This is a genomic window from Pantoea sp. YR525, from assembly GCF_900116775.1.
GTDB classification, from domain to species: domain Bacteria; phylum Pseudomonadota; class Gammaproteobacteria; order Enterobacterales; family Enterobacteriaceae; genus Pantoea; species Pantoea symbiotica.
The window spans coordinates 1-115343 of record NZ_FPBU01000008.1 but is presented as its reverse complement, the minus strand read 5'-3'; the positions used below and the strand labels follow the sequence as shown (position 1 = coordinate 115343).

The 115343-nt window shown below is 55.5% G+C and carries 108 protein-coding genes (1 of these 108 running past the window's edge); 42 read left to right on the top strand and 66 right to left on the bottom strand.

All coding sequences use genetic code 11. The features are described from left to right. The 3 genes in view from BM323_RS17065 to BM323_RS17055 are tightly spaced (at most 23 nt apart) and all read right to left on the bottom strand, a layout consistent with a single transcriptional unit that may run on beyond the window. On the bottom strand, window positions 1–519 hold the start of the coding sequence (locus tag BM323_RS17065) for a SmdB family multidrug efflux ABC transporter permease/ATP-binding protein (protein ID WP_036648283.1). Its footprint begins 1257 nt before the window's first position; 519 of the gene's 1776 nt are visible here — the first part of the coding sequence; it begins with the start codon at window positions 517–519; its stop codon lies beyond the left edge, outside the window. Further along, a complete protein-coding gene (locus BM323_RS17060) occupies window positions 512–2281 on the bottom strand; it encodes a SmdA family multidrug ABC transporter permease/ATP-binding protein (protein WP_008103911.1) in 1770 nt (589 codons plus the stop codon). The genes BM323_RS17065 and BM323_RS17060 overlap by 8 nt, the downstream gene beginning before the upstream one ends. 23 nt (window positions 2282–2304) lie before the next feature. Continuing rightward, window positions 2305–2766, bottom strand: coding sequence for an Lrp/AsnC family transcriptional regulator (locus BM323_RS17055; RefSeq protein ID WP_008103913.1), 462 nt, complete (start codon window positions 2764–2766; stop codon window positions 2305–2307). Window positions 2767–2881: 115 nt separating this feature from the next. Between BM323_RS17055 and BM323_RS17050 the strand changes: the two genes are divergently transcribed. Beyond that, window positions 2882–3916, top strand: a complete 1035-nt coding sequence (locus BM323_RS17050) for a PLP-dependent cysteine synthase family protein (RefSeq protein WP_008103915.1) — start codon at window positions 2882–2884, stop codon at window positions 3914–3916. Between the two features lie 34 nt (window positions 3917–3950). Here the strand turns inward: BM323_RS17050 and cof are convergent, their stop codons facing one another. Then, window positions 3951–4772 (bottom strand): HMP-PP phosphatase, encoded by an 822-nt coding sequence (gene cof, locus BM323_RS17045; protein WP_008103918.1) that lies wholly within the window; start codon window positions 4770–4772, stop codon window positions 3951–3953. A gap of 93 nt (window positions 4773–4865) precedes the next feature. Here cof and BM323_RS17040 point away from each other — a divergent pair, with 93 nt between their 5' ends. Both BM323_RS17040 and queC read left to right on the top strand, forming a co-directional pair. Then, window positions 4866–6581 (top strand): SgrR family transcriptional regulator, encoded by a 1716-nt coding sequence (locus BM323_RS17040; protein ID WP_008103919.1) that lies wholly within the window; start codon window positions 4866–4868, stop codon window positions 6579–6581. 26 nt (window positions 6582–6607) lie between these two features. Continuing rightward, window positions 6608–7303, top strand: coding sequence for a 7-cyano-7-deazaguanine synthase QueC (gene queC, locus BM323_RS17035; protein ID WP_008103920.1), 696 nt, complete (start codon window positions 6608–6610; stop codon window positions 7301–7303). A gap of 37 nt (window positions 7304–7340) precedes the next feature. Here queC and BM323_RS17030 read toward each other — a convergent pair whose 3' ends face one another. The 9 genes from BM323_RS17030 to bolA form a co-directional block, all read right to left on the bottom strand. Beyond that, window positions 7341–7748 (bottom strand): acyl-CoA thioesterase, encoded by a 408-nt coding sequence (locus BM323_RS17030; protein ID WP_008103922.1) that lies wholly within the window; start codon window positions 7746–7748, stop codon window positions 7341–7343. A 101-nt stretch (window positions 7749–7849) separates the two neighbouring features. Then, entirely contained in the window at window positions 7850–8173 is a 324-nt protein-coding gene (locus BM323_RS17025) for a ComEA family DNA-binding protein (protein WP_008103924.1), read from the bottom strand. 140 nt (window positions 8174–8313) lie between these two features. Continuing rightward, window positions 8314–10182: a peptidylprolyl isomerase gene (gene ppiD, locus BM323_RS17020; protein WP_036648286.1), complete on the bottom strand. Its 1869-nt coding sequence runs from the start codon at window positions 10180–10182 to the stop codon at window positions 8314–8316. Between the two features lie 237 nt (window positions 10183–10419). Then, window positions 10420–10692: a nucleoid-associated protein HU-beta gene (hupB, locus tag BM323_RS17015; RefSeq protein ID WP_036648244.1), complete on the bottom strand. Its 273-nt coding sequence runs from the start codon at window positions 10690–10692 to the stop codon at window positions 10420–10422. Window positions 10693–10905: 213 nt separating this feature from the next. Further along, on the bottom strand, window positions 10906–13260 hold the full coding sequence (lon, locus tag BM323_RS17010; RefSeq protein ID WP_008103930.1) for an endopeptidase La: 2355 nt from the start codon (window positions 13258–13260) through the stop codon (window positions 10906–10908). A 188-nt stretch (window positions 13261–13448) separates the two neighbouring features. After that, the gene (gene clpX, locus BM323_RS17005; RefSeq protein ID WP_008103932.1) at window positions 13449–14720 is read right to left on the bottom strand and encodes an ATP-dependent protease ATP-binding subunit ClpX; all 1272 of its coding nucleotides are present in this window, start codon (window positions 14718–14720) and stop codon (window positions 13449–13451) included. A gap of 129 nt (window positions 14721–14849) precedes the next feature. Then, window positions 14850–15473: an ATP-dependent Clp endopeptidase proteolytic subunit ClpP gene (gene clpP / locus BM323_RS17000; RefSeq protein ID WP_008103933.1), complete on the bottom strand. Its 624-nt coding sequence runs from the start codon at window positions 15471–15473 to the stop codon at window positions 14850–14852. Between the two features lie 335 nt (window positions 15474–15808). Further along, on the bottom strand, window positions 15809–17113 hold the full coding sequence (gene tig, locus BM323_RS16995) for a trigger factor (RefSeq protein WP_008103935.1): 1305 nt from the start codon (window positions 17111–17113) through the stop codon (window positions 15809–15811). 302 nt (window positions 17114–17415) lie between these two features. Beyond that, window positions 17416–17730: a transcriptional regulator BolA gene (bolA, locus tag BM323_RS16990; RefSeq protein WP_008103937.1), complete on the bottom strand. Its 315-nt coding sequence runs from the start codon at window positions 17728–17730 to the stop codon at window positions 17416–17418. A 267-nt stretch (window positions 17731–17997) separates the two neighbouring features. Between bolA and BM323_RS16985 the strand changes: the two genes are divergently transcribed. The 8 genes from BM323_RS16985 to BM323_RS16950 all read left to right on the top strand — a co-directional run bounded on the left by BM323_RS16985 (window position 17998) and on the right by BM323_RS16950 (window position 26804). After that, window positions 17998–18576: a lipoprotein gene (locus BM323_RS16985; protein WP_007886975.1), complete on the top strand. Its 579-nt coding sequence runs from the start codon at window positions 17998–18000 to the stop codon at window positions 18574–18576. Between the two features lie 54 nt (window positions 18577–18630). Then, complete coding sequence (ampG, locus tag BM323_RS16980; RefSeq protein ID WP_008103939.1) at window positions 18631–20118, top strand: muropeptide MFS transporter AmpG; 1488 nt, start codon at window positions 18631–18633, stop codon at window positions 20116–20118. Window positions 20119–20553: 435 nt separating this feature from the next. Then, the gene (gene cyoA, locus BM323_RS16975) at window positions 20554–21480 is read left to right on the top strand and encodes a cytochrome o ubiquinol oxidase subunit II (protein ID WP_008103941.1); all 927 of its coding nucleotides are present in this window, start codon (window positions 20554–20556) and stop codon (window positions 21478–21480) included. Window positions 21481–21484: 4 nt separating this feature from the next. After that, entirely contained in the window at window positions 21485–23467 is a 1983-nt protein-coding gene (gene cyoB, locus BM323_RS16970; RefSeq protein WP_008103943.1) for a cytochrome o ubiquinol oxidase subunit I, read from the top strand. After that, the gene (locus tag BM323_RS16965) at window positions 23467–24081 is read left to right on the top strand and encodes a cytochrome o ubiquinol oxidase subunit III (protein WP_007886985.1); all 615 of its coding nucleotides are present in this window, start codon (window positions 23467–23469) and stop codon (window positions 24079–24081) included. Before cyoB ends, BM323_RS16965 begins: the two co-directional genes overlap by 1 nt. Continuing rightward, complete coding sequence (locus tag BM323_RS16960; protein WP_007886986.1) at window positions 24081–24410, top strand: cytochrome o ubiquinol oxidase subunit IV; 330 nt, start codon at window positions 24081–24083, stop codon at window positions 24408–24410. The genes BM323_RS16965 and BM323_RS16960 overlap by 1 nt, the downstream gene beginning before the upstream one ends. Window positions 24411–24421: 11 nt before the next feature. Further along, window positions 24422–25309 carry a heme o synthase gene (gene cyoE / locus BM323_RS16955; RefSeq protein WP_008103945.1) on the top strand — a complete coding sequence of 296 codons (888 nt, stop codon included), beginning with the start codon at window positions 24422–24424 and terminating at the stop codon, window positions 25307–25309. Window positions 25310–25439: 130 nt separating this feature from the next. After that, window positions 25440–26804: an MFS transporter gene (locus BM323_RS16950; RefSeq protein ID WP_008103947.1), complete on the top strand. Its 1365-nt coding sequence runs from the start codon at window positions 25440–25442 to the stop codon at window positions 26802–26804. A 33-nt stretch (window positions 26805–26837) separates the two neighbouring features. Here BM323_RS16950 and adhP read toward each other — a convergent pair whose 3' ends face one another. Further along, entirely contained in the window at window positions 26838–27878 is a 1041-nt protein-coding gene (adhP, locus tag BM323_RS16945) for an alcohol dehydrogenase AdhP (RefSeq protein ID WP_008103949.1), read from the bottom strand. 30 nt (window positions 27879–27908) lie between these two features. Further along, on the bottom strand, window positions 27909–29429 hold the full coding sequence (locus BM323_RS16940; RefSeq protein ID WP_008103951.1) for an acetaldehyde dehydrogenase ExaC: 1521 nt from the start codon (window positions 29427–29429) through the stop codon (window positions 27909–27911). Window positions 29430–29704: 275 nt separating this feature from the next. Between BM323_RS16940 and BM323_RS16935 the strand changes: the two genes are divergently transcribed. Further along, entirely contained in the window at window positions 29705–31477 is a 1773-nt protein-coding gene (locus tag BM323_RS16935; protein WP_008103953.1) for a sigma-54-dependent Fis family transcriptional regulator, read from the top strand. On the opposite strand, the gene BM323_RS16930 is transcribed toward BM323_RS16935, so the two are convergent. Beyond that, window positions 31474–31965, bottom strand: coding sequence for a YajQ family cyclic di-GMP-binding protein (locus tag BM323_RS16930; RefSeq protein WP_008103954.1), 492 nt, complete (start codon window positions 31963–31965; stop codon window positions 31474–31476). The genes BM323_RS16935 and BM323_RS16930 overlap by 4 nt on opposite strands. Before the next feature lie 125 nt (window positions 31966–32090). Here BM323_RS16930 and panE point away from each other — a divergent pair, with 125 nt between their 5' ends. Further along, window positions 32091–33011: a 2-dehydropantoate 2-reductase gene (panE, locus tag BM323_RS16925; protein WP_008103956.1), complete on the top strand. Its 921-nt coding sequence runs from the start codon at window positions 32091–32093 to the stop codon at window positions 33009–33011. After that, window positions 32965–33573: a protein deglycase YajL gene (gene yajL, locus BM323_RS16920; RefSeq protein ID WP_008103959.1), complete on the top strand. Its 609-nt coding sequence runs from the start codon at window positions 32965–32967 to the stop codon at window positions 33571–33573. The genes panE and yajL overlap by 47 nt, the downstream gene beginning before the upstream one ends. A gap of 34 nt (window positions 33574–33607) precedes the next feature. Here yajL and thiI read toward each other — a convergent pair whose 3' ends face one another. Then, window positions 33608–35056, bottom strand: coding sequence for a tRNA uracil 4-sulfurtransferase ThiI (thiI, locus tag BM323_RS16915; RefSeq protein WP_008103962.1), 1449 nt, complete (start codon window positions 35054–35056; stop codon window positions 33608–33610). Between the two features lie 236 nt (window positions 35057–35292). Here thiI and xseB point away from each other — a divergent pair, with 236 nt between their 5' ends. From xseB to BM323_RS16895, 4 genes are all read left to right on the top strand, one after another. Further along, window positions 35293–35535, top strand: a complete 243-nt coding sequence (gene xseB, locus BM323_RS16910) for an exodeoxyribonuclease VII small subunit (RefSeq protein WP_008103963.1) — start codon at window positions 35293–35295, stop codon at window positions 35533–35535. After that, on the top strand, window positions 35535–36434 hold the full coding sequence (ispA, locus tag BM323_RS16905) for a (2E,6E)-farnesyl diphosphate synthase (RefSeq protein ID WP_008103965.1): 900 nt from the start codon (window positions 35535–35537) through the stop codon (window positions 36432–36434). The genes xseB and ispA overlap by 1 nt, the downstream gene beginning before the upstream one ends. Window positions 36435–36453: 19 nt before the next feature. Then, window positions 36454–38319 (top strand): 1-deoxy-D-xylulose-5-phosphate synthase, encoded by a 1866-nt coding sequence (dxs, locus tag BM323_RS16900; RefSeq protein ID WP_008103966.1) that lies wholly within the window; start codon window positions 36454–36456, stop codon window positions 38317–38319. Between the two features lie 91 nt (window positions 38320–38410). Continuing rightward, window positions 38411–39385 (top strand): aldo/keto reductase, encoded by a 975-nt coding sequence (locus tag BM323_RS16895; RefSeq protein ID WP_008103968.1) that lies wholly within the window; start codon window positions 38411–38413, stop codon window positions 39383–39385. 63 nt (window positions 39386–39448) lie between these two features. Here BM323_RS16895 and thiL read toward each other — a convergent pair whose 3' ends face one another. The 5 genes from thiL to nrdR form a co-directional block, all read right to left on the bottom strand. Next, window positions 39449–40426, bottom strand: coding sequence for a thiamine-phosphate kinase (thiL, locus tag BM323_RS16890; protein WP_008103971.1), 978 nt, complete (start codon window positions 40424–40426; stop codon window positions 39449–39451). 46 nt (window positions 40427–40472) lie between these two features. Then, window positions 40473–40892 (bottom strand): transcription antitermination factor NusB, encoded by a 420-nt coding sequence (nusB, locus tag BM323_RS16885; RefSeq protein WP_007887007.1) that lies wholly within the window; start codon window positions 40890–40892, stop codon window positions 40473–40475. Window positions 40893–40911: 19 nt separating this feature from the next. Then, the gene (ribE, locus tag BM323_RS16880) at window positions 40912–41382 is read right to left on the bottom strand and encodes a 6,7-dimethyl-8-ribityllumazine synthase (RefSeq protein ID WP_008103973.1); all 471 of its coding nucleotides are present in this window, start codon (window positions 41380–41382) and stop codon (window positions 40912–40914) included. Window positions 41383–41472: 90 nt separating this feature from the next. Next, window positions 41473–42576: a bifunctional diaminohydroxyphosphoribosylaminopyrimidine deaminase/5-amino-6-(5-phosphoribosylamino)uracil reductase RibD gene (gene ribD / locus BM323_RS16875; protein ID WP_008103975.1), complete on the bottom strand. Its 1104-nt coding sequence runs from the start codon at window positions 42574–42576 to the stop codon at window positions 41473–41475. A 3-nt stretch (window positions 42577–42579) separates the two neighbouring features. Further along, complete coding sequence (nrdR, locus tag BM323_RS16870; RefSeq protein ID WP_008103978.1) at window positions 42580–43029, bottom strand: transcriptional regulator NrdR; 450 nt, start codon at window positions 43027–43029, stop codon at window positions 42580–42582. Between the two features lie 206 nt (window positions 43030–43235). On the opposite strand from nrdR, the gene lysM reads away from it, so the two are divergent. Both lysM and BM323_RS16860 read left to right on the top strand, forming a co-directional pair. Next, window positions 43236–43676, top strand: a complete 441-nt coding sequence (gene lysM / locus BM323_RS16865; protein ID WP_008103980.1) for a peptidoglycan-binding protein LysM — start codon at window positions 43236–43238, stop codon at window positions 43674–43676. A gap of 14 nt (window positions 43677–43690) precedes the next feature. Then, entirely contained in the window at window positions 43691–44254 is a 564-nt protein-coding gene (locus BM323_RS16860; protein ID WP_008103983.1) for a SadB/YajI family lipoprotein, read from the top strand. A gap of 122 nt (window positions 44255–44376) precedes the next feature. Here the strand turns inward: BM323_RS16860 and secF are convergent, their stop codons facing one another. Genes secF through queA form a run of 5 tightly spaced genes read right to left on the bottom strand, consistent with a single transcriptional unit; the run spans window position 44377 to window position 49819 of the window. Further along, window positions 44377–45345 (bottom strand): protein translocase subunit SecF, encoded by a 969-nt coding sequence (secF, locus tag BM323_RS16855; RefSeq protein WP_008103986.1) that lies wholly within the window; start codon window positions 45343–45345, stop codon window positions 44377–44379. A 10-nt stretch (window positions 45346–45355) separates the two neighbouring features. Then, a complete protein-coding gene (gene secD / locus BM323_RS16850; RefSeq protein WP_071531647.1) occupies window positions 45356–47203 on the bottom strand; it encodes a protein translocase subunit SecD in 1848 nt (615 codons plus the stop codon). 25 nt (window positions 47204–47228) lie between these two features. Beyond that, window positions 47229–47561 carry a preprotein translocase subunit YajC gene (gene yajC / locus BM323_RS16845; RefSeq protein ID WP_008103990.1) on the bottom strand — a complete coding sequence of 111 codons (333 nt, stop codon included), beginning with the start codon at window positions 47559–47561 and terminating at the stop codon, window positions 47229–47231. A 24-nt stretch (window positions 47562–47585) separates the two neighbouring features. Continuing rightward, window positions 47586–48710 (bottom strand): tRNA guanosine(34) transglycosylase Tgt, encoded by a 1125-nt coding sequence (gene tgt, locus BM323_RS16840; RefSeq protein ID WP_008103992.1) that lies wholly within the window; start codon window positions 48708–48710, stop codon window positions 47586–47588. A 38-nt stretch (window positions 48711–48748) separates the two neighbouring features. Next, the gene (gene queA, locus BM323_RS16835; RefSeq protein WP_008103994.1) at window positions 48749–49819 is read right to left on the bottom strand and encodes a tRNA preQ1(34) S-adenosylmethionine ribosyltransferase-isomerase QueA; all 1071 of its coding nucleotides are present in this window, start codon (window positions 49817–49819) and stop codon (window positions 48749–48751) included. 230 nt (window positions 49820–50049) lie between these two features. On the opposite strand from queA, the gene BM323_RS16830 reads away from it, so the two are divergent. The 4 genes from BM323_RS16830 to BM323_RS16815 all read left to right on the top strand — a co-directional run bounded on the left by BM323_RS16830 (window position 50050) and on the right by BM323_RS16815 (window position 55206). Next, entirely contained in the window at window positions 50050–50631 is a 582-nt protein-coding gene (locus tag BM323_RS16830) for an ACP phosphodiesterase (protein ID WP_036648252.1), read from the top strand. A 92-nt stretch (window positions 50632–50723) separates the two neighbouring features. Beyond that, window positions 50724–51974, top strand: a complete 1251-nt coding sequence (locus BM323_RS16825; RefSeq protein WP_008103997.1) for a mechanosensitive ion channel family protein — start codon at window positions 50724–50726, stop codon at window positions 51972–51974. A 191-nt stretch (window positions 51975–52165) separates the two neighbouring features. After that, window positions 52166–52975, top strand: coding sequence for an inositol monophosphatase family protein (locus tag BM323_RS16820; protein WP_008104000.1), 810 nt, complete (start codon window positions 52166–52168; stop codon window positions 52973–52975). A gap of 284 nt (window positions 52976–53259) precedes the next feature. Continuing rightward, complete coding sequence (locus tag BM323_RS16815; protein ID WP_091004136.1) at window positions 53260–55206, top strand: acyltransferase family protein; 1947 nt, start codon at window positions 53260–53262, stop codon at window positions 55204–55206. Between the two features lie 55 nt (window positions 55207–55261). Here BM323_RS16815 and proY read toward each other — a convergent pair whose 3' ends face one another. From proY to phoB, 6 genes are all read right to left on the bottom strand, one after another. Then, entirely contained in the window at window positions 55262–56617 is a 1356-nt protein-coding gene (proY, locus tag BM323_RS16810; protein ID WP_008104005.1) for a proline-specific permease ProY, read from the bottom strand. 67 nt (window positions 56618–56684) lie between these two features. Next, the gene (brnQ, locus tag BM323_RS16805; protein ID WP_008104007.1) at window positions 56685–58004 is read right to left on the bottom strand and encodes a branched-chain amino acid transporter carrier protein BrnQ; all 1320 of its coding nucleotides are present in this window, start codon (window positions 58002–58004) and stop codon (window positions 56685–56687) included. Window positions 58005–58406: 402 nt separating this feature from the next. Further along, window positions 58407–59510, bottom strand: coding sequence for a cobalamin-independent methionine synthase II family protein (locus BM323_RS16800; protein ID WP_008104008.1), 1104 nt, complete (start codon window positions 59508–59510; stop codon window positions 58407–58409). 166 nt (window positions 59511–59676) lie between these two features. Continuing rightward, window positions 59677–60603 carry a PstS family phosphate ABC transporter substrate-binding protein gene (locus BM323_RS16795; protein WP_008104010.1) on the bottom strand — a complete coding sequence of 309 codons (927 nt, stop codon included), beginning with the start codon at window positions 60601–60603 and terminating at the stop codon, window positions 59677–59679. Between the two features lie 526 nt (window positions 60604–61129). Further along, the gene (gene phoR / locus BM323_RS16790; RefSeq protein ID WP_008106091.1) at window positions 61130–62440 is read right to left on the bottom strand and encodes a phosphate regulon sensor histidine kinase PhoR; all 1311 of its coding nucleotides are present in this window, start codon (window positions 62438–62440) and stop codon (window positions 61130–61132) included. Window positions 62441–62460: 20 nt separating this feature from the next. After that, window positions 62461–63150, bottom strand: a complete 690-nt coding sequence (phoB, locus tag BM323_RS16785; protein ID WP_007887040.1) for a phosphate response regulator transcription factor PhoB — start codon at window positions 63148–63150, stop codon at window positions 62461–62463. Window positions 63151–63347: 197 nt separating this feature from the next. On the opposite strand from phoB, the gene sbcD reads away from it, so the two are divergent. Both sbcD and BM323_RS16775 read left to right on the top strand, forming a co-directional pair. Next, the gene (sbcD, locus tag BM323_RS16780) at window positions 63348–64553 is read left to right on the top strand and encodes an exonuclease subunit SbcD (protein WP_008106089.1); all 1206 of its coding nucleotides are present in this window, start codon (window positions 63348–63350) and stop codon (window positions 64551–64553) included. After that, entirely contained in the window at window positions 64550–68227 is a 3678-nt protein-coding gene (locus BM323_RS16775) for an AAA family ATPase (protein ID WP_008106087.1), read from the top strand. Before sbcD ends, BM323_RS16775 begins: the two co-directional genes overlap by 4 nt. Before the next feature lie 75 nt (window positions 68228–68302). On the opposite strand, the gene BM323_RS16770 is transcribed toward BM323_RS16775, so the two are convergent. From BM323_RS16770 to BM323_RS16760, 3 genes are read right to left on the bottom strand one after another with little or no spacing between them, the layout of a single operon-like run. Continuing rightward, on the bottom strand, window positions 68303–68956 hold the full coding sequence (locus tag BM323_RS16770; RefSeq protein ID WP_008106085.1) for a DUF799 domain-containing protein: 654 nt from the start codon (window positions 68954–68956) through the stop codon (window positions 68303–68305). Continuing rightward, window positions 68953–69312 (bottom strand): DUF4810 domain-containing protein, encoded by a 360-nt coding sequence (locus BM323_RS16765; RefSeq protein ID WP_008106083.1) that lies wholly within the window; start codon window positions 69310–69312, stop codon window positions 68953–68955. Before BM323_RS16765 ends, BM323_RS16770 begins: the two co-directional genes overlap by 4 nt. A gap of 11 nt (window positions 69313–69323) precedes the next feature. Then, entirely contained in the window at window positions 69324–70001 is a 678-nt protein-coding gene (locus tag BM323_RS16760; protein WP_008106082.1) for a CsgG/HfaB family protein, read from the bottom strand. A gap of 154 nt (window positions 70002–70155) precedes the next feature. Here BM323_RS16760 and BM323_RS16755 point away from each other — a divergent pair, with 154 nt between their 5' ends. Then, a complete protein-coding gene (locus BM323_RS16755; protein ID WP_008106079.1) occupies window positions 70156–70575 on the top strand; it encodes a cell envelope integrity TolA family protein in 420 nt (139 codons plus the stop codon). Here BM323_RS16755 and BM323_RS16750 read toward each other — a convergent pair. Further along, on the bottom strand, window positions 70505–71596 hold the full coding sequence (locus BM323_RS16750) for an AraC-like transcriptional regulator QhpR (RefSeq protein ID WP_008106078.1): 1092 nt from the start codon (window positions 71594–71596) through the stop codon (window positions 70505–70507). The two genes, BM323_RS16755 and BM323_RS16750, sit on opposite strands and share 71 nt — an antisense overlap. Window positions 71597–71747: 151 nt before the next feature. Continuing rightward, window positions 71748–72752, bottom strand: a complete 1005-nt coding sequence (locus BM323_RS16745; RefSeq protein ID WP_008106075.1) for a phosphotransferase enzyme family protein — start codon at window positions 72750–72752, stop codon at window positions 71748–71750. 259 nt (window positions 72753–73011) lie between these two features. On the opposite strand from BM323_RS16745, the gene eat reads away from it, so the two are divergent. Beyond that, a complete protein-coding gene (gene eat / locus BM323_RS16740) occupies window positions 73012–74376 on the top strand; it encodes an ethanolamine permease (RefSeq protein ID WP_008106073.1) in 1365 nt (454 codons plus the stop codon). 54 nt (window positions 74377–74430) lie between these two features. Here the strand turns inward: eat and mak are convergent, their stop codons facing one another. Further along, window positions 74431–75342, bottom strand: a complete 912-nt coding sequence (gene mak, locus BM323_RS16735; RefSeq protein ID WP_008106071.1) for a fructokinase — start codon at window positions 75340–75342, stop codon at window positions 74431–74433. A 145-nt stretch (window positions 75343–75487) separates the two neighbouring features. Here mak and rdgC point away from each other — a divergent pair, with 145 nt between their 5' ends. Further along, entirely contained in the window at window positions 75488–76399 is a 912-nt protein-coding gene (rdgC, locus tag BM323_RS16730; RefSeq protein WP_008106069.1) for a recombination-associated protein RdgC, read from the top strand. Between the two features lie 154 nt (window positions 76400–76553). On the opposite strand, the gene ppnP is transcribed toward rdgC, so the two are convergent. The 7 genes from ppnP to aroL form a co-directional block, all read right to left on the bottom strand. Next, a complete protein-coding gene (gene ppnP / locus BM323_RS16725) occupies window positions 76554–76838 on the bottom strand; it encodes a pyrimidine/purine nucleoside phosphorylase (RefSeq protein ID WP_008106067.1) in 285 nt (94 codons plus the stop codon). 104 nt (window positions 76839–76942) lie between these two features. Beyond that, the gene (locus tag BM323_RS16720) at window positions 76943–77620 is read right to left on the bottom strand and encodes an AroM family protein (protein ID WP_008106064.1); all 678 of its coding nucleotides are present in this window, start codon (window positions 77618–77620) and stop codon (window positions 76943–76945) included. A gap of 2 nt (window positions 77621–77622) precedes the next feature. Further along, a complete protein-coding gene (locus BM323_RS16715; RefSeq protein WP_008106062.1) occupies window positions 77623–78555 on the bottom strand; it encodes a DUF1177 domain-containing protein in 933 nt (310 codons plus the stop codon). Window positions 78556–78570: 15 nt separating this feature from the next. Beyond that, window positions 78571–80130, bottom strand: a complete 1560-nt coding sequence (locus BM323_RS16710) for an OPT/YSL family transporter (protein ID WP_008106060.1) — start codon at window positions 80128–80130, stop codon at window positions 78571–78573. Window positions 80131–80318: 188 nt separating this feature from the next. Then, window positions 80319–81071: an IclR family transcriptional regulator gene (locus BM323_RS16705; RefSeq protein ID WP_008106058.1), complete on the bottom strand. Its 753-nt coding sequence runs from the start codon at window positions 81069–81071 to the stop codon at window positions 80319–80321. A 357-nt stretch (window positions 81072–81428) separates the two neighbouring features. Beyond that, window positions 81429–81620, bottom strand: a complete 192-nt coding sequence (locus tag BM323_RS16700; protein WP_008106056.1) for a YaiA family protein — start codon at window positions 81618–81620, stop codon at window positions 81429–81431. 108 nt (window positions 81621–81728) lie between these two features. Next, entirely contained in the window at window positions 81729–82253 is a 525-nt protein-coding gene (gene aroL / locus BM323_RS16695; RefSeq protein ID WP_008106055.1) for a shikimate kinase AroL, read from the bottom strand. A gap of 283 nt (window positions 82254–82536) precedes the next feature. Between aroL and BM323_RS16690 the strand changes: the two genes are divergently transcribed. Continuing rightward, window positions 82537–83229 carry a DUF2076 domain-containing protein gene (locus BM323_RS16690; RefSeq protein WP_008106052.1) on the top strand — a complete coding sequence of 231 codons (693 nt, stop codon included), beginning with the start codon at window positions 82537–82539 and terminating at the stop codon, window positions 83227–83229. On the opposite strand, the gene BM323_RS16685 is transcribed toward BM323_RS16690, so the two are convergent. Next, window positions 83230–83673, bottom strand: coding sequence for a YaiI/YqxD family protein (locus BM323_RS16685; RefSeq protein WP_008106050.1), 444 nt, complete (start codon window positions 83671–83673; stop codon window positions 83230–83232). A gap of 147 nt (window positions 83674–83820) precedes the next feature. On the opposite strand from BM323_RS16685, the gene proC reads away from it, so the two are divergent. Further along, on the top strand, window positions 83821–84633 hold the full coding sequence (gene proC, locus BM323_RS16680) for a pyrroline-5-carboxylate reductase (RefSeq protein WP_008106048.1): 813 nt from the start codon (window positions 83821–83823) through the stop codon (window positions 84631–84633). Between the two features lie 143 nt (window positions 84634–84776). On the opposite strand, the gene BM323_RS16675 is transcribed toward proC, so the two are convergent. The 7 genes from BM323_RS16675 to BM323_RS24525 form a co-directional block, all read right to left on the bottom strand. After that, on the bottom strand, window positions 84777–86306 hold the full coding sequence (locus BM323_RS16675) for an FAD-dependent oxidoreductase (protein WP_008106047.1): 1530 nt from the start codon (window positions 86304–86306) through the stop codon (window positions 84777–84779). A 125-nt stretch (window positions 86307–86431) separates the two neighbouring features. Beyond that, a complete protein-coding gene (locus BM323_RS16670) occupies window positions 86432–87601 on the bottom strand; it encodes an N-acetylglucosamine-6-phosphate deacetylase (RefSeq protein WP_008106045.1) in 1170 nt (389 codons plus the stop codon). After that, a complete protein-coding gene (locus BM323_RS16665) occupies window positions 87594–88367 on the bottom strand; it encodes a glucosamine-6-phosphate deaminase (protein WP_008106043.1) in 774 nt (257 codons plus the stop codon). Before BM323_RS16665 ends, BM323_RS16670 begins: the two co-directional genes overlap by 8 nt. A 1-nt stretch (window position 88368) precedes the next feature. Continuing rightward, window positions 88369–89892, bottom strand: a complete 1524-nt coding sequence (locus BM323_RS16660; protein ID WP_008106041.1) for a sodium:solute symporter family protein — start codon at window positions 89890–89892, stop codon at window positions 88369–88371. Between the two features lie 286 nt (window positions 89893–90178). Continuing rightward, window positions 90179–90481 (bottom strand): PsiF family protein, encoded by a 303-nt coding sequence (locus BM323_RS16655; RefSeq protein WP_008106038.1) that lies wholly within the window; start codon window positions 90479–90481, stop codon window positions 90179–90181. 102 nt (window positions 90482–90583) lie between these two features. Then, window positions 90584–90838 carry an anti-adapter protein IraP gene (gene iraP, locus BM323_RS16650; protein ID WP_008106035.1) on the bottom strand — a complete coding sequence of 85 codons (255 nt, stop codon included), beginning with the start codon at window positions 90836–90838 and terminating at the stop codon, window positions 90584–90586. Window positions 90839–91151: 313 nt separating this feature from the next. Next, window positions 91152–91295, bottom strand: a complete 144-nt coding sequence (locus BM323_RS24525) for a hypothetical protein (protein WP_008106033.1) — start codon at window positions 91293–91295, stop codon at window positions 91152–91154. A gap of 253 nt (window positions 91296–91548) precedes the next feature. Here BM323_RS24525 and BM323_RS16645 point away from each other — a divergent pair, with 253 nt between their 5' ends. Continuing rightward, entirely contained in the window at window positions 91549–94629 is a 3081-nt protein-coding gene (locus BM323_RS16645) for a beta-galactosidase (RefSeq protein WP_036648771.1), read from the top strand. On the opposite strand, the gene BM323_RS16640 is transcribed toward BM323_RS16645, so the two are convergent. Then, the gene (locus tag BM323_RS16640; protein WP_008106028.1) at window positions 94568–95872 is read right to left on the bottom strand and encodes a multidrug efflux MFS transporter; all 1305 of its coding nucleotides are present in this window, start codon (window positions 95870–95872) and stop codon (window positions 94568–94570) included. The genes BM323_RS16645 and BM323_RS16640 overlap by 62 nt on opposite strands. A 392-nt stretch (window positions 95873–96264) precedes the next feature. Here BM323_RS16640 and BM323_RS16635 point away from each other — a divergent pair, with 392 nt between their 5' ends. Continuing rightward, window positions 96265–96516, top strand: coding sequence for a biofilm development regulator YmgB/AriR family protein (locus BM323_RS16635; RefSeq protein WP_008106027.1), 252 nt, complete (start codon window positions 96265–96267; stop codon window positions 96514–96516). A 12-nt stretch (window positions 96517–96528) separates the two neighbouring features. Here the strand turns inward: BM323_RS16635 and BM323_RS16630 are convergent, their stop codons facing one another. From BM323_RS16630 to BM323_RS16620, 3 genes are all read right to left on the bottom strand, one after another. After that, entirely contained in the window at window positions 96529–96846 is a 318-nt protein-coding gene (locus BM323_RS16630) for a hypothetical protein (protein WP_008106025.1), read from the bottom strand. 171 nt (window positions 96847–97017) lie between these two features. Then, window positions 97018–97317, bottom strand: a complete 300-nt coding sequence (locus tag BM323_RS16625; RefSeq protein ID WP_008106024.1) for an I78 family peptidase inhibitor — start codon at window positions 97315–97317, stop codon at window positions 97018–97020. A gap of 347 nt (window positions 97318–97664) precedes the next feature. Then, window positions 97665–100253 (bottom strand): bifunctional diguanylate cyclase/phosphodiesterase, encoded by a 2589-nt coding sequence (locus tag BM323_RS16620; protein WP_008106022.1) that lies wholly within the window; start codon window positions 100251–100253, stop codon window positions 97665–97667. 218 nt (window positions 100254–100471) lie between these two features. Here BM323_RS16620 and BM323_RS16615 point away from each other — a divergent pair, with 218 nt between their 5' ends. Beyond that, complete coding sequence (locus BM323_RS16615) at window positions 100472–101119, top strand: CPBP family intramembrane glutamic endopeptidase (protein ID WP_008106020.1); 648 nt, start codon at window positions 100472–100474, stop codon at window positions 101117–101119. A gap of 41 nt (window positions 101120–101160) precedes the next feature. Here BM323_RS16615 and BM323_RS16610 read toward each other — a convergent pair whose 3' ends face one another. Continuing rightward, window positions 101161–101892 (bottom strand): SDR family NAD(P)-dependent oxidoreductase, encoded by a 732-nt coding sequence (locus BM323_RS16610; RefSeq protein ID WP_008106018.1) that lies wholly within the window; start codon window positions 101890–101892, stop codon window positions 101161–101163. 99 nt (window positions 101893–101991) lie between these two features. On the opposite strand from BM323_RS16610, the gene BM323_RS16605 reads away from it, so the two are divergent. Then, window positions 101992–102372, top strand: a complete 381-nt coding sequence (locus BM323_RS16605) for a winged helix-turn-helix transcriptional regulator (protein WP_008106016.1) — start codon at window positions 101992–101994, stop codon at window positions 102370–102372. Window positions 102373–102405: 33 nt separating this feature from the next. Here BM323_RS16605 and BM323_RS24520 read toward each other — a convergent pair whose 3' ends face one another. Then, window positions 102406–102573 carry a hypothetical protein gene (locus BM323_RS24520; RefSeq protein ID WP_008106014.1) on the bottom strand — a complete coding sequence of 56 codons (168 nt, stop codon included), beginning with the start codon at window positions 102571–102573 and terminating at the stop codon, window positions 102406–102408. A 213-nt stretch (window positions 102574–102786) separates the two neighbouring features. Between BM323_RS24520 and BM323_RS24515 the strand changes: the two genes are divergently transcribed. Both BM323_RS24515 and BM323_RS16595 read left to right on the top strand, forming a co-directional pair. After that, window positions 102787–102957, top strand: coding sequence for a hypothetical protein (locus BM323_RS24515; RefSeq protein ID WP_007887091.1), 171 nt, complete (start codon window positions 102787–102789; stop codon window positions 102955–102957). A gap of 111 nt (window positions 102958–103068) precedes the next feature. Continuing rightward, window positions 103069–103302: a hypothetical protein gene (locus BM323_RS16595; RefSeq protein ID WP_008106011.1), complete on the top strand. Its 234-nt coding sequence runs from the start codon at window positions 103069–103071 to the stop codon at window positions 103300–103302. 114 nt (window positions 103303–103416) lie between these two features. Here BM323_RS16595 and yniD read toward each other — a convergent pair whose 3' ends face one another. The 5 genes from yniD to BM323_RS16570 form a co-directional block, all read right to left on the bottom strand. Then, complete coding sequence (gene yniD, locus BM323_RS24665; RefSeq protein ID WP_021507251.1) at window positions 103417–103524, bottom strand: small membrane protein YniD; 108 nt, start codon at window positions 103522–103524, stop codon at window positions 103417–103419. Window positions 103525–103603: 79 nt separating this feature from the next. Next, window positions 103604–104032: an OsmC family protein gene (locus tag BM323_RS16585; protein ID WP_008106008.1), complete on the bottom strand. Its 429-nt coding sequence runs from the start codon at window positions 104030–104032 to the stop codon at window positions 103604–103606. A gap of 62 nt (window positions 104033–104094) precedes the next feature. After that, complete coding sequence (lldD, locus tag BM323_RS16580) at window positions 104095–105285, bottom strand: FMN-dependent L-lactate dehydrogenase LldD (RefSeq protein WP_008106005.1); 1191 nt, start codon at window positions 105283–105285, stop codon at window positions 104095–104097. Between the two features lie 23 nt (window positions 105286–105308). Further along, the gene (gene lldR, locus BM323_RS16575; protein ID WP_008106003.1) at window positions 105309–106052 is read right to left on the bottom strand and encodes a transcriptional regulator LldR; all 744 of its coding nucleotides are present in this window, start codon (window positions 106050–106052) and stop codon (window positions 105309–105311) included. A 176-nt stretch (window positions 106053–106228) separates the two neighbouring features. After that, window positions 106229–107401, bottom strand: a complete 1173-nt coding sequence (locus BM323_RS16570; protein WP_008106001.1) for a cyanate transporter — start codon at window positions 107399–107401, stop codon at window positions 106229–106231. 87 nt (window positions 107402–107488) lie between these two features. Here BM323_RS16570 and BM323_RS16565 point away from each other — a divergent pair, with 87 nt between their 5' ends. After that, complete coding sequence (locus tag BM323_RS16565) at window positions 107489–108349, top strand: LysR family transcriptional regulator (RefSeq protein ID WP_008105998.1); 861 nt, start codon at window positions 107489–107491, stop codon at window positions 108347–108349. 88 nt (window positions 108350–108437) lie between these two features. Further along, the gene (locus BM323_RS16560) at window positions 108438–109799 is read left to right on the top strand and encodes an amidohydrolase family protein (RefSeq protein ID WP_008105995.1); all 1362 of its coding nucleotides are present in this window, start codon (window positions 108438–108440) and stop codon (window positions 109797–109799) included. A gap of 133 nt (window positions 109800–109932) precedes the next feature. On the opposite strand, the gene BM323_RS16555 is transcribed toward BM323_RS16560, so the two are convergent. Then, entirely contained in the window at window positions 109933–110130 is a 198-nt protein-coding gene (locus BM323_RS16555) for a hypothetical protein (protein ID WP_008105993.1), read from the bottom strand. A gap of 398 nt (window positions 110131–110528) precedes the next feature. Between BM323_RS16555 and dbpA the strand changes: the two genes are divergently transcribed. The 3 genes from dbpA (at window position 110529) to BM323_RS16540 (ending at window position 114975) form a co-directional block, all read left to right on the top strand. Further along, complete coding sequence (gene dbpA, locus BM323_RS16550; RefSeq protein ID WP_008105991.1) at window positions 110529–111908, top strand: ATP-dependent RNA helicase DbpA; 1380 nt, start codon at window positions 110529–110531, stop codon at window positions 111906–111908. Between the two features lie 140 nt (window positions 111909–112048). Beyond that, on the top strand, window positions 112049–113011 hold the full coding sequence (locus tag BM323_RS16545) for a chemotaxis protein (RefSeq protein ID WP_008105989.1): 963 nt from the start codon (window positions 112049–112051) through the stop codon (window positions 113009–113011). 407 nt (window positions 113012–113418) lie between these two features. Then, the gene (locus BM323_RS16540; protein WP_008109601.1) at window positions 113419–114975 is read left to right on the top strand and encodes a methyl-accepting chemotaxis protein; all 1557 of its coding nucleotides are present in this window, start codon (window positions 113419–113421) and stop codon (window positions 114973–114975) included. Window positions 114976–115343 lie beyond the last annotated feature (368 nt).

The window sequence follows — 115343 nt, the reverse complement described above, 5'->3', positions numbered from 1 at the left end:
CACGATCGCCACCAGCGCCATACGCCAGTCGAGAGAGAACATCGCCACCAGCATCGCGCCAATCAACGCGGCGGCGCGCAACACCGTTGCTACCACGGTGACGTAGAGATCTTTGATCACTTCGGTGTCGTTGGTGACGCGCGAGATAATTTGTCCGACCGGCTGCGTATCGAAAGCGCTGAGAGGCTGGCGCAACGCCGCGTTCATCACGTCTACGCGCAATTGCTGCACCACGCCAATCGCCGCGCGGTTAAACAGCAATGCCTGAAAATAGTGCAAACCGGCAGCCAGCAATTGCAGTAGAATAAAGCCCACCAGCAGACCAGCGACGATGCCCCACGGCATTTGATGTTTCGCCACCAGATTATCGATGAAGTAACTCACCAGCACCGGTCCGGTCACTTCGGCCGCCGCAGCAATCCACAGCATGCCGACCGCCAGCCACAGCGATTTACGCCACGGTTTGCCATACGCCAGCAGACGCTTCAGCGTCGGCCATAAACGTTGTGATTTAGCCACGGCTTGCTCCTTCTGCCACTTCATCGTCATCCAGCGCGGCTTCCAGCTGCTGATAACGGTACATATCGCGATACCAGCCCTCTTTAGCGGCCAGTGTGTCATGATCGCCACGCTGCGCCACGGCGCCCTGCTGCAGCACCAGAATTTCACTCGCTTCGGTAAGCGCCGACAGACGATGCGCGCTGATAATCAAGGTGCGGCCTTTGCCCCACTGACGTAGGTTATGCAGGATGTCATGTTCAGTACGACCATCAACCGCCGACAGCGCATCATCCAGAATCAGGATTTCCGCATTCAGCAGCAGCGCGCGTGCAATCGCAATGCGCTGCTTCTGTCCGCCCGATAACATCACGCCGCGTTCGCCCACTTCAGTCTCATAACCTTGCGGCAGGCGCAGAATATCATCGTGCACGCAGGCCATGGTTGCCACGCGCTCCAGCTCTTGCTGCGTCGCATTCGGACGGCCCAGCGCCAGATTGGCGGCGATGGTGTCGGAGAACAGGAACGGCGTCTGGCTGACCACCGCCAACCGGCTGCGCCAGCTATCGAGCCGCAACTGCGGCAGCGGCGTATTGTGGTAGCGAATATCGCCTTGATCGATGTCGAAGTGGCGCTGAATCAGGCTCAGCAGCGTGCTCTTGCCGCAGCCGGTTGGCCCGCATAAGCCAAGCATCTGGCCCGGTTTTAGCTGGAAGTTAACATGGCTCAGCACCGGGCCAGAACTGGCCGGATAGCGAAACTCACGAATGGCAACCTGCATCACGCCGGGTTCGGGCGGCAACACTTTCGCTCCATCTTCAACTGCAGGCGCTTCCGCCAGCAAGGAACGGATACGGCTCCACGCCGCACTGCCGCGCTCAACGATATTGATCATCCACGCCAGCGCCAGCATCGGCCAAATCATCAGGCCAAGGTACATCACAAAGCTGGTGAGCTGCCCGAGCGTCAAACTGCCGTTCCACACCATCCAGCCGCCACCGGCAATCGCCAGCAGGTTGGAGAAGCCGACGGCGATATAGATGATCGGATCGAAACGCGCATCCACGCGCGCCACATGCAGGTTTTTCTTGCCGGTATCGGCAGCGATGCCAGCAAACTGCTGCGACTGATGATCTTCGAGGCCAAAGGCTTTGATCATGCGAATGCTGGTCAGACTTTCCTGGGTTTGATCGTTCAGACTGGAGAACGCCGCCTGCGCCACTTTGAAACGCTGATGCAGGCGTGCGCCATCTTTCTGAATGGCGAAGGCCATAATCGGCATCGGGATCAGCGCCAGTAACGTCAGTTCCCAGCTGATTTGGGTGCTCATCACAATCAGCACCACCAATCCCATCACCAGCGAATCCACCAGCGTCAGCACGCCTTCACCGGCGGCAAACACCACGCGATCCACATCATTGGTGGCGCGGGCAATCAGATCGCCGGTGCGATGGCGCAGATAAAATGCCGGATGCTGGCGGCTGAGCTGACGATAGAAATCTTCACGTAGCTCAACGGCTAACTGGTAGGATGCGCCAAACAACAGTACGCGCCAGACGTAGCGCAGCAGATAGACGATCACCGCCGTCACCAGCATCACGCCGATCCACATAAAGATCTGCCCGGCGCTTAAATTATGCTGGGTGACGCCGTCGACAATTACGCCAACCACGTGCGGTGGCAGCAATTGCAATAAGGCAATAACGATCAGCAAGCTGACGGCGCCCAGATATCGCCGCCACTCGCGCAGGAAATACCAACTTAACTGGCTGAATAATTGCACAAGCGTGTCTCTTTCTGTGCCCGCTAGGGCGCTACCGGCAAGGCGGTGGTGTATTTAATCTCTTCCATGGCAAAACTGGAGGTCACATCCATCAGTCCTGGCACGCCGTTCACCAGACGCTTATAAAAGCTGTCATAACTCTTCATGTCCGCGACCTGAATGCGCAGCAAATAATCGTACTCGCCCGCCATGCGGTAAAACGCCATCACTTCCGGCATTTGCTGCACCACGGCGACAAATTGCTTAAACCACTCGCTGCTGTGCTGCTGGGTTTTGACAAACATAAAGGCGGTGAGTGACAGACCGATTTTTTCGCCGTCCACCAGCGCCACGCGCGCACGAATAATGCCATCATCTTCCAGTTTTTTCAGGCGTTTCCAGCACGGCGTGGTGGTGAGGTTCACCGCATCGGCTAACGTCTGCAGCGACAAGGTGCAATCCTGCTGCAGCATTGCCAGCAAAGTGCGGTCAGTTTTATCTAACATTTGCCACTCCGGGAGAAAATTTTTCTCTAATCTCGCCATTATAGCGCGGTTTTAGCAACCTCTTTTTCCTGCCAGTGCCTTACACTGTGCGCAATAATGATTACGGAAATGCCACATGCAAACGCCCTGGGTTCGCCACGCCATCAATGAAATTAACGCCGATTTTCAGCGCTCCGCGGATACGCATCTGATCCGCTTTAAGCTGGATGATTTTCCAGGCATTCACTTCTATCTCAAAGATGAAAGCACGCATCCCAGCGGCAGCTTAAAACATCGCCTGGCGCGTTCCCTGTTTCTCTATGGCCTGGCGAATGGCTGGATCCATGAAAATACGCCGATCATTGAAGCCTCTTCCGGCAGCACTGCGGTATCGGAAGCTTACTTCGCGCGTCTGCTCGGTTTGCCGTTTATCGCCGTAATGCCGGCCAGCACCGCGAAACGCAAAATCGAGATGATTGGCTTTTACGGTGGTGAGTGTCATTTCGTTGCCGATCCCTGCCAGCTGTACAGCGAATCCGAGCGTTTAGCACGTGAACTGAATGGCCACTTTATGGACCAGTTCACCTACGCCGAGCGCGCCACCGACTGGCGCGGCAACAACAATATTGCCGAAAGCATTTTCCGCCAGATGTCACACGAACCGTTCCCGGTGCCGCATACGGTGATCATGAGCGCAGGTACCGGCGGCACCTCGGCAACGCTGGGCCGCTATATCCGCTATCAGGGCCATGACACGCGCCTGCTGGTGGTCGATCCGCAACATTCGGTGTTCTTTGACTACTGGCACAGCCGCGACAAAACGTTTCGCAGCGAACGCGGCAGCCTGATTGAAGGCATTGGTCGTCCACGCGTCGAACCGTCGTTTTTACCCGATGTCATTGACGAGATGATGAAAGTGCCGGATAGCGCGACCATCGCCGCGATGCTGCAGCTGGAGAAGGTGCTTGGACGTCGCCCTGGCGCCTCAACCGGCACCAACTTCTGGGGCATGATGCAGGTGGCAAAACGCATGCGGGAAAACGGCGAGCAAGGATCTTTGGTGACATTGCTGTGTGACAGCGGTGAGCGCTATCCGGACACCTATTACAACGCGCAGTGGGTAGCGCAGAATATCGGCGACATTGCGCCTTGGGTGCGAGAGCTGCAATAAAAAACCGGACGTCCTGTCCGGTTCACTGTAAGCCTCAGCATTCGGGGGAATAATCGAGGTGTGGTGTGGTCATCCAGTGATTAAGGTAGTGAGACACCGCCTGTGTCTCGCAATGTCCGATAATCGGTAAATGGGGCAACGACGCTTTCAATTGATTCATGGCGTTGCCCATAATGAAACCGCTGCCAACGCGCTCCAGCATTTCGCGATCGTTCATGGCATCGCCAAACGCCATACAATCCGCCAGCGACAGCGAAAGGTGCTGGCACAAACGTCCCAACGCCGCGCCTTTGTGGCAATCAACCGGCAACACTTCCAGGCAATCCCACGCTGAGAAACAAATATTTGCCCGCTCGCCCAACGCGTCCTGCAATTCACTTCTTAGCGCCTGCAACATTTCATGCGGCGCAATAAAACAGATTTTGGTGACTTCATGCGCCGACATCTGACGCAAATCACGCAGCTGATAGTGGAAGCCACTCATCGCATGCGCTTCCAGCGCACCGAGCAGCGGTTTATCGGTAAACCAGCCTTCATCGTTGAAAATATGAATCGACGCTGGCGTTTGCCAATGGGTATGAATCACCTCTTCCGCCACTGATGGCGATAAATCGCAGCCGTAAAGCTGATTGCCTTCCAGATCGTGAATGCGCGTGCCGTTGCCAGTAATCAGCCAAGCTGGCAAGGTGATTTGTTCGCGTACTCGCTGCATATCCATAAGATGACGCCCGGTGGCAAACGCCAACGTGACGCCGCGCTGATGTAACGCATGCAGGCTTGTCAGCGTTTCATTTCCTAACCGATGCGAAGGAAGCAACAGCGTGCCATCCATATCAAATGCCGCGAGGCGAGCCATGCGAATTCTCCTGTCTGAGTGAGGCAGTTACTATCGCCTGGTAATTACGGAACTAATAGTGAATACTTTTAAAAAACTGTTCCGGGTTTAGCGATGCGCGAACTTCATCGGGTTAATCAATTTCAGCGCCTGTGGCAACTCAGCCACGGCGAAACACAACGCCTCAGCGTCGCTGCGATGGCGCAACACTGTTTTTGCAGCGAGCGCCATGTGCGCACGCTGCTGCGGCAGTGGCAGGATGCCGGCTGGCTGAACTGGCGCGGAGAATCCGGACGTGGCAAACAGGGCGAGCTGACTTTCCTGCTGTCGCCGGAGCAGCTGCGCCAGCAGCTTTTAACGCAGCAACTCGATGCCGGCGAGGCGGTGCAGGCATTGCAGGTGCTGGATCTGCATCCCGAGCGGTTAGTGAAAATGTTGCGGCCGCTGATGGGCGGTCAGTGGCAGAACCAATCCCCGGTGCTGCGCATTCCTTATTACCGCGCGATGGAGCCGTTGCGCCCGCTACAGCTGACCGGACGCGCCGAGCAACATCTGGCGCGCCAGGTTTTCTCCGGGCTAACGCGCTTTCGCGATAACGATGTTGAAGGCGATATCGCTCACCATTGGCAGCACGATGCCAGCGGCCGTGACTGGTATTTCTGGCTGCGCCCGCAGCTCAGCTGGCATAACGATGAACCGGTGCAGGCGGCGCAGTTGGTTGAGCAGCTGCAGCAGATCATGCAATCGCCGCGCGGCTCGCGGCTGCTGGCGGCGATTGAACGCATTGAAGCGCCGCATCCGCTGGCGATACATATTCAACTACGTGAAAGCGATTACTGGCTGCCGCAGCGGCTGGCGCATCAATTCTGTCTGTTACCTCATCCTGAATTCGCCGATGTCGGTAGCGGGCCGTGGAAACTCACGCATTTCACCGCTGAAATGGTGCGGCTGGAGAGCCATGCGCGCTGGCATCTGCAGCGCCCGCTGATCCAGCGGATGGAATACTGGATCACGCCGCAGCTGTTTGATCGTGATCTCGGCACCAGCTGCAGCCATCCGGTGCAAATCGCCATTGGCGATCCTGAAGAGCTCGGTTCGCTGCGGCCGGTTGATCGCAGTATCAGCCTGGGATTTTGCTATCTGGCGCCACGCATCTCGGCGCACTTCAGTGCCGAGCAGGCCCAATCGCTGATTGCCCTGATTCAGCGCAGCGGCGTTATTCAACAATTGCCGCTGGATGAGGGTTTGATTACACCGAGCCACGAACTGCTGCCTGGCTGGCCGGTACCGCGCGCAGAAAGAGTGAGAATTTCACTGCCGCCGACGCTAACGCTGCATTACCACCTACCGGTCGAACTGCATGTGATGGCGCAGGCGTTAATTCCACTGCTGGCGCAACATGGCTGCGCCCTCACCTGTATCTTCCATGACGTAAAAAGCTGGCGTGACGATATCGATCTCAGTGAGGCCGATGTGGTGATGGGCGATCGACTGATTGGTGATGCGCCGCTGTTTACGCTGGTGAACTGGCTGGAGAACGACCCGGTCTGGCAGCCGCTGCGCCAAAAAATACTGCAAAAGCCGCTGAGCGCCATTGCCCAACAATCTGATGCATTGCAGCGTGGTGAATTAACTCAGCAACTGTTTCAGCAGCTGATGTGCGACGGCCATTTACTGCCGCTGTTTAACTATCGCTATCAGGTTTTTGCCCCGCCCGGCGTGGAGGGCATCCAGCTAAATAGCCTGGGCTGGTTTGATTTCACTCGCGCCTGGATTCCGCCGCCAACCACAGCTAACGCTGTTCAGCCTTCCTTCGAGCCATTACCATAAGCGCACAGATTTTTGAGGAAGAAAAAATGAAACGAGCCGTTGTGGTATTCAGTGGCGGACAAGACTCCACCACCTGTTTAATTCAGGCGCTGCAACACTATGATGAAGTGCATTGCGTGACTTTTGATTACGGCCAGCGCCATCGCGAAGAGATCGAAGTTGCGGCTGAGCTGTCGCAGAAGCTGGGCGCACGGGCGCACAAAGTGCTCGACGTTACGCTGCTCAACGAGTTAGCCGTCAGCAGCCTGACGCGCGACAACATTCCCGTGCCAACCTACGATCCGAATGCCAGCGGTTTGCCGAGCACCTTTGTGCCGGGCCGCAATATTTTGTTCCTGACGCTGGCATCCATTTATGCCTATCAGGTTGAAGCTGAAGCGGTGATCACCGGCGTATGCGAAACCGATTTCTCCGGCTATCCGGATTGCCGCGATGAGTTTGTTAAAGCACTGAATAACGCTGTCAGCCTCGGCATGGCGCGCAATATTCGCTTTGAAACGCCGCTGATGTGGCTGAACAAAGCAGAAACCTGGGCGCTGGCCGATTACTGGCAACAACTGCCGCTGGTACGCGCTGAGACGCTTACCTGCTACAACGGCGTAAAAGGTGATGGCTGCGGCGAATGCGCGGCTTGCCATTTACGCGCCCGTGGCCTGGCAGATTATCAGGCGAACGCGTCGGCGGTGATGGCAGCGATGAAAGAGAAAAGCGGCCTCAACTGATTCAGACCGCAGGGTAAACTGGCGTCATCGGCGCCAGTTATTCATTTTCGACCATCAACGACGCCAGACGCTGGTGTAACTCCCCTTCCAACGGCACCGCTTTTTGCGTGCGTAAATCGATACAGACAAAGGTCAGTGCGGCATCGGCTACCACCGAATTATCGCTCGCCAGCAAGACACGCTGGGCAATTACACCGCTTTTACCGCCGAGCTGTGATACTTCACTTTCAATATTCAGTACGTCGCCCAATACCGCCGGACGACGATAGTTGATGTTGATATTCACCACCACAAACGCCAGCTGCTGCTCAATCAGCCAATGAAACGCATCGACATCCTCCAGCCACTGCCAGCGCGCCTCTTCCAGAAACTCCAGATAGCGCGCGTTATTCACGTGCTGATAAACATCCAGATGATAACCGCGCACTTTAATTGTGGTTTGCATTATTGCTCCTGTTCAGGCTGAGAATGACAACTGGTAAGACCTGTTGAGCATAGCACAGCCTGAATCCGGGCTTTTTCAATCCTTCAAAGTCGCGAGACGCTTCACAGTTTAAGCCGAGCGCTGTTGCGCTCAATCAGTGCGCTACCGATACCCGGCACCTCCTTGAGTTGTTCAATGGCGGTAAACGGGCCGTATTGCTCGCGATAACTGACAATGGCCTGCGCTTTCTTCAGTCCGATGCCGTTCATACCGGCTGCGAGCTGTTCGGCTGTGGCTGAATTGATGCTGACCTGTCCTTCGTTTGGCGTGGAGACTTGCGTCGCCTGCGTTTCACTGGGACTTTCGGCAGCCGCCAGTCCGGTGGTATAAACTGCGCCGCCCAGCGCCAGCGTAATGCATAGGGCTTGAAACGTTGATTTCACCATGCTGTGTTTCTCCTTGTGTTTGACAGCAACAGCAGGGTGTCACAGCTCAATTCAAGGCTCAAAAGGACAATCTCAGAAATGGAAAAGGCCGCATAAGCGGCCTTTAGGGTATTGCAGTGGTTTAACTTTTTTTGTGAGGCTTACTGGTTTTGTGCGGCGGCGCCGTACTTAATCTTCGCCTCTTTACGCAGGTTTTCCAGCAGCGCTTCAAAGGCGATTTGCGCGTTATTTTGCGTTACGCCTTTCACCATCTCATCGATCTGCGCCTGCGGCATGTTGCCCGCGCTAACTTTATCCAGCGCGATCAGCACCACATTGCCCTGCATATCTTCACTCACTCCCCACGACGGTTTATTGTCGGCAGGTTGCGGCAGATTGAAGGCCGACTGAGCCACCGGATCCTGCGCATTGCGATCAAACGATTTGCTGGCGCTGAGCGTTAAGCCTGCGGCTTTCAATGCATCCGCTTTACCGGCTTTCAAATCGGCCAGCAGTTTGTCTGCCTGCGATTTTGCCTGCTGCGTTGCTTTATCATGCTTCAGCGAATCTACGATCTGCGCTTTCACCTGATCCAACGGCTTCACCGCTTCCGGTTTGTGCTCGCTGATACGCAGTACAAAGGCACGATCGCCATCCACAGAGATGATGTCGGAGTTGTTACCCGGCGCACCATTCTGGCCCACTAAACCACCGTTGAAGATCGCCTGTTTAACCTGATCGAAGTTCAACTCATCTGGCAGGTTGTCGCGGGTGATCCAATTGGTTTCTACCACTTTCAGGCCGGAAGCCTGCGCCGCGCCGGCCAACGATTCGTTATCGTTGCTGGCTGCTTCGCTTACTTTCTGCTGAATTTTGTAGAAGGCATCAACCGCTTTCTCTTGCTTCACTTTATCGGCAACGATGTCATGAACATCGGCCAACGGTTTAACCTGCTCCGGCTGGATGTCATCCAGGCGCACCACGAGGTAGCCAACCGATGATTTGATGGCGCCTGAAAGCTGGCCTTTCTGCGTCAGATTGGCGTTTTTCAGCTCGTCTGGCGTGGTGCTCGGCTCCAGCCAACCCATATCGCCACCTTTGCGGGCTGAGATTGGGTCGATAGATTTGCTTTTCGCCAGCGCGGCGAAATCTTCGCCTTTCTTCAGCGCATCAACCACGGCGTTAGCATCGGCTTCCGTCTTGGTCTGGATCACGCTGTAGCGATTACGCTGCGGCTGTGAATAATCCGCTTTATGTTGATCGTACCAGCTCTGAATGTCCGCTTCACTGGCCGTTTCCTGCATGCTTGCGGCATCCATTTTGATGTAGCTCACACGGAACTGCTCAGGCGCCATGAAGCTATTCTGATGCTGCTGGTAATACTGGCTGATTTCGTCGTCGCTGACCGTCTGTTTAGCCGCCAGCGCGTTGACATCAATCACCGCCTGACGCACTTCGCGCTGCTGTGACACCAGATCCACCAGCTTGCTGGTTTCGCCTTTCAGCATAAAATCAGTGTTAGCAATCGCGTTGATCAGCTGCTGCGTCGCCAGCTGCTTGCGCAGCGCTTCGGCATACTGATCAGCCGTGAAGCCCATGCTGGTGATCAGGCCGCTGTATTTGGCGTTGTCGAATTTACCGTTGGTCTGGAAAGCTTTCTGATTGAAGATCGCCTGTTTTACCTGATCATCGCTGATGCCGATGTGCAGATCTTTGATGTACTGATCAAGTAACGCCTGATCAATCAGCTGCGACAGCGCCTGCTGACGCATCTGCTGCATGTAGCCTTCATTGCTGGCTAACTGCGAGAACTGATCGCCCAGCATCTGCTGCTGACGATTGCGCTCGTTGTTAAAACCCTGCTCCAGCTCTGCACGACTGATCTCGTGGCCGTTAACTTTGGCAGCATAATCACCGCCGCCGCCGATCAGGTAGTTGCCCACCCCGGTGAGTACGAAAGACAGGATGATCAATCCCAGAATAATCTTGAGCACGACATGATTCGACGCCGCGCGTAAATTGTCCATCATGGTATGACAACACTCCGCTGTAGTGTGAATGTAAAGCTCTAACACGATGTCATCATCGTGCAACTGCTGTTCAGGCTGGCAGTTGGCAACCATGCGGAGACAACAACCAAAGGCTATCGCCGCGCATCAAGAATAAAAAAGGCACATCAAAAATGATGTGCCCGTATGTTACATGAGAACGGCTTTTGCGTCCTCAATCCACGGAAGAAAATGCTTCAATGGATGTATCAGCGGTCATTAATTGACGGAATCTTTCAGTGCTTTACCTGCACGGAAGCCCGGAACTTTACCAGCCGGAATGGTGAGCTCTTTACCCGTTTGTGGGTTACGGCCGGTGCGAGCTGCACGCTCACGTACAGAGAAAGTACCGAAACCAACCAGTGCCACTTCATCACCGCCTTTCAGAGCTTCGGTAACGGAGTCCATGAATGCATCTAAAACACGTCCCGCTGCTGCTTTAGAAATGTCAGCATCTGCAGCAATTTTGTCGATCAACTGTGACTTATTCACTCTCTTCATCCCCTCTTTTATTATTCACATCGCACCCGCGCTTCCCGCCCGGTGCGAACGCGCAGCCAGTTATATCAAGCCTGTGGAGCTGAAACAACGGTATTCATCTTAATCGTTGATCCAGCAGCCCACTAAGTTAGCGGCACAAAAAAAAGCTGGCAAGCACCATTTTGCCTGCCAGCTTCGCTTTTTAACGGTTTATGCCGCTAATCACTATTTTGCGGTCGCAACCTGCATGCCGTAAGGCGCATTTTCCAGTGCCAGGTTGAGCACTTCTTCAATACGCTTCACCGGATGAATCTCCAGATCGGCAATCACGTTCTGTGGAATATCTTCCAGATCGCGCTTGTTTTCGTCCGGGATCAGCACGGTTTTGATGCCGCCACGGTGTGCCGCGAGCAACTTCTCTTTCAGGCCACCAATCGGCAGAACCAAGCCACGCAGGGTGATTTCACCGGTCATCGCCACATCAGAACGCACCGGGTTACCGGTTAAGCATGACACCAGCGCGGTGCACATGGCGATACCGGCGCTCGGACCATCTTTCGGCGTCGCACCTTCGGGTACGTGCACGTGGATGTCGCGTTTTTCGTAGAAATCCCCGTTGATGCCCAGTTTCTCTGCACGCGCGCGCACCACAGTCAGCGCCGCCTGAATCGATTCCTGCATAACTTCGCCCAGCGAACCGGTATACGTCAGCTTGCCTTTACCTGGCACGCAGGCGGTTTCGATAGTCAGCAGATCGCCGCCCACTTCCGTCCACGCCAGACCGGTCACCTGACCAACACGGCTTTCGCTCTCTGCGCGACCATAATCAAAGCGCTGCACGCCAAGGAAATCCTTGAGGTTATCGCCATTGATCACGATGTGCTTTTTCGATTTATCCATCAGCAGCGTTTTAACTGCTTTACGGCACAGCTTGGAGAGTTCGCGTTCCAAACTACGCACGCCCGCTTCACGGGTGTAATAGCGGATGATGCCAACAATCGCGCTGTCATCGACGGTGATCTCTTTCTCTTTCAGTGCATTACGTTCAATCTGCTTCGGCAGCAAATGTTGCTTCGCGATGTTCAGCTTTTCATCTTCGGTGTAACCGGAGAGACGAATCACTTCCATACGGTCAAGCAACGGCGCCGGGATGTTCATGGAGTTTGAAGTCGCCACAAACATAACGTCAGAGAGATCGTAATCCACTTCCAGATAGTGATCGTTAAACGCGATGTTCTGCTCGGGATCCAGCACCTCAAGCAGCGCTGAAGCCGGATCGCCACGCATGTCAGAAGACATTTTGTCGATTTCATCCAGCAGGAACAGCGGGTTTTTGACGCCCACTTTTGCCATTTTCTGGATCAACTTACCAGGCATAGAACCGATGTAGGTACGACGATGTCCGCGGATTTCTGCTTCATCACGCACGCCACCCAGCGCCATACGCACGTATTTACGTCCGGTGGCCTTAGCAATCGACTGACCCAGCGAGGTTTTACCCACGCCTGGCGGTCCAACGAGGCAAAGAATTGGGCCTTTGATTTTGCTCACGCGACTCTGCACCGCAAGATACTCAAGGATACGGTCTTTGACGCGTTCCAGACCGTAATGGTCTATATCCAGCGTTTCCTGCGCTTTACGCAGGTCTTTTTTCACCTTGCTGCGCGCCACCCACGGAACCTGAACCATCCAGTCGATGTAGCCACGCACCACGGTCGCTTCTGCAGACATCGGCGACATCATCTTCAGCTTCTGCAATTCAGCTTCAGCTTTTTCACGCGCTTCGGTCGGCATTTTGGCCGCTTCAATCTTACGTTTCAGCGCCTCGTACTCATCCGGCGCGTCATCCATTTCGCCCAGCTCTTTCTGAATGGCTTTCATTTGCTCATTCAGATAGTACTCACGCTGGCTTTTCTCCATCTGCTTTTTAACGCGGTTGCGAATGCGCTTCTCAACCTGCAGCAGATCGATTTCAGATTCCATCATCGCCATCAGATATTCCAGACGTTCGTTGACGTCGGACATCTCCAGCACGGACTGTTTATCAGCCAGTTTCAGCGGCATATGCGCTGCGACGGTATCGGCCAGGCGGGCCGCATCATCGATGCTGTTGAGGGAGGTTAAGACCTCAGGTGGGATTTTTTTATTGAGCTTGATGTAGCCTTCAAACTGGTTGATGGCCGTGCGTACCAGCACTTCCTGCTCGCGCTCTTCAATTTCTGGCGAGACAAGGTATTCGGCCTGGGCAACGAAATGGTCGCCATTATCAGCCAGCGTGGTGATGTGCGCGCGTTGTAAACCTTCAACCAGCACTTTTACCGTGCCGTCTGGAAGTTTCAGCATCTGCAATACAGAAGCGACGGTCCCTACTGAGAAGAGATCGTTAATGCCAGGTTCATCCGTTGAAGCCTCTTTCTGTGCAACCAGCATGATCTTTTTATCATGATCCATCGCGGCTTCGAGGCACCGAATCGATTTTTCCCGACCAACAAACAACGGAATTACCATGTGCGGATAAACCACCACGTCGCGCAACGGCAACACGGGGATTTCAATGCGTTCAGAACGCTCAGGATTCATAGAGCTCTCTCTTAGTTTAATGTCCGCCAGGTGATGGGTACCGCGCAATAGAGGTTTTGCAGTTAAACCCACAGGATATTGAGTATATGGGGATGCTTGTACGACATTCAATGTCACTGGCGAGAGAAAAACAAAAGGGGAAAGATTTTTCCCCTTTTTTAAGATAACAACGTGGTGCGATTGTTTATTTATTCACCAGAAGCCTGGGCTTCATGCTTTCCATAAATCAACATCGGTTCGGATTGACCTTCAATCACTGATTCATCAATCACTACTTTTTCAACGTCATCCATTGAAGGCAGGTCGTACATGGTTTCAAGTAACGCACCTTCAACGATAGAACGCAGACCACGCGCACCGGTTTTACGTGACATCGCTTTTTTAGCGATCGCCGTTAAGGCTTCGTCGCGGAATTCCAGTTCTACACCTTCCAGATTGAACAGCGCCTGATACTGTTTGGTCAGCGCGTTCTTCGGCTCACGCAGGATCTGAATCAGCGCTTCTTCACTCAGTTCGCTCAGCGTTGCCACAACCGGCAGACGACCAATGAACTCAGGAATCAGACCAAACTTGATCAAATCTTCTGGCTCAACCTGCGACAGCAATTCGCCTTCGCTCGCCTTCTGGGATTTGCCCTTCACGGTTGCGCCGAAGCCGATGCCGGATCCGGTTTCAACACGCTGGGAAATCACCTTATCGAGACCGGCGAATGCGCCACCACAGATGAACAGAATCTTGGAGGTATCAACCTGCAAGAACTCCTGCTGTGGATGTTTGCGTCCGCCCTGCGGCGGTACGGCAGCCACGGTGCCTTCAATTAATTTCAACAGCGCTTGCTGTACGCCTTCGCCCGAGACGTCACGAGTGATCGACGGGTTGTCAGACTTACGAGAAATCTTGTCGATTTCATCGATGTAGACAATGCCGCGTTGCGCTTTCTGCACGTCGTAATCACATTTCTGCAGCAGCTTCTGGATGATGTTTTCAACGTCTTCACCCACGTAACCCGCTTCGGTCAGCGTGGTGGCATCCGCCATGGTGAATGGCACATCCAGCAAGCGCGCCAGCGTTTCTGCCAACAGTGTTTTACCGCTACCGGTTGGACCGATCAGCAAAATGTTACTTTTGCCCAGTTCAATGCCGTTGCTGGTATCGCCATTACGCAAGCGTTTGTAGTGGTTATATACCGCTACTGCCAACACTTTCTTCGCCCTTTCCTGACCAATAACATAATCATCAAGGTGATGGCGGATTTCATGCGGCGTCGGCAGTGAGCTACGCTCGCGATGCGGCGCAACTTCCTTAATCTCTTCACGAATGATGTCGTTGCAAAGATCAACGCACTCATCGCAAATGTACACTGACGGCCCGGCAATTAGCTTACGGACTTCATGCTGGCTTTTGCCGCAGAAAGAGCAGTACAGCAACTTACCTGAACCGTCTTTGCGCTTATCTGTCATCAGCTAACCTCTTTTCTTTCTCAGACCAAATTTGTTGTACGGCGCTGGCCGTACATCAACGGCCGATATGCATTCAACCCATCTGCCTGCTCCCCGTTAACTATAGCGTAAGGGGCAGACAGATGTGTCTTATTGGCGATGCGTCAGGATTGAGTCAACCAAACCATACTCAACCGCTTCGCTCGCAGAGAGGAAACGATCGCGCTCGGTGTCGCGTTCAATCTCTTCCAGCGATTTGCCGGTGTGCTCAGCCATCAACTCATTCATGCGCTGCTTCACTTTCAGAATTTCGCGCGCATGGATTTCGATATCCGTCGCCTGGCCCTGATAGCCGCCCAACGGCTGATGAATCATCACACGTGAATTAGGCAGGCAGAAGCGTTTGCCTTTGGTGCCTGCGGTCAGCAGGAACGCACCCATTGAACAAGCCTGACCCATACAGATGGTGCTGACATCGGGCTTGATAAACTTCATTGTGTCATAAATCGACATCCCAGCAGTAATCACGCCGCCTGGCGAGTTAATGTAGAGGTAAATGTCTTTTTCAGGATTCTCAGCTTCCAGAAACAGCATCTGCGCCACGATCAGGTTAGCCATATGATCTTCAACCTGACCGGTCAGGAAGATCACACGCTCTTTGAGCAGGCGAGAGTAGATGTCGTAAGAACGCTCGCCGCGCGAGGTTTGTTCGACCACCATTGGCACCAGCGCCATGTGCGGTGCAGTAAATTCACGATCGCCACTGTATGACATTACCGTCTCCTGATAAATTTCATTGGCAACATTCTGTACCGATTTTACGTAAGCCGAGGCGCAAACACTACGTGCCACGGTCTCAAACCGAAATAACAACCCGGTTAATCAGTCAGTCTCACTGTTTTCATGCATTCTCCCTGTATCTGGGGATGCTGCCCAGTTGTTTCAAGCATAACAACCTTTTGCCCATTCGCTAACACGGAAAAAGAGCTTAGCGGATAATTTGCCGATTAATTAAGCAAATAGAGGACAAATCAGTGTACTTAACGCCAGAAACGAAAAAGCCCGCGACTTTTCAGTCACGGGCTTAGCACTAACGGTTAACGAATGAATCAGGCCGCAGAGGTCTGGTTCATCAGTTCCTGGAAGTTAGTGGCTTTATCGGTCACTTTCGCTTTCGCCAGTACCGCTTCAACCGCTTGCTCTTCCAGAGCCACGTTGCGCATGTTGTTCATCAGCTCGCTGTTCTTGCTGTAGAACTCGATCACTTCCTGCGGATCTTCGTACGCAGAAGCCATCTCTTCGATCAGCGTCTTAACGCGATCTTCGTCGGCCTGCAGTTCGTTGATGCGAATCACTTCGCCCAACAGCAGACCTACAACTACGCGACGTTTAGCCTGCTCTTCGAACAGTTCACGTGGCAGTTCCAGCGCTTGCTTCTCGTTGCCACCAAAACGCTGTGCAGCCTGACGACGCAGAACGTCGATTTCGCTGTCGATCAGCGCAACCGGAACGTCGATGTCGTTGGCGTTAACCAGACCGTCGATTGCCTGAGTCTTCACGCGGTTACGGATAGCACCTTTCAGCTCGCGATCCATGTTCTTACGCACTTCTGCACGCAGACCGGCAACTGAACCATCTTCCACGCCAAAGCGCTTGATGAACTCTTCAGTCAGCTCTGGCAGTTCGCGGGTTTCAACTTTCTTCAGCACGATTTCGAACTTCGCATCTTTCCCTTTCAGGTTTTCTGCGTGGTAATCGTCTGGGAATTTCACGTCGATAGTGAAGGTTTCGCCGGCTTTATGGCCAACAACGCCCTCTTCGAAGCCTGGGATCATACGACCCTGGCCCATTGCCAGCACGAAGTCAGAGGCTTTGCCGCCTTCAAACTCTTCGCCGTCAACAGAACCGCTGAAGTCGATGGTAGCGCGATCTTCAGCTGTCGCAGCTGCATCGCTCTCTTTCCAGGTCGCCTGCTGCTTCTGCAGGGTTTCCAGCATGGTATCAACGTCAGCGTCAGTCACTTCTACTACTGGCTTCTCGACTTCGATTGCGTCCAAGCCTTTCAGCTCAACTTCTGGATACACTTCGAACTCAACCGCGTAGGTGAAGTCTTCGCCTTCTTTATATTCGCCCGGCACATAGTTAGGTGCGCCAGCCGGATTGATTTTCTCTTTGATGATGGCGTCAACGAAGTTGCGCGTCATCAGCTCGCCCAGCACGTCCTGGCGAACAGAAGCACCGTAGCGCTGAGAAATGATGTGTGCCGGCACTTTGCCTTTACGGAAACCGTCGATACGGACTTTCTTAGCCACTTCCACCAGTTCTTTCTTCACTGCGCTTTCGATGCTGTCAGCTGCAACAGTAATCGAAATGCGACGGCCCAGACCCTGAGTGGTTTCTACTGAAACTGTCATCTTGTTACCTCAAAAAATCACGTGCTCGGTCAACTTCAGACACCACACATAAAATGCGCCGTATCCAACAACCGGGACGGCCTCTGCAGGCAGAACCTAATCCCTGTCACCAGAAGCGTCCCGAAGACATTCCGGAAAAATAGACGCAGCATTATAGCGGCATCGCTGGAATGAGTCGAGGCTGCAAACTCACCACTTTTTAGCGGTTTTGCTGCTTTTTTGCGCCGTAGATCGCGTTTGAGTGTAATAAATGAAAAGAAAACGGCCCTCAGGCCGTTTTTGGAGATGTGTTAGAAGGGAATTCAGGCAAGCGTGCCAGCACCGCGACAATTCGGTGAAGCCAAAACCGTATCCTGCAATCCATCCCACTCTTTTTGCGTGTAAGTATGCAGTGCCAGCGCGTGTACGCTGCCCGCTAATTCGGTTGCCAGTTCGCCATAAATAGCGCGATGACGTTGCAGAAAGCGCTGGCCGGTAAATCGATCGCTGACAATCACCACTTTAAAGTGACTTTCAGAACCGGCGGGCACGTTATGACGGTAGCTTTCATCATGCACTTCAAGATGTGCAGGCTCGAAAGCGTTACGCAACTTTTCTTCTATTTGTTCGCGAATCATGATTAACACTCCTTTCCGGCGAGCGCTGTGCCCATCTGTTTAAATATTAGTAGGTTTTTTACCGCTTCCGCAGCTTGGCCGTAAATAAATCCGCCAGCGCTGCGCATAGTAACCTGCTTATCTTGCAGGTCAACCGGCTGGCGTTTCATCCTGTCCGAAAAAAGCCTTTACAATCAATTTCCATTGGCCCGGGGCTTTTTTCACCGCTGCGCAATGCTATGATGGCCGCAGTTTTGCAAACCAACCCATATGCTAACGAGAATGAGTATGTTGAAAAAACTGTTATTCCCTCTGCTGGCTGCTTTTATTTTGGCCGGCTGTGCCAGCAACAACACTACGTTGGATATTCAACCGAAGATCCAACTGCCGCAGCAAGATCCAAGCCTGATGGGCGTCACCATCAGCGTTAACGGTGCCGATCAACGTTCCGATCAGGCGCTGGCCAAAGTGAACCGTGATGGTCAGTTGATCACACTGACACCATCCCGCGATCTGCGCTTCCTGCTGCAGGAAGTGTTAGAGAAGCAGATGACGTCGCGCGGCTACATGATTGGTCCAAGCGGTGCCGTTGATCTGCAGATCGTGGTGAATGGTCTGTATGCTGATGTGACACAAGGCAACGTGCGCTACAGCATTACCACCAAGGCGGATATCTCCATCATCGCTACCGCGAAAAACGGTAACAAGCAGGTGAAAAACTATCGCCAGACTTACAGCGTAGAAGGCGCGTTTACCGCCACCAACGCGAAGATCACTAACGCGGTTAACTCAACGCTGAGTGACGTGATTGCTGATATGGCGCAGGACACCAGCGTTCACAACTTCATCAAGCAGAACGCCCGCTAATTTCCGCAGTAATTTGCCCGGCGACGTTTCGCCGGGCTTCATTTCAGGTTGGCTATGACATCTCACTATCTGCGTATTTTTACCCAACGTAATGCGGCGGTACTGCTGCTGCTGGGTTTTGCCTCAGGCTTACCGCTGGCGTTAACCGCCGGGACGTTACAGGCGTGGATGACGGTAGAGAATGTTGACCTGAAAACCATCGGTTTCTTCTCCCTTGTCGGCCAGGCTTACGTGTTTAAGTTCCTGTGGTCGCCGATGATGGATCGCTATACGCCACCGTTTCTCGGTCGCCGTCGCGGCTGGCTGCTGGTCACGCAGCTGGCGCTGATTGGCGGCATTATCGCCATGGGCTTTATGCAGCCTTCGCGTGACTTAACGCTGCTGGCTGCGCTGGCGGTGCTGGTTGCCTTCTGTTCGGCCTCGCAGGATATCGTGTTTGATGCCTGGAAAACCGATGTGCTGCCGCCGGAAGAGCGCGGCAGCGGCGCGGCGATCACCGTGCTGGGTTATCGTCTGGCGATGTTGATTTCGGGTGGGCTGGCGCTGTGGTTAGCGGATCGCTATCTTGGCTGGCAAGCCACTTACTGGCTGATGGCGCTGCTGATGGTGCCGGGCCTGATCGCCACTTTGTTGGCGAAAGAGCCGGAGATGCCGGCGCGTGAACCGCATTCGCTTCGCCAGGCCGTGACATTCCCGCTAAAAGACTTTTTCCAGCGTAATAACGCCTGGCTGCTGATCACGCTGATTATCCTTTATAAGCTTGGCGATGCGTTTGCCGCCTCGCTCACCACCACTTTCCTGATTCGCGGCGTCGGTTTTAGCGCTGGCGATGTCGGTCTGGTGAACAAAACGCTTGGCCTGCTGGCCACCATCATCGGCGCGCTATACGGCGGTGTGCTGATGCAGCGCCTGAGTTTGTTCCGCGCCCTGATGATTTTCGGCGTGCTGCAAGCGGTGTCGAACTTTGCTTACTGGCTGCTGGCGGTGACGCCACCGCACTTGTGGAGCATGGCAGGCGCGGTGTTTATTGAAAACCTGTGCGGCGGCATGGGCACTGCGGCCTTTGTCGCGTTGTTGATGACGCTGTGCAATAAATCCTTCTCTGCAACGCAGTTCGCGCTGCTTTCTGCCCTCTCCGCCGTGGGCCGTGTTTACGTTGGTCCCGCCGCCGGTTGGCTGGTTGAACTGTGGGGCTGGCCGACCTTCTATGCTTTCACCGTGTTTGCTGGCGTACCGGGATTGCTGCTGTTGTGGCTGTGTCGCGGCACCCTGCACAGCATGCAGCAAAGCGGGGAGTTTGTGATGCGCAGCTTATGGCCGCAAGGTTACCGCTGGACGGTGCGTCTGTTCAGCATCGGCTGTGGCTTGCTGGCCTTATGGCTGCTGGCATTAGCACTCAATGCCAGCGGAGTTGTGCAGATCAATGCGCTGCTCACGCCGATGTTTGAAGCCGGAATGGCATTTGCGCTGTTAGCTGTCGCACTCGGGGTTATTTTGGATAGTTTGGCATTAAAAAAAGCGGCGCGAGAAAATCTGGGTTAAGTAAGCCAATTTTTGTGACGAAATAATGGGCTAAAAAATATCAGTCGCCGATTTTACCAATAGCATTTTTTTTAAAGCGAATTAGAAACATTAAATTAACAACTGCTGGCGAATATTTAAATCCGGTGCGCAATTACTTTGTATAAAAGACATCGCTGAAATGATGCAGAAATGTTAAATAAATGAGTATTAAGAGTACGGTTTATACTTTCCCTGATTTTTCTGCGGTTTCTACCATTGGTTTTTGTTATATTGATGCCAACTGCTTGTCGCAGTTAATAATTTGTCACCCTGCGTAACATCTGTGACACCCTTAGCAAAAGGTGTCAACAGCCTTCTGACACATTCTTAAGCTGGTTTACACTGCATAAACCTTCCCGTAAAATGCGCGCACACTTAAACGACAATAGAGCCCTTTGTCATTGAGGTCGTTAAATGAGACTCAGTAAATACAATAAAAGTTTGGGGATTTTGTCATTAATTGCAGGCGCTGTATTACTCAGTGGCTGCGATAGTGCGTTGTTAAATCCCAAAGGACAGATTGCACTGGAGCAACGTTCGTTGATTCTGACAGCTTTCGGCTTGATGATGATCGTCGTTATCCCGGCAGTCTTCATGGCAGTATTCTTTGCCTGGAAATATCGGGCAACCAATACTAACGCAACTTATAGCCCTAACTGGTCACACTCGAACAAAGTGGAAGCCGTGGTCTGGACCATTCCGATCCTGATCATTATCTTCCTCGGCGTTTTGACCTGGAAATCAACCCACGCGCTGGAGCCGAGCAAACCGCTGGTTTCTGACGTTAAACCGGTTGAGATCGACGTAGTGGCACTGGACTGGAAATGGCTGTTCATTTACCCGGAACAGGGTATTGCAACCGTTAACCAGATTGCCTTCCCGGCAAACACTCCGGTGAACTTCAAGATCACCTCCAACTCCGTGATGAACTCCTTCTTTATTCCTACTCTCGGCAGCCAGATCTACGCGATGGCCGGTATGCAGACCAAACTGCATCTGATCGCCAACGAGCCAGGAACATTTGACGGTATCTCTGCGAACTTCAGTGGTCGTGGTTTCTCTGGCATGAAGTTCAAAGCCATTGCAACTAAAGACGATGCGGAATTCCAGCAGTGGGTTGCCAAAGTTAAAGCGGCACCTAACGCGCTGAACACCATGGATGATTTCGAGAAACTGGCTACGCCAAGCGAAAATCACCCGGTGGAATATTTCTCTACGACGAATCCAGAACTGTTCAAGCAAGTTATTGATAAGTTCAAGATGAGCCACGGGAAGATGGACATGCCAGAGCATAAAGGCATGGACATGAGTCACGCCGCTTCCGCGGGAGCCGAGGAATAATACGATGTTCGGAAAATTAACACTGGATGCAGTGCCATACCACGAACCCATTATCGTGGTTACGGTCGCCGCTATCATTTTAGGTGGTCTGGCACTGGTTGCTGCGATTACCTATTTTGGTAAGTGGCAGTACCTGTGGTCAGAATGGTTCACCTCCATCGACCACAAAAAACTGGGTATCATGTACATCATCATGGCTTTCGTCATGTTGCTGCGCGGCTTTGCCGATGCGGTAATGATGCGTACCCAACAAGTGATGGCTTCCGCTGGGGAAGCCGGCATACTACCGCCGCACCACTACGACCAGATCTTCACCGCTCACGGCGTGATCATGATCTTCTTCGTGGCGATGCCATTCGTGGTAGGTCTGATGAACATCGCGGTACCGCTGCAAATCGGTGCACGTGACGTTGCCTTCCCGTTCCTGAACAACCTGAGCTTCTGGTTTACCGCGATCGGTGTGATCCTGGTGAACATCTCTCTGGGTGTGGGCGAGTTCGCACAGACCGGCTGGTTAGCTTATCCGCCGCTTTCGGGTGCGGAGTACAGTCCTGGCGTCGGGGTCGATTACTGGATCTGGAGTCTCCAGCTGTCCGGTATCGGTACGACACTGACCGGTATCAACTTCTTCGTTACCATTCTGAAGATGCGTGCGCCGGGCATGGACCTGTTCAAAATGCCGGTATTCACCTGGGCATCACTGTGTACTAACGTCCTGATCATCGCTGCGTTCCCGGTACTGACCGTTACGCTGGCACTGTTGACGCTTGACCGTTACCTTGGCTTCCATTTCTTCACCAATGAAATGGGCGGTAACATGATGATGTACGTCAACCTGATTTGGGTCTGGGGTCACCCGGAAGTGTACATCCTGGTTCTGCCGGTGTTTGGTGTCTTCGCTGAAGTCACTGCTACCTTCTCTAAAAAGCGTCTGTTCGGTTACACCTCTCTGGTGTGGGCGACCATCGCGATTACCGTCTTGTCGTTCATCGTTTGGCTGCACCACTTCTTCACCATGGGTGCGGGCGCGAACGTAAACGCCTTCTTCGGTATCATGACGATGATCATCGCTATCCCGACCGGCGTGAAAATCTTCAACTGGCTATTCACCATGTATCAGGGTCGCGTTGAGTTCCACTCAGCGATGCTGTGGACCATCGGCTTCCTGGTTACCTTCTCGATTGGTGGTATGACAGGTGTTCTGCTGGCGGTTCCGGGTGCGGACTTCATTCTGCACAACAGCCTGTTCCTGATCGCGCACTTCCATAACGTGATTATCGGTGGTGTGGTGTTCGGTTGTATGGCTGGCGTGACCTACTGGTTCCCGAAAGCATTCGGCTTCACGCTGAATGAAAAATGGGGCATCCGCGCGTTCTGGTTCTGGATCATCGGCTTCTTCGTGGCATTCATGCCGCTGTATGCGCTGGGCTTCATGGGTATGACGCGTCGTATCAGCCAGGACATCGATCCTCAGTTCCACTCACTGCTGGTCGTTGCAGCAGGCGGTGCGGCGCTGATCGCTTGCGGTATCCTGTGCCAGATTACCCAGTTCTACGTTTCTGTGCGTGACCGCGACCAGAACCGTGACCTGACCGGTGACCCGTGGGGTGGACGTACGCTGGAGTGGGCAACCTCTTCACCGCCGCCGTTCTACAACTTTGCTGTTATCCCTCATATCCACGAGCGTGATGCGTTCTGGGAAATGAAAGAGAAAGGCGAAGCGTACAAGCAGCCAGAAAAATATGAAGAAATTCATATGCCGAAAAACAGCGGCGCAGCCATTGTTATCGCGGCCCTGATGACTGTCTTCGGTTTCGCTATGATCTGGCACATTTGGTGGCTGGCTGGCCTTACCTTCCTGGGCACTATCGTGACCTGGATTGTGAAGAGCTTCGATGAAGACGTGGATTACTACGTACCGGTTGCCGAAGTCGAGCAGATCGAGAAGAAGCACTTTGACGAAATCAGCAAAGCAGGTCTGAAATAATGTCAACTGAAACTGCAAAACACCACCACGACGCCCATGCGGAGCATGGGCATCACGATGCAGGAGCCAATAAAGTCTTTGGCTTCTGGATCTACCTGATGAGTGACTGCATTATCTTCGCAACCCTGTTTGCGACCTATGCAGTAATGGTCAATAACACTGCCGGTGGCCCGGCAGGTAAAGACATCTTCGAACTGCCGTTCGTCCTGGTCGAAACCGCGCTGCTGCTGCTCAGCTCCATTACCTATGGTATGGCAGTGATTGCGATGAACAACCAGAACAAGGGCTCGGTCATCAGCTGGTTAGCGTTGACCTTCCTGTTCGGTGCTGGCTTTATCGGCATGGAAATCTATGAATTCCATCACCTGATCAAAGAAGGCTTCGGTCCTGATCGCAGCGGCTTCCTGTCAGCGTTCTTCACGCTGGTCGGCACGCACGGTCTGCACGTAACCTCTGGCCTGATCTGGATGGCAGTGATGATGTTCCAGATTTCTAAACGTGGTCTGACTGCAACCAACCGCACCCGTATCATGTGCCTGAGCTTGTTCTGGCACTTCCTGGATGTGGTTTGGATCTGCGTATTCACCGTTGTCTACCTGATGGGAGCCATGTAATGAGTCATTCTGTTAACGAACATGGCGCTTCGCACGGTAGCGTGAAGTCTTACATGATCGGCTTCGTCCTCTCTATCATCCTGACCGGTATTCCGTTCTGGATGGTAATGGATGGCGGCGCTTCACACGGCACTATTCTGGGTGTGGTTCTGGTGTGTGCGGTAGTTCAGGTGCTGGTTCACCTCGTCTACTTCCTGCACTTAGACAGCAAATCAGAAGGTGGCTGGAACATGGTGGCCATCGTCTTCTCAGCACTCATTATCTTGATTGTTGTTGTAGGCTCACTGTGGATTATGTGGAACCTCAACTACAACATGATGGCCCACTAAAGAGTCGCGTAATGATTAAGCAATACCTGCAAGTAACAAAACCAGGAATTATTTTCGGCAATTTAATTTCTGTGATCGGTGGATTCCTGCTGGCTTCGAAAGGCAGCATTGATTACACCCTGTTTCTCGCCTCGCTGGTTGGCGTATCGCTGGTTGTCGCATCAGGTTGTGTTTTCAACAACGTGATTGACCGCGATATCGACATCAAAATGGAGAGAACGCGGAACCGTGTTCTGGTCAAAGGCCTGATCTCGGCGAAAGTAAGCCTGGTTTATGCAACCGCATTGGGTATTGCTGGCTTTGCGTTGCTGTATTTCGGCGCTAACCCACTGGCCATGTGGCTGGCGGTGATGGGCTTCGTGGTTTACGTAGGCGTTTACAGCCTCTATATGAAGCGTAACTCTGTCTACGGCACGCTGATTGGTAGTCTCTCTGGCGCTGCGCCGCCGGTGATTGGCTATTGCGCAGTGACCAACCAGTTTGATGCTGGCGCGTTGATTTTACTGGCTATCTTTAGCCTTTGGCAGATGCCGCACTCCTATGCGATTGCCATCTTCCGCTTTAAAGATTACCAGGCTGCCAACATTCCGGTTCTGCCGGTGGTGAAAGGCATCTCAGTGGCAAAAAATCATATTACGCTGTATATCCTGGCGTTCATGATTGCCACGCTGATGCTGACCCTTGGCGGTTACGCGGGCTACAAATATCTGGTGGTGGCTGCGGCCGTTAGCGTGTGGTGGCTCGGCATGGCACTTTCAGGTTACAAAACCTCAAACGACAAAGTTTGGGCGCGTAAACTGTTTGTGTTCTCGATTGTCGCTATCACCGCCTTGAGCGTGATGATGTCGGTTGATTTCATGACGCCAGCGTCGAAAGATTTGCTGACTTACGTCTGGTAATTCAGCTCCGCAAAACCAGAAAGGGCGCGAATTTCGCGCCCTTTCTTTTTGTTACCACTGCTTAAGAACAAATGTTTTACCCGCCCTGCCCTGCTGCCTAGAATGGGCGCAGTATAATTTTGAGGTAAACATGAACGACAATAAAATGACGCCAGTAGAGCTTCGCGCTACATGGGGTTTAGGTACCGTTTTTTCCCTGCGTATGCTGGGAATGTTTATGGTCTTGCCGGTACTCACCACGTACGGCATGGCGTTACAGGGCGCCAGTGAAACACTGATTGGTCTCGCAATCGGTATCTATGGTTTGGCACAAGCCATCTTCCAGATTCCATTTGGTCTGCTCTCCGATCGCGTCGGCCGTAAGCCACTGATCGTCGGCGGACTGCTGCTGTTCGTTTTCGGCAGTGTTATTGCTGCCACCTCCGACACCATTTGGGGTGTGATTTTAGGCCGCGCATTACAAGGTTCCGGCGCGATAGCCGCTGCGGTAATGGCGTTGCTGTCGGACTTAACCCGTGAACAGAACCGTACCAAAGCGATGGCATTTATCGGCATCAGCTTTGGCGTCACCTTTGCCATTGCAATGGTAGTTGGCCCGATTGTCACCCACGCGCTCGGCTTGCACGCGCTATTTTGGATGATTGCTATCCTCGCGACGCTTGGCATCGTCATCACCTTATTAGTGGTACCGAATGCGCCAAATCACGTGTTGAATCGCGAATCCGGCATGGTGAAAGGCAGCATCCGTGCAGTGCTGACCAATCCAAAACTGTTAAAACTGAATATCGGCATTCTCTGCCTGCACATTCTGTTGATGTCGAGCTTTGTGGCGCTGCCGGGACAGTTTGAACAAGCCGGTTTACCTGCGGCAGAGCACTGGAAAGTTTATCTGGTGACCATGCTGGTGGCGTTTGTTGCCGTGGTGCCTTTCATTATTTACGCCGAAGTGAAGCGCCGCATGAAGCGCGTGTTTGTCGGCTGCGTGGCGATCATCATCATCGCGGAAATCGTATTGTGGGGCGCGGCAGGCCACTTCTGGACGCTGGTGATTGGCGTGCAGCTGTTCTTCCTCGCCTTCAACCTAATGGAAGCGATTCTGCCGTCGCTGATCAGTAAAGAGTCGCCGCCGGGCTACAAAGGCACCGCGATGGGCATCTACTCCACCAGCCAGTTCATTGGCGTGGCGATTGGCGGCAGCATGGGCGGATGGATCTATGGTCATGTAGATGCACAAACCGTGTTCCTGGTCGGCGCGATTGTCGCTGCAGCGTGGCTGTTTGTGGCAATGTCGATGCAGGAACCGCCTTACGTTAGCAGCCTGCGCATTATGCTCAGCGATGCGGTGCTGGCAGTGCCGAACCTTGAGAAGCGATTGAAAGCGCAGCCCGGCGTGGCGTCGGTGTTTATCGTGCCGGAAGAGAAAAGTGCCTACATCAAAATCGACAGTAAAGTGACGAGCCGCGTCGAACTTGAAGCGCTGCTCGCCAGCTGTTAAATGACAAGCCCGACCACTGCGTCGGGCTTTTTGTTACAGCGACATATCCACCACGATGCGCCCTTCAATCTTGCCAGCGTGCATACGCGCGAAGATATCGTTGATGTTCGTCAGCGGTTCTACTGCCACGGTGGCTTTCACCTTATGACGACCGGCGAAATCCAGCGCTTCCTGCAGATCTTTGCGCGTACCGACGATGGAACCGCGCACCGTAATGCCATCCAGCACCATATTGAAGATCGACAGATCGAATTTGCCCGGCGGCAAACCGTTCAGCACCATGGTGCCGCCACGACGCAGCGTACCAATCGCCTGTTCGAATGCTTTCGGTGAAACTGCCGTCACCAGCACGCCATGCGCGCCGCCAAAACTCTCCTGGAACACTTTGGCCGGATCGATATTTTTCGCATTCGCTACCACGCTGGCACCGAGACGTTTAGCAAACTCAAGCTTCTCATCATCGATATCTACCGCCGCCACATTCAGACCCATCGCCACCGCGTACTGCACCGCCATATGCCCTAAACCGCCGATACCGGAGATCACCACCCAATCGCCGGGTTTGGTGTCGGTCATTTTCAGCCCTTTATACACGGTGACGCCGGCACAGAGGATCGGCGCGATTTCGTTGTAATCGACGTTATCCGGGATGATACCGACATAGTTGGCATCGGCGAGGCAATATTCCGCGAAGCTGCCATTCACCGAGTAACCGGCATTTTGCTGCGACAAACACAGCGTTTCCCAGCTATCCAGACAATGCTCACAATGGCCGCACGCCGAATAAAGCCACGGTACACCAACGCGATCGCCCATTTTCAGGTGCTTAACGCCCTCGCCCAGCGCCACAACCTGGCCAACACCTTCGTGGCCCGGAATAAACGGTGGATTAGGTTTAATCGGCCAGTCGCCTTCGGCTGCGTGGAGATCGGTATGGCACACGCCGGTAGCTGCGATTTTCACCAAAATCTGCCCCGGCCCGACCTGCGGCACCGGCACCTGCTCAATCACTAACGGTTCACCAAAAGACTTCACAACAGCGGCTTTCATGGTGGTTTTGATTTGCATATTCATCTTTCACTCTCCATTTGATCGGATGCGGACTCAGAACAGGCCCAAAGGCGCGGTGCCATAGCTGACCAGCAGATTTTTGGTTTGTTGATAGGCGCTGAGCGCCATCTTGTGCGTCTCACGGCCAACACCCGATTGCTTATAGCCGCCGAATGCCGCGTGAGCGGGATAGATGTGATAGCAGTTGGTCCAGACGCGACCGGCTTTAATGCCGCGTCCCATGCGATAGGCCAGATTGGTATCGCGCGTCCACACGCCCGCGCCAAGGCCAAACTGGGTTTCATTGGCGATGGCGAGGGCTTCTGCTTCATCCTTAAAGGTTGTAACACCAATCACCGGCCCAAAAATCTCCTCCTGGAAACAGCGCATCTGGTTAGTTCCTTTGATTAAGGTCGGCTGAATGTAGAATCCGTCATTCAGTTCTGCGGCCACGCTAGCGCGATCGCCACCGGTGAGAATCTGACCGCCTTCGTCGCGTGCGATGTTGATATACGACAGGATTTTATCGAATTGCTGGCGTGAAGCCTGCGCACCAATCATGGTGTCGGTATCGAGCGGATCGCCACGACGAATGTTGGCCACCTTCGCCATCACGCGATCCATAAAGGGTTGATAGATCGATTCGTGAATCAAAGCGCGTGACGGGCAAGTACAGACTTCGCCCTGATTAAAGAAGCCGAGCACTAACCCTTCCACCGCTTTCTCAATAAACTCATCCTCGCCATCCATTACATCGGCGAAGTAGATATTCGGCGACTTGCCGCCCAGCTCAACGGTGCAGGGAATGATGTTTTCAGCAGCGCAGGCCATAATGTGACGACCAACTGGCGTTGAACCGGTAAAGGCGATTTTGGCGATGCGTTTACTGGTCGCCAGCGCTTCACCCGCTTCACGACCAAAGCCCTGCACCACATTCAACACGCCAGCCGGGAACAGATCGCCAATCACCTCCATCAGCAGCGTAATGCCCAGCGGCGTCTGTTCTGCCGGTTTCAGCACCACACAGTTCCCCGCCGCCAGCGCCGGCGCCAGTTTCCACGCCGCCATTAACAGCGGGAAGTTCCACGGAATGATCTGCCCAACCACGCCGAGCGGCTCATGGAAGTGATACGCAACAGTGGTTTCATCGATCTCCGCAGTGCTGCCCTCTTGCGCCCGCAGGCAACCGGCGAAATAACGGAAGTGATCCACCGCCAGCGGCAGATCGGCATTCAGGGTTTCGCGGATCGGTTTCCCGTTATCCCAGCTCTCCGCCACCGCCAGTTTTTCGAGATTGGCCTCGATACGATCCGCCACCTGCAGCAGGATGTTGGCGCGATGCTGCACGCTGGTTTTTCCCCAGGCATCGGCCGCCTGATGCGCTGCATCCAGCGCTAAATCGATATCACCCGCATCCGAACGCGGAAACTGCGCGATATCACTGCCATTCACTGGCGAGGTGTTGGTGAAGTATTGGCCGCTGAGCGGCTCGACGAATTTGCCCGCAATGTAGTTGCCGTAAGTCGCCTGAAATGAAACCAAAGCGCCGGGCGTGCCGGGATGTGCATAACGCATCGCAAACTCCTTTATGTAGGGTCAGATAATCTGAAGGCTCAGTCGCCATTCAGAGAACGTGCTGTCAAAGGAGCTATTGCAGCGGGCGTGCCAGCTTTTTTCATCAGCTGATCATTTGAAAAAATATAAATTTAATCATTAAGTTATAAGTCCACACACGGCTTGATTTGCAGATGTTGTGCAGAAAAGTTCACCATCTGTGTTGCGTATCGCAACAGTACAGAAACCGACCCGCTACAATGCTGCAACACTTTCGCTTGGGCATGAGGTCATCAATGCAGGGAAATCCATCCGCGTCTGCCGTTAACGCCAATCCGCTGTTAAGCGACTCCTGGTTCCGTAGCCAGCTGTATGGTCTCGATCGCACCGCCGATGATTTTCCCCGTGTTCGCCAGGGTGAACTGGCCGATGTGCTCGCCAGTAATGCCGGGCTGCAGCAGTTCGCGCAGCCGGTTATTAAACAGCTGGCGCAGAAACTGGCCGAGAAGCAATCGGTGGTGATTCTGTCGGATGCCACCGGTTTGGTGCTTAATACCTTTGGCGATATGCCTTCGATGGAAAAAGCCCAACGTTATGCGCTGGCTCCGGGCAATTTGTGGAGTGAATGCGGGCGTGGCACCAATGCGATTGGCACTGCGCTGGCGATTGATGACGGCTGCGAAATTGAAGGTCATCAGCACTTCCTGACGCTCAATCAAGGCTTGTACTGCGCGGCGATGCCGCTGCAAATGCCGAACGGCCAAATTGCTGGCGTGCTGGATATTTCCGGCCCGGCGCACTTCCCGCATCCGCAAACCTTTAATTGGGTGAAAGCGGCGGCGAAACAGATCGAATACCTGTGGGTAAAACAGAGCCTGCACCCGCAGCAATGGTTGATGAGCCTGCATCTGCAGCCGCAGGGCATCGATACCAGCGATGAACTGCTGCTGGTGTTCTCAGATAATGTCCTGACAGCCGCTAATCGCCTAGCGATGCGCGAACTGGCGCTGAGCGTCGAACAACTCGGCAGCGTGACCTTTCAACAACTGTTCCCGCAACAGCAGCAGCAAGCCAACACCATTCCCGTTCCGCTCGATTACGCCACGCAGCGCTACTATTTCCGCCTGCGTGCGCCGCAGCGCAGCCATTTTGCCACGCCGAGCGAACCCGCCAGCGATCTGCCCTTCTCGCTGGGCCGCGATGGCGAGAAGATGGTGCGGCTGCTCAATGCCGGCGTTTCACTGTGCATTCACGGTGAAACCGGCAGCGGCAAAGAGTATGTCAGCCGCGCACTGCATCAGCAGAGCCGCTGGCGCGAAGGTAAATTCGTGGCCATTAACTGCGCGGCTATCCCCGAAGCGCTGATTGAATCTGAGCTGTTTGGCTATCAACCCGGCGCGTTCACCGGTGCCAGCAAGAATGGCTATATCGGTAAAATCCGTGAAGCGGATGGCGGCGTGCTGTTTCTCGATGAAATTGGCGATATGCCGCTGGCGCTGCAAACCCGCTTGCTACGTGTGTTGCAGGAGAAAGAGGTGGCGCCGCTCGGCTCCAGCCGCAGCTGGCCGGTGAATTTTGCGGTGATCAGCGCCACGCACCGCGATTTGGCACAACGCGTTGCCGAAGGCGAATTCCGCGAAGATTTGCTCTATCGCCTGCAGGAATTTTCGATGACCATTCCGCCACTGCGCGACTGGCCGGATGTAGAGGGTTTTATCAGCCGTTTATGGCTGGAGCTGGGCGGCGCGGATCGGGATATTCAGCTTTCACCTGCTTTATTAACAGCACTGGCACAGCTGCCGTGGCCGGGCAACGTGCGGCAATTGCGCAGCTTGTTACGCGTGCTGCTGGCGCTGGCGGATGAAGGTGAGGAAGTAACTGAGGTGCATTTGCCGGCCGAGTATCGTCGCGCGGCGTTGCCGCCACAGCCCGATCGGCAGAGTCATGATGAACGGTTGATCAGCGAAACGCTGCAGTGCTTTAATGGCAATATCAGTAAAACGGCGGAAGCCTTAGGCGTCGCGCGCAGCACGCTTTATCGTCGTGCGGCGCGCGACAAACGCGATTAGTCGCGGAAGTTTTTGAACTGGAAAGGCTGACCAAGGTTGCCACCGCGCACCAGCGCCATCGCACCTTGCAGATCGTCGCGTGACTTACCGGTTACGCGCAGTTCTTCACCCTGAATCTGCGTCTGCACTTTCAGCTTGCTGTCTTTAATCAGCTTCACCAGCTTTTTCGCGATATCGCTTTCGATACCTTTCTTCAGCTTGGCTTCCACCGACCAGCTTTTACCGCTGTGCACGATCTCTTCTGGCACTTCAATTGCCGCGCCTTCAATGCCACGCTTCAGCAGCTTTTCACGCAGAATATCCACCAGCTGCTTTACCTGAAAATCAGATTCGCTGCTGAGTTTGATGGTCTCATTCTTTTCGTTGAGCTCAATGGTTGCACTCACGTTACGGAAATCGAAACGGGTTGAGATCTCGCGGCTCGCATTCTCCACGGCATTTCGCACTTCCGACAATTCGACTTCGGAAACGATATCGAAAGATGGCATCTTTTCTTCTCCTGATACTAAAGTGACATGCATAATACGCGTCTTGTGGCGCTAATAAAACACGATACATGGAAAGCTATACTTACTCGTAACGTGAAAACAGGAACCCGCCCACGGGAGGCAAAATGAAAATTACCGTGTTGGGGTGTGGCGCCTTAGGTCAAATTTGGCTCGCCGCTCTCGCCCGTCAGGGACATGAGGTGCAGGGTTGGTTACGTGTGCCGCAGCCGTATTGCTCCGCCAACGTGGTCGATCCGCAAGGCCAGGTGAGCAATCACACCTTTATCGCCAACGATCCGCTGTTCCTCGCCGAAAGCCAGCTATTACTGGTGACGCTCAAAGCGCCGCAGGTTTCTCCTGCAGTGAAAAACCTGCAAAGCGTGCTGCCGACGCACGCGCCGATTCTGCTGCTGCATAACGGCATGGGAACGCTGGAAGAGTTGAAAGATCTGCGTCAGCCGCTGCTGCGCGGCATCACCACACATGCCGCGATGCGCGATGGCACGGTGATCAAACACATCGCGCACGGCATCACGCACATTGGCCCTGCTAATCGCGAGAGCGCCGCGCTGAGTGATATCGCCGATATTCTGCATCAGGCGCTGCCGGATGTGGCCTGGCATGACAACATCGCCGCCGCCAGCTGGCGCAAGCTGGCCATCAACTGCGTAATCAATCCAATGACCGTTGAGCACGATTGCCAGAACGGTGCGCTGCGTGCCTGGCCGGAACAAATAGCAATGCTGTGCGAAGAGATCGCCTGGGTGATGGAGCGCGAAGGCCAGCACATGGCGGTGGATAATCTGCGCGACATTATTTACGACGTGATCGATAGCACCGCTGCCAATACCTCATCGATGCTGCAGGATGTGCGGGCGCAGCGCCTGACCGAAATTGATTACATCACCGGTTACCTGTTGCGTCGCGCCCGCGCGCAGGGCATTTCACTGCCGGAAAATACCCGTTTGTACGATCTGATTAAACGTAAGGAGTCCCACTATGAGCGCGAACGCATCGGTTCTGGTTTGCCTGGCACATGGAAGTGAAGAGACCGAAGCGGTCACCACTATCGATTTGCTGGTACGCGGCGGATTAAGCGTCACCACCGCCAGCGTGGAGAGCGATGGCACGCGTGAAATCGTCTGCTCGCGCGGTGTGCGGCTGCTGGCGGATGCGCCTTTGGTTGAGGTCGCGGATAACGACTACGATGCGATTGTACTGCCCGGCGGTTTGAAAGGCGCGGAGACTTTCCGCGACAGCCCGCTATTGGTGGAAACCGTGCGCCAGTTCCATCTCTCCAGTAAGATTGTGGCGGCGATTTGTGCCGCGCCGGGCACGGTTTTGGTCGCGCACGATCTGTTTCCCGTCGGCAATATGACCGGTTTTCCCGGCCTGCGTGACACCATTCCAGACAGTAAATGGATGGAGCGCCGCGTGGTGTGGGATCCGCGCGTTAATCTGCTGACCAGCCAGGGACCGGGCACCGCCATTGATTTTGCGTTGAAGCTGATAGATTTGCTGGTGGATAAAGAGACCGCGCGTGAAGTGGCTTCACAGCTGGTGCTGGCGGCAGGAATTTATAATTATCAGGAGTTTGAAGAGCGTTAATAATAGAGGTCGCCATAAATGGCGACCCTACTTATTAAGGGCGATAAACTTTTACGTTTTTGAAGCCCTGCTCGTGCAGATAGAGCGCCTGCAGGCGACTCATCACACCGCGATCGCAATACAGCAGCCAGGTTTTGCTCTGGTCCAAATCGCCAAACTGGGTGCTGAGTTTGTAGAACGCCAGGGTTTTCACCTCAACGCCTTCAACTTCCAGCGGTTTCGCGTCCTGCTCATCGGCCGAACGGATATCCAGCACTACGTCGTTGCTGGTGAAGGAGTCAACGGTTTCAACTTCCACCACTTCTTCTTCCGTCTGCTCGGCGATTTCACGGATATCGACGTTGCTGGCTTCCTGCACCACACGATTAAGAATCTCGAAATCGAAGTTTTGCTCTTCCGCTTCGATCTTCCCTTTCACCGCTTTAACGGTTGGGCTTTTCGAAATCACGCCGCAATATTCTGGCATGGTGCGGGCAAAATCTTCGGTGCCGATCTTACGCGCCACATCAATGATGTGCTCTTTGTCATGGGAGATCAGCGGACGCAGAATCAGCGTATCGGAGGCGTTATCGATCAAACGCAGGTTAGTCAGCGTCTGGCTGGAAACCTGGCCCAGCGCTTCGCCGGTCACCAGCGCCTGCACGCCGTAACGTTCCGCCACCATCGACGCCGCACGCACCATCATGCGCTTCAGCACCACGCCCATTTGGCCGTCGTCTACTTTCTCCAGAATCTCACCGACTACCGGCTCGAAGTTGATCGCCACGAAACGTACGCGGTGCGAACGACCAAAACGCTGCCACAGGTAATGCGCAACCTGACGCACGCCAATCTCGTGTGCCGCACCGCCAAGGTTGAAGAAGCAGTAATGCACGCGGCAGCCGCGACGCATCAGCATGTAGCTCGACACGCCAGAGTCGAAACCACCGGAAATCAGTGACAGAACATCTTCCTGGGTACCAATCGGGAAACCGCCTAAGCCTTCATAGCGTGCGGTGATCAGCAACAGGCGATCGTCTTCAATCTCCAGATTCACCGTTTCATCCGGGCGATTGAGCTGCACGCGCGCGCTGGCGATGTGCTGATTAAGGCCGCCGCCAACGTAGCGTTCCACGTCCTGCGAGCTGAAGCTGTGCTTGCCGCGACGCTTCACGCGCACGCAGAAGCTTTTGCCTTCCAGACGCTCGCGGTTCAATACCAGCGTCTGCTCGAAGATATCGTGCATATCGGTATAGGCGCGATCTTCCACCGCCAGCACATGGTGAATACCCGGAATGCGCGTTAATTCGGTAACGATGGTTTCACGCAGCGACTCATTTTTGGAACGCAATTCGATGTGGTCCCAGTGACGCACCACTTTGATGTCTTCATCGACAGTGCGCAAAATATTACGAATGCTGCTGGTGAGAATTTTGATAAAGCGCAGACGCACCGACTGACTTTTGATGGTGATTTCTGGGAACAGCTTGATGATAAACTTCATGGCGACAGGGGTTCGTTTGGGCAAATAAGTGCTAAAAGCATCGGCACTTAGCTGTTAAAATCATATAATTGCGGGTTGATTCAGGAGCCCCCGCATCCGAGGCGCAAAAGTATATCACCTTTGCCGGGTGACTGCTTCTGCAACCGCAGTCACATTCATTATTTTGCTAATTAATCCCTGTCGGCTACCATGACCGATTGCAAGATAATGTCCTAACCTGTGAGTCGACACTGATTATGCCGAAAAAAGCCGAAGCGCCTGCCAGTTTTGAAAGCGCATTGCAGCAGCTGGAACAGATTGTCAGCCGCCTGGAAAGTGGCGAGCTGCCGCTGGAAGATGCGCTGAACGAATTCGAACGCGGCGTACAATTGGCACGTACCGGTCAGCAAACCCTGCAGCAGGCAGAGCAGCGCGTGCAAATCCTGCTCAGCGACGAGAAAGATGCCGCCCTCGCCCCTTTTACCCCGGAAAATGAGTAATGGATTTCGCTAAACTGCTGAGCGCGTACCATCAACGCGTCAATCAGGCTTTGACGCGCTTAATAGATCCACTTCCTTTTCAGAGTTCTCCTCTGGTTAATGCCATGGAGTATGGGGCATTATTAGGCGGTAAGCGTCTGCGTCCCTTTCTGGTGTACGCAACAGGCGAAATGCTCAAGGCCGATGCGGCCAGCCTGGATGTGCCGGCTGCGGCCGTGGAATGCATCCATGCTTATTCCCTGATTCATGACGATCTGCCGGCGATGGATGACGATGCGTTACGCCGCGGGCAGCCAACCTGCCATATAAAATATGGTGAAGACACGGCGATTCTCGCCGGCGATGCTCTGCAAACTCTGGCCTTTTCGATTCTGGCCGATCAGCCAATGCCCGGCGTCAACGCCGAAGCGCGTATTGCGATGATTTCCGAACTGGCGCAGGCCAGCGGCGTGGCAGGTATGTGCGGCGGTCAGGCGTTGGATTTGGCGGCGGAAGGCAAAAGTATCGATCTGGCGCAGCTGGAACAGATTCACCGTCATAAAACCGGCGCGTTAATTCGTGCCGCGGTACGTCTTGGCGCATTAGCCGCCGGCGAGCGTGGCCGCGCCGCGTTGCCGGTGCTGGATACCTACGCCAACGCCATCGGACTGGCGTTTCAGGTGCAGGATGACATCCTCGATGTGGTCGGCGATACCGCCGTGTTAGGGAAAACACAGGGCTCAGATCAGGCATTGGGTAAAAGCACCTATCCTGCACTGATGGGGCTGGAAAATGCCCGCAGTAAAGCCTGGGATCTTTATCAAGAGGCGCTCGGCGCGCTCGATATTCTGGCGGCACAGTCTTACAACACAATCGCCTTACAAGCGCTGGCAAGCTTCATAATTGAACGCGATAAATAACTTTCATAATGAGTCTCTGATGAGTTTTGATATTGCAAAATACCCGACACTGGCGTTAGCCAACACGGTTCAGGAATTACGTTTATTACCGAAAGAAAAACTTCCGGAGCTGTGTGACGAACTGCGTCAGTATCTGCTGGATAGCGTGAGCCGTTCTTCCGGCCACTTTGCATCGGGTCTGGGCGTCGTCGAGCTAACAGTGGCGCTGCATTATGTTTATAACACCCCCTTTGATCATCTGGTGTGGGACGTCGGCCATCAGGCTTATCCGCACAAAATTCTGACCGGACGCCGCGATCGCATCGGCACCATCCGCCAGAAAAATGGCCTGCATCCGTTCCCGTGGCGTGGTGAGAGTGAGTACGACGTGTTAAGCGTAGGCCACTCATCTACCTCGATCAGCGCCGGTCTCGGCATGGCGGTTGCCGCCGAGCGTGAAGGCAAAGGCCGCCGCACCGCCTGTATTATTGGCGATGGCGCGATCACGGCGGGCATGGCGTTTGAAGCCATGAACCACGCCGGTGACATCAAGCCGGATATGCTGGTGATCCTCAACGACAACGAGATGTCGATCTCCGAAAACGTCGGCGCACTAAACAATCGTCTGGCACAGATTCTCTCCGGAAAAACCTATTCACGCCTGCGCGAAGGCGGCAAGCGTGTGTTGGGCGGTTTACCGCCGATTAAAGAGCTGGTGAAGCGCACCGAAGAGCACCTGAAAGGCATGGTGGTGCCGGGCACGCTGTTTGAAGAGCTGGGCTTTAACTATATCGGCCCGGTGGATGGCCACGACGTGCTAACGCTGGTGAGCACGCTGAAGAACATGCGCGATCTGAAAGGTCCGCAGTTCCTGCACATCATGACCAAAAAGGGCAAAGGTTATGCCCCGGCGGAAGAAGATCCGATCACCTGGCATGCGGTACCGAAGTTCGATCCCGCCAGCTTAGCGCTGCCGAAAAGCGTGCCGGGTTTGCCAAGCTACTCGAAAATCTTCGGCAACTGGCTGAGCGAAATGGCCGCTGACGATGCGCGCCTGATGGCGGTAACGCCAGCGATGCGCGAAGGTTCCGGCATGGTGAGCTACTCGCGCGATTATCCGCAGCAATATTTTGATGTAGCGATTGCCGAGCAGCACGCCGTGACGTTTGCGGCGGGCATGGCGATTGGTGGTTACAAACCGGTTGTGGCGATCTACTCGACCTTCCTGCAGCGCGCCTACGATCAGCTGATCCACGACGTCGCCATCCAGAAATTGCCGGTGCTGTTTGCCATCGATCGTGGCGGCATTGTCGGCGCGGATGGTCAAACCCATCAGGGCGCATTCGATATCGCGTTCTTACGCTGCGTGCCAGAGATGGTGATCATGACGCCAAGCGATGAGAACGAATGTCGTCTGATGCTGTACACCGGTTATCACTATCAGGCTGGCCCAAGTGCGGTGCGTTACCCGCGCGGCACCGGAACCGGCGCAACGCTAGAACCGCTGGCGAGCTTGCCGCTGGGCAAAGGCATCGTGAAGCGCCGCGGCGAAAAGCTGTCGATTCTTAACTTTGGTACCTTACTGCCAGAAGCCGCTGCCGCAGCGGAAGCGCTGAATGCCACGCTGGTGGATATGCGTTTTGTGAAGCCACTCGACGAAGCATTAATTGCCGAGCTGGCGGCCAGCCACGATTCGCTGGTTACGCTGGAAGAAGGCGCCATCAAAGGCGGTGCCGGTAGCGGCGTTAACGAGTACGTAATGGCAAAACGCCTGCGCGTGCCGGTGCTCAACCTCGGCCTACCGGATGAGTTCATCCCACAAGGTACGCAGGAAGAAGTGCGTCAGGATTATCAGCTGGATGCCGCCGGTATTCAGCAGCAAATCACTGACTGGCTCGCCCAGTAATCTGCCCGACTCGCTCACCGCCCGGTGAGCGAGCCTGCTGCTATGCTTAGGGAACGATTTTCCTCAAGCATAAGAGCAGGAGCCCAAATACATGAAAACCATTCCCTTAGGCCAGACCGACTTACAGGTTTCGCGTCTCTGTTTAGGCTGCATGACTTACGGCGATCCCACGCGTGGTAATCACGCATGGACGCTGCCTGAAGAGAGCAGCCGACCGCTGATCAAGCAGGCGCTGGAAGCCGGCATCAACTTCTTCGATACCGCCAACAGCTATTCCGATGGCAGCAGCGAAGAGACCGTGGGCCGCGCGCTGAAAGATTTTGCCCGCCGCGATCAGGTTGTGGTTGCCACCAAGGTCTATTTCCCGCTGAGCAATCTGTCACAAGGCTTGTCGCGTCAGAATATCCTGCAATCGATCGATGACAGCCTGACGCGTCTTGGCATGGAGTACGTCGATCTGCTGCAAATCCATCGCTGGGATTACGACACGCCGATTGAAGAGACGCTGGAAGCGCTGCATGAAGTGGTGAAATCCGGCAAGGCACGTTACATCGGCGCATCATCAATGCACGCATCGCAATTTGCTCAGGCGCTGGATCTGCAGAAGCAGAACAACTGGGCGCGCTTTGTCAGCATGCAGGATCAGTACAACCTGATTCAGCGTGAGGAGGAGAATGACATGCATCCATTGTGTCAGCGCGAAGGGATCGCGGTGCTGCCGTGGAGCCCGCTGGCGCGCGGTAAACTCACGCGTCCATGGGGCGAAACCACCGCGCGTTCGGTATCGGATAACGTGATGGAGAAGCTGTATACCGGCACCGAAGAGAACGATGCGGCGATTGCCGAACGTCTGGCTAACGTTGCCGCCGATAAAGGCGTAACGCGTGCGCAGGTGGCGCTGGCGTGGCTATTACATAAACCGGCGGTCACCGCGCCGATTATTGGTGCCTCGCGCGAGCAGCAGTTCGCCGAGCTGGTGAAAGCGGTGGATGTGGAGTTGAGTGAGAATGAAATTGCCGAACTGGAGACGGTGTATCAACCGCATCCGGTGGTGGGATTTGAGTGATTCAGGAACCAGGTCGCCATAAATGGCGACGTTTTGTAGGGTGGCCATTCATGGCCACCTCGTTCACTTCACACCGAAATGATCAAACCCTTTCACATCCACGCTGCGCGGCTTGCCGTTTTCCAGCAAACTCAGCCCTTCCGATTCCGGTGCAATCTGACCAATGCAGGTATAAGGCACACCAAAATGCCCCAACGCCACATCGAGTGCGCCACGGTTCACTTCCGGCACGGTAAAGCACAGCTCGTAATCTTCGCCGCCGCTCAACGCCCATTTCAGCACCAGCTCAGGCTCGAAGTGATCGCGCAGCGCAGCTGAAAGCGGTAACGCGTCGAGATTGAGACGCGCACCAACGCGGCTGGCGGTCAGCACATGGCCGAGATCGGAAATCAGGCCATCAGAGATATCGATCGCCGAGGTCGCCAATCCACGCAGCGCCTGGCCTTGCAGCACGCGCGGCATCGGACGCAGATGGCGTTTGATCAACGCTTCGTGCACCGCCGGATCGTTCAGGCGATGGCGATGCTGCAGCAGCGACAAACCGGCTGCGCTATCACCCAAGGTGCCGGTGACAAAAATCCAGTCGCCGGGCTTCGCACCCGAACGTTTTAGCGCCCTTCCCACCGGCACTAAACCGTGAATGCCGAGCGTCATGCTCAGCGGTCCGCGCGTGGTATCGCCGCCAATCAGCTGCATATCGTAGTAATCCAGCAGCTCAAACAGGCTATCGCTAAAGGCCGCTACCCACTCTTCATCGATTTCAGGCAGCGTTAATGCCAGCGTCAGCCAGGCAGGATCGGCGCCCATGGCGGCTAAATCGCTGAGGTTAACGGCGACGGCTTTGTAGCCGAGATCGGCGGGATGGATATCACGTAAGAAGTGGACGCCCGCAACCAGCGTGTCGGTGCTGATGGCAAGTGTCTGTTTTTCTGGCACGTTGAGTAACGCGCAGTCGTCACCAATTCCTTTCTCCACATCGCGGCGGGAGCTGGTGACGCGGTTAAAGTAACGTGCGATCAGTTCGAATTCACCACAAGACATAAGTCAGGTCTCAATGAGAAAAAGGCCGGAAAACCGGCCTTTAAGACTATTTTTTATTCGGTCGAATTTGCGGGGCAGCTTTGTCGAGGACACCGTTGACGAATTTGTGGCTGTCTTCAGCACCAAACACTTTTGCCAACTCGATGCCTTCGTTGATGGCCACTTTATACGGCACATCAGAACGCTTGCTCAGCTCATACAGCGAAATACGCAGGATGGCTTTTTCTACCTGGCCCAGCTCTTCCAGCTGACGCGACAGGTAAGGCTTCATCAGACCGTCCAGGTACGCGCTGTTAGTCGCCACACCGGCCAGCAATTCGCGGAAATAGCTAATATCGACGTCTTTGACGTCTTGTTCCGCCAGAAACTGGTATTCCACATCGGCAATGTCGTTCTTGGACAGCTGCCAGGAGTAAAGCGCCTGGACAGCGCACTCACGGGCGCGACGACGAGCAGCAGGTTTCACAAAATTCCCCTTACAAAAATCAGGCTTTGATGGCTTTCAATACGTTGATCATTTCGAGTGCAGTCAGGGCCGCTTCGGCACCTTTATTACCTGCTTTCGTGCCGGCGCGTTCAATCGCCTGCTCGATATTTTCAGTGGTCAACACGCCGAAGGTCACCGGGATTTCGCTGGTCATCGCGACGTGCGCAATGCCCGAGCTGGCTTCACCGGCCACATATTCGAAATGTGCGGTGCCGCCACGGATCACGGTGCCCAACGCAACAATGGCGTCGTGCTTACCGGTTTTCGCCAGCGCGCGTGCTGCCAGCGGCAGTTCGTATGCACCCGGAACCCAGACAACGGTGATGTTATCTGCTTTCACCTGGCCGATGCGCTTAAGTGCGTCAATCGCGCCGTCCAGCAGGCTGTCATTAATGAAGTTGTTAAAACGCGCAATTACGATGGCAATGTTTGCATCAGGCGTGGCAACAGGAGCTTCGATAACTTTCATACATATCCTTTGGGTTGTTTTATGGCCCCGCAGAAGGGGGCGGATTCTATCATACTCTTTGGCGACGCGCTCAGGCTTTTCCGCGCGCTTTCAACGCGGTGTCAGCGTCAGGCGCAGGTCCGCGCCAACCAGGCGTACATCGCTAAAATTCAGGGCCGGCGCATCGGCCAGCTGTTCCAGTCCCGGCAGCGTACACAGGCCGCGAGCGGCATTGCCTAACAGCTTCGGCGCCATGTAAACGATCAGCTCATCTACCAGCCCCGCTTGCAGCAACGCGCCCGCTAAACCGGCACCGGCTTCTACCCACACGCTATTGATCTGCCGCTGGCCGAGCAACATCATCATCGCCACCAGATCAAGCTGTTCGCCACGCTGCGGCACGGCGATCTGGGTCACGCTGGCCGGCCACGTAAGCTCATCGGGTTCGCTGCGCATCAGCCAGGTTTCGCCCGGCTGGTCAATCAAGCAGTGTTGCGGCGTGACGCGCTGTTGACTATCAATCACCACACGCACCGGCTGGCGCAGCTGGCTTTCGTCGAGCTGCGCACGCACTTCTTCGTTTAATTCACTCCAGCGCACCGTTAACGAAGGGTTATCCGCTAACACGGTGGCGCTGGTGCTAAGAATAGCTGAACTCTGAGCGCGTAAACGTTGCACATCGCGCCTTGCGGCTGCGGAGGTGATCCACTGACTTTCGCCACTCGCCATTGCGGTGCGCCCATCAAGGGATGCGCCGAGTTTTAGCTGGATCCACGGGAATCCGGTGCGCATGCGTTTCAGAAAACCCCGGTTCAGCGCTTCCGCTTCGTTCATCATCAGGCCATGACTGACGTCGATGCCCGCCTGCTGTAAACGATAGAGTCCACGTCCCGCCACCTGCGGATTGGGATCCTGCATCGCAGCGACCACGCGCGTCACGCCAGCGGCGATCAGCGCATCGCAGCACGGCGGCGTACGTCCATGATGACTGCAAGGTTCCAGCGTGACATACGCGGTTGCGCCAGCGGCACGTTCGCCCGCCATGCGCAGCGCGTGCACTTCGGCGTGCGGTTCGCCAGCGCGCTGATGCCAGCCTTCGCCGACAATCTCACCTTCGCGCACAATCACGCAGCCGACGTTGGGATTAGGTGTGGTGGTAAAGCGTCCGCGGCGCGCCAGTTCCAGCGCGCGCGCCATATAGCGTTCGTCAGTCATGGATTAGTCCTGTAGGCGGGCGATCTCTTCACCAAAATCGCGGATATCTTCGAAGCTGCGATAGACCGAGGCAAAGCGAATGTAGGCGACTTTATCGAGCTTCTTCAGCTCATCCATCACCAGATTGCCGATCAGTGCGCTTGGCACTTCGCGTTCGCCGGTGGCACGCAGCTGGGTTTTAATATGATTGACCGCGCTCTCAACCGCATCGGCGCTGACCGGGCGTTTTTCCAGCGCCTTGATCATGCCGCTACTGAGCTTGTCTTCATTGAAGGGTTCACGCACATCATTGCTTTTCACCACGCGCGGCATCACCAGCTCCGCCACTTCAAAGGTGGTGAAACGCTCATGACACACCAGACACTGACGACGGCGACGCACCGACGATCCTTCACTAACCAGACGAGAATCAATCACTTTGGTGTCCACAGCGGAGCAGAATGGGCAATGCATGAGGCTTCCTGATGCGAGATAAATAGGCCACACAGTGTAGCGCGATCGTGCCACAAAATGTATGTGTGTGGCACATAATGTGTGAATCGCGATTTGTGACATTAAGCCAAATGCAAGACATCTCCCTCATGTTCCCTCGTCAAAAAACCACTACGCTTAGAGAGCCGCCAGCAAGGCGGCCAACATCATAAAAATCTGGAGGATGTATGGGTCTGTTTGATTTCGTGAAAGATGCTGGAGAAAAACTGTGGGACGCCGTCAGTGGCGGTGGCGACGATGCCAGCAAGAAATTGCAGGATCACATTAACAAACTCGGTTTGCCCGACAGCGATAAGGTCAAGGTAGATGTGAAAGGCGACACCGTTACGGTAACCGGTGATGGCATTTCTCAGGAGTTGAAAGAGAAGATACTGGTTGCAGCCGGTAACGTCGCGGGGATCACCAAGGTCGATGACAAGGTCACCACCAGCGATGCCGCTACGCCCGCGAAGTTCTACACCGTTAAAAAAGGCGATACCTTGAGTGCGGTATCGAAAGAGGTCTACGGAAATCCTAATCAATACAACAAGATTTTCGAGGCGAACAAGCCAATGCTGACGCATCCTGATAAGATCTACCCTGGCCAGGTTTTACGAATTCCCGAATAAAGAAAGGACATTGCATGACGATCAGGACGTTTTGGGCTCCGGCAGCACTCTCTTTGCTGGTTCTCAGTGGTTGCAGTTCAACGCCGGTTTCACCGCAGGTCAAAGAGTTGCATCAGGAAGTGAGTCAGCTTAATCAGCAGATGCGCAAGCTGACTAATCAGGCAACGGCGCTGGAGATTCAGGGACAGCTGAACAGCCAATCCACCCAAGGCGCGTGGCTTTTGCCGCAAGCCAATACGCCGGTGGAACTGCAGACGCAGCTGGGTAAACTGCGCTTGTCACTCTCGCAGGTGGCGGGTGAAGCTAGCGGCAGTCGCGCCAATCTGAATATCCGCTCGACCGATGACCAGCCGATTCCGGCACTGCGCGCTACCGTGGTTTGGGGCGAAATGGATCCGGCCAGCGGCAAACCGCTTAACGCGGGCAGCCTGAGCCAGACCATCGACGTTCCGGCCGAGTTAATGCCACGCAGTTCGGTTAGCGTGCCGCTGCGACTCAGCGGCTTAACCCCGGATCAACTCGGCTACGTGCGCGTGCATGATGTGGAAGGCACAGCGGTAAACAAAACCGCGCCTTGAATACGTATGCTACACGCATTTGAAGGGTCGCCATTTATGGTGGCCTCTGTGCACGATGTCCTGATCGACAGGCATAAAAAAACGGGCTGCCACTGGCAGCCCGTTTACTTTCTGACTCCGCGTTACGGCAGAATCGAAGGCTGATCTGCGCCCTCTTTTTCCACTTTCTGCACCAGCATATGTTCACGCTTCATGCCCAGTTTCAGCGCCAGCGCTGAAGAGACATAAATCGATGAAATGGTACCGATGGTGACACCGATCAGCATGGTCAGTGAGAAGCCTTTCAGCAACGCACCACCAAACACGAACAGGATCATGATCATCGCCAGCGTAGTGATGGAGGTGATCAAGGTACGGCTCAGCGTCTGGGTCAGCGATACGTTGGTGATGTCGTAAGAAGAACCGCGACGAATCTTGCGGAAGTTCTCACGAATACGGTCAGATACCACGATCTTATCGTTAAGCGAGTAACCAATCACCGACATCAGCGAGGCGACAATCGTCAGATCAATTTCAACCCGTGACAGCGCCAGAATTCCGCAGGTGATGATCACATCGTGCGCCAGTGCCAGTACGGTGCCAAGCGCCAAACGCCACTCAAAGCGGAAGCCAATGTAGATCAAAATCGCAATTAGCGCCGACAGCAGCGCCATTGCGCCCGCCTGCGCCAAGTCGCTGCCCACGCTTGGGCCAACAAACTCGACACGCTTCACGGTGGCGTTCTGCTGGGTGGTCTGGCTAATGGAAGCCAGCACTTTGTTGCCCAGTTCGGTGCCAGCATTGCCGGTCGCCGGAGGCATACGCACCATCACGTCGCGGCTGCTACCAAAGTTCTGCACCAGCGGCTCTTCAAAGCCCGCTTTGACCAAACCTTCACGCAGCGCGTCGAGATCCGCTGGTTTTTCCAGGTTAATCTCAATCACCGTTCCGCCGGTAAAGTCGAGGCCCCAGTTGAAGCCTTTGACACCAACGATGGCGATAGACGCCACAATCAGCAAACCGGAGATGATGAAAGCCAGCTTATCCCAGCGCATAAAGTCGACGACTTTACGCCCGTGGTTTAGCTGCTCAATACTATATTCCTGTGCCACAACGCACTCCTCAGATAGACAGCTTGTTGATGCGTTTGCCGCCGTACACCAGGTTAACGATGGCACGGGTGCCGACGATAGCGGTAAACATCGAGGTTGCGATACCGATAGCGGTAGTAATCGCAAAGCCTTTGATTGAACCGGTACCGACCGCATAAAGAATGATGACTTTAATCAGCGTAGTGACGTTGGCGTCGACGATACTGGAGAAGGCGCCTTTATAGCCTTCATGAATCGCCTGCTGTACCGAGCGTCCGTTACGCAACTCTTCTTTAATACGTTCGTTAATCAACACGTTAGCATCGACCGCAACCGCCAGCGTCAACACGATACCGGCAATACCCGGCATGGTGAGCGTCGCGCCTGGCAGCAGTGACATGATGCCGACAATCAGCACCAGGTTACACAGCAGTGCGCTGGTCGCGATAAGACCAAACTTCTTGTAGAACACCACCATAAACAGGATGGAGGCGATCAAACCCCACAGGCAGGCTTCGAGGCCTTGTGTGATGTTCTGCTGACCCATGGTTGGGCCGATAGTACGCTCTTCTACAATCTGGATTGGTGCAATCAACGCACCCGCGCGCAGCAGCAGCGACAGCTGACGTGCTTCGTTTGGATTGTTGATACCGGTGATACGGAAGCTGTTACCGAGGCGCGACTGAATGTTCGCCACGTTAATCACTTCTTCCTGTTTCACCAGAATCGAACGGCCGTTGGCATCTTTCTTACCGCTGTCTTTGTACTCCACAAACAGGGTCGCCATCGGCTTGCCGATATTGTCCTTGGTGAAGTTCGACATCATGTTACCGCCCGCGCCATCCAGTGAAATGTTCACCTGCGGCTGGTTGTACTCATCCATGCTCGACGTGGAATCGGTGATGTGATCACCGGTCAGAATCACACGCTTGTACAGCACCACTGGCTGCCCTTCGCGGGTTTTCTTCACTTCCGAATCGCCCGGCACACGGCCGCTGGCCGCAGCCGTTGGATCAACGCTGGTGTTCACCAGACGGAATTCCAGCGTGGCGGTTGCGCCCAGAATCTCTTTAGCGCGCGCGGTGTCCTGAATACCTGGCAGCTCGACCACGATGCGGTCAGAACCCTGACGCTGAACCAGCGGTTCGGCAACGCCGAGCTGGTTCACACGGTTACGCAGAATGGTGATGTTTTGCTGCACCGCATATTCACGCGCTTCGCTCAGACGCGCATCGCTCATCACCGCACGCAGTGAATCGCTGCCCTGGCTTGAGATCACCAGATCGCGGTGGCGAGTAGACAAGTAGCTGATTGCCGCGTCACGGCTGGCGCCGTCACGGAAACGCACTTCAACGCCATAGTTCGCGATTTTATTAACGGTGGTATACGGAATGCTTTTGTCGCGCAGATCGCTGCGCAGGCTGTCGGCGTTCTGCTCTTGCAGTTTGCCCAGAGCCGTATCCATATCCACTTCCATCAGGAAGTGAACGCCGCCGCGCAGATCAAGACCGAGTTTCATCGGTTCCGCGGCCAGCATGCTCAGCCAGCGAGGGGTTGCCGGCGCGAGGTTGAGTGCCACAATGTAGTCTTCGCCCAGCGCGGTGGTGATGGCATCACGCGCGCGCAGCTGCACATCCTGCGTTGCAAAGCGGGCCAGAATGGCACCATTTTCCAGAGCGAGGGATTTGCTCTCGATATTGTCTTGTTTTAATACGGTCTGGATCTGATCCAACGTTTGCTCACTGGCGGCGCCACCGCGCGCACCAGTGATCTGAACGGCCGGATCCTCACCATAAAGGTTAGGAAGCGCATAGAGCAGGCCGACGAGAATCACGACGACCAGCATGATGTACTTCCACAAAGGATAACGGTTTAACACGGCAGTTCCCTTCGGGAAGAAAAAATTACAGCGCCTTCAAAGTACCTTTCGGCAGAACGGCGGCCACGAAATCACGTTTAACAACTACTTCAGTGGTGTCGTTCAGGGCAATAGAAACATAGCCAGTTTCTGCCACTTTGGTCACACGGCCAACTAAACCACCGCTGGTCAGCACTTCATCACCTTTAGAGATGGAATCCATCAGCTTCTTGTGATCTTTAGTACGCTTCTGCTGCGGACGCAGAATCATGAAGTAGAAGATCAGACCAAATACCACCAGCATGATCACCAGAGAATACGGACTTCCCTGAGACGGTGCGCCTGCTGCGGCTACGGCGTCAGAAATGAAAAAGCTCATTAAATTTCCCTCATTGATGAATTATCAGACGTTCAGCGGTGGCACCGCTTTCCCGATCCGTTGGTAGAACTCGCTAACAAAGTGCTCTAATTTACCCTCTTCGATGGCCTTGCGTAAACCCGCCATCAAACGCTGGTAATAGCGCAGATTGTGAATTGTATTCAGGCGCGCGCCCAGTATTTCGTTACAGCGATCAAGATGATACAAGTATGCGCGGCTGTAATTGCGACAGGTGTAGCAATCGCACTCGGCATCCAGCGTTGTGGTGTCATCTTTATACTTGGCATTGCGAATTTTCACCACGCCATCGGTCACAAACAGATGACCGTTGCGCGCATTGCGCGTTGGCATAACGCAGTCAAACATATCGATACCGCGGCGAACGCCTTCCACCAGATCTTCTGGCTTGCCGACGCCCATCAAATAACGCGGTTTGTCTTGCGGAATTTGCGGACAGACGTGCTCCAGGATTCGGTGCATGTCCTCTTTAGGTTCACCCACCGCCAGGCCGCCCACAGCGTACCCATCAAAGCCAATCTCTACCAGACCTTTAACTGAGACATCTCGTAAATCTTCGTAAACACCGCCCTGAATAATGCCGAATAATGCATTTTTATTGCCGAGCGAATCGAAGCGGTCACGGCTGCGCTGGGCCCAGCGTAATGACATCTCCATCGAACGTTTAGCGTAATCCCAATCTGCAGGATATGGCGTACATTCGTCGAAGATCATGACTACGTCAGAGCCGAGATCGAACTGGATCTCCATCGACTTTTCCGGATCGAGGAAAATCGGGTCGCCGTTAATCGGGTTGCGGAAATGCACACCCGCTTCGGTGATCTTGCGAATATCGCCGAGGCTGAATACCTGGAAGCCGCCGGAATCGGTGAGGATCGGCCCTTGCCAGTTCATGAAATCGTGCAGGTCGCCGTGCAGTTTCATGATCTCCTGACCAGGGCGCAGCCACAGGTGGAAGGTGTTGCCGAGCAGGATCTGCGCGCCGGTATCTTTCACTTCTTCCGGCGTCATGCCTTTCACCGTGCCGTAGGTGCCCACGGGCATAAATGCCGGGGTTTCGACTACGCCACGATCAAAGACCAGACGGCCACGGCGCGCGCGCCCGTCGGTAGTATCTAATTCAAATTTCACATTAACCTCATTAGATAATCAGAGAAACAGTCTGATTATTAAGCCCCAACGGTTTCGTCAGGTGCCTGTGGATTACGGGTGATGTACATCGCATCCCCGTAGCTAAAGAAACGATACTGCTCTGCCACCGCGCTGTGATAAGCCGCCATGGTGTGCTGATAACCGGCAAAGGCCGAAACCAACATAATCAGGGTCGATTCCGGCAGATGGAAGTTGGTGATCAGCGCATCGATCACCTGATAGTGATAGCCGGGATAGATGAAAATCTGCGTGTCATCGAAGAACGGGGCAATCAGCGCGTCCTGGCTGGCCTTCGCGGCGCTCTCCAGCGATCGCACTGAGGTAGTGCCCACGGCGACCACTTTGTTGCCGCGCGCTTTACACGCCAGCACCGCATCCACCACATCCTGCGGCACTTCCGCGTATTCGGCGTGCATGATGTGATCTTCGATGGTTTCTACGCGCACTGGCTGGAAAGTCCCTGCGCCGACGTGCAGCGTGACGAACGCCATCTCAACGCCTTTGACTTTCAGCGCCTCAAGCAGCGGCTCGTCAAAGTGCAAACCGGCGGTCGGCGCGGCGACGGCGCCCGGACGCACGCCGTACACGGTTTGGTACAGCTCACGGTCAGCATCTTCATCCGGACGATCGATATAAGGTGGCAGCGGCATGTGGCCGACGCTGTTGAGAATATCCAGCACTGCACGGTCGTCTTCGAAAGCGATCTCAAACAGCGTGTCATGACGCGCCACCATCGTGGCTTTGACGCTTTCGTCATCGCCCAGCAGCAACTCTGCGCCCGGCTTGGGCGCTTTAGAAGCGCGCACGTGCGCCAGCACGCGTTTGTCGTCCAGCATGCGCTCAACCAGCATCTCGATTTTCCCGCCGCTGGCTTTACGGCCAAAGACGCGCGCCGGAATCACGCGGGTGTTATTGAACACCAGCAGATCGCCCGGATTGAGCTTATCCATCACGTCTGTAAATACGCCGTGGCTTAATGCGCCGCTTGGACCATCCAGCGACAGCAAGCGGCAACCGCTTCGCTGCGCCTGCGGATAGTGGGCGATTAAGGATTCTGGCAACTCAAAGGTAAAATCGGCTACGCGCATGCTTCACTTCTTCAGGACTTAAAATCAGGCGGCATAGTCTAGCGGAAAAGCGGCAAATTCTGAACAACTGGCTGAGTTTCTGTGATTCTGCTTATACACAAAATAATTCGAGGTACAGGAAGGCGGCAAATGAGCGAAGCCCGATGAGCTTACTTTAGTAAGTGATTCGGGTGAACGAGAGCAGCCAACGCACCTGTAACTTGAAGTATGACGTGTATATAATGTGCGCCATGAACTTTCTCGCTCACCTTCACCTGGCGCAGCTGGCTAACAGCTCTCTGCTGGGCAATCTCATGGCCGATTTCGTGCGCGGCAACGTGCAATCACAATGGCCTGCGCCGGTGGTGGCTGGCATTGCCATGCATCGTCGCCTCGATGTGTTAACCGATAACCTGCCTGAAGTGCGTATTGCGCGTGAGCTATTTCGCCCGGAAACACGCCGCGTGGCGCCCATCACGCTGGACGTAATTTGGGACCATTTCCTCTCGCTGCACTGGGAGAAAATTCACCCGACACAATCGCTGGTAGCATTTACCGCTGCGGCAGAACAAGACATCGTGCCGCAACTGGCGGGCACGCCGGAAGGTTTTATCGAACTGAATGCAGTGATGTGGCGCGAACGCTGGTTTGAGCACTATGCCGAACCGACGCGGCTGGCGCGGGTGCTAAACGGCATGGCGCACCGCCGTCCGCGTCTGGCCGCGCTGCGCGATTCCTATCAGGATTTTGTTGATCACTATGATCAGCTTGAGCCGCTGTTCTTTCAGTTTTATCCGCGCTTAATGGCCGCCGCGCGGGCGCAGAAATTGTAATATTAGGTAATTCAAGACCTGTCTGTTGGACGGGAAATTTCCCATCCCCTACCCTTCGTGGCCTTAATCTTCGTCACACTTAGGGAAATCTCATGCAGCATCTTATTGCAAACCGGCTCGCAGAAGCCGGTCTTAGTTACACGCACATCATGGCGTTAGGGATAGTGATTGCCATTATCTTTGCCATCTCGTTAATCACTCATGCCATTCTGCACCGCGCCATTTTGCCGCTGCTGCGTCGTTATACCGAGAAAAGCAGCCGTCAATGGCCGAGGGCGCTGATTAACAGCCGCCTGTTTAGCCGCAGCGTATGGCTGATGCAAGGCGTGCTATTCAAATTACAGACCGAACTGTTCCTGCACGACAGTTCTCAGATCTATCCTGCGCTGCTGATTTTCGCCCAGCTGTGGATGATGATCTTCGCTCTGCTGATGCTGTTCTCGCTGCTGGATCTGCTGCAGCAGCTCAGCGCAAACAGCATGCTGGCGCAGCAATTGCCGCTGCGCGGAATTATCCAGAGCGTGAAATTGATCGCCGCCATTTTAATGGTAATCATGATTATTTCGCTGCTGTTGGGTAAATCGCCTGGCGTATTGATCACCGGTCTCGGTGCCATGACGGCGGTGCTGATGCTGGTATTTAAAGATCCGATTCTCGGTCTGGTGGCCGGCATTCAGTTAGCCGCCAATAATATGCTGAAAATGAATGACTGGCTGGAGATGCCGAAATATGGCGCGGACGGTGCGGTTATCGATATTTCCCTGACCACGGTAAAAGTGCGCAACTGGGATAACACCATCGTGACCATTCCGGCTTATGCCTTAATTTCCGATTCCTTTAAAAACTGGCGCGGCATGTCGGAATCCGGCGGACGTCGCATTAAACGCAGCATTAATATCGATACCACCAGCATCACTTTCCTTGATGACGCCATGATGCAGCAGTTGAAAAGTGCGCATCTGCTCACTCCCTATCTGAATAGCAAAAGCGAAGAAGTGGCCGCGTGGAATGCGCAGTTGGGCTGTGATTTGGATTCACCGCTCAATGGTCGTCGTCTGACTAACGTCGGCACCTTCCGCGTCTGGTTGCAAAGCTGGCTGGAGCAACATCCGCGCATTCATAAAGAGATGACGTTAATGGTGCGTCAGTTAGCACCGGGTGAAAACGGTTTACCTGTTGAGGTATACGTATTCACCAACACCACGGTATGGGCGGAGTATGAAAATATTCAAGCGGATATCTTCGACCATATATATGCGGTTCTGCCGACCTTTGGTCTGCGTGTGCACCAATCGCCAACCGGTAATGACATGCGCCAGATCGGCGTGAGAACTCGCCACTAACGCTTCATCCCGCATAACCCGTCAGCGCAAATAAAAATTTCGCTGGCGGGCCTTCTTCCCCTCTTGTCACACGCGAACATCTACGGCTTAATGAAACCTTTCTTAACTTTTGTTAAGTCCGTCACACAGCCAATACGCCATTTTTGGCGTCTGTTGTCGCTTCGCCAGCCTAAAAATCATAAGAGGGAAAGATGTCATCAGCTTCGCTTACCGAACTCGACGCACGTTATCATTTCGCCTGTGATGTTGCCAAAACTGCCGCCAGCCGGGCTTTATCCTGGTATCAGCAACGTCATCAATTAGTGGTTGAGCATAAGAAAGATCTGCAGGATGTGGTCAGCGAAGCCGATCGCAACGTTGAGGAATTGGTCAAGCATCTGATCCACGAACGCTTTCCTGACGATGCGGTGCTGGGCGAAGAGAGCGGCGGCGATACTGCTGGCGCACGCTTTATCTGGGTGATCGATCCGATTGATGGCACCAGCAGCTTCCTTAATGGCTTGCACAACTGGTGCGTTTCGCTGGCGATTGTTTGTGAAAACGAAGCAGTGATTGGCGTGGTGTGCGATCCCAATCATCATGAAACCTTTCACGCCTGCCGAGGCAAAGGTGCCTGGGTAAATGATAAACGCATTCAGGCGCACAGCGCGCAGCAGCTTGATCAGGGATTGCTGGGTTTAAGCAGTTCCAACAGCCAACCGCTTGAACCTCTCACCACTTTTATTGGCGCATTACTGGCGCAGGGCGGCATGTTTATCCGTAACGGTTCGGGAGCGTTGATGAGTGCGTGGGCGGCGGCGGGTCGATTAATTGGTTACTACGAAGCGCATATGAATCCGTGGGATGGCTTACCGGGTATTGTGCTGATGCGTGAAGCGGGCGGCATCACCAACGATTATCTTGGCAATCAGGGTTTGCTGAACGGCAATCCGGTGCTGCTGGCAAATGCGGTGATTTATCCGCAGCTGAAAGCGTTGCTGCCTGCACACGCTTCGATATAATTTTTCTTATTAAGTTAAGCTCGATGAATAATTCGGGCTTAACATTCATATTTATTCACTTAAGATAAGCGCAAGTAATTTCTGAACCTCGATGAGAATTCTCTCTTTTTTCTCTTGACCATCCCACTCTAAATAAAAATGAGATATGCTTCTTCGGTCAAACATCCCTTAGTTATACTTATTTTCTCCTTTTGAAGTCTTTTCGGCGACAGGACGCGCCGAATTATTTTTCTCTAAACGCTATTCGTCCCCACCTAAAATTAATATCAATATGGATTTTGATTATGACATCCTCTCACCGCTATCGTGCGGACATTGACGGCCTGCGCGCTGTTGCCATTATTCTGGTTGTGTTATTCCATTCCGGAGTTTCCACGTTAAACGGCGGTTTTATTGGCGTTGATCTGTTCTTTGTTATTTCTGGTTTTCTGATTGGCGGAATCATTAGCAAAGAAATATCTGAAGGACATTTCTCGTATTATCAATTTTATTTGCGCCGTATTCGCCGTATAGCACCCGCGCTATTTTTTATGATGGCGATATTGCTGTTGCTCGGATTTATTCTGCTTTCACCACTGGAGTTTAGCCAGCTGGCGAAATACAGCGTGGCGGTATTTATCTCCGTGCCCAATATGTTATTGCTGAAAAGTGGTGACTATTTCAGCAGCGATGCCGATCTCAATCCGCTTTTGATGACCTGGTCACTGGGCGTCGAAGAACAATTCTATATCGTGCTGCCGTTTATTCTCCTGCTGGCGACACGCCTTAAGCGCTCAATGGCAAGTGTGGTGCTGGTACTCAGTGCGCTGTCGCTGGCAGCCTGCATCTGGCTGACACCGCTTGCCAGTACCCATGCGTTCTACCTGTTGCCGACGCGTGCGTGGGAAATGGGTGCTGGCGTGCTAATGGCTTTGTGGAAGCCAAAGCCGCTGGAAGGGCGAGCGGCTAACCTGCCCAATCTGCTCGGCTGGCTGCTGATCGTGGCCGCCAGCCTGATGCTCAGTAAACAAGACAGCTTCCCCGGCTGGCTGGCGCTGATCCCGGTACTGGCCGCCTGTCTGATGATTGGCGCACGCGGTGAGCTGAACAAACGATTACTGGAAAACGCGCCGATGCGCTTTATCGGCAAAGTTTCCTATTCCTGGTATTTGTGGCACTGGCCACTGCTCAGCCTGGCGCGCATCTGCAGCGATCACCCGCTCAGCGTCTGGCAAGGATTGGCGATCAGTGGCGTAGCATTGGGCATTGCCTGGCTGTCATGGCGTTTCGTCGAGCAGCCGTTCCGTCAGGCAGGCAGCCGCACGCGTTGGGTTATTCCCGGTTATTGCGCCTCATCGATAATTGCTGCCGCTGCGATGGTGCTGCTGTGGCAAACCGGCGGCATGAAGTCGCGCGTGAGTGATGTGGTGGTGAACGGCGAATCATGGAAGATTGCGGCGCAGCGCAATCCGTGTCTGCTGGATTACGGCGCTAACTTCCCATCGCAACTCGCCGAGTGTCAGCCGGTAACTGATCGTCCCGGCATCGCGTTGATTGGCGATAGCCACGCCGCCGCCCTGCGCAGCTCGGTAACAAGCTACGCATTGCGCCAGGATAAGCCGCTGTTCCAGCTCACCAAAGCCTCGTGCCCTTTCCTGCTTGACGCCACGCGCGTGGTCAGCCAAATGCCAAAACACGCGCAGCAGTGCATCAACTTCAATCAGGAGGTACTGAAGCTGGTGCTGAGCGACAAGATTGATGAAGTGGTGATCAGTGCTTATTGGGCGGCTGGCATGAGCCTGTTGCCGGGCGAAGGTTTCAGCGCCATCGGCGATGCGCAGCAAAGTAATCTGGAAGCGCTCAAACGAGGCATGGACGCCGCGTTGGCACAGCTGCGTCAGGCCGGAAAAAAAGTCACCGTGATTGAGGGAGCGCCAACAATAGAGATCGACCCTTTGCGCTTCAGCCATAACCGCAACATGCCGGTTCGCCGCGAACTGAGCGCTTTACTGGGCAACGGGGAAGCACCGCCGCGATTAAGCGAACGCACCACACTCTTCCAGTTACCTGAAGAAGCGGTTGAGGCATTGTTGAAAAGCTATCAGCAGCAAGAGGTGCGCGTACTATCGCTGCGCGACAATCTGTGCAATGTGCAGGGTTGTATGATCATCAGTGAAGGGTTGCCGCTCTATTACGACCACAATCATCTGAGTCCATTGGGAGGCGAGATTGCGTTAGGAAAGAACTGGTAAAACAGGATGAACGGGATGAACGGGGCGCCGCAAAAAGCGCCCCGTTCACTCATCATCAACTTTTACGCTTTTTCACCAGCGGCCACGCCAGCAACAGCAGCGCAATCCAGCCGAAACCAACGTACAGCGACACGCGCGTATCCGGGAAGTAACCAATCAGTCCAATAATAAACGCCAGGAACAGCACGCCAAACCATGCGGTTGTACTGCCGCCCGGCATGGCAAAATCCAGTTTCCCGGCTTGCTCTTTGCCAATCTTGCGGCGGAAGGCGATCTGCGACAGCAGAATCATGATCCACACCCAAACGGTAGCAAAGGTCGCCAGCGAGGCGATGACCAGGAACACTTTCTCCGGCATCAGGTAGTTGAGATACACCGCGATCAACATCGCCAGCATCATCACCAAAACGGTCACCCACGGAATCCCGCGATTCGATACCTTCTGGAATACCTTCGGTGCGTGGCCCTGCTGCGCCATGCCGTGCAGCATACGTCCCACGCCAAACACATCGCTGTTAATCGCCGACAGCGACGCCGTCAGCACCACGAAGTTAAGGATCGATGCCGCCGCCGCAATGCCCAAATGCTGGAAGGTCAGCACGAACGGACTGCCGGAAGTGCCCACCTGATTCCACGGATAAATCGACATGATGACGAACAGCGTACCAACGTAGAACACCAGAATACGCATCGGTACAGAGTTGATGGCGCGTGGAATCGAGGTCTTCGGATCTTCTGCTTCACCGGCGGTAATGCCGATAATCTCAATCCCGCCGTAAGCAAACATCACCATCTGCAGCGACAGCAGCATGCCGACAATACCGTGCGCGAAGAAGCCGCCGTTGGTCCACAGATTGTGAATGCCGGTCGGCTGGCCGCCGTTGCCGATGCCCCAGAAAATCATGCCGAAGCCAGCGATGATCATGATGATAATGGTGGCGACTTTGAAGAAGGAGAACCAGAACTCCACTTCGCCAAACACTTTCACGCTCATCAGGTTGATGGCGCCGATAATCAGCACCACGCTCAGCACCCAAATCCAGTGCGGCACATCGGGGAACCACACGCCCATGTAGATACCAAAAGCCGTTACGTCGGCAATCGCCACAATCAGGATTTCAAAACAGTAGGTCCAGCCAGTGATGTAACCCGCCAGCGGGCCAAGATAATCCTGCGCATAGCGCGAGAATGAGCTGGCCTGCGGGTTGTTGACCGACATCTCACCCAGCGCACGCATGATGATGTACGCCACCGCACCGCCGATGATGTATGCCAGCAGCACGCTTGGGCCTGCCATTTTGATGGCATCCGCCGAGCCGTAAAACAGCCCGGTGCCAATCGCCGATCCCAGCGCCATAAAGCGAATGTGGCGCGTGCTCAGTCCGCGTTTGAGCTTATTGGTTTCTTGCATAACACTCAGTACCTTGAAAATGAAAAACCACGGGCAAGCCCGTGGTTGGAATTAACAGCAATGTCGCTTACTGATGAACTGCGACCTGCTCACGTCCTTTTGCCCGATCAACTACCGCGGCAATCACCAGCATCGCCAGCGATGGCGGCAACCAGGAAAGTCCCTGATCGGCCAGCGGCAGATGCTGACTGAACAGCGGCAACACGTCTTTAAAGCTGGTGGTTTTGATGGCATCAACGATACCGAACAGCAGGCTTACCAGCATGGTCGGCGCGATGATACGCGAACTTTTGTTCCAGAGCTTCAGCGTGAAGCTCAGGACCACCAGCACGATGCATGGCGGATAAATCGCTGTCAGCACCGGAATCGAGATCTGAATCAGATGGCTCAGGCCGAGGTTCGACACCACCATTGAGAACAGACCCAGAATAAATACCAGCGTTTTATACGACAGCGGAACGTATTGCGCAAAGAATTCTGCACAGGCGCAGGTCAGGCCAACCGCCGTCACCATGCAGGCGACGAAGATCAGCGCGGCGAGGAAGAAGCTGCCCATGCCGCCGAAGGTCTGCTGCACGTATGCATGCAGAATCTCAGCACCGTTGGCGCTCTGCGCCACTAATGCGCCGCTATCGTTACCGAGCTTGAACAGCGTCAGGTAAATCAGCGTCAAACCGATACCAGCGATGATGCCCGCCAACATGGTGTAGCGCGTCAGCAGTTTGGCATCTTCAACACCGCGAGAGCGCGCCGCATTGACGATAACGATACCGAACACCAGCGCACCCAGCGTATCCATGGTCAGATAACCATTGACGAAACCGCTGGAGAAGGCGGCACGCTGATACTCTTCGGTACCCGGCGAAACGCCACCGGCAGGCCAGATCAGTACGGCAACGCCGAGCACAATCAGCGCCAGAATTTTCAGCGGTGCGAGGAAGTGGCCAACGGTATCCAGCAGTTTGCCCGGATACAGCGAGATGCCAATCACCAGCGCGAAGTAAATCAGGCTGTAGATGAACAGCGGCAGCGCGCCATCGCCGGTCAGCGGTGCAATACCAACGGCAAAGGAAACGGTAGCGGTACGCGGCGTGGCAAACAGCGGGCCAACAGCCAGGTAGCAAACGGTCGCCAGCAGCAAGCCTGCGGCTTTACCAATCGGCGAGCTCAGCGCATCAATGCCGCCGCCCACGCGCGCCAGCGCGATAACGGTAATCACCGGTAAGCCAACAGCGGTAATCAGGAAGCCGAAGGCCGCAATCCAAACGTGTTCGCCAGACTGAATCCCCACCATCGGTGGGAAGATGATATTTCCTGCGCCAACGAACAGGGCAAACGTCATGAAGCCCAGCGCCAGGATATCCTTGGAGGTTAAACGATGTGTCATAAACTTCTGTACTGCCTGTAGCTGATGTTGCGGTGGAAGTTGAGTTCGTGTTGTCCTCTGGATGCGCTAAAACAAGGACTTATTCGGCAAGGCCAGCGTGTTATGCGGGACTAATCGTTAAAGCGCAGGTGATTTAATCTACTTTTCTTCTGTTCGCAGAGGGATAAATCGACAACGGCGCAAATTAGAACGTTTATAGCGAAGAAAGGCAATACGGGATCGGAAAACCAGAAGGATATAACAAGATAGCGGGAGAAAGCAGTGAATCACGGTGGAATTGTAGGAAAACACCTCAGATGATTTGCTAAAAGTTTCCTCAGCGCGGGAGATCTCTTTGCATAAATCGACCTGCAGATGCACAAAAGGCGCGATTTACGCGCCTGTTTGGCTAACTTTACGGAATTACCAGACTGTTCTTGCTATATCGACCACCAGACGAATCTTCTGCCACTGCTGCTCTTCGCTCAGGCTGTTGCCCTCTTCGGTAGAAGCAAAGCCACACTGCGGGCTGAGGCAGATTTGATCGAGGCTGACGAACTGTGCTGCTTCCTGCAGACGCGCTTTTACCTGCTCCGCATCTTCCAGCTCGCCGGTTTTGGTGGTGATCAAACCCAGCACCACTTGCTGATGACCAGGCTTGAGGAAGCGCAGCGGCTCGAAGCCACCTGAACGTTCGTTGTCATACTCAAGGTAGAAAGCATCGATATTCACGCCGCCAAACAGCACTTCGGCGACCGGCTCATAGCCACCTTCGGAGATCCAGGTTGAGCGGAAGTTGCCGCGACACACATGCAGCCCGACGGTCAGATCTTCTGGCTTACCTTCCAGCGCGGTATTCAGCACCTCAGCATAGATGCGCGCCAGTTCCTGCGGATCTTCACCACGTTCGCGGATCTGTTGCTGCTGTTCGGTAGAGCACAGATACGCCCACACCGTGTCATCCAGCTGCAGATAACGGCAACCAGCCGCGTAAAACGCTTTAATTGCGTCTTTGTAGGTCTGGGCCAGATCGGCGAAGTAATCTTTCAGATCGGGATAAACCGTGGCATCGATCACCTTGCGGCCACCGCGGAAGTGCAGCACGCTTGGGCTGGGAATGGTCATCTTGGCAACCGCATCGCCCGCTACGCTTTGCAGGAAGCGGAAATGATCCAGCATTGGGTGTTCAGGATTAAAGGCTACTTTACCGGTGACTTTCACGCCGTGCGCTTTGGTCTGCACGCCATTGAACTGAATGCCCTGCTCCGCTTCGAACAGCTCAACGCCGTGCAGATCGCCGAAGAAGTCGAAGTGCCACCATGCGCGACGGAATTCACCATCGGTAACGATCTGCAGACCGTTGGCGCGCTGCTGCTCCACCACATGACGGATTTCACGATCTTCCACCTGACGCAGTTGATCAGCATTGATGTCGCCATTGGCAAACTGCACACGCGCCTGCTTGATGGCAGCGGGACGCAGAAAACTGCCGACGGTATCGGCGCGGAACGGGTTATGACGTGGCATCTTATCTCCTCGCTGAGCGCTTAGTTGCGTCAGGGTATAATTTCGCTGGGTTATTTCAGCCATCTGGACGGCTATATGTCCGAGAAGAATGCCACGCTGTTACAATTTCGGCAACGGAAGAAAATTCAGCTTACATGAAACTATTTCATGTTCAGATGCACGTTCTTCAATTTCCCTCAATGGCCGCCCGCGCTTGCGCCATCTGGCTATCTGACAACGGCAGATAGCCAGCCTCGCTCACCCGACGCTGTCCTTGTGGCGACAACACCTGATGCAGAAAGGCATTAACCAGCGGCGGCAGCGGTTTGCCAGGCGCTTTGTTGACGTAAATATAAAGCGGGCGCGACCACGGATAGCGGCCGCTGCGAATGGATTCGGCATCCGGCATCACGCTGTCGCCATTCGCCGTGACCACCGGCAGCATTTTCACGCCGCTGAGATGAAAGCCAAAACTGGCGTAACCGATGCTGTTAGGCGTGGCGGCAACGGCTTGCACTACCGCAGCGGAACCGGGGAATTCAGCGACGTCAGCACGAAAATCGCCTTTACACAGCGCCTGCTGCTTGAAGAAACCCCAGGTACCCGACGCCGAGTTACGGCCATAACGCTGAATACTACGCGCTGCCCACTGGCTGTCGCTCAAGCCGAGATCGCCCCAGCGCTGCGGCACCTGCTGCCCGCCGCACAGACGCGTAATGGAAAACAGCGCATCGAGTTGTTGCGGCGCGATACGCGGCAGCGGATTGTCCTGATTGACCACCACCACCAGCGCATCCATCGCCACCGGCACCGCCAGCGGCGGATAGCCGTAGCGCGCAATGAAAAGTTGACGTTCGTCGATCTGCATCGGGCGGCTCATCGCGCCCAATTGTGCAGCACCGGCGGCCAGCGCGGTCGGTGCGGTAGACGATCCCGCCGCCTGCACCTGAACGTTCACGCCCGGCGACTGGCGGCTAAAATCCTCGCCCCACAAGGTCATCAGATAACCCAACGTATCCGATCCGACGCTGCTCAGATTGCCGGTTAGCATGGTTTGTTGGCCGTGTGCTAAAGCAGAGCAAAGCAACAAGAGGGATAGCAACAGCGATTTCATTGGCGATTCCGCAATTTAATGAGACGCCTATTCTGGAGCGGCGTGATTTATCGCGCAATAAATTGCGTAAAGGTTGTCAGTTAAGCGCGAAGCGGTCGCCATGAATGGCAACCCTACGAAAATCCCGTAGGGTGCGCATTTATGCGCACCAGGTCGCCATAAATGGCGACCCTACGAGACTTGTAGCGATGGCGAGTCAAAATTATGCCTTGATGGTGCAGCGCGGGTGTTGAGGCGACATCCTAACTCGCTGAACGAATGAGGGATTCCAGGGCGAGCCGCATGGATGCGGCGAGAGGTGGCGCTGAGCAGGAGCGAATCGCCGCCGGTCCGTCAGGAATCGTGATTGAGTGAAGGTACCGCGCAGCGGCGGGTTGGGCTGGCGCAAGGCCCGGGAGTGCAGAGGGCGCGGCCAGGCGCTCTCTGCTCGGTCGCCGCACAAGGGTGCTGCAACTGCCTCAGCTTAGGGCGAACGAAAGCCGCTCTATGCTTAACTGAGCGGCATTACGCCATGGATGTGCAAACCTTAATTAACCCGCTCTTGCAGAGCGCTAGCCACAATCAAGCGTGGTGGCAGCAGGAAGCTGAAACAGGTTTCCTGATGCGGCACGCTGGTGATTTCCAGCCGCGCATTATGATGGCCCAGCGCATGCTTCACGATCGCCAGCCCCAACCCGCTGCCGCCGGTGGCGCGCGAACGCGCTTTGTCCACACGATAGAAACGTTCGGTAAGACGCGGCAGATGCTGTTCGCTGATGCCCGGCCCGTCATCACACACCTTAAACTGCGCGCCTTGTTTGGTGCGCAACCAGCTGATATCGATGCGCGTGCCATCCGGCGTGTGATTCACTGCGTTATAGACCAGATTGGAAATGGCGCTACGCAACTGCTCATCGTTGCCGAACACTTTCAGGTGCGGATCGGTATGGAAATGGATGGTGTGACGTCCCTGACTCAGCGTTTCCGCTTCACGCTGCAACAGCAGCAGCATGCCCGGCACATCCACCGTCTCTTTCAGATCGATGGCTGGCGCCGCTTCGATACGCGACAAGGTCAGCAACTGCTTCACCAGGCTGTCCATGCGACGCGTCTGCTCTTGCATAGTGTGCAACGCCTTGCTGCGCGTGCGCTCGTTCATCACCGCGTCGTCCATCATTTCCAGATAACCCTGTAACACCGTTAGCGGCGTACGCAGTTCATGACTGACGTTGGCAAAGAAGTTGCGTCGCGCGCCTTCCAGCTGGTGCATTTGGGTGACATCACGCGCCACCATCAGCCACTGACCTTCGCTGTAAGGCATCACGCGGAATTCCATATGATGCTGATTATTGAGGATCTGCGTCAGCGGCGTATCGAACTTGCGCTGGCGGATATAGCGGGAGAATTCAGGATAACGCAGTAAATTGAGGATGTTCTGACCGTTATCTTCCGGCCAGCGCAAGCCAAGATGCTGCTGCGCCAAACCGTTGCACCAGAAAATGGTGCCCTCTTCGGTGGTCAGCACCACCGCATCCGGCAGCGATTCGGCACCGCTGCGGAAACGTTTGATCAGATTGCCCAGCTCGCGGCGACGACGCCGGTTGCGTAACTGCATCTGATACAGGCCATAAAACAGCGGTTCCCAGCTGCCGCGTCCGGTGGGCGGCGTCATTGAACGATCGACCCACAACCAGTGCGACAGACGCATCAGATTTCTGAAGTGCCAGAACATCACGCCGGTCACCGCAATCAGCAGCAGCCACGGCAGATATCCGAACAACAGACCCAACACCAGCGCAGGTAAACAGACCAGCGCCAGCTCGGTCAACAATCTCTTCCAGGAGAGTCGTTCCAGCACGGTAAAAACTCCGTTTACGTTTAGTAGCGGGCAGAGAAACGATACCCTGTTCCGCGAACGGTTTGAACCATGCGATCGTGGCCGGTCAATTCCAGCGCTTTACGTAAACGGCGAATATGCACATCGACGGTGCGATCTTCGACATACACATTGGTGCCCCAAACGTGGTTCAGCAGCTGTTCGCGACTGTACACGCGTTCCGGGTGCGTCATAAAGAAGTGCAGCAGTTTGTATTCGGTCGGCCCCATCTCCAGCGGCGTGGTTTCCGACATCACGCGATGTGAGGAAGGATCAAGGCTCAGGCCCTGCATCTCAATCACCTCTTCCACCGCCATCGGTGAAATACGGCGCATCACCGCTTTGATACGCGCCATCAGCTCTTTGGGTGAGAATGGCTTGGTGATGTAATCATCCGCGCCCACTTCCAGACCGCGCACGCGATCCTCTTCTTCACCGCGCGCCGTCAGCATCATCACCGGGATGTCACGCGTCATCGCTTCACGCTTTAAATGCTTAATAAACTGAATTCCGCTGCCGCCGGGCAACATCCAGTCCAGCAGAATCAAATCAGGCCAGGGTTCGATCAGCTTACCAATCGCGCTGTCATAATCTTCCGCCTCAATAGGCTGGTAATCATTCTGTTCCAGCACGAAACATAACATTTCACGGATGGGAGCTTCGTCTTCCACAACCAAAATGCGCTTAGCCATTGTAACTCCTGCTAGTGTGACAACGTGTCACTGGGATTTGCGGCGCCATTATGCGTCAGTTTTGTGACACTTTTATGAAAAAGCCGCCCTAAGATAGATAGATAAAAAACAGAAATGTGACAATAAAAATCTGCTTTTTTTCTTTGTGATCTTAAGTGGTTATAATTCGCCTTCGCTAAACAGAGCACGGAGCAAACATGCGCATCATTCACACCGCTGACTGGCATCTCGGTCAGTTCTTTTACAGCAAAAGTCGCGCGAGGGAACATCAGGCGTTTCTCGACTGGCTGCTGGATCAGATTGTGCAGCATCAGGTGGATGCGCTGATTATCGCGGGCGACCTGTTTGATACCGGTTCGCCGCCGAGCTATGCGCGTGAAATGTTTAACCGTTTTGTGGTGGCGCTGCAGCCAAGCGGCTGTCAATTGGTGGTGCTGGCGGGCAATCACGATTCGGTGGCGACGCTGAATGAATCGCGCGAGCTGCTGGCCTGCCTGAATACGCAGGTGATCACCAGCGCCACACCGCAGGGCGAGCAGCAGGTATTAACCCTGAAGCAGCGCGATGGCGCGCCGGGTGCGCTGCTGTGCGCCATTCCTTATCTGCGTCCACGCGATATTTTGCGCAGCCAGGCCGGCCAATCCGGTCGCGAGAAGCAGATCTCGCTGCTGGAGGCGATTGAGCAGCATTATCAGCACTGTTTCGCCGCCGCGCAGTCAATGAACAGCGCGCTGCCGATTATCGCCACCGGCCATCTCACCACCGTTGGCGTCACCAAAAGCGATTCGGTGCGCGACATCTATATTGGCACGCTGGATGCCTTCCCGGCGCAGGCGTTTCCGCCAGCGGATTACATCGCGCTCGGTCACATTCATCGCGCCCAGCGCATCGCCAACAGCGAGCACATTCGTTACAGCGGCTCGCCGATTCCGCTCAGTTTTGATGAGCTTGGCCGCGACAAAAGCGTCTTCCTGCTGGAATTTGGCGACAAGCTCAAGGAAGTGACGCCGCTGACCATTCCGCACTTCCAGCCGATGCAGATGCTGAAAGGCTCGATGGCGGAAATTGAACATCAGCTGGCGCAGTTCAGCGAAAGCACCAGCGAGCAGCCAACCTGGCTGGATATTGAGATCACCACGCAGGAATATCTCAGCGATCTGCAGCGTCGCATTGAAGCATTAACCGAAAATCTGCCGGTCGAAGTGCTGCTGGTGCGCCGCAGCCGCGAACAGCGGCAGCGCAGCCTCGAGCGGCTGGAGAACGAAACCCTGAGCGAATTAAAAGTGGAAGAAGTGTTTGCCCGCCGACTGGCGCAGGAAGATCAGCTGGATGCCGAGCAGGCCGAGCAGTTAACGCAGCTATTCCGCACCCAGCTTGCCGCGCTGGAGAATCCATCTGCATGAAAATTTTGACGCTACGTTTTAAGAACCTCAATGCGCTGCGCGGCGAATGGTTTATCGATTTCCGCCGTGAGCCCTTTGCCAGCAACGGATTGTTTGCCATTACCGGCGCCACCGGCGCGGGCAAAACCACCTTACTCGATGCGATTTGTCTGGCGCTCTATCACCAAACGCCACGTCTCGGCACGCTGTCGCAAACCCAGAATGAGCTGATCACACGCGATACCGCCGAGTGTCTGGCAGAAGTGGAGTTTGAGATCAAAGGCGAAGCCTGGCGCGCCTTCTGGAGCCAAAACCGCGCGCGCGGTCAGGCTGACGGCAAATTGCAGGCCCCGCGCGTCGAGCTGGCGCGCGTCGCGGATAATCAGATCATCGCCGATAAAGTCGGCGACAAGCTGAAAGCGATTGAAACCCTGTCGGGACTCGATTTCGCCCGTTTTACCCGCTCGATGATGTTGTCACAAGGCCAGTTTGCCGCCTTCCTGAATGCCAAACCCGGCGAACGCGCCGAATTGCTGGAAGAGCTGACCGGCACCGAAATCTACGGACAAATCTCCGTGCAGATCTACGAACGCTGGCGCACCGCACGCAGCGAGCTGGATACGCTGCGCGCCCGCGCCGGTGGTATGTCGCTGCTTGATGAAGCGCGCCGTGCAGAGCTGACGCAGCAGCTGGCAGAACTCGCTGAGCAGGAGAAATCGCTGAGCGAGCAGCTGACGCTGGCGCAGCATCAGCAACAATGGCTGGTGCAACAACAACAGCTGACGCAGGAACAGCAACAGGCCGAGCAGACGCTGCTTGCCGCGCAACAGGCGTGGCAGCAGGCGGATGGCGATCGTCAGCGGCTGGCGCGGGCCGAACCGGCAGAAAAACTGCGCGAGAAGCTACAGCAGCGCGAACAGCTGCAGGGCGATCTCCGCACGCTGGAACAGCAATCGCAGCAGCTGCAGGCGCAACTGCTGCAAGCCAAAACCGCGCTGCAACAGGGCGAAAACCAATATCAGGCCGCACAGCAGGCGCGCGAGCAGGCGTTACAGCAACAGCAGCAGCTTGAAACGCTGCTGACCGAGCAGGTTATCCCGCTCGATCAACAGATCACCACCACCTCGCAGCAGCTGGATGAACAGCAGCGGCTGCATCTGCAGCAGCAACAGGCGCTGCAAAGCAGCCAAACCGCGCTGAGCCAGCAACAGCAGGTAAGTGAACGTTTACAACAACAGCTGGCGCAGCAGCAGGAATTCCGCACCCGCGAAGCCGCTGTCGCCCATTGGGGCGCTGAACTGACGCGCTGGCAGGCGGAGATCGCCCGGCTGGATGAGCGCGAGCAGACGCTGACGCAGCTCATCGCACAGCACCAACAGCAACGCAGCCAGCTGGAGCAGCATCAACAGGCGCAGGCTCAGCGTGAACAGGCGGCGCAACCGTTGCAGCAAGCCGAAGCGCAGGCCGCACAGCAGCGTCTGCAAGCGGAGCAAGCACTGACTTCGCTTGAGGCGGAGATCGGCAGCGCGCAACTGCGCGAAGCCCTGACGCAGCATCAAACCCAACGCCCTGCGCGCCAACAGCTCAGCCTGCTCGCCGCGCAGTGGCGCGCGTTGCAGCCGCAGCGGTTGCAGCGTCAGCAGAAACTGGCGCAGCTGCAGCAGCAGCATCAGGACGCTGAACAAGCGTTGCAGGCGCTGCGCGAAGAGTACAAACGGGAACATCAGGCGCTGCTTGATGTGCGCAAAATCTGCGAGCTGGAGCGCACCATCGCCCAACTGGCCGACGAGCGCGCCAAACTGCAGCCAGATCAGCCCTGCCCGCTGTGCGGCTCGTGCCAGCATCCGGCGATCGCGCAATATCAGCAGCTTGAGCCTGGCGCCAATCAGCAGCGTCTGGCCACGTTGGAAACGCGCGTGGCGCAGCTGAAAGAGTCCGGCACCGCCAAAGGCGAGCAGCAGAAACTGTCGCTGCAACAGCAGCAGGCGTTGCAGCAGGAAATCAGCGATTACGATCAGCAGCTGGCGACGGTAAACACCCAATGGCAAGCACTGAGCGGTGAGCTGGCACTTACCTGCACGCTGGAGCAGCAGGACGATTTTGCGCAGTGGCAACAGCAGCAGGATGCGCAGGAACAGTTGCAGCAACAGCAGCTGCAGACGCGGGAAAACGCCGCGCGTGCGCTGCAGCAGGCAAAGGACGCGCACCTGCAACAGCAGCAGCTGTGGCAGCAGCATCAGAATCAGCAGCAGTTGGCGCAGCAGCAGATCGCCAGCACGCAGCAGACGCTGGATGAAATCAACCAGCGCGAAGCCAGCGAGCGCAGCGCCATGCAGCAACTGGCGCAGCAGCTGGAACAACAGCTGGCGCAGCATCAGCTCGTCCTGCCAGATGTGGCTGAGCGGGAAAGCTGGCTGCGCGCGTTACAACAGCGCTGGATCGCATGGCAAGAAAATGAGCGCTTACACGGCGAGTTGCAGCCGCAGCTGGCGAAAGCCGAAAGCGAGCGCAGCAGCCTGCAGCAGAATCTGGCGCGTGAACAGCAGCGGCTCGATGAGCTGCAGCAGACGCTCAGCGCGCTGCAACAGCAGCGCCAGCAGCAGCAACAACAGCGTCAGCAGCTGTTTGGCGATCGTCGGGTGGCGGAAGCCCGACAGCAGCAGCACGCCTCGCTGCAACAGTGTGAACAGGCGCTGGCGCAGCAGCTACAGCAGTGGCAGCAGGCACAAAGCTCGCTGCACAGCCTGAATGGCCAGTGCGAGCAGATCGCTGCGCAGCAACACACCTTGCGTGAACGCGCTGCAGCAGCAGAAAGCGCCTTCCTCGCCGCGCTGCAGCAGAGTGATTTTGCGGATGAAACAGCGCTGCGTACCGCCCTGCTGGATGAGGGCGAGATGCAGCAGCTGCGCCAACAATTGCAAACGCTCGCTCAGCAGCGCCAGCAGCAGATTACTCTCAGCGAACAGCTCACTCAGCGCTGCACGGCGCATCAGCAGCAGCGCCCGGCCGATCTCAACGATGAGATCGCCGCCACTATCCAGCAACAGCTGGAACAACTGCGCGTGACTTTACGTGACAATGCCCGTCAACAGGGTGAAGCGCAGCAGCAGTTGCACAGCGATGCGCAACAGCGTTTACAGCAGCAATCGTTACTGACGCAAATCGACACCGATGAAGTGGAGCTGGCGCAGTTGGGCCGTCTGAACGATCTGGTAGGTTCGGCCAAAGGCGATAAATTCCGCCGCTTCGCGCAAGGGCTGACGCTCGATCATCTGGTGTGGCTGGCGAACCGTCAGCTCGATCGCCTGCACGGGCGCTATCTGCTGCAGCGCCGCGTCAGCGAGGAACTGGAGCTGGAAGTGGTGGATACCTGGCAGGCCGACGCCACGCGCGATACGCGCACGCTGTCGGGTGGCGAGAGTTTCCTCGTCAGCCTGGCGCTGGCATTAGCGCTGTCGGATTTGGTGAGTCATAAAACGCGCATCGAATCGCTGTTCCTCGACGAAGGCTTCGGCACGCTGGATGCCGAGACGCTGGACACCGCGCTGGATGCGCTCGACGCCCTGAACGCCAGCGGCAAAACCATCGGCGTGATCAGCCATGTAGAAGCGATGAAAGAGCGCATTCCGGTGCAGATCCGCGTCCGCAAGATGAATGGGCTGGGTTACAGCAAGCTGGAGTTGCCAGGGGAATAATCAGGTCGCCATGAATGGCGACCCTACGGTGCTTCGGCGGTTTTCGTAGGGTGCGCATTCATGCGCACCGGTTTTTTATCTCACTGTTGCCAACTTATAACGCGGGCCGACCAGCAAACCGCCCTGCTCGTTCTGCGCCAGCAGACGGGCGCTGGTCACCCCGGCGATGGTGTGTGCCTTATCCGTCACATTGCTGGCAATCTGCTTGATTGCCGCTGACACCAACATGCCAATAATGCCACCGTTATTGTTGTTGCCATCTTCCGCGTCACTGGCGGTGGCAATGCCTTGCCAAATCTCTTTACCGCTGCGCAGATCCACCAGACGCGCCGTCGCCGACACCTTGGTCACGCTCTGAATCACCTGATAGCTGCTGCCGTAATCGGTCACCGAAATATACAGCGCGCTGTCGGCGTGGAAGATGTCATGCAGACGCTGCGGGCTAACAGCCTGAATTTCGTGGCCGTTGGTTAAACCGTTTTGCTGGAAGGTTTCATCCACCACCGCCACCGGGAACACGTAATAGCCCGCTTCCGCCAGCGGACGCGTTACCAGCGAGGTGAAGCTGTTCGCCGCATTCACATCCGGCGCGCGGTTATCCGCAGGCAACACCAGAATCGAAGCCGGCTTGCTGGCGCGGAAGGCGCTGTAGTCGTACGGTTTTTTGTGCGCGCAGCCGGTCAACAGCAGCGTGGCGAGCACGCCTAAAGAAACAATCAGCTTTTTCACTGAGCAACTCCTTGTTTTTTCTTCATCAGAAAGTCCATGTATGGCGCGGATTCTGGGAACAACTGTTTCTCGGTGGCAAACTGGCCGAAGGCTTTATCGGTATCTCCGGTTTTGGCGTACAGCAGACCGAGCTGCGCGTGCAAGCCCGGCGCGACCGGTTTGTTGACCGATTTGGCTTTTTCAATATCCAGATTCAGCGCTTCAATCTGCTTCTGCGGGTCGCTATCTTTTTTGTAGTAGCTGTAGATCTGCTGCTGGTAATCGCCCCAGTAATAGATCGGTTCCGGCCCTTTTGGTGCACAGCCTGCCAGCACGCCCGCAGCGATCAGCGCCGCACTCAGTTGCAACAATTTCATGCTCAATATCCTTATTTCTCCGGACGCCATGCGCCGCTGTTAATGCCATCTACTAAGTGATCAACCGCTTCACGAATCGCCAGATCCATCACTTTACCATTGAGGGTTGAGTCATAGCTGGCGGTACCGCCGAAGCCGACGATCTCACGCGCTGACAGCTTGAATTCACCCGCGCCCTGCGCGCTGTACACCACTTCTGAAGTAGTGACATCCACCACATTCAGGTTGACTTTGGCATAGGCGATCTGGTTTTTACCGCGCCCCAAAATGCCCCACAGCTGCTGATCGCCCACTTCTTTGCGACCAAATTCGGTGATATCGCCGGTGATGATGTAAGTCGCACCTTTGATGTTCTGCTCGCTCTTCTTAAAGCCCGCTTCCTGCTGCAACTCTTTCAGGTTGCTGCGATCCAGCACGTTGAAGCGATTGGTCTGCTGCAGGTGCGTGACCAAAATGGTTTTCGACTGATTGCCAAGACGATCAACGCCATCGGAGAAAATGCCGTTCATGTACGAGGAGCGGTTATCAAACTGGCCAACCGCAATCGGGCTGCGCACGCCCTGATACGCGGGCTGGCTGGCCGCACGCACCTGTGGTGCTTCAATCGCGCGTGAAGATTCGGTCGCGCAGCCGCTGAGCAGCGTGGCGCTTAACAAGGAGAGTGCCGCAAAGGCATATTTTTTCTGCATTTCTAATCCATGAATCAAAAGGGGATAAAGCCGCGAGGCTGCGGCAAATTCTGGTTCTGCCGACAGTCAGAGTAATGCCATAGCATTGGTTGAGTCGGTCTGTAGACTGTCGGCAGTGAGGGAAAGGATCTTTAGTGAAAATACAGGCACATTAATGAATTTAATTAATCGAATGGCGGGATTATTGGGCGGGTTAATGATTGTTGTAGCGCTCAGCGCTTGTCAGCATTCTCAGCCAAAGCAACAGGATAGCATCGTCAATCTGTGCCAGCCGCAGAGTGCGCCGGGCAGCGCATCCTGCAAATGGGCTGATGAGATGCAGCATCAGCTCAACCAGCATTTCCGCGATGCGCGGCGTTATGCCGGTCAGCAATGTCTGGTGCGGCTCGAGTGGCAAAACAGCGGGCGCTACGCGGTGACGCAGACACAAGGCGACGAAACGCTATGCCTGCGCGCGTGGCAGTTGATTGGTCAAAGCAAAGATTTACCGCCGCCGCCAGAGGTTAACCAGCCAGCGTGGTTCGGTTTTGCCCCGGCGACGCCGAGCCATCCTGGCGCCACTGGCGCGGGCTGATGCCAAACCAGCGGCGGAAGGCGCGGGAAAAGGCGCTGACTTCGGAATAACCGAGCAGCAGCGCCATTTCTGAAATCGGCAGCTGCTTCTGTTGCAGATAATGCGTTGCCATCTCGCAGCGCACCTTGTCCACCAGCGCGGTGAAACTGATGCCCTCTTCGCGTAGCCGCCGTTGCAGCGACCAGCTCGACAAGCCCATTTTTTCGGCAATCTCTTCCAGCACCAGTTCGCCCTGCATCAGTGACAAATTCACCTGCGATCGCGCCTGTTCCACCACGCTTTGCAGGCTGGCAGAACTGTTCAGGCGGCGAATGGCATCCTGCATCACCATCAGCAACATCGGATCCTGCTCCGGCATGGTTCGCAGCAGATCGCGTTTCGGGATCAACAACGAGTTGAACGGTTGATCAAACCACACCGGCGCATCAAACACTTTGCAGTGCTCGTGCCACTGTTCTGGACGCGGATGTTCGAAGTGTACTTCGCGCGGCGCCCAGTTTTTGCCGGCGACGTGGCGGATCAAGTTAAGGAACATGCCGAGCGTTAGTTCCGCATCCTGACGTCGTGACAGGATCGCGCCGTGGCGTACCTGATAATCGAGCCGCCAGCACTCGCCTTTGTCCACCAGCCGCGTCAGCGTGTCGTGCTGATGCCACGGAAACGCATTCACCACGTTGTGCAACGCCTGCTCCAGCGTCGGCGAACAGAGGCCGATATACCCAATCAAGCCTAATGACTGCGGTTTGAACTGCTTGCCGTAATGCAAACCGAAGTTATCAAAACCGGAATGACGCGCCGCTTCTTCCATCACGCGGCAATAGTTCACCAAACCCAGGCTCAGCGTGGGGCTCGCCAGCAGTTCGGAGTTGATGCCGCTGATGCCAAAGATGCGATCGACATCGCCGCCTTTGTCAGTGATAAATCCGCTCAGTCCAGTGGCGGCCGCAGCCAAAACGCCGCGATTGCTGGCGCTGACGGACAAGGCGCTGAAGGCTTCAGTGGGTGTGATGAGTGATTGCATCGGAACCTCTGCGTGTGGCGCGAGTGAAACAGGTTGAGGATTCCAGCAATTTTCGTACCAGGCGGGTGATTCGTGGATTTTGTCGTAGGGTCGCCATTAATGGCGACCTCAATTGCGCCGCGACAGCGCAAAGCTGCTCACTGCTGGTGCATCAGACGCCGACCGGCAGCTGATTGGTTTCCAGATAACGTCGGCAGAGGCGCACGGAGTGATCGGCCCAGCGCGGCCCGAGACTCAGCGCCATTTCCGTTTCCGCGTGCGATCCCATCCACGCCGTCATCTGAATACGGCGCTGGATCAGCAGCGTCGGCACCAGCGCCATCTCTTCATCGCTGATATGCGCCACTTTTTCGTAGCCGAGGATCCAGTTATCTACCCATTCGGCGGCGCGCGGATGATGCTCAACGAAACTGATCGCCGCCGCCAAATCGTGCAGATACCAGCCGAGTCCGCAGTCATCAAAATCGATCACCCGCGTTTCGCCTTTATGCAGCAGCAGATTGGTCAGACGCAGATCGGCGTGGATCAAACCATAACGATCCGCCCCTTTGCCAAAGCCTTGCAGCTCTTGCCCGACGCGCGCCACCGCTTCGGCGACGATGCCGTGATCGGCCGGATTGAGGTTCGGTGCATCCTGCCAGCGTCCCCAATGGCTATGATCGCTGACCATGGTGTGATGATCCCAGATGATGCGCTGGAAACCCGCTGGTTTCTGCCAGCTGCGGCTGTGCTGATGCAGACGCGCGGTGATGTGACCAAGCTGCTGAAACGCTTTGGGATCGACATCGGTGGTGGGCATGTCACCTTCGATCCAATGGAACAGTACCGCATAACGCTCTGCGCCATTTGCCATCGGCAGCGTCAGCACAGTTGCGCCATCGCTGGCCGGGATCGCCTGCGGCACCATGATGCCGATGTCACGCAGCGCATCCAGCCACAGCAGCTCGCTCTGAATGTCAGCTTTGCTGTGATAGTTAGGACGATGCAGACGCAGCGCGTAGCGTTTGCCCGCCGCATGCACCAGGAAGGTGGCATTTTCCGAGCGGCACAACAGCTTCAGTTCGCCGCGCAGTGCCGCGGGATAACTGGCCAGCGCCTGATGCGCCAGCAGGGTGATTTCAGCATCGGTTAAGGTATCGGATTGTTCGGCACTCATTCATCAATCTCCAGCATCAAGCAAGTGGTATCAGCATGGGATGACGTCGTCCTGACTGCTTGACCGCAGACAACCCAAAGTTGACCGCAGCGTGCATCTGGCACTTTTCTTGCCTCAGAGTTGACCGTGGAGGACAAAACTCACTGCGCCCGCGTCAAGTTTTCCCGCGCCAGCCAGCGGCATTATCACTTCACTGTAGCGCAAAGATAAAAAAGCGCGGTGAAGCTGCCGCACCAACAATGACGACGGGGAAAAGACGATGACGAATAAGCTCAAACCCACGCTGGGCACCCTGCATTTGTGGGGCATTGCGGTTGGACTGGTGATTTCTGGTGAATATTTTGGCTGGAGTTACGGCTGGGGCGTGGCGGGCACGCTGGGATTCCTGATCACCACCGCGATGATCGCCACCATGTATACCTGTTTTATTTTCAGCTTCACCGAACTGACCACCGCGATTCCACATGCGGGCGGCCCATTTGCCTATAGCCGCCGCGCGTTCGGCGAAACCGGCGGCTTGATCGCTGGCCTCGCCACGCTGATTGAGTTCGTGTTCGCACCGCCGGCGATTGCCATGGCGATTGGCGCTTACCTCAACGTGCAATATCCCGATCTCAATCCGAAAACCGCCGCAGTCGGCGCCTATATCGTCTTCATGACGCTGAACATTCTCGGCGTTAAGCTGGCGGCGATGTTCGAATTGGTAGTCACGGTGCTGGCGGTTCTGGAGCTGCTGGTGTTTATGGGCGTGGTTTCGCCAGGCTTCAGCATTGCCAACTTTGCCGCTAACGGCTGGGCGGGCAGCGATCACTTCGGCATGCCCGCGATATCAGGCATCTTCGCCGCGATTCCGTTCGCCATCTGGTTCTTCTTGGCGATTGAGGGCGCGGCGATGGCGGCCGAAGAGGCCAAAGATCCGAAGCGCACCATTCCCAAAGCCTACATCACCGGCATTCTGACGCTGGTGGTGCTAGCGATTGGCGTGATGCTGCTGGCCGGTGGCGCTGGTGACTGGCGCAAGCTGTCGGACATCAACGATCCGCTGCCGCAGGCGATGAAGATGATCGTCGGTGAAAACTCCAACTGGATGCACATGCTGGTGTGGATTGGTCTGTTTGGGCTGATTGCCAGCTTCCACGGCATTATTCTCGGCTATTCACGCCAGTTCTTCGCCCTCGCCCGCGCCGGTTATCTGCCACAGAGTTTGGCCAAGCTGTCGCGCTTCCAGACGCCGCACCGCGCGATTATCGCCGGGGGGTTGATTGGTATCGCCGCCATCTACAGCGATGGCTTTATCAATCTGCAAGGCATGACGCTGACCGCCGCGATGATCACCATGGCGGTGTTTGGCGCGATTGTGATGTATCTGATGAGTATGCTGAGCCTGTTTAAACTGCGCCGCACTGCGCCAGAGATGGAACGCAGCTTCCGTGCGCCGGGCTATCCGATTGTGCCCGGCATTGCGCTGGTGCTGTCGCTGGTGTGTCTCGTAGCGATGCTGTGGTTTAACCCGGTGATTGGCGGCTTGTTTGTAGCGATTATGGCGGTGGGATATGTCTACTTCCTGGCCACCAAAGCTCAGCGCGATAACGCGCCGCAGGATTCGATGTTAGTGGGTAAGTGATGTTAGCTGGGGGTTTTGTAGGGTCGCCATTTATGGCGACCTTTTTACATCAACTCACGCCTTAACCGGCCACAACCACGCAGCCCCACGCACACCGCTCGAATCCCCATGCACCGCCTTCAGCACCGGTGTTTCACATTCGCGGCCAAACACCCACTGCTTCATCAATGCCGGCACGGTTTGATACAGGCGATCGTTATTACTCATACCGCCGCCCAACACAATCACATCGGGATCAAGCAGATTCACCACCTGCGCCAGCGATTTCGCCAGACGCATTTCGTAGCGATTCATCGCCAGCTCCGCCACCGGATCCTGCTGCTCAATCAGCTTGATGATTTCCGCACCTTTCAGCGCTTTACCGCTTAGACGCTGATAATCGATTGCAAAACCGGTGCCCGATACAAAGGTCTCAATGCAGCCCTGCAAACCACAATAACAGGGCACTTCCGCGCGATGGCGCAGTTCATCTTCGTCCATCCACGGCAGCGGGTTGTGGCCCCACTCACCGGCATTGCCGTTACCACCAATGCGCGACTCGCCGCCAATCGCCACGCCCGCGCCCGATCCGGTGCCAATGATCACCGCGAACACCAGCGGCTGACCCGCGCCCGCGCCATCCACCGCTTCGGAAACCGCCAGACAATTCGCGTCGTTGGCGATGCGCACGTCACGATTCAGCGCCTGCGCTAAATCCTTATCCAGCGGCTGACCGTTTAGCCAGGTGGAGTTGGCATTTTTCACCCGCTGCGTGTAGGGCGAAATCGTGCCGGGAATGCCGATGCCGACCGTGCCCTGCTGGCCGGTTTTCTCTTCTGCCAGCAGCACTAAATCGACAATCGCCTGAACCGTGGCAGCGTAGTCGTCACGCGGCGTATTAACGCGATGACGAAACAGTTCCTGACCCTGATCAGACAGTGCAATCACTTCAATTTTGGTCCCGCCTAAATCAATCCCGATACGCACGATTTATTCCTCATTATTCGTTCTGGTGACAAATACAGTAGAAGGCTGAATCGGGAAAGGCAATGAAACCAATCCGATGTTTCGCTATCATGCGCGCTGACTTTGAGACTTGTGCGCCCGATCGCACCCACGGTAAGGAATCCCGATGTTGTGGTTTAAAAATATGATGGTTTATCGTCTGAATCGTGACATTCCGCTGTCCGCAGACGATCTGGAAAAGCAGCTCGACGCCTTCACCTTTTCGCCGTGTGGCAGCCAGGATATGGCGAAAACCGGCTGGGTTTCACCGATGGGCAACCGTAGCGAAGCGCTGACGCATGAAATCAACGGTCAGATGGTGATTTGCGCGCGCACCGAGCAAAAAATTCTGCCGTCGCCGGTGGTGAAGCAGGCGCTGGAAGCCAAAATCGACAAGCTGGAAGCGGAACAGAGCCGCAAGCTGAAGAAAACCGAGAAAGATTCGCTGAAAGATGAAGTGCTGCACAGCCTGCTGCCACGCGCGTTTAGCCGTTTCAGCCAGACTTATATGTGGATCGACACCGTTAATAACCTGATCATCGTCGATTGCGCCAGCGCTAAGAAAGCCGAAGATACGCTGGCGCTGCTGCGTAAAAGCCTCGGTTCGCTGCCGGTGGTTCCGTTAACGCTGGAGAATCCGATCGAGCTGACGCTGACCGAATGGGTGCGCTCAGGTGAACTGCCAGCCGGTTTTGCCTTAATGGATGAAGCTGAGCTGAAAGCGATGCTGGAAGATGGCGGCGTAATCCGCTGTAAGAAGCAGGACCTGATTTCTGACGAGATTGCCACGCACATTGAAGCCGGTAAAGTGGTCACCAAACTGGCGCTCGACTGGCAGGAACGCATTCAGTTCGTCATCGCCGATGATGCTTCAGTGAAGCGCTTGAAGTTCAGCGACACGCTGCGTGAGCAGAATGATGACATCGACCGCGACGATTTCGCCCAGCGTTTCGATGCCGATTTCATTCTGATGACCAGCGAACTGGCTGCGTTGATCAGTAATCTGGTCGAAGCGTTAGGCGGCGAAGCGAAGCGTTAACTCCCCTCGAACCAGGTCGCCATGAATGGCGACCCTACGACAGACCTGCGCGGATTTTCGTAGGGTGCGCATTCATGCGCACCTATTGCTCAGCAATAAAAAAACCTGCGCTTCCAACAGAAGTCGCAGGTTTAAGATGTTCTAAATCTTAAGTTTAGAGATAGCGGCAGAGATAGGAAGAAGGCTCGGCCACCTGCAGATGGAATTCGCTCTGGCCTGGCACGCTGAACACAGCGCCGGCTTCATACCATTTCCACTCGGTTTCACCTGGCAGCAGCACTTTCAGCGCGCCGCTCACCACCGTCATCTCTTCCGGTTGGTTGGTGCCGAAGGTGTATTCACCTTCCGCCATCACGCCAACGCTGGCACGGCCAATGGTCACGCTGTCGAAACCAATGGATTTCACTTTTCCGTCGAAATACTCACTTGTATTGAGCATATTACTTCCTCACAGCACATTATCGTGACTGGCAGATTACTAAGGAACTCGCTGATCTGTCACGCGAATTAGCGCCACAGATCGCAACTTGTGATCTCTCCGCATTAGACGATCAATTCTGCCGCCAGCTTGGCGACCAGCACGTTCGACAGCAGTACCGGAATGCCCAGCATTTTCTGCAGGAAATCACGGTGCTTCTGGTGATAGCCGATGCAATCCAGTACCACCACATCCGCGCCCTGCTCCTGCAGCGACAATCCCGCTTCCACCAAATCGGCCTGCTCCGCCAGATACGGGCTGGCGACGGCAAAGCACGGCGGCGTATCCAGATTGCGCCACTTGTTGGCCTGCTCGGCAATCTGCTCTGCCACCGGCACCACAATGCCGACTTTGTGTTGTTGCACAATCGCCTTAACCAGCGGCGGGATGATGCGATCCGGCTCCAGCAGCAAGGCAGATTGCGTTTTCAGCGTGCCAAATTCGCCGGTGCACAGCAGCAGAATGGTGTCGTAGCCCTGCTCTTCCAGCGCGTTGATCTTATGTTGCAGTCCCTGCTCCACTTTTGGTCCCGACAGGCGCACCTGCTCGCCGCTGATCATGCGCGACACCAGCACCGTTTCGCCCGGCGCGGGCGCATACTGCTGCTCGACTTCGGTCAGCGTCAAACCGTCGAGTAAACCGGCATGCGCCACCTGATCGGCAGGCAGATGTTCCAGCAGCAGCGGCAAAATGTCGCTGCGCGGTGATTGACCAATCGTCAGTGTGACCAGGGAGATATTCATAATCAGGCTTTCCGGGTGCGCAGATGGCTGAGACTACCATACAAAGAGAGCAGCAGAGCGTACTCTTGCGCGTCGTAGAAGTGACAGGTTTCACGCCCGAACTCTTTCGCCACTTCCACCGCAAACTTCACCGCTAAAGCGATATCCACTTCGTGGCTCGCGCCGGTACCGCAGCCCGGCACCACCGATTCGGCGCATATCGCCACGCCCACCACCGGCACATCCGTCGCAGTGGAAGGCTGCAAAATGCTGTTGAGGTGGTAAACCCCGTTGCCGTATGGCGTGATGTCCTGCGTGGTGATCGGGAAGGTGACCGCCGGTTTGCCGCTGGTCATCTCCATGATGCGCAGCAGATCTTCTGACACGCGCAGGATGTAGCCTTCTTTCACCGTCGGCGACAGCGCGTAGCCTTTGTGATTGAGAATGCGGTTACCTTTAGTGGTATCGATCGACAGAATCGCATCGACGCCCGCAATCACTTCGTTGTCATTCATGGTGATGTCGTCGCACGGCGAATCCATGAAATCGACCGGTTCGTGCGGACGGGTTGGCGCATCCGGGCAGATGTGGGTCGTGATGATCACATCACCGGCAAGCACGTCGCCTTTGGTTTGCATCTGCGCCAGCTTCAGCGCACTGCTCACCGCTGCGACCGCGCCATCGGCGTCTGACACCATCCCAATACGCGTTGGACGCGCACCAATCCCGCCGAGGCGACCAATGATGCCAAGCGTTGGCGCGTTGCCGCCGTTGCTTTTTCCCTGCGCACCGGGAATGTCGATACGAACGAAATCGGTCCGCCCTTTGGGCCCGGTGACGCGTTTCGTGCTGGCGGTGACGCCCGGATAGGTCGCGAACAGATCAACCACCTGTTGACCATCAATGTAGGCGCTATCGAGTAACTCAAAGACCTGCAGTGTCTGCTGTAAACTCATAATGAATTCCCTGGATTATTTCTTGGTGCCACTGGCAAAGAGTGAATGGAAGAAACTGTAGAGCGCATCGCCGGCGATAAATCCAGCGGCCATCACCTCCATCGGTGAACGTCCACGCTCGCCCCACACGCGCAGGATGATGATGCGCAGCGCGATGCCCACCATCACCGCCCAACCCGCAGCGGCGTTGTTGATCAATAAACCGGTCGCCAGCAACACACCAAGCTGACGCTTCGGTCCGCCGATCAGCTGAATGATGGCGCCCGGAATCGCCCACATCAGCAGATTTCCAGCAATACCCGGCTCGGCTCCGGCCTGAATGGTTTTGGCATAGACGCGCGCCACCGGCGGCAGCAGATTCTCGGCAAAGAAAATCGTGTGCGCGTACCACACAACGGGAATACAGATCACAAAGGCGATCATCGCGGCAATCAGCTGGATGCGGCGACCCCACAGCTCTTGCTGCACATCGGCACCGTTGCCGCGCAGGATAAAGCCGGCTTTCAGGTCATAACCCATATCAGCAAACGCCGGACCGGTGGCAGCGGTAAAGCCGCACAGCAGGCACAACGCCAGCGGCGGGAAGCCAAGCAGAATGCCGAGAATCAAAGTAATCAGCGCCACCGCAAAGGCCGGGAACCAGCCCGAGTGCATAGCAGCAATCCCGACAATCAGTTCATGCACGAAGGCAGCAAAGGCAGCGTAAAGAATAAACAGCACTAGCATCGGCAGGCCCATCTGGCTCCACAAGCCGCCCGCCAGCGCCAGCAACGTGGAGATGACGATGTAGCCGACGGTGCCGAAACCCAGCGAACGTTTCACTTCGTTGTCGCTGCGGCTGACGTTGACCTGATCATTACGGCGGCTGCGAATCACCTGCACCACCTGAATCAACGCCACCAAACCTGCACCGACCATCACGCCGTGCGGAATATAGAGCGCGTTGATATCAATGCCAGCAACCGGTTGCGCGTAAGCACGCAGCAGGAAACCAATACCGAGCATGCTCAGCGCCCAGATATTGCCGATAAACGCGGTACCAAATGCCGACATGGGGATCTTCAGCATCGAACCGACAATGCCGCCGACAATGCCCACCACCAGCAACCAGGCCTGACGACCGCCTTTATCACCGGCTTTGATCGCTTCGGCTGCCGCCACGCCCGGCGGCCAGGCATTGCTGGCCGGGAAGACGCGCGTATCAAACAGACGATAGAGTAAATAAGCATCGAGCAGCATCGCCGCGCTGACGCCGACAAACAGCGGCAGCACCAGCTGCGGCTCGCCCAGCGCCCACGGCACCGCGATTGGCATTAACAGGCTGTTGGCGGCACCGAAGGTGGCAGAAGAGATGGCGGTTTGCGCGAGGTTTTGGACTTCAATGGAGCGATAGCGACGAAACCATTGCAGTGGAATACGCGCCAGCAGCATGGCAAACAGCGCGCCGATAATAGAGGTATTGGGTGTCACCCCAATGGTGGTAATAAGCTGAACCCCAATGATGGCACCTGCAACGGACAGCAGAACCAGCATTAAGGCAACGCCAACACTTTTTATTGGATTATTTTGACGCATAAGATCCCCGTATTTTCACCCTGTAGAAAACGCGTTAATTCGCAGCGCCCGACACGCGGGACATCAACGTTTTTATATTAATCGTTCCCTGACTATTGAAATAAGCAGGTCCGAAGACCTGCTATTTCCCTGGTGTGGCGCGAATAAACGCCTTCAAAACTAAAATAGGGTTTCCTGTTTGGACAGGATTATGCGCCGTACTTTTCGGCCATCAGTGCAGCCGTTGCGCGTAGTTCGCTGAGCAGCATCTCCGGATAACCGGGTGCCGCTTCTTGCGATAAAAACGAGAGACAAAGCGCGGCACTTTCACCGCGATGTTTATTGGTTACCGCAACCGCTAACGAGCTGATGCCTGGCAGCGTCTCATTGCGCGCCAGTGCCCAGCCTTGCTGGCGAATAACCGCTAACTCTTTGCATAACGCATCGACGCTCAGCGGCGAATTCATCGACGCCGCCTGCCAGTTGCTGGCAAAACGATCGCGAACTTCTTCATCACTGAGTTGCGCCAACAGCACGCGTCCGGTCGAGGTGCCGGTTAATGAAACACGCGTGCCCGGCGGCGTCACCAGTTGGGTGAAGAAACGGCCGTGATACATGCGCATCACCAGCACATCGTCGCCATCCAGCACCGAGATATAGCCCATGCAGCCGCTGCTGGCCGCCAGACGCGCCATCGGCGCCGACGCGCTATCCACTAACGGCGTCGACAGATAGTGACCCGCCACCGACAGCAGCACGCGACCAATCTGGAAGCAGCGGCTTTCGGTGTCACGCTCAAGTAAGCCTTCACTTTCCATGGTCGCCAGCAGGCGCGATACCGTACTTTTCGGCAAGCCCAACGCATCCACCACCTCGGTAAAGGTTAAGCCTGGATGGCCCTGCGTCACGCCAAAGCGCTGAAACAACTTCAGTACGGCGGAGGCATTTTCGAGTGTGGTCATGGCGTTGGTTTCACTATATGGAACTGAGTTCCTATATCAATAACCAGAAAGTAAAGCGCTACGCTTTTGCGGTCAAGCGCAAATTTTAAGCCGGACGTTTCTGAGGAAATTTAAGGCAGAATAAAATACGGCGTGAAGGGGGAAATAAATGACGTAATCAGGTGAGTAAAATATTCAGCAGGAAAGTGTGTAACTTTTTTGGAATATTGCAGTTTTTCGGCTGAGATTCTTTACCCTAAATAGTTCAAGCTGCAGGAAGGCGGCAAATGTGTGAATCCCCAGGAGCTTACTTAGGTAAGTGACTGGGGTGAACACATGCAGCCAACGCGCCGGCAGCTTGAAATATGACGGGTAAAGTTAATCTTTACCGGCATCTTCATAGCGCTCTTTTGCATCTTGCGCTTCGGCTTCGGTTTTGTGTTCGCTGATTAACGTATCGGGTTTGGGATGGTCGGCACGTAATTCATACCAGGTGACGGTTTGATCCGCCGAACCTTTTTCAACGGCGACAATACGCGCGACGCGCGGATAGGGTGGTTTAGTTGGCATCGTTTTCCCTCTTCTATCAGTTGTCCACAGACAGCGGTGATCCTCTGCCTAACGCTAAGTATAGACAACTGAGGATCGCTGCAAAAAAACAGAGAGAAATCTGAGGGTTTAGCTGGCGCGCGCCAGAGAGAGCGATTGCAAAATTTGCTCAACCACGCGATCGGGCGATTGCATCGCGTTGACTTCATGATGCGCGGTTTGACGATACAGATGGGCACGCTCACGCAGGATATCGCCCATCTCTTCGGCAATAGGGCGGCCGGTTAACGTGGGACGCTGCGCTGCTTCCGGCTGATGCTCCAGACGATCGGCCAGCACTTCTGAGGGCGCATTCAGCCAAATCACCTGACCGTGTTCGCGCATAAAGCGACAGTTCACTTCAGCCAGCACCATGCCGCCACCAGTGGCGATGACCGTATTCGGCGCGGTGACCGCACGCAGCGATTCCGTTTCGCGGGCGCGGAAACTATCCCACCCTTCAGACGCCACAATCTCCGCCACGCTGCGTTGCGTAGTGAGTTGCAGATAATGATCGGTATCGTTAAAGGCATAGCCCAGCGCTTGCGACAGCGCCTTGCCAACAGTGGTTTTACCGCAACCGCGTGCGCCGATCAGATAGATGGGTAATGACATCCGGGCTCATCCTCCGCCGTAATGTGCCGCGCGGGCAACGTCATCAGGTCAATAATGCGTCGCATAATACCTGGATTTTATTTTATCAGCCACCCGTGAGGCACGATTTACGCGTATTTCAGTCACATCTTAAGCTAGCCGTTTGAAAAGCCAGCGAAAAACAATGCATGAATCGTGCATCGGGCCAAATGTAACAGCGGCCAACATTTCCTTACCAGGCCGCTGATTTACTTTCTTTAGTCGCGCCCTCATATATGAGGCATACCTTAAAGGAGGGTTCCCCATGCAAAGCGAAGAACAACAACTTATTGAAAATCTGTTCAGCCGACTGAAACAGGCTGAGACGCAAAGCGGCCCGCGTGATGCTGGCGCAGAGCAGTTAATCAAACAGCATTTACAGAATCAGCCCGGCGCGCCTTATTACATGTCGCAGGCGATCCTGATTCAGGAAGCGGCGTTGAAAAAACTCAACGCGCAGGTTACGGATCTGGAAAATCGTCTGGCGCAGGCGCAGCAGCAACAGGCACCGCAGCAGAGCAGCGGCGGTTTTCTCTCAAGCTTGTTTGGTGGCGGATCGCGTCCGGCAGCGCAACAGCAACCGGCGTGGGGTAATCCACCGCCGCAGCCGCAACAGCAGTATGCGCCAGCGCCACAGCAGCAAAATGCCGCACCAGCGGCACGCGGCACCGGCTTCCTCGGCGGCGCATTGCAAACGGCAGTTGGTGTGGCGGGCGGCGTGGTGATGGCGGATATGCTGACCAGCATGTTCCACCATTCACAGCCAGAAGAGATCGTTAACATCATCAACGAGCCGGCGCTGCCGCAGGTGGATAACAGCCTCGACACCTTTAATGGCAACGACAGCAACAACGCGTTCCTCAACAACGATAATTCGGGTTGGGATAACAACGTTGCGGATAACAATGATTTCGGCGATTTTGGCGGTGACTACGATGACGATGACAGCTTCGTCTGATTAGCGCTGACGTAACCACTTATCCAGTTCGTTAGCAAACAATTGGCGGTCGCGTTGGCTTAAGGTCGACGGGCCGCCACTCTGAATCCCGCTGGCGCGCATCGTCTCCATAAAGTCACGCATGGTTAAGCGCTGACGAATGGTGTCTGTCGAGTAACGTTCTCCGCGCGGATTCAGCGCCGCAGCGCCCTTCTCCAGCACTTCCGCTGCCAGCGGAATATCGCCGGTGATCACCAACTCGCCAGGCTGCACCCGTTTCACAATCTCATTATCCGCCACATCAAACCCCGCAGCGACCTGTAGCGTTTTCAGCCACGGCGACGGCGGCACGCGCAGCGGCTGGTTGGCGACAAAGGTCACGGTAACTTTGGTGCGCTCGGCCGCGCGGTACAGCACTTCTTTGATGACATTGGGACAGGCATCCGCATCAACCCAAATCGACATGATGAATCCTTCTTAACCGGCAATGAGGCTGATCTTGCCGTGCTGCGGCAGAATCGCAACTGTTTTTGCTGGCCGCCCGCCTTGTTATTAATCCCTGCTGACGTAAGCTTACCCCCACAGAAAATGAACCACTTAGAGGATAAAGCGATGCTGGAGAAGAAAATCGGGTTTGTCGGCTGCGGCAATATGGCGAAAGCCATTATTAGCGGACTGGTCAACAGCGGGCAGATCGCCCCCGCCAATATCTGGGTATTCGACCGTAAGCCCGACACCAATCAGGCGATGGCGCAGCAATATGGCGTTACCGCCGCAGATAGCGTGGAAAGTCTGGCGCGCGAAGTGGATATCCTGTTTGGCGCGGTGAAACCCAATGTGATTCTCAAAGTGCTGAAAGATCTTGCCGGCCAGTTGAAGAAAGATGTGCTGGTGGTCTCGATTGCGGCAGGCGTGACGCTGGATTCTCTGGCGTCGGTGCTCGGCCACGATCGCAAAATCATCCGCGTGATGCCCAATACGCCATCGCTGGTGAACGAAGGCATGACCTCCGTGACGCCAAACGTGCTGGTGGAAGCGCATGAAGTGGATGAAGTGGTGGGGATTTTCGAGAGCTTCGGCAAAGCGGCGGTGGTGAATGAATACCTGATTCACGCGGTGGTTGGCGTGAGCGGATCGGCGCCAGCGTATGTGTTTATGTTTATCGAAGCGATGGCCGATGCCGCAGTGCTCGGCGGCATGCCGCGTGCGCAGGCGTATCAGTTTGCGGCGCAGGCGGTAAAAGGCTCGGCGCAGATGGTGCTGGAAACCGGTAAGCATCCGGGCGAGCTAAAAGATATGGTGTGCTCGCCAGGCGGCACCACCATCGAAGCGGTGAAAGTGCTGGAAGAGAAAGGCTTCCGCGCGGCGGTGATTAACGCGATGCAGCAGTGTATGGCGAAGTCAGAGGCGTTGAGTAAGCAGTGATCGGTGCGGCTTGCCCCTCACCCTAACCCTCTCCCGCAAGCGGGAGAGGGAACCGATCGAGCATATGGCAGCATCTCCCAAGCGGGAGAGGGAACTGATCGTGCGTCTCCCTCTCCCTGTGGGAGAGGGCCGGGGTGAGGGCATCAGGCCGCAGAGTACGCCTCATACAACGCAATACCCTGCGCCAGCGTCATGGGCTGCTGCATCTCCTGCACCAGCGCTGCCGTCAGCGTATACAGTCCGGCAGAACATACCGCCGCAATCATCCCTTCCTGACAATAGAAAGCGATAAACTGCTTATTCTGCAGCGATCCCAGCAGCCGGTAATCATCCCACTCTTCCGCATGCCCTAAATACTCATAACGCGTCCCGTAATGCGCAGTCCAGAAGAACGGCACGCGGTCATACAGAATCTGTTTGCCTAACATATTCATCGCCGCGATGCGTCCTTGCTGATGCGCCACGCGATAGTGCTCAATGCGTTGTGGGCCATGCACCGACGGATAACTAGCGATATCACCGGCCACCCAGATGTTATCGGCTACGCGCAGCTGGCTGTCGGTGAGCAAACTGCCATCCTCTTCCAGCGGCAGATCGTGGATGAATGTTGTCGCCGGCACCACGCCTGTACCAAACAGCACCAAACTGGCATCGACTTTTTTGCCACTTTTCAGGCGCACGGCTTTCACTTTGCCCTCGCCTTCCAGCGCCACCGGATCGCCTTCGACAAACTTCACGCCGTTGCTGCGATGCAGATCGTAAAAATGGCGGCCAATTTCTTCGCCAAACTGTTTAGCAAACGGCAGCGGATGACGTGCAATCACAGTGACATCAACATCACGATTACGCAGCGATCCCGCCATCTCCATGCCAATAAAACTGTTGCCGATAATCACCAGCTGCTCGGTCTTATCGACTTCCTTTAGTAGTTCATCGGCCTGATTGAGCGAACGCAGCAGATGCACGCCCTCGAGATCTTTACCCGGTATATCGAGCGCTTGCGGCACGCTGCCGCTGGCAATCAGCAGTTGGTCAAACTTCACCTGCCGGCCGCCTTTAAGGATCAGCATCTTATCAAGCGCTTTAAGCTGCTCGACATCGCCCTGAATCCGCTCCACCGTGCCCAGCACATCCTGCTTCAGCAGCTTCGGTACATCTTCAATCGCCATTTTGCCTGAAGGCACGAATTTGCTCAGCGCGGTGCGATCGTAAGGCGCAGCCGATTCCCGCTCAATCAGCACGATGTGCCCGCTAAAACCTTCATCGCGCAGCGTCCAGATCGCCGCGCTGCCCGCCGCGCCCGAGCCGAGAATCACGCAAACCGGCGACTCGCCTTGTGCAGAAGGCGCACTGGCGGGCGACATCGCCTGCGGGCTAACCAGCACTTTGCCTTGTTCAATGCGCACCGGATAACGCTTCAGATTCGCCAGCGCCAGCGGCTCGCACATCTGCCCATCCTGCAGCTGAAATACCGCTTTGTGCCACGGACAGATCAGCTTGTCGCCACACACTGCGCCCTGCTCTAACGGCGCACCGGCGTGCGGACATTTGGCCTGAAACGCCTGCACACGCTCATCATCACGAATCAACACCACATCGGTGTCGCCGACGGTAAATTTGGTAGGTTTGCGCTGCGCCAGCGACTTGAGTTCCACGACAGTTTGATAGCTCACGTTAGGCCTCCTTTCTTCTGGTTTTTGATGTAAACAGCAAATCCCTACAAAGAGTAAGCCTGGCAAAGCATGGTGATTTGTCCGCAACAACAAAGCGCAGCGAGAAGTAAGTCGTTGTTTAATCGCTAAAGATAATCTGCGTTTTCACTCCACACCGCAGCGCCTTGCTTCACACAGCCGCGTAACGCCACGCTGCCATCCGGCTGAGCAGCCAGCAGCAACACATCGGCGGGAGCGCCGCAGGCTAGACCTTGCTGCTGCGGCAGATTGAGCTGGCGCGCCGGACGTATGGAGGCCATCTCAATCGCCTGCGCCAGCGTCGCCAGTTGCTGGCGCAGCAGGAAATTCACGCCCTCCAGCAAACCGCGCGCGGAGCCCGCCAGCAGTTGCGGCGCATCGGCGATGCTCAGGCGTCCGCTGGCGCTGAGCTGCACGCGGCCACCAATCGCCGTGTCATAGATGCCCGGCGGCTGCCCGGCAAAAGAAGTAACGTCACTGACCAGCAGCGCCTGCTCGCCTTTGGCACGCAGGAACACTTTCAGCACGTCCGCCGGCAGGTGATCGCCATCGGCAATCAAGGTGGCCGTCAGCGCATCTTCGGCCAGCTGCTGCCAGATATAATTGGGATGGCGTGGCAGTTGCAGATGCGCGCCGTTGCCGAGATGAGTGGAGAGCGTGGCACCCGCGTCAACCGCCGCATGAATTTGCTGTGGCGTAGCGGAAGTGTGACCAATGGCGACGCGCACCTGCTGCGCCACACAATGCTTGATCAGCGCATCGCTGTGCGGCCATTCCGGTGACAGCGTCAGCAGGCGAATATGCTGCTGAGCCGCTTGCTGCCAGCTGTCGAACAGCGCGATATCCGGTGCGCGAATCGCCTCGCGCGGATGCGCACCGCGCGGCCCATCTTCAGGCGACAAAAACGGTCCTTCCAGATGAAAACCGGGCACGGCGCGAGCCACGTCAGGATGATGCTGGCAGGCGCTGGCGAGTCGCTGCATCGCCTGCGCAATCTCCTCCGGCATGGCGGTGATCACCGTCGGCAAAAAACTGGTGACGCCCTGCTGCCACAGCGCGCGCGTGGCGTGCAGCACATCCTCTTCGCTGAAGGGAAAATGGTTGAAATCGACGCCCTGAAAGCCGTTGACCTGCAGATCGACCAAGCCCGGCGCGAGGATAATCTCCTCTTCCAGTTCGCTCAGCGCGCGCACATCGATAATGGTGCCGTGATCAATTTCCAGCTCAATCGGTTGCAACGTGCGGTAATCGCGGCCGCGCAAAATGAGGTTAGTCAAAGGTCACCTCCGGGCAGGCATCGCTGTCGGTATAGAGCGTGCAATCGGCATGCTGGCGCAGACACGTCGCCGGACAGGCGGTGGAGATCGCATCATTGAGCGTTGCCCGCACCGCCGCGCGTTTAGTGGCGCCCGGCACCATGCAGAACAGCCGCGTTCCGCTCATCAGCGCGGGAATCGTTAGCGTCACAGCATGGGTCGGTACTGCAGCGAAAGTGGCGAAACAGCCATCGTTAACCTGCTGCTGGCGGCAGGCATCATCCAGTTGCACTACTTTCACAGTGAGTGGATCGCTGAAGTCGGCCACCGGCGGATCGTTGAAGGCTAAATGGCCGTTCTCGCCAATGCCGAGACATACCGCATCAATCGGAGCGGCATTAAGTTTTTTAGCGTAATCCGCACAAATTTCTGCCGGATCGCCGCAAGATGGAATCAGGTGGATTTCACCAGGCTGCACCACATCAAACAGTTTCTGGCGTAAAAAGTGGCTAAAGCGTTGCGGCGCATCCGCGTCCAGCCCGATGTACTCATCCATATGGAAGGCGTGAATGCGCGACCAGTCGATATCTTTCGCCGCAACCAGCGCGGCGAGAAACTCGTTTTGCGAGGGCGCAGCGGCAAACACCATGCGCACCACATGCTGTTCACTCAGCCGTTGACGCAGAAACGCAGCCACATCCTGCGCCGCATCCGCACCTAATGCCGCGCGGCTGGCGAAGCGTTTGATGCGTAAGCGATCTCGGGTTCCCTGTTGTAATAGCGTCATGTTATCCCTCCTGAGAGACGTTGCTTTTGTGCGCCCAGCGCTGTGCAGCGGGCGCATCCTGATCCTGATTGAGTGCATTCAGCAGCTGATCCACTTCCGGGCGCACAGGCGCGCGGCGCAACCAGCCCATCACCACGAACAGCACCAGTGAAGACATCACTGGCGCGGCCACCACGGTGGCGGTGCTGACATCGGTAAAGATAAATTTCACGCAGAAGAAGGTGCCGACGCCAATCGCCCAACTCACCAGTGCGGCGGCGCTGCCACTGCGACGAAACGCCGGCAGCAAACCCAGTAACATCGGAATGGAGATCGGCCCCACTAAGCCGCCAAACCAGATGATCAGCAGCGACAGCACGCCGCCGAAGTGGCTGGCGTTCATGGCAATCACCAGCGTGGTGATAATGAAGAGGAAAGCGGTGAGCCGCGCCACCAGCAGCGAGCTTTTACCGCGCTGAAATTGCTTTGGCAGCATGCCAGGCAGGATATCGCGCGTCACCACGGCGGTAATGGCGTTGGCATCCGATGAGGTCATCGACAGCGTGTGAGTAAACATCGCCACCAGCACCAAACCGACTAAGCCATTCGGCAGCAGTTCCATCGCCATCATCGAATAAGATCGCGACGGATCGCTGAGATTTGGGAACAAAAGCGGCGCCGCCCACATTGGCCAGAACAGAATCAGCGGCCAGATCAGATAGAGCGCGGCGGAGAGGCGTGCTGCTTTGCGCGCATCGCGGCCAGCGGGCGCGGCAATGAAGCGCTGAGCCAGATTCCAGGTGCCGCCGTTGTAGCTCAGCGTGTAGATGACAAAATAGGCGAGAATAAAGCCGATGCTGTACGGCTCCTGAATAATCTGCGTGTGGGTTGACGGCAGCTTCTGCCAGATGGTGAACAGCTCAGCAAAACCGCCGAGATGTACCGCCACCGCGACCACCATCACAATCGCGGCGACAAACTGCACCACGAACTGGCCGAAGTCGTTGCAGGCATCTGCCCACAATCCGCCCATCACGGTGTAAAACAAACTCAGCGCGCCGGAAACACAGATGCCGATCAGCGGATCGAGTCCGGTGAAGACGTTAATTATCACCGCAATCGCCGCCCACTTCGCACCGACGTCAAAGGTTTTCAGCAGCACGCCGCTCCACGCCAGCACCATTTGCGTGGGCAGGTTGTAGCGCGTGGCGAGATATTCCATTGGCGATTCGATGTTCATGTAGATGCGCAAGCGCGCCCAGCGCGGCGCGAACAGGCGAGAACCGATCAACACCGCGATGGCGATGGGAAACGCCCACCAAAAATAGATGGTGATGCCCATGTTGTAGGCCACCGCCGCATAGGCGACAAACACCGCAGCGCTGTAGCCCGACATATGATGCGACACGCCCGACAGCCACCACGGCATTTTGCCGCCGGCGGCAAAGAAATCACGCGTGCTGCCCACCTTGCGCATCGCCCACAAGGTTATAGCCACAATCATCAGCGCATAAAGCGCCATCACAGCATAATCAAGCACATTCATAGCAGACTCCACAGGTAAAGGCTGCCCAACGAACGGTCCGGCTTCGCGGGGATTAGGCGTTTAGAATAATTAGTCATCATTTAGGACTAAAGCATCCTGCCAGCGTTATCGGTGCAGTTTTGTGATGAGGATCCTGATATGAGTTTTTCCTCTGACGTGATAAGTAAAATTGAATACCACTACGCTGCAGCTTACAGCAATAAAAAAAGGGTTCACGCTAAACATGAACCCTTATTACTTTTCACGCAGGTTAGATTTAATAAGACGGGGCTAACCGTTAATTAAATCAGCTTTTCTTCAGGCACGAACTCATAAACGTTTTACGTGCATCGCCGGTGAGCTTTTTATCGCCCGCATCAGCATTACAGGTTTTCATCTTCATTTGTTGCGGCGTCATATTGCCCATTTTGCTGTCTTTTTTCAGACAGTCACTCATAAAGCTTTTACGCGCATCACCTTTCAGATTTTGTGTACCGGCGCTCTGGTTACACATGGTCATTTTTTCCTGCTGTGCGGTTTTCTCTGCCGCACTCGCACCGCCTGCGATCAGCAAGCCTGCTGTCATTATTGCCAAAAGACACGATTTCATTACCGGATTCTCCATAGCATTATTGCCACCTAAGCATGGCACGGAATAAGCAAATACGAGAAATCGATAATGACATTCGCCTGAAAAAACAGGCGATAGCCGTTAAACGCGGGGATGGTGCAGCAACTTCTCTACGTAATTACGCAGCATGGTGGTATCGGGCGTTTCAGCAGCGGGAGCGACGGGCGGCATGGCTAATTTAATAGCGGCCTCAATGTCGTGGAATTGTTCGGGATTCAGTTTGCGCAGCATCGCGGTTAACACGATTTCTAACGCCTCAACCTGAACCACTAATTCTTTAGACTCTTCTTCTTTTTCAGCCAGCTTTAGAAGGAGTTCCGCAATCAGGTTTTTCATGCGACAAGCTCAATGAGAGAAGAAAAACAGACGTTAGCATTGCGCAGAATAAAACAACAAGGATTTTTAAGGGTTTTCAGAAAAAAACAGCCAAACGGCAGAATAAAAAAAACCGGCTAGATTTCAATATGTAATAGCGAAACGTTTCACCAGGCGTTTAAAGATTTATTGAAACGTTTCGCTTACCTATACCCTAAATAATTCGAGTTGCAGGAAGGCGGCAAGTGCAATCATCCTCAGGAGCTTACTTTAGTAAGTGACTGAAGGTGAATGCACGCAGCCAACGCACCTGCAGCTTGAAGTATGACGGGTATTAGTGGGGCCCCATAAAACCGCGTCCCGGACCGCCGCCACCATGACCGCCGCCCCAACCGCCGCCGCCCGGAGGTGGGAAAATACAACCGCTCAGCGCAGTGACCAGTGCCACAACTGCGGCGATTTTAATAATACGGACCATAATTACCTCGGAATGGTGAAATCGGGCTGAGTGTATGAGGCCGCATCGGGCGCGACAATACAGAATTCTCCGCAACACGGCGCTATTCATCTCTGCTCACCACGCTTAACAATTCACTGGCACTAAAGCGGCAAAAACATCACACAGGCGGCATCGATTGGTGCCTACGCGCTACGCAAAATTGCTGTCGAGCGCTTTACAGCCGGTGTAATTTCACGCAATGTGAGCGCATTACAATAAATGAGATCTCATCATGAGCTTATCTGCTGTATCCCTGAGTGAAATTCTGGCGCGCCGTGACTGGGAAAACCCGGTGATCACCAGCCTTAATCGGTTGGATGCGCATCCGCCGTTTGCCAGTTGGCGCGATGAAACCAGCGCGCGCGACGATCGCCCTTCGCCTTCGCGCCAGTCATTGAACGGTCAATGGACCTTCAGCTACTTCACGCAGCCTGAAGCGGTGCCACAAAGTTGGCTGCTGCAGGATCTGCCCGGCGCCGATGCGCTGCCGGTGCCCGCTAACTGGCAGCTGCACGGTTTTGACGCGCCGATTTATACCAACGTGCAGTACCCGATTCCGGTCACGCCGCCTTTAGTGCCGCAAGAGAATCCCACAGGATGTTATTCGCTCACATTTAAAGTTGACGATAACTGGCTGCAACAGGGCCAGACGCGCATTATCTTCGATGGCGTGAATTCGGCCTTCTTCCTGTGGTGTAACGGCCAGTGGATCGGCTATTCGCAGGACAGTCGCCTGCCCGCCGAATTTGATCTCAGCAAGGCGCTACAGCCCGGCCAAAACCGTTTAGCCGTGATGGTGTTGCGCTGGAGCGATGGCAGCTATCTGGAAGATCAGGATATGTGGCGCATGAGCGGCATCTTCCGCGATGTCAGCTTGCTGCATAAGCCGGAAACGCAACTGGCCGATGTGCAGATAGAAACCGCGCTGAGCCCGGAATACCTGCGCGGCGATCTTCGCGTTAGCGTCAAAATCCACGCTGGCGATCGTCAGCCCGCGCAATGCCGCTTGCGCGTCAGCTTGTGGCGCGGCGACAGCTGCATTGGCGAGCAGGAACAGGCACCTGGCAGCGACATCATCGACGAGCGCGGACATTATCCTGAACGCGCCCTGCTGATCTTGCCGGTCAACCAGCCGCTGCTGTGGAGCGCCGAAACGCCGCATCTTTATCGCGCGGTGGTGACGCTGCTGGATGAAAATGGCAACGTGCTCGAAGTCGAAGCTTATGACGTGGGTTTCCGCCGCGTCAGCATTGAAAAAGGGCAATTGTGCCTGAACGGCAAGCCGCTGCTGATTCGCGGTGTGAACCGCCATGAACATCACCCGGAAAACGGTCAGGTGGTGGATGAAGCCAGTATGCGCCGCGACATCGAGCTGATGAAACGCCACAACTTCAACGCCGTGCGTTGCGCGCACTATCCCAATCATCCGCTGTGGTATCGCCTGTGCGATCAATACGGTTTGTATGTGGTGGATGAAGCCAATATCGAAACGCACGGCATGCAGCCAATGAACCGTCTTTCCAGCGACCCGCGCTGGTTCGCCGCCTACAGCGAGCGCGTCACGCGCATGGTGCAGCGCGATCGCAATCATGCCTGCATCATTATCTGGTCATTGGGCAACGAATCCGGTCACGGCAGCACGCATGATGCGCTCTATCAATGGGTGAAAAGCAGCGATCCAACGCGTCCGGTGCAGTACGAAGGCGGCGGCGCCAACACGGCCGCCACCGATATCGTCTGCCCGATGTACGCGCGCGTCGATCAGGATCAGCCTTTCCCTGCGGTACCCAAGTGGTCGCTGAAAAAGTGGATTGGTCTGCCGGGCGAAACGCGTCCACTGATCCTGTGCGAATATGCGCACGCAATGGGTAACAGCTTTGGCGGCTTCGCTAAATACTGGCAGGCGTTCCGCCAGTTCCCGCGCTTGCAGGGCGGCTTCGTCTGGGATTGGGTTGATCAAAGCCTGACGCGCTATGACGATAACGGCGAAGCCTGGCAAGCCTACGGCGGGGATTTTGGCGATACGCCCAACGATCGCCAGTTCTGCATGAACGGGCTGGTTTTTGCCGACCGCTCACCGCATCCGGCGCTGTTTGAAGCCCAGCGCGCGCAGCAGTTCTTCCAGTTTCAACGTGACGCTAACCAGTCGTATCGCTTTACCGTCAGCAGCGAATATCTGTTCCGCCGCAGCGATAACGAAGTGCTGCGCTGGTCAATCGAGCAGGATGGCGTTGCTATCGCCAGCGGTGAAATGCCGCTCGATCTCGCCGCACAAGGCAGCCAGACGTTTACGCTGCCGGCCAGTGAAGATTTGCAGGGCAACGCGTGGCTGAATCTCGCGGTGCATCAGGTCAACGCCACGCCGTGGTCCGAAGCGAATGCGCGCGTTGCCTGGGATCAGTGGCCGCTGCCCGCTGCGCTGCCGGTGCGCGTTATAGAGACCGGTGCCACCGCGCCGGAACTGATCGCCAATCACGATCTGGTGGCGGTGGTGCTGCCGCAGCAGCGCTGGCACTTCTCGCGCCGCAGCGGTGAGCTGGTGCAATGGTTTGTCGATGATGAAGAAACCCTGCTCACGCCGCTGCAGGAGTGCTTTATTCGTGCACCGATTGATAATGATATCGGCACCAGCGAAGCCGCCAATGTTGATCCCAATGCGTGGATCGAGCGCTGGAAGCGTGCGGGCTACGATGAGTTGGATGCGGTGTTGGTGGATATGCAGGTCGATAGCCTGAAACACAGCGTGCTGATTGAAACCTGGCATCAGTGGCACGCCAACGGCCAACTGGCTTTCACCAGCCACAAACGCTATCAAATCAATGCTAACGGCGAGTTGACCATTAGCGTCAATGTGGAACAATCCGCGGGTCTGCCGCCGCCGGCACGCATCGGGCTGCGCTGCCAACTGGTCAAGTCACCGCAGCAGGTGAGCTGGCTTGGTTTGGGCCCGCACGAGAACTATCCGGATCGCCAGCTGGCGGCGCAGTTCTCACGCTGGCAACTGCCGCTGGCGGCACTCAGCACCGCGTATGTGTTCCCCGGTGAAAATGGCTTGCGCTGCGGCACGCGTCAGTTACAAAGCAATGGCTTGCAGGTGAGCGGCGACTTCGCCTTCTCGCTCAGTCACTACAGCCTTGAACAGCTGCGTGAAACCTCGCATCGTCACTTATTGCAGCCAGAGGATGGCTGCTGGCTGCACCTCGACGGCTTCCACATGGGCGTCGGCGGTGACGATTCATGGAGTCCAAGCGTTAGCCCGGAGTTTTTGCTTTCTCAGCAGAGCTGGCACTACGCGCTGACGTTGCGTCAGTAGGTTTTTCCGCACTGTCACGCTGGCTCACAGGCGGAGTCAGCGTGGTTTTCGGGCGGCGATAGAAACGGCGCAGGAAGATCACGTTGACCAACACCACCATCGCCGTGGCGAAGAACACCCAGCGATAGCCGGTTGCCGCCGATACCGCCGCGCCCAGCAGCGGACCTGCCACATTTCCCAGATACATAAACGATTGGTTGTAGCCGAAAATACGCCCGGTGACGTTATCGCGTGAATGCCGTACCAGCAGCGTTTGCACCGCCGGCATCATCGCGCCATCGGCAAATCCCAGCAGGAAGCGCAGCACGCCCAACTGCGTCGCGCTGGTGACAAACGACATCGCCACCAGCAGCAGCAACGACACAATCATGGTGGCGATCAGAATGCGTTGCGTGCCAATACGATCACCAAGTTTACCCAGCCGTGGCGCGGAGATCAGCGCCGATACGCCTGGCAGTGCGGCAATCACCCCGCTGAGAAACGCAATGTTCTGCGCATTCGGCGCCAACTCGCGCACAAACAGCGTCAGGATCGGATTCACCGAACCGTTACACATCTGAATCACCATGGTGGTGAAGAACAGGCAGATCATTAAGCGCGGATTATCGAGGCTGCGAAACACTTCGCGCCCGCTCAGCTTGTCCTGTTTGCTAACCGGCGTATAACCGGTCTCTTTTATCAGGAACAAGGTGACAAGGAAGCTCACCATCAGCAGCACCGCCGTGACGATAAACACCATGCGCAAACCGAGCCAGTCCGCCAGCAAACCGCCAATCATCGGCCCGAGGATCACGCCGCTGATCTGCCCGGTGGAAACACAACTCAGCGCCCAGCCGCTGCGTTCGCGCGGTACTTGCGCCGCCACCAGCGCCATCGCATTGGGAATATAGCCGGAAGTGAGGCCCATTAGCGCGCGCAGCAGCAGCAGTTGCCACGCCTGGGTGACAAACGCCTGCAGCAGAATCACCGCGCCCATGCCGAACGAGGCGCGCAGCAGCATCAGCTTGCGCCCTTTGCGGTCGGCAAGGCTGCCCCACAACGGCGCGACGGCGGCAGAAACAATGAAGGTGACGCTGAAAGTGAGTCCAGACCAAACGCTGAGCGCGTTACCGCCACGAATCCCGAGTTCTTCAACGTACAGCGGCAGGAAGGGAATGATCTGACTAATGGCGAGGCCGGTAAAAAAGCAGCCAAACCAGACGGATATCAGATTAACTTTCCAGGACTCGATGGAGCGTAACATGGGCGCGGGCATCAGAAGAATGAAACGAGGGTTCAGTCTAACAATCTCATAACATTACCGGACGGCAAAACATGGCATCGGCGAAAAAACGCAGTTTTACACTGTCGAGCGTGATTCTGCTCACAGCAAATCATGTCAGAGGGGCGTTTTTTAGTGTCTTTATGTGCTGAAACAATGCTTGCCGCAAGATAAGCGCATCGAGACTGCAGGCAAACGTGAAAAAATATGTCTACACGTTACTGACAATATTCCACACCGCATCTATGTTTAAAAAACCACCAGTCATCACTGGCGACGCGCTGTCTGTTCTGGACAGTCCGCATGATTAACCTTTATTTCCCCATGCTGCCATTATCCGGCGGTGGGCATCGTTGTCTCTGCGGAGGTCAGCTATGAGAACCCAGCCAAACAGCGCCAGTCGGGCGATTACCGACTACTTCAATAGCCCAGCCTGGCATGCACCGCATGAGAGCGACATGTTAGCGGCGATCATGCGCGAACTGATGGATGACGGACAGCCTGCCACCAGCAAAGCGATTATTGCGCGCGTGATTGATAAGCTGGAATTCGAAGGGGATGAACAGCAGCTGCAAAGCTATCGCAACTTACTGGCAAAACTGCTGGAATCGGGGCCGCAAAACTAGCGGCCCACGCCATTATTTTACTGTACGCAGATGGTCGGCTTCGCTGACAAACGCCTTACCGCTCTGACGCTGGTACAGGCAGAGTTCGCGCCCGACCTGATTTTTCATATGCTTTTGCGGATAGCGACCTTCCAGCAGTAGCGCATCAAAGCCCACGCTATCGTCATACTGAATCGGCTTGCCCACCACTTTCACTGACTTCAGACCGCTGGCCTTGAGACAGCTTTGCTGCATATTCTTATCGTTTTGCTGCCACGCCGCTTCGCTCGATGCCTGCGCCAGCGGGCTTAACATCAGCGTTAACAGCAGCAATTTTGCACTTTTTCTCATCATCACTCCTCTATCAGCCTTATAGGCAGAAAGATAAAAAAATTCCCGCCGAAGCGGGAAGAAATAAGACGAGCATTGCATATTCGAGAGTGACGAGGAAATCTCCGTAGTGCGCAGTTATCCTCGCCCGGCGCTGTGACAGCCAGATGACAATGCAATGTCGTTTTGGTGTTATCCGCAGTACACCCGGGAAATCTTACCGCTTTGATCCGCTGCGAAATTTATGCGACGCAGATTGAAATCCATCGTTACTGCTGAATTCCACGGAATGGCACGCACCGGCACCGCGAAGCGTTTGCTGTCGAGTGTTGATAATGGCTGACCAACGTAGTTTTGATATTGCGATGCGCCGCACTGATCGGTTTCCGGATCGTGGCTGGCAGCAGCGCTGGTGTCAGGTTTGCTGGCGGACTGGCAGGCGCTGAGGGCAAATAAGGCCGTTACCAGTAGCGCTTTTCCATAATGGGTCACAAGTTTCTCCTCCTGGATTAATAGACAACCGGTTTTTGAGAGTAGCAAAGCGTGACCGTGAAGCGGAAATATTTACAGCAGATTGGTCGCATAAATTCGCTTTAAAGCACGATCTTCCTCTCAAAAGTTAGGATTAATCGCACGCACTGTCTAAACATCACGCGTCGGAACACTACAATTAACTAAGAATTTTCTTAGATAGGAGGCGTTATGGAACTGGTGATTTTTGTTGGCTTCGCGGCGCTGATGACGTTTGTTGCGATCAGAGTGCGTTAATAAGCCACCGCACATTTCGTAGCGGCGCGATTTATCGCGCAATAAATTGCGCCGCTACAATGTGTGCAAAATTAATTGACGGTTTCCTCTTCCTGCAACCGGGCATTAAACGCCGCCAGCGGCATGGGTCGGCCAAGGAAATATCCCTGCCCTTCCTCGCACGACAGCGCTTTTAGCTCTTTCAGCTGTGCTTCGGTTTCAATCCCTTCTGCGGTAATGGTCAGCGCAAACGCGCGTGCCAGGCCGACAATTCCCGCGACCACCGATTGCGCCTGCTGCGATTCCGGGAACTCCTTCATCCATGAACGATCGATCTTCAAACCGTTGAACGGGAAGGTTTTCAGATAACCCAACGCCGCATAGCCGGTACCAAAATCATCCACCGTCAGCCGCACGCCAAGCGTGCGCAGGCCTTGCATGATCTCCAGTGCACGATCCGGATTTTCAAAAGTGACGTTTTCAGTGATCTCCAGTTCCAGCCGCGTGGCCGGTAATCCACTCACCTCCAGCGCATGCGCCACGCGCTGCACCAGATCGTTATTACGAAACTCAACCGGCGAAATATTGACGGAAACATAGCGCTGTTCGCCCCAGTCGCGGGCGTCCACGCAAGCGCGCATCAGCACCCAATCGCTGATCGCCGCTATCAGACCGTTCTCTTCCGCTAACGGAATAAAGCGATCGGGCGTGATCCATTGATCGTCGGCTATCTGCCAGCGAATCAGCGCTTCCGCACCGGCCAGTTGCCCACTTTGTAGCTGATAGCGCGGCTGATAATGCAGCGTGAAAGCGTGATTGTGCAGCGCAGCTTCAATCGCCTGCACCATGTCGCGTTTTGACTGCAGATGGTTCGCCATATCGCTGGAGTACCACACCCACTGATCGCGTCCGGCACTGCGCGCCTGAGCCAAAGCAATATCAGCCAGCCGTAACAGCGCTTCCGGATGCGCTGCATCCTGCGGTGCCGAAACGATGCCCATGCTGGCGGTGAGGCTGATCTGATGCGAGCCGCTGATGATCGGTTGATGCACCATGCGCTGCAGCGCACGACAGCGGTATTCCACGCCAGCGCGCGTGCTTTCGCGCAGCAACAAAATAAAGGCATCGCCGCCGAGCCGAGCCGCCAGTTCATTCGGCGCCAGCAAGCTTTTCAGCCGTTTTGAGATCTCATTCAGCACTTCATCGCCAACCGCGTGGCCCCACGTATCATTGATCGGTTTGAACTGATCGAGATCGAAACTGATGACAAACAGCGGATCATCTTCGCTAACGCTCTCCAGATAGGCGGTTAAATACTCCTGCAGCTGCATGCGGTTCGCGAGGCCGGTCAGCATGTCATGGCGTGACAGAAACTGAATGCGCGCTTCGGCATCCACTTCGTGGGTGATATCCGAAACCGTGCCGCGAAAACCCGAGCGCAGGCCGTTACGCCGAATGGCTTTCGCCATTAACTGCCCAATACGTCGCTCGCCGTTGGCCGACATAAACTGGCAGCGCAGCGGCACGTGCTGCACCTCTTCACCCTGGCGCATCAGCCACGAGACCAGGGAATGGCTGGGATGACTCAGCAGTTGATCGAGCGGACGCCCCATCCAGCTTTTCACTTCATGCCCAGTAACCGCAGCAAAGCGCGAGGAGAGATAGCAGAGACGGCCCTGATCGTCGATTTCCCAGATCCAATCCGACGCCGCTTCCGCCAGATCGCGAAAACGCTCTTCGCTGTTGGCTAATTCACGCTGACTGATCGCCAGCATTTCAAAGCGCCGATCGGAGATCACCGCATTATGCAGCGCATGACGCAGCACGCGACGCGTCACCAGCGCCACCGCCAGCGCGGTGAACAGCAGCAGCGGCATCATCAGCCAGATCACGCCGAAGCCTGGATTTTTTGGCTGCCAGCGCAACACCAACGGTTCGCCCTGCAGCACCGGCTCCACCAGCCGAGGTTCAAACAGCGCATCGTTCAAACCGCTGGCGATGCGCGGCTCAATCACATTCAGGGATTTGCCCAACGCTTGCAGTTTGTCTGGGCTGAAAATGTTAACGAATACCATCACCGAAGCGGGGCCGGGAATAGTTGGCAAATCCGGCACTTTGCCCGGCGTAATCGGCGCCGCTACCAGAATGGCCGGATGGTTCTCCACCTTGGCATTGCGTGCCACGGCATCATGCAGCGTACGTGCCGTGCTCACTAAAAGGTCACTTTGTGCGCCTAACCAGCTTTCTAACGTGACATCGGATAATTTGCCGCGAATCACCGCGTAACGGGTTTTCCCCTTGCCATCCACCACGAACACGCCATCGTAGTGATACTCCTTGTAGAGTCCCGGACCAAAGTTCTCTTCGTCCCACGCCCAAACCTTATTGACCGTCAGATGCAGGTTTTTCCAGCCTTCGCCCCAGTTTGCATAATCGCGCGCATCGACGATCATCTCCTGCTGCTGTTGCTGCCACGCCTGACGCAGCAAATTGGCATCCTGCTGGATGGCGTCGATATTTTGTCGATGGGCGATAACCAGCACCATCACCACCGAGAGAAGCAGTACGCCAAACAGCAGCGAGGACAAGGTGCGCAGGCTGCGCCGCGTTACCCGTACCGTGTGTGCTTCCATGTTGGCCCTGGCGGCCAGTGCCGCGTGCCGGTGAAACTCAGAATTCATGCGCAATGCTCGCGAAATACAGGCAGCAAAAAAGGCGGATGACAACGCAGACTGCGCACATCTCCACCCTGTAAGGGTTTGAAAGGTTATCGGCCCCGAGTGCCGCAGATTTAGTCTTGTTGGTGGAATATTTGAGCAGCGCAAATGTGCAGCACGCCACCTCGACAGCGATGATCGGCGTTGCTACTATGCGCTCTCCTCTGCTCGCTGAGTCGCCTATGGACACCCAATCCGACAAAGTTACGTTGACGCTGTTTTACGTGGGTAGCTTTGTGGTCTATTACCTTGTGACCATGTTGGTTACGCTGTTTCCCAATTACGGGATGCTGCGCACCAACGGCTTGCTGATGCCGGTGCTTTGCCTGGTGGAGTTTGCGGTGATCTATCCGCTATACCGTTTTTACTGCCAGCGTCGCAGCGATATTCCGCTGGGGTATGTGCGCCCAATGCAGGCGCTGCTGTTTATCGGTTTGCTGTTTGCATTGATGGTGGCGCAGACGCAGTTTCTGCAACCGGAAGGCTGGCTGATTGCGCAATCGCAGCAGGGACGCAGCTCGATGCTGATTCTGCTGCTCACCGCTGTATTGCTGGCGCCGGTGTTTGAAGAAGTGCTGTTCCGCGGATTTTTACTGCAAGGTTTTCTGCTGTGGGCGCCGAGAAGCCGTTTTGCCTGCATGCTGCTCACTTCCCTGCTGTTCGCCGTGATGCACACTCAATATGTGCACTGGGAAACGCTGGTCGCCTTAACGCTGTTTTCCCTGCTGCTGTGCTATGCGCGTTTGCGCAGTAATAGTCTGGCGCTGCCGATTTTCCTGCACACGCTGAATAATTTGATCGCTATCCTGCCCGCCTGGTATTTCGCCTGATCAAGCAAAAACAGCCATCCTCAGATGGCCGTGAATGATCCTCACACCTGCGTCAAACCGCCATCCACACAGATTTCTGCGCCTGCTATGTAGCTGCTCTCGTCACTGGCAAGGAACAGCGCGACGTTGGCCACTTCTTCGGGTTTGCCCATTCTGCTGAGCGGAATGGTGCTGGTGATGCCGTTGCGCACCTCTTCAGAAGCCGCCTGCATCATATCGGTATCGATCGGGCCGGGCGCCACCACGTTAATACGGATGCCGCGCGCGGAGAGCTCGCGCGTCCAGGTGCGGGCAAAGGATCGCAGCGCGGCTTTGCTGGCGCTGTAAACGCCGTAACCCTGGGTGCCAATCACATCGGCAATCGAACCAATCAATACCACGCTGGCGCCGGGCTTCAGCAGCGGCAATGCCGCCTGCAGGGCAAACACCGGCGAGCGCACATTGAGCCCGAAGATTTGATCAAAATGCTCAGCGCTAATCTCATCAATGGTGGCGTACTCCGCCATGCCAGCGTTGATCACCAACACATCCAGCTGGCCGGATTCGCGCCTGATCGTCTCGATAATGCGCGTTAGTTCACTCTGCTGGCTCACATCGGCACGCAGCGGATGCGCGTTGCCGGTGATGCTGCTGCTGGCGGCCTGTAACTCTTCATCGCGGCGCGATGTAAACCAGGTTGTCGCGCCTTCACTGGCGAAACGCTGGCTGATCGCCAGACCAATTCCCTTTGCACCGCCCAGCACCACCGCCACTTTTTTATCCAGTCTGCTCATCTGCTCTCTCCTGTTTGGGTAGAAAGCCGATGGTATATATTTTATACTTAATAACAATTACGCACTTTGTTTATACCAGATATCGCGGAGTATATCGCCATGGCGGAGATCGACGGTAACAGCTTGAGAGATGTAGGAAAAACCCGGCCAGTGCTGGAGCACATCACCAATAAATGGTCGATTTTAATTCTTACCGTGCTTTGTACTAAGCCGTCGCGTTTCAATGAGATTCGCCGTCGGCTGGATGGCATCACCCACAAAGCGTTGGCGGATGCGTTAAAACGGCTGGAGCGCAATGGGCTGGTGAATCGTGAAGTGTTAAACACAGCGCCAATCGGTGTGGAATACAGCCTGACGCCGCTGGCGCAGACGCTGCAGCAACCGTTTATCGCGCTGTATGACTGGGCGCTGGAGCATGGTCCATCACTGGAACGCGCGCAGGAAGAGTACGATCGCACCCACGCAGATGAGCTAACGTAGGGTCGCCATTAATGGCGACCGCTGGCAAAAAAATTACGCTTTTTCCGCTTCGAAATGGTTTTTGAACTGCTCGTAGATCGAAATCATGTTAGAAGCATCACCCTGCAGCGGGCTCAATTTTCCGGCGCGCACCAGTTCAATCACCAGCTGCAAGGCGGCTTGTTTTGGGTTGCTGGCTGGCTGGGCAATTTCGTTCGACATGTTAACTCACTCATCGTTTTTATCAGGGCCGCATAGTTTAGCCCAGATTGAGCTATGGTTGCGCGCCGCGATGCGTATAATCTTGCAAGCCGGACACGAAAGCCGCTCAGGGTGATAATTGACTCTCAAGGCGTTTAGCTATACTGGATCAAAAAAAGGGAACGACCAGCCACACATTCCGTACCAGCGAGAAGGTGTTAAAGGAGTCTGATTATGCTGATTGGTTTTGTTTTGTTAGTGAGCGCGTGTGGGCATGATGCCTGTGATGCCTTACCGGTTTCGGAGCGTATCTATCCGACCAAAGTGGCCTGTGAGCAAATGGCCGATCGCATCCATAAAGTCCGGCCAAACGTGGTCTTACTTTGTGGCGAAGTGCACCGTTAATTCGGTGCCAGTTTTATTACAGTCGCGCAAATATTAGCCAAACGGCATTGCAAGAATGGGTTGTAGCGTTCAAAATATAAGCTGCTTTTCACTATCATCGTTGTGAATCCAATGAAAACATCTCGCCCCCGTCGTCCAAACGGACGCTGGGTTTACTACATTTTGTATGATGGCATTCTCTGGCCCTGCCCCGTACGTTGGGAATGGGAAAGCGGCTTCGGCGGCTGGCTGCCATTCTATTTCTCGCCCACTTTTGAGTTCGTGGCGGGCGATCCACGCAAGGCCTATCGCATTGCGCGCAGCAGCGTGCGTAACGTACGCCAGACAGACGGTGAGTTCGCCTGATTGATTAGCCGATCTACCATGGGAACCACGACGCCGTGAGCAGATAATGCAGTAACTCCAGTACCAAAATCACCATCACCAACACGCCAAGCTTGTGACTGCTGATCCACTCTTTCATCCCCATATCATCGCCGCCCAGCGAATCAGCATCAGCGCCCCGCAGATGCACAACAGCACCACGATCATTTTCCAGTGTTTGGTTGCAGCCAGTTTTTTTGCCACGCATCCTCCAGACGACAGAAAGCAACGATGCGCCCTAAGGCGCACCGTTGATTCTAACGCTGGTCACCCATTTGGGCGATTATTTATTCAGCGTGTAGTCGAGCGTGATTTCAGCATTCAGTACCTGAGATACCGGGCAGCCCGCTTTGGCTTTCTGGATAATCTCATCAAACTTCGCCTCATCAATGCCGGGTAACACGATGGCGCTGGTCAGCGCGATTTTGGTAATGGCAAAACCGTCGCCCTTTTTATCCAGCGACACATCAGCGGTGGTATCAATGCTTGTAGGCGGATGCCCTTCATTGCCCAACATCAATGACAACGCCATGGAGAAGCAAGCGGCATGCGCAGCACCAATCAGCTCTTCCGGGTTGGTACCCTTCTCGCCTTCAAAACGGGTATTGAAACCATAAGGTTGATTGTTCAACACGCCGCTTTCGGTACTTACCTTACCTTTGCCTTTAATGTCGCCTTCCCAATGGGCCGATCCTTTCTTATGAATGGTCATGTCATTCCTCCTGTTGTGTTCGACAGGTACTGAGTATAGACAACATGACTCATTCTGCTGGATTAGCTCACCGCGCGAGGACGTGCCGGACTCAAGCCCGCCTCGCTCAGCAGCGCGTTAGCCTGCACCAGCGAAGCCTGGGTAATCTCTTTGATCGATTTCGCGCCGGTTAGCGTCATCGCCACTTTCATCTCTTTCTCAATCAAATTGAGCAGATTTTCAACGCCGCGCTGACCGTGCGTTGCCAGCGCATAGACAAACGCGCGTCCCAGTAGCACGCTGTCGGCACCGAGAGCAATCATGCGCACCACATCCAAGCCGCTGCGAATGCCGCTGTCGGCGAGAATAGTGATATCGCCTTTCACCGCATCGGCAATTGCCGGCAACGCGCGCGCCGACGACAGCACGCCATCCAGCTGACGCCCGCCGTGATTCGACACCACAATGCCATCGGCACCAAAACGCACCGCATCGCGCGCATCTTCCGCGTCAAGAATGCCTTTGATCACCATTGGGCCATCCCAGAATTCACGAATCCACTCCAGATCTTTCCAGGAAATCGACGGATCGAAGTTGTTCGCCAGCCAGCCGATGTAATCTTCCAGCCCGGTCGGTTTGCCGAGATAAGTGGAGATATTGCCGAGATCGTGCGGACGGCCATGTAAACCGACGTCCCACGCCCATTGCGGATGCGTTGCCGCCTGCCAGTAACGACGCAGCGGCGCATTTGGGCCGCTCATGCCAGAGTGCGCATCACGATAGCGTGCGCCCGGCGTCGGCATATCGACGGTGAACACCAGCGTGGTACAGCCGGCGGCTTTGGCGCGCTCCAGTGCATTGCGCATAAAGCCGCGATCGCGCAGCACGTAGAGCTGGAACCACATCGGACGATTAATTGCTGGCGCGACTTCTTCGATTGGGCAAACCGACACGGTGGAAAGCGTAAACGGAATCCCTTTCAGCGCCGCCGCGCGCGCCGCTTGCACTTCACCGCGTCGCGCATACATGCCGCATAAGCCGACCGGCGCTAATGCCACCGGCATCGATAGAGTTTCGTTGAACAGTTTGGTCTCAAGACTCAACTCCGACATGTTTTTCAACACGCGCTGGCGCAGCGCCACGTCGGAGAGATCGGCGACATTGCGCTTCAGCGTGTGCTCGGCGTAGGCGCCGCCATCCAGATAGTGAAACAAGAACGGTGGCAAGATGCGTTGCGCCGCGGCGCGATAGTCACTGGCAGCAGAAATGATCATCCCTTATTTTCCTTGTACTGAGGTCATTGGTGGCCCGGAAGACGCGTAATGCGCGCCTGGCGCGCCTCATCTTCGTGCAGGGTTTTCATGGTGGTGTGAACAAAACCGAGGTGATCCATCGCTGCCTGGCGCGCCGCTTCCGCGTCACCGGCCATCACCGCATCAAATATCGCCTGATGCTGTTCGTTAAGACGATTGAAAATCACCGGATGGGTATACATGCGCTGGCGGCTGTGCAGCACCGAGGATTGCAGCAGATCGAAAAAGCCGCGCATGGTCTGCAGCAGCACCACGTTATGCGAGGCTTCGGCGATGGCGAGATGAAAACGCAGATCGGCCTGCGCCGCGAGATCGGCATCGTCACTTTGCTTTATCTTCAGCAATGCATCAAAAGCGAAGCTCAGTTTCTCTTTATCCGATTCGGTGGCGCGCAACGCCGCATGCCACGCGGTGCTGGCTTCTATTGCGTGACGCGCTTCGAGGATGTCATAGCGATAATCAGGATCCTCCGCCAGCAGTTGGCGAATCGGCTCAACGATGCGCTGTTCCGACCACGGCTGCTGCGGCTGACGCAGCCAGGTGCCGCCACCGCGTTTACTGATTAACATGCCGCTGCTGATCAGTTGCTGAATCGCCTCGCGCAGTGACGAGCGCGACGAACCGAACTCCGCCGCCAGCGCGCGTTCGGATGGCAGCCGCATGCCCGGCTCCAGCTGGTGCTCTGTGATCCAGGCGCAAAGCCGCGCCCGCAGCGTGTTTTCCGTCATCGCATTATCCTATGTGAAGCACGCCCGCCACGCTAAATTGGTAGGACCAAAATGCAGCGTGGCGGGCTTCGTGGAGGAGAATGGTTAATGCTTTGTTATTTCGATGCAACGAAACAGGCGGGATTTTTCATATTATGTGACGACGCGGCCACAATTGCGCCATGCGGTAGGACCAATTACGCCGCAGTCCGACCAAAGGCCCGACCATAACTGCGTGGGTGAAAGCGCAGGTTCAGCAAGATCAGCCCAACGGTCACCGCCGTCTGCATCAGCCAGACGCTGGAGAAACTGTGGGTCAACGCCTGCAGCTGACCGGCGATAAACGGCATGCAGCCCGCGATGATAAAACCTGCGCCCTGCATAAACGCCACCAGCCGCGCACCGGCCTGCGGATGCGGCAGGTGATCGAGCGCCAGCACCATCGCCAGCGGAAACGCCGCGCCCAGTCCAAATCCGGCAATTGCCGCCCACAACCACGGCGCAAGCAGCGGAGCAAACAGAAAGCCGCTCATACCGATCAGCTGGCAAACCAGGCTGATAATCAGCTGTGGACGCCGATCCGCCTTACGCGCCAGTAGCGGCATCAACAGCGCACCCGCAACCTGACACAGAATCATCGCACCGAGCAGCGATCCGCCAGCCTGCGCCGACCAGCCAAGATGATGATAAGCATCCGGCAGCCAGGCAACGCAGGTGGCGTAACCACCGTTCACCAGGCCAAAACTGATCGCCAGCGTCCAGGCGCGTGGCGTGCGCCACAGCGACGGCAGCGCAACGTTTTCCGTACTGGCGGCGGTTGGCACGCGCACGTAAAGCCACAATCCAATCGCCAGCAGTACCGGCAGCGCCCAGCCGGTCAGCGCCAGCGACCAGCCAAAATGATCGCTGAGCCACGGCGATAACGCCGCCCCCAAACCGCCGCCGCCCATCAGCGCACCGGCCCATAATCCGGTGACTGGCGCGCTGCGCTGCGCAAAGCGCTGACGAATCAGGCCCGGCATCGCCATTTGCACCACGCCCACGCCGAGCCCGCCAAACAGCGCGCTAACCACCAGCCAACTGCCGCTGTGGATCACGCCACGCGCCGCCAGCGCCAGCAGCAGCAGCGTCAATCCGGCCAACAGTAAGCGTTGCAGCGGCACACGCTGCATCAGCGAAGCACTCAGCAGCGCGACCGCGCCCATCATCACCATCGGTACCGCAGGCAGCAGCGAGGCCGCCAGTGAAGAGAGTCCCATCGTCTGGCGAAGCTGGCCGAGTAATGGACTAATAGAAGTGAGTAACGGTCGCATATTCAGCCCAGCCAACACCAAAGCGCCGAGCGTTAATCCGTCATAATGTCGATTCATACACAATCCTGCTGCAAAGAGGTTGTCAGCATCGCAGCAGTGGTTACTATTTGGAAATGAAATAACACCATAACGACCAGTGGAAAAATGAATCGTCAGCCGATGTTTACCCCGCAGCAACTGCTGAGTTTTGTCGCAGTGTGCGAAACCGCCAGCTTTACCCGCGCCGCCGATCGCGTGCATCTGTCGCAATCCACCGTCAGCCAGCAGGTGCGTCGGCTGGAAGAGATGATCGGTAAACCGCTGCTGCAGCGCACGTCGCATCAGGTGGCACTCACCGAAGAGGGCGAGAAACTGCTGGGCTATGCGCGCCGCATCATCGCGCTGAATGGCGAAGCGCACGACGTGCTGAGCGATAAATGGCGCGACGGCGTGCTGCGCCTCGGCGTGCCGGAAGATTTCGCCGCGCCAACCGCCGGTTTGCTGGCCGAATTTAGCCGCGAACATCCGCAACTGCGCCTCGATGTGATGAGCGGCATGTATGTCGATCTGCATCGCGCCTGGCAGCGCGAGGAGCTGGATATCATGCTGATCAAACAACCGGGCGGCGAACGTCCGCTGGCTGCGCGCCCCGAACCGCTGCTGTGGCTGGACAGCGCCGCACATCCCTGTTTTGAGCAAACGCCGGTGCCGCTGGTGGTGTTCCCGCAGCTCGGTTTGTATCGCGAAGAGATGGCGCAGACGCTGGATAGCCTTGGCCGCAGCTGGCGCATCAGCTACAGCAGCTCCAGTTTGGTGGCGCTCGCCAGCGCCAGCGCCGCCGGATTGGGCTTAACGCTGCTGCCCGCCAGCTGCCGCTTGCCTGAACATCGCGTATTAGGCGAAGCCGATGGTTTACCCAGCATCAACCATTTTGAACTGGCGCTGTTTTGCCGCGCGCCGCAGGACGATCTACAGCAGGCGTTAGCCGCCGCGCTGGTGACCTTTTGTCAGTTGCAATGGCAGTGATTTTTCCACTGCTAACCAGTGGCAAATATCGCAGCGCGCTGCGTTGAGTTTTGCCAGATTAAGCGTTTCTCATTTGATGGAACCTCTGATGCAACTGACCTCTCCCAGCCGTCGCGAATTCCTTAGTATGACCGCCGCCGGTAGCCTGCTGGCCGCCGGCATCAGCTATGCTGCGCCCGCTGCACCGCTGCTCGCCAACAGCACGCAGCCGCACACGCCGCCACCGCGTGTTGCCCATTACCAACTGCTCAATGTCCGCCTCGAAGAGGGCTTTGAGCGCGACGGTAAAGAGGTGATTGCCACGCGCACCGCGCTGTACGACATCACCATCAAAGACGGCACTTTTGCGGCGATTGATGCCGCAGGCAAAGCGCGCAACGCCGCCTTGCCACAATGGGATGCCAACGGTGCCCTGCTGCTGCCGCGCACCCGCGACATGCATATCCATCTCGACAAAACCTTTTACGGTGGCCCGTGGGAAGCGCCGCGTCCGCGCCAGGGCAAAACCATCATGGATATGATTGCGCGCGAACAGGTATTGATCCCGCAACTGCTGCCGACCTCGCAGGCGCGTGCCGAAGCGATCATTGGCTTGCTGCACAGCAAAGGCACCACCGAAGCGCGCAGCCACTGCAATATCGATCCGGTCAGCGGCCTGAAAAGCCTTGAGCACCTCAAGCTGGCGCTGGCGAATCATCCGGAATTCCCGTGTGAAATCGTTGCCTTCCCGCAGCACGGTTTACTGCACTCGAAAGTCGATGGCCTGATGCGTGAAGCGATGCAGATGGGCGTGCAGTTTGTCGGCGGACTTGATCCCACCAACGTGGATGGCGCAATGCAGGCATCGCTGGATGCGATGTTCCAGATCGCTCTCGATTTCCAGCGCGGCGTGGATATCCATCTGCATGAAACCTCGCCACCCGGCGTGGCGGCAATTCAGTACATGATCGATACCATCGCGAAGAATCCGCAGCTGAAGGGCAAAGTGACGCTGAGCCACGGTTTTGCGCTCGGCACGCTGGAAGGCAAAGCGCTGGATCAGATGATCGCCGGCATGGCCGAGCAGCAGATGAGCGTGGCCTCGACCATTCCGATTGGCAAGCTGACCATGCCGCTGCCGCAATTGCAGGCGGCGGGCATCACGGTGATGACCGGCACCGACAGCGTGATCGATCACTGGTCACCGTTTGGCACCGGCAGCATGCTGGAAAAAGCCAACTTGTACGCGCAGCTGTATCGCGGTTCCGATGAGTTCGGCTTAAGCCGCGCGCTGCATATCGCCACCGGCGGGATTTTGCCGCTGTCGAATCAGGGCGAACGCCAATGGCCGAAGGTCAACGATGAAGCCAGCATGATGCTGGTCGATGCCAGTTGCTCCGCCGAAGCCGTCGCCCGCATCTCCCCGGTACGCGCCACCTTCCACCGCGGATTACCCGTATTCAGCGCCTGACTTCACTCGTAGGGTCGCCATTCATGGCGACCGTCTCAATGGCCGCACCGCACCCAACAAAAAAGCCTCCGCAAGGAGGCTTTACGTACGACATAAACAGGGCGGCATGCGCACACCCGATGAGTGCTGGATTTTACGAAAGCATCTGAATCGCCAGCGCGTACAGCCGCTGGTTTTCATCGTCACTGACAGGCTCTTCTTCCGCATAACAGGCAATCATGGAACTCACTTTATCCGAGGATAAGGTTTCTCCATGCACATGCAGCGTTAACACGGCGCGGCCGACGATTTTCAGAATGTCTTCGTTTTGTCCCTGGACAGAATGACTCAAAATGACCTCTGAAATATTATGGGTTTTTAATAATTAGCCAAATGGCGCGCTAAATATAAAGCAAATCAGCCATTCGTTTTAATCAGAATTTTACCTAACCGCAGCCATTCATTAGCGAGACACCTCTAAAAAGGGTGCCAAAAGACGTGATAACAGTTGTTTCATAACGCTAATTCTCCCTTTTCGTTAAAGATGTCTTTTTTTAACGCAACTTCTCAGGATTAAATCAACCTTAAAAGCATTAGAACTTCGCACCATTGAATGCCTAAAAAAGAGACAAGCCTGGTATAACGCTTACTGATTTCAAGTGGGAACCAGCGGCGCTTTTGCCATTGCCGATCACGCCCCTTTCTGCCAGACTGACCGCCGCAATCCTACCCGCAATTAGAGACTTTCCCGTGACTGCTTTTTCTACCCTGACGCAACTGCCCGCCAGCCAACTCGATAACCTGCGCGAGATGGGTTTCGACGCCATGACGCCGATTCAGGCCGCTTCCCTGCCCGCTATTCTGGAAGGGCGCGACGTGCGTGCGCAGGCGAAAACCGGCAGTGGCAAAACCGCCGCCTTTGGCGTGGGTTTGCTGAACCGCATTGATAACAGCCAGTTCCACACCCAGGCGCTGATACTGTGCCCGACGCGTGAACTCGCCGATCAGGTCAGCAATGTTCTGCGCCAGCTGGCGCGTTTTACCCGCAATATCAAAATTCTGACGCTGTGCGGCGGCCAGCCAATGAGCGCGCAGCGCGATTCCTTAGTGCATGCGCCCCACATTGTGGTCGGCACGCCGGGCCGTTTGCTCGATCATCTGAAGCGCGACAACCTCGATCTCAGCCAGCTGCAAACGCTGGTGCTGGATGAAGCCGATCGCATGCTGGAGATGGGCTTCCGCGACGATATGGAAGCGATCATTGGCTTTACGCCGGAAACGCGCCAGACGCTGCTGTTCTCTGCGACCTGGCCGGATACCATCGCCAGCCTTAGCCAGCGTTTTCAACGCGATGCGCTGGCGGTCGCCACCGAAGATAAAACCGAGTTGCCGACCATCGAGCAGCAGTTTATTGAAGCCAGCGCCAAAGAGCGTCATAGCCTGCTCGGCGCGCTGCTCAGTCAGCAGCAACCGGCCTCCTGCGTAGTGTTCTGTAACACCAAGCGCGAATGTGACGACGTTGCCGCCGCGCTGAATGAACGTGATATCAGTGCGTTAGCACTGCATGGCGATTTGGAACAGCGCGATCGTGAGCGCGTGCTGATTCGCTTCGCCAACGGTAGCATCCGTGTATTGATCGCCACCGATGTCGCCGCGCGCGGTCTGGATATCAAGTCGCTGGCGCTGGTGGTGAATTTCCAGCTGGCGTGGGATCCGGAAGTGCACATTCACCGTATTGGCCGTACCGGTCGCGCCGGTGAAAAAGGTCTGGCGGTGAGCTTTGTCGCCCCCGACGAAATGGTGCGCGCCAATGCGCTGGAAGAGTATCTGCAGCAGAAGCTCAACTGGGTTTCCTCCAGCACGCTGAAAGGTACCAGCGCCAAATCGCTACCGGCAACCAAAATGACGCTGTGCATTGATGGTGGCCGCAAAGCCAAAATCCGTCCCGGCGATATTCTGGGTGCATTGACCGGTGAAGCCGGTTTCAGCGGCGATCAGATCGGTAAGATCGATATGACCGCTACCCACGCCTACGTGGCCATCGACGCCGCTCAGGCGAAGAAAGCGCTGATCAAGCTGAAAGAGGGCAAGATCAAAGGCAAAAGCGTGCGCGCCATTCTGCTGAAGTAAATCGTACCCGCGTGAGGGCGATCGCCCTCACGCTAAAATTTCCGTTATCTCCCCTTCATTTTTTTTCTCTTCTGCCGATAAGTTAATCATGGCGATATTGCCCTGCCCTTTACCCAGCCCAGATCTGCTCCGAGGCCATGATGGATAATTTTCAGAAAGAGATCGATGAACGCGCCAACCTTGCGCTTTCCAATAAATTCGAACTGCTGTTGTTCCGACTGGGTTCCGATCAGCTGAAAGGCAAATCTGAGCTGTACGGCATCAACGTGTTTAAACTGCGTGAAATCGTGCCGATGCCAACCATCACCCGCGCCGCGGGCATGCAATCGCCGCTGCTCGGCATGGCGAGTATTCGTGGCCAGTTTATTCCGGTTATCGATCTGCCTGCCGTGACCGGCTGCAAACCGGAAACCGGCCTTAACCTGCTGCTGGTAACCGAATATGCGCGCAGCACCCAGGCGTTTGCCGTGGAATCGGTGGAGAACATTGTGCGTCTCGACTGGAGCCAGGTGCATACCGCGGAAGCGGGCATCGGCAGCCGCAACATCACCAGCATCGCCTGTCTGGATACCGATGGTCAGAGCAACAATCTGGCGATGGTGCTGGACGTTGAGCAGATTCTGTATGACATCATTCCTTCGGTGCGCGGCGTTGAGCCGAGCGCAGAAACCGCCAAAGACTTCAATCTGAAGCCAGGCCAGGTGGCGATAGTGGCGGAAGATTCCAAAGTGGCGCGCCAGCTGCTGGAGCAAGGCCTGAAAAGCATGGGCATCCCGGCGATTATGCATAACACCGGTTTGGAAGCCTGGATCAAAATTAACGAGATGCAGAAAGAAGCGGCTGCCAACGGCGAATCGATCCACGACAAGATCGCGCTGGTGCTGACCGATCTCGAAATGCCGGAAATGGATGGCTTTACCTTAACGCGCAACATCAAGCGCGATAACAACCTGCGCCAGATTCCGGTGGTGATCCACTCGTCACTCTCCGGCAGTGCCAACGAAGATCACGTGCGTAAAGTCGGTGCCGATGGTTACGTGGCGAAGTTCGAAATCAACGAGTTGTCGAATGTCATTCACGGCGTGCTGAAAAAGCCGCGTTAATTACCATATCCAGGTGCGCATAAATGCGCACCCTACGAAATATCTTCCCCTCTGTCGTAGGGTCGCCATTTATGGCGACCGTCTACCAGGTGCGCATAAATGCGCACCCTACGAAATACCTTCCCCTCTGTCGTAGGATCGCCATTCATGGCGACCGCAAAACCCTTCACGTTTAGATCCAACAAAAAATCAACTTCAATACTATTAACCTTTCTGTGACGTACCTCTAAAAAATTAAAGTTAAAACATTAACAACCGATAACTGATAGCGCTTGCGCCGGTGCTGCCATACCAGTTTTGTCACGCTGCGCAACGATTTTCACCTTACAAAACATCAACCTGATGCGGGCGCCTTGCCTGCTTTTCCGTCTTGAAAACATCAATTTTTGGCATTACGGGGAGATCCAATGTTGAGCTTAAAAAATATGAAGGTCGGCGTCCGTCTGGGCATCGCCTTTGGTTTAGTGGTGGCACTGTTGGTCATCGTCGGCGTCACGTCGATTACCAAAATCAATAACATCAAAACCGGCATTACCTCGATCGTTGAAGATCGCTACATGAAAGTACGCCTCGGCTTTGACGTGCGCGACGGCGTAAACGAACAGATCAAATATCTGCGTGGCATCGTAATTGATACCACGCGCCCGCAATTCAACGAAAAACGCTACCAGCAACTAGCGGACGCCACCGATAAAACCAACAGCGCGATGAATAAAATCAAAGCGGTGCAGGTGACTGAAGTGGGTAAAAAGAAGATTGCCGGTCTGTTAGCCGCCAGCGACAAGTTTGAAGCCGAGAAGAAAGAGCTGCTGGATCTGGTACGTGCGGGCGATGCTGATGCCGCCAGCGCTTATGTGCTGAAATCCATTACCAGCACGCAGAATGCCTTTCTCGATAGCGCCGTAGCATTTGCTAACTCGCAGTCACAGCAGTTGGAGCAGGAAGGCGCACGAATTATTGATAACGGCTCATCTGCCATCGAGATGACGCTGATCTTCTCCGCCATCGCCATTGCGGCCGCCATCGTGCTCGGCTTTATGCTGACGCGTTCGATTGTGCGTCCGCTGAATGAAGCGGTGGAAATCGCCGGGAAAGTGGCGGCAGGCGATCTGAGTTCACATATAGAAGTGAGCGGTAAAGATGAAACGGCGGTGCTGATGCAGGCGCTGCAGGCGATGAACGACAACTTGCTGACCATCGTTTCCGATGTGCGCGCCGGCTCCGATACCATCGCCGTGGCATCAAATCAGATCTCCAGCGGTAACATCGATCTCTCGTCGCGTACTGAACAGCAGGCCAGCTCGCTGGAAGAGACCGCTTCAGCGATGGAGCAGATGACCGCCACCGTCAAGCACAACGCCGAGAACGCGCGTGAAGCCAATCAGCTGGTGGCCAATACCTCCAACGTGGCGAAGCAAGGCGGCGTGGTGATGGAACAGGTGATCGAGAAAATGGAAGCGATTACGCTTTCTTCGAAGAAGATCGTCGATATTATCAGCGTGATCGACTCCATTGCTTTCCAGACCAACATTCTTTCTCTTAACGCCGCCGTCGAAGCTGCACGCGCCGGTGAGCAAGGCCGTGGTTTCGCCGTGGTAGCCACCGAAGTGCGTAATCTGGCGGCGCGTTCGGCGTCTGCGGCCAAAGAGATCAAGGTGTTGATCGAGGATTCAGTGGCGCAGGTGGATGAAGGTAGCCGTCTGGTGACGCACGCCGGTTCAACCATTGGTGAAGTGGTTAACAGCGTGAAAAGCGTGGCGGATATCATGAGCGAAATCACCATTGCCAGCAGCGAGCAGAGCAGCGGGATTAGCGAGATCAACTCGGCGATTACGCAGATGGAAGCGGTGACGCAGCAGAATGCCGCGTTGGTTCAGGAAGCCTCAGCGGCGTCGCAGGCGTTGCAGGAACAGGCCGATCGTCTGGCGCAGTCGATGAGTGTGTTTAAAACGGCTGCGGTGTAAAGATAAACAGGTCGCCATGAATGGCGACCCTACGGAGTTTGTAGCGATGGTGAATCAGGAAAATGCAGAGTTGCTGCAGCGCGGGGGTTGAGGCGACATCCTAACCCGCTGAACGAAAGAGGGATTCCAGGGCGAGCCGCATGGATGCGGCGAGAGGTGGCGCTGAGCAGGAGCGAATCGCCACCGGTCCGTCAGGAATCGTGAATGAGTGAAGGTACCGCGCAGCGGCGGGTTGGGCTGGCGCAAGGCCCGGGAGTGCAGAGGGCGTGGCCATGCACTGAACCCCAAAACCTGGACACATTTTACATCTCTTTTGATGCCCGGTATTCCACCGGGCTCATGCCCGTTCTGAGACAAATTCGTTCGTG

What these genes read in the sequence shown, in the direction of transcription:
- BM323_RS17055 (WP_008103913.1), bottom strand. Translation starts at nt 2,766, where the DNA reads ATGTTAGATAAAACTGACCGCACTTTGCTGGCAATGCTGCAGCAGGAT.
- BM323_RS17050 (WP_008103915.1), top strand. Translation starts at nt 2,882, where the DNA reads ATGCAAACGCCCTGGGTTCGCCACGCCATCAATGAAATTAACGCCGAT.
- cof (WP_008103918.1), bottom strand. Translation starts at nt 4,772, where the DNA reads ATGGCTCGCCTCGCGGCATTTGATATGGATGGCACGCTGTTGCTTCCT.
- BM323_RS17040 (WP_008103919.1), top strand. Translation starts at nt 4,866, where the DNA reads ATGCGCGAACTTCATCGGGTTAATCAATTTCAGCGCCTGTGGCAACTC.
- queC (WP_008103920.1), top strand. Translation starts at nt 6,608, where the DNA reads ATGAAACGAGCCGTTGTGGTATTCAGTGGCGGACAAGACTCCACCACC.
- BM323_RS17030 (WP_008103922.1), bottom strand. Translation starts at nt 7,748, where the DNA reads ATGCAAACCACAATTAAAGTGCGCGGTTATCATCTGGATGTTTATCAG.
- BM323_RS17025 (WP_008103924.1), bottom strand. Translation starts at nt 8,173, where the DNA reads ATGGTGAAATCAACGTTTCAAGCCCTATGCATTACGCTGGCGCTGGGC.
- ppiD (WP_036648286.1), bottom strand. Translation starts at nt 10,182, where the DNA reads ATGATGGACAATTTACGCGCGGCGTCGAATCATGTCGTGCTCAAGATT.
- lon (WP_008103930.1), bottom strand. Translation starts at nt 13,260, where the DNA reads ATGAATCCTGAGCGTTCTGAACGCATTGAAATCCCCGTGTTGCCGTTG.
- clpX (WP_008103932.1), bottom strand. Translation starts at nt 14,720, where the DNA reads ATGACAGATAAGCGCAAAGACGGTTCAGGTAAGTTGCTGTACTGCTCT.
- clpP (WP_008103933.1), bottom strand. Translation starts at nt 15,473, where the DNA reads ATGTCATACAGTGGCGATCGTGAATTTACTGCACCGCACATGGCGCTG.
- tig (WP_008103935.1), bottom strand. Translation starts at nt 17,113, where the DNA reads ATGACAGTTTCAGTAGAAACCACTCAGGGTCTGGGCCGTCGCATTTCG.
- bolA (WP_008103937.1), bottom strand. Translation starts at nt 17,730, where the DNA reads ATGATTCGCGAACAAATAGAAGAAAAGTTGCGTAACGCTTTCGAGCCT.
- BM323_RS16985 (WP_007886975.1), top strand. Translation starts at nt 17,998, where the DNA reads ATGTTGAAAAAACTGTTATTCCCTCTGCTGGCTGCTTTTATTTTGGCC.
- ampG (WP_008103939.1), top strand. Translation starts at nt 18,631, where the DNA reads ATGACATCTCACTATCTGCGTATTTTTACCCAACGTAATGCGGCGGTA.
- cyoA (WP_008103941.1), top strand. Translation starts at nt 20,554, where the DNA reads ATGAGACTCAGTAAATACAATAAAAGTTTGGGGATTTTGTCATTAATT.
- cyoB (WP_008103943.1), top strand. Translation starts at nt 21,485, where the DNA reads ATGTTCGGAAAATTAACACTGGATGCAGTGCCATACCACGAACCCATT.
- BM323_RS16965 (WP_007886985.1), top strand. Translation starts at nt 23,467, where the DNA reads ATGTCAACTGAAACTGCAAAACACCACCACGACGCCCATGCGGAGCAT.
- BM323_RS16960 (WP_007886986.1), top strand. Translation starts at nt 24,081, where the DNA reads ATGAGTCATTCTGTTAACGAACATGGCGCTTCGCACGGTAGCGTGAAG.
- cyoE (WP_008103945.1), top strand. Translation starts at nt 24,422, where the DNA reads ATGATTAAGCAATACCTGCAAGTAACAAAACCAGGAATTATTTTCGGC.
- BM323_RS16950 (WP_008103947.1), top strand. Translation starts at nt 25,440, where the DNA reads ATGAACGACAATAAAATGACGCCAGTAGAGCTTCGCGCTACATGGGGT.
- adhP (WP_008103949.1), bottom strand. Translation starts at nt 27,878, where the DNA reads ATGAATATGCAAATCAAAACCACCATGAAAGCCGCTGTTGTGAAGTCT.
- BM323_RS16940 (WP_008103951.1), bottom strand. Translation starts at nt 29,429, where the DNA reads ATGCGTTATGCACATCCCGGCACGCCCGGCGCTTTGGTTTCATTTCAG.
- BM323_RS16935 (WP_008103953.1), top strand. Translation starts at nt 29,705, where the DNA reads ATGCAGGGAAATCCATCCGCGTCTGCCGTTAACGCCAATCCGCTGTTA.
- BM323_RS16930 (WP_008103954.1), bottom strand. Translation starts at nt 31,965, where the DNA reads ATGCCATCTTTCGATATCGTTTCCGAAGTCGAATTGTCGGAAGTGCGA.
- panE (WP_008103956.1), top strand. Translation starts at nt 32,091, where the DNA reads ATGAAAATTACCGTGTTGGGGTGTGGCGCCTTAGGTCAAATTTGGCTC.
- yajL (WP_008103959.1), top strand. Translation starts at nt 32,965, where the DNA reads ATGAGCGCGAACGCATCGGTTCTGGTTTGCCTGGCACATGGAAGTGAA.
- thiI (WP_008103962.1), bottom strand. Translation starts at nt 35,056, where the DNA reads ATGAAGTTTATCATCAAGCTGTTCCCAGAAATCACCATCAAAAGTCAG.
- xseB (WP_008103963.1), top strand. Translation starts at nt 35,293, where the DNA reads ATGCCGAAAAAAGCCGAAGCGCCTGCCAGTTTTGAAAGCGCATTGCAG.
- ispA (WP_008103965.1), top strand. Translation starts at nt 35,535, where the DNA reads ATGGATTTCGCTAAACTGCTGAGCGCGTACCATCAACGCGTCAATCAG.
- dxs (WP_008103966.1), top strand. Translation starts at nt 36,454, where the DNA reads ATGAGTTTTGATATTGCAAAATACCCGACACTGGCGTTAGCCAACACG.
- BM323_RS16895 (WP_008103968.1), top strand. Translation starts at nt 38,411, where the DNA reads ATGAAAACCATTCCCTTAGGCCAGACCGACTTACAGGTTTCGCGTCTC.
- thiL (WP_008103971.1), bottom strand. Translation starts at nt 40,426, where the DNA reads ATGTCTTGTGGTGAATTCGAACTGATCGCACGTTACTTTAACCGCGTC.
- ribE (WP_008103973.1), bottom strand. Translation starts at nt 41,382, where the DNA reads ATGAAAGTTATCGAAGCTCCTGTTGCCACGCCTGATGCAAACATTGCC.
- ribD (WP_008103975.1), bottom strand. Translation starts at nt 42,576, where the DNA reads ATGACTGACGAACGCTATATGGCGCGCGCGCTGGAACTGGCGCGCCGC.
- nrdR (WP_008103978.1), bottom strand. Translation starts at nt 43,029, where the DNA reads ATGCATTGCCCATTCTGCTCCGCTGTGGACACCAAAGTGATTGATTCT.
- lysM (WP_008103980.1), top strand. Translation starts at nt 43,236, where the DNA reads ATGGGTCTGTTTGATTTCGTGAAAGATGCTGGAGAAAAACTGTGGGAC.
- BM323_RS16860 (WP_008103983.1), top strand. Translation starts at nt 43,691, where the DNA reads ATGACGATCAGGACGTTTTGGGCTCCGGCAGCACTCTCTTTGCTGGTT.
- yajC (WP_008103990.1), bottom strand. Translation starts at nt 47,561, where the DNA reads ATGAGCTTTTTCATTTCTGACGCCGTAGCCGCAGCAGGCGCACCGTCT.
- queA (WP_008103994.1), bottom strand. Translation starts at nt 49,819, where the DNA reads ATGCGCGTAGCCGATTTTACCTTTGAGTTGCCAGAATCCTTAATCGCC.
- BM323_RS16830 (WP_036648252.1), top strand. Translation starts at nt 50,050, where the DNA reads ATGAACTTTCTCGCTCACCTTCACCTGGCGCAGCTGGCTAACAGCTCT.
- BM323_RS16825 (WP_008103997.1), top strand. Translation starts at nt 50,724, where the DNA reads ATGCAGCATCTTATTGCAAACCGGCTCGCAGAAGCCGGTCTTAGTTAC.
- BM323_RS16820 (WP_008104000.1), top strand. Translation starts at nt 52,166, where the DNA reads ATGTCATCAGCTTCGCTTACCGAACTCGACGCACGTTATCATTTCGCC.
- BM323_RS16815 (WP_091004136.1), top strand. Translation starts at nt 53,260, where the DNA reads ATGACATCCTCTCACCGCTATCGTGCGGACATTGACGGCCTGCGCGCT.
- proY (WP_008104005.1), bottom strand. Translation starts at nt 56,617, where the DNA reads ATGCAAGAAACCAATAAGCTCAAACGCGGACTGAGCACGCGCCACATT.
- brnQ (WP_008104007.1), bottom strand. Translation starts at nt 58,004, where the DNA reads ATGACACATCGTTTAACCTCCAAGGATATCCTGGCGCTGGGCTTCATG.
- BM323_RS16800 (WP_008104008.1), bottom strand. Translation starts at nt 59,510, where the DNA reads ATGCCACGTCATAACCCGTTCCGCGCCGATACCGTCGGCAGTTTTCTG.
- BM323_RS16795 (WP_008104010.1), bottom strand. Translation starts at nt 60,603, where the DNA reads ATGAAATCGCTGTTGCTATCCCTCTTGTTGCTTTGCTCTGCTTTAGCA.
- phoB (WP_007887040.1), bottom strand. Translation starts at nt 63,150, where the DNA reads ATGGCTAAGCGCATTTTGGTTGTGGAAGACGAAGCTCCCATCCGTGAA.
- sbcD (WP_008106089.1), top strand. Translation starts at nt 63,348, where the DNA reads ATGCGCATCATTCACACCGCTGACTGGCATCTCGGTCAGTTCTTTTAC.
- BM323_RS16775 (WP_008106087.1), top strand. Translation starts at nt 64,550, where the DNA reads ATGAAAATTTTGACGCTACGTTTTAAGAACCTCAATGCGCTGCGCGGC.
- BM323_RS16765 (WP_008106083.1), bottom strand. Translation starts at nt 69,312, where the DNA reads ATGAAATTGTTGCAACTGAGTGCGGCGCTGATCGCTGCGGGCGTGCTG.
- BM323_RS16760 (WP_008106082.1), bottom strand. Translation starts at nt 70,001, where the DNA reads ATGCAGAAAAAATATGCCTTTGCGGCACTCTCCTTGTTAAGCGCCACG.
- BM323_RS16755 (WP_008106079.1), top strand. Translation starts at nt 70,156, where the DNA reads ATGAATTTAATTAATCGAATGGCGGGATTATTGGGCGGGTTAATGATT.
- BM323_RS16750 (WP_008106078.1), bottom strand. Translation starts at nt 71,596, where the DNA reads ATGCAATCACTCATCACACCCACTGAAGCCTTCAGCGCCTTGTCCGTC.
- BM323_RS16745 (WP_008106075.1), bottom strand. Translation starts at nt 72,752, where the DNA reads ATGAGTGCCGAACAATCCGATACCTTAACCGATGCTGAAATCACCCTG.
- eat (WP_008106073.1), top strand. Translation starts at nt 73,012, where the DNA reads ATGACGAATAAGCTCAAACCCACGCTGGGCACCCTGCATTTGTGGGGC.
- rdgC (WP_008106069.1), top strand. Translation starts at nt 75,488, where the DNA reads ATGTTGTGGTTTAAAAATATGATGGTTTATCGTCTGAATCGTGACATT.
- ppnP (WP_008106067.1), bottom strand. Translation starts at nt 76,838, where the DNA reads ATGCTCAATACAAGTGAGTATTTCGACGGAAAAGTGAAATCCATTGGT.
- BM323_RS16720 (WP_008106064.1), bottom strand. Translation starts at nt 77,620, where the DNA reads ATGAATATCTCCCTGGTCACACTGACGATTGGTCAATCACCGCGCAGC.
- BM323_RS16715 (WP_008106062.1), bottom strand. Translation starts at nt 78,555, where the DNA reads ATGAGTTTACAGCAGACACTGCAGGTCTTTGAGTTACTCGATAGCGCC.
- BM323_RS16710 (WP_008106060.1), bottom strand. Translation starts at nt 80,130, where the DNA reads ATGCGTCAAAATAATCCAATAAAAAGTGTTGGCGTTGCCTTAATGCTG.
- BM323_RS16705 (WP_008106058.1), bottom strand. Translation starts at nt 81,071, where the DNA reads ATGACCACACTCGAAAATGCCTCCGCCGTACTGAAGTTGTTTCAGCGC.
- BM323_RS16700 (WP_008106056.1), bottom strand. Translation starts at nt 81,620, where the DNA reads ATGCCAACTAAACCACCCTATCCGCGCGTCGCGCGTATTGTCGCCGTT.
- aroL (WP_008106055.1), bottom strand. Translation starts at nt 82,253, where the DNA reads ATGTCATTACCCATCTATCTGATCGGCGCACGCGGTTGCGGTAAAACC.
- BM323_RS16690 (WP_008106052.1), top strand. Translation starts at nt 82,537, where the DNA reads ATGCAAAGCGAAGAACAACAACTTATTGAAAATCTGTTCAGCCGACTG.
- BM323_RS16685 (WP_008106050.1), bottom strand. Translation starts at nt 83,673, where the DNA reads ATGTCGATTTGGGTTGATGCGGATGCCTGTCCCAATGTCATCAAAGAA.
- proC (WP_008106048.1), top strand. Translation starts at nt 83,821, where the DNA reads ATGCTGGAGAAGAAAATCGGGTTTGTCGGCTGCGGCAATATGGCGAAA.
- BM323_RS16665 (WP_008106043.1), bottom strand. Translation starts at nt 88,367, where the DNA reads ATGACGCTATTACAACAGGGAACCCGAGATCGCTTACGCATCAAACGC.
- BM323_RS16660 (WP_008106041.1), bottom strand. Translation starts at nt 89,892, where the DNA reads ATGAATGTGCTTGATTATGCTGTGATGGCGCTTTATGCGCTGATGATT.
- BM323_RS16655 (WP_008106038.1), bottom strand. Translation starts at nt 90,481, where the DNA reads ATGAAATCGTGTCTTTTGGCAATAATGACAGCAGGCTTGCTGATCGCA.
- iraP (WP_008106035.1), bottom strand. Translation starts at nt 90,838, where the DNA reads ATGAAAAACCTGATTGCGGAACTCCTTCTAAAGCTGGCTGAAAAAGAA.
- BM323_RS24525 (WP_008106033.1), bottom strand. Translation starts at nt 91,295, where the DNA reads ATGGTCCGTATTATTAAAATCGCCGCAGTTGTGGCACTGGTCACTGCG.
- BM323_RS16645 (WP_036648771.1), top strand. Translation starts at nt 91,549, where the DNA reads ATGAGCTTATCTGCTGTATCCCTGAGTGAAATTCTGGCGCGCCGTGAC.
- BM323_RS16640 (WP_008106028.1), bottom strand. Translation starts at nt 95,872, where the DNA reads ATGTTACGCTCCATCGAGTCCTGGAAAGTTAATCTGATATCCGTCTGG.
- BM323_RS16635 (WP_008106027.1), top strand. Translation starts at nt 96,265, where the DNA reads ATGAGAACCCAGCCAAACAGCGCCAGTCGGGCGATTACCGACTACTTC.
- BM323_RS16630 (WP_008106025.1), bottom strand. Translation starts at nt 96,846, where the DNA reads ATGAGAAAAAGTGCAAAATTGCTGCTGTTAACGCTGATGTTAAGCCCG.
- BM323_RS16620 (WP_008106022.1), bottom strand. Translation starts at nt 100,253, where the DNA reads ATGAATTCTGAGTTTCACCGGCACGCGGCACTGGCCGCCAGGGCCAAC.
- BM323_RS16615 (WP_008106020.1), top strand. Translation starts at nt 100,472, where the DNA reads ATGGACACCCAATCCGACAAAGTTACGTTGACGCTGTTTTACGTGGGT.
- BM323_RS16610 (WP_008106018.1), bottom strand. Translation starts at nt 101,892, where the DNA reads ATGAGCAGACTGGATAAAAAAGTGGCGGTGGTGCTGGGCGGTGCAAAG.
- BM323_RS16605 (WP_008106016.1), top strand. Translation starts at nt 101,992, where the DNA reads ATGGCGGAGATCGACGGTAACAGCTTGAGAGATGTAGGAAAAACCCGG.
- BM323_RS24520 (WP_008106014.1), bottom strand. Translation starts at nt 102,573, where the DNA reads ATGTCGAACGAAATTGCCCAGCCAGCCAGCAACCCAAAACAAGCCGCC.
- BM323_RS24515 (WP_007887091.1), top strand. Translation starts at nt 102,787, where the DNA reads ATGCTGATTGGTTTTGTTTTGTTAGTGAGCGCGTGTGGGCATGATGCC.
- BM323_RS16595 (WP_008106011.1), top strand. Translation starts at nt 103,069, where the DNA reads ATGAAAACATCTCGCCCCCGTCGTCCAAACGGACGCTGGGTTTACTAC.
- BM323_RS16585 (WP_008106008.1), bottom strand. Translation starts at nt 104,032, where the DNA reads ATGACCATTCATAAGAAAGGATCGGCCCATTGGGAAGGCGACATTAAA.
- lldD (WP_008106005.1), bottom strand. Translation starts at nt 105,285, where the DNA reads ATGATCATTTCTGCTGCCAGTGACTATCGCGCCGCGGCGCAACGCATC.
- lldR (WP_008106003.1), bottom strand. Translation starts at nt 106,052, where the DNA reads ATGACGGAAAACACGCTGCGGGCGCGGCTTTGCGCCTGGATCACAGAG.
- BM323_RS16570 (WP_008106001.1), bottom strand. Translation starts at nt 107,401, where the DNA reads ATGAATCGACATTATGACGGATTAACGCTCGGCGCTTTGGTGTTGGCT.
- BM323_RS16565 (WP_008105998.1), top strand. Translation starts at nt 107,489, where the DNA reads ATGAATCGTCAGCCGATGTTTACCCCGCAGCAACTGCTGAGTTTTGTC.
- BM323_RS16560 (WP_008105995.1), top strand. Translation starts at nt 108,438, where the DNA reads ATGCAACTGACCTCTCCCAGCCGTCGCGAATTCCTTAGTATGACCGCC.
- BM323_RS16545 (WP_008105989.1), top strand. Translation starts at nt 112,049, where the DNA reads ATGGATAATTTTCAGAAAGAGATCGATGAACGCGCCAACCTTGCGCTT.
- BM323_RS16540 (WP_008109601.1), top strand. Translation starts at nt 113,419, where the DNA reads ATGTTGAGCTTAAAAAATATGAAGGTCGGCGTCCGTCTGGGCATCGCC.